The 113,190-nt window shown below is 71.1% G+C and carries 102 protein-coding genes and 3 tRNA genes (1 of these 105 only partly in view); 45 read left to right on the forward strand and 60 right to left on the reverse strand.

Going from position 1 to position 113,190, the window contains the following annotated elements; all coding sequences use genetic code 11:
• Nucleotides 1-1,116: methionine--tRNA ligase (locus ACQZOG_RS00005; protein ID WP_430741180.1), on the forward strand; the 1,116-nt coding region annotated here is incomplete at its 5' end.
• Nucleotides 1,117-1,194: 78 nt separating this feature from the next.
• Here the strand turns inward: ACQZOG_RS00005 and ACQZOG_RS00010 are convergent.
• On the reverse strand, nt 1,195-1,902 hold the full coding sequence (locus ACQZOG_RS00010; protein ID WP_230228877.1) for an SDR family oxidoreductase: 708 nt from the start codon (nt 1,900-1,902) through the stop codon (nt 1,195-1,197).
• Nucleotides 1,903-2,003: 101 nt separating this feature from the next.
• Here ACQZOG_RS00010 and ACQZOG_RS00015 point away from each other — a divergent pair, with 101 nt between their 5' ends.
• From ACQZOG_RS00015 to ACQZOG_RS00030, 4 genes are all read left to right on the forward strand, one after another.
• Complete coding sequence (locus ACQZOG_RS00015; protein WP_193467854.1) at nt 2,004-2,855, forward strand: helix-turn-helix domain-containing protein; 852 nt, start codon at nt 2,004-2,006, stop codon at nt 2,853-2,855.
• Between the two features lie 110 nt (nt 2,856-2,965).
• Entirely contained in the window at nt 2,966-3,331 is a 366-nt protein-coding gene (locus ACQZOG_RS00020) for a PH domain-containing protein (RefSeq protein WP_019525900.1), read from the forward strand.
• Nucleotides 3,332-3,420: 89 nt separating this feature from the next.
• Nucleotides 3,421-4,317, forward strand: coding sequence for a hypothetical protein (locus ACQZOG_RS00025; protein WP_037643956.1), 897 nt, complete (start codon nt 3,421-3,423; stop codon nt 4,315-4,317).
• 30 nt (nt 4,318-4,347) lie between these two features.
• A complete protein-coding gene (locus ACQZOG_RS00030; protein WP_193467855.1) occupies nt 4,348-4,659 on the forward strand; it encodes a hypothetical protein in 312 nt (103 codons plus the stop codon).
• 56 nt (nt 4,660-4,715) lie between these two features.
• Here ACQZOG_RS00030 and aspS read toward each other — a convergent pair whose 3' ends face one another.
• Nucleotides 4,716-6,479: an aspartate--tRNA ligase gene (gene aspS, locus ACQZOG_RS00035; RefSeq protein ID WP_033273179.1), complete on the reverse strand. Its 1,764-nt coding sequence runs from the start codon at nt 6,477-6,479 to the stop codon at nt 4,716-4,718.
• A gap of 179 nt (nt 6,480-6,658) precedes the next feature.
• Between aspS and ACQZOG_RS00040 the strand changes: the two genes are divergently transcribed.
• Entirely contained in the window at nt 6,659-8,803 is a 2,145-nt protein-coding gene (locus ACQZOG_RS00040) for an ATP-binding SpoIIE family protein phosphatase (RefSeq protein ID WP_037640684.1), read from the forward strand.
• A gap of 40 nt (nt 8,804-8,843) precedes the next feature.
• Here the strand turns inward: ACQZOG_RS00040 and ACQZOG_RS00045 are convergent, their stop codons facing one another.
• Nucleotides 8,844-9,824, reverse strand: a complete 981-nt coding sequence (locus ACQZOG_RS00045) for a pirin family protein (protein ID WP_033273181.1) — start codon at nt 9,822-9,824, stop codon at nt 8,844-8,846.
• 114 nt (nt 9,825-9,938) lie between these two features.
• The gene (locus ACQZOG_RS00050; RefSeq protein WP_033273182.1) at nt 9,939-10,403 is read right to left on the reverse strand and encodes an SseB family protein; all 465 of its coding nucleotides are present in this window, start codon (nt 10,401-10,403) and stop codon (nt 9,939-9,941) included.
• A 163-nt stretch (nt 10,404-10,566) separates the two neighbouring features.
• On the opposite strand from ACQZOG_RS00050, the gene ACQZOG_RS00055 reads away from it, so the two are divergent.
• The 3 genes from ACQZOG_RS00055 (at nt 10,567) to ACQZOG_RS00065 (ending at nt 14,146) form a co-directional block, all read left to right on the forward strand.
• Nucleotides 10,567-12,393 (forward strand): acyl-CoA dehydrogenase, encoded by a 1,827-nt coding sequence (locus tag ACQZOG_RS00055; protein WP_033273183.1) that lies wholly within the window; start codon nt 10,567-10,569, stop codon nt 12,391-12,393.
• A 70-nt stretch (nt 12,394-12,463) separates the two neighbouring features.
• Nucleotides 12,464-13,762 carry a M18 family aminopeptidase gene (locus tag ACQZOG_RS00060; protein ID WP_230228873.1) on the forward strand — a complete coding sequence of 433 codons (1,299 nt, stop codon included), beginning with the start codon at nt 12,464-12,466 and terminating at the stop codon, nt 13,760-13,762.
• A 126-nt stretch (nt 13,763-13,888) separates the two neighbouring features.
• Nucleotides 13,889-14,146 (forward strand): DUF6458 family protein, encoded by a 258-nt coding sequence (locus tag ACQZOG_RS00065; protein WP_033273185.1) that lies wholly within the window; start codon nt 13,889-13,891, stop codon nt 14,144-14,146.
• On the opposite strand, the gene ACQZOG_RS00070 is transcribed toward ACQZOG_RS00065, so the two are convergent.
• Nucleotides 14,122-15,984: an NHL domain-containing thioredoxin family protein gene (locus ACQZOG_RS00070; RefSeq protein WP_033273186.1), complete on the reverse strand. Its 1,863-nt coding sequence runs from the start codon at nt 15,982-15,984 to the stop codon at nt 14,122-14,124. The genes ACQZOG_RS00065 and ACQZOG_RS00070 overlap by 25 nt on opposite strands.
• Nucleotides 15,985-16,089: 105 nt before the next feature.
• Between ACQZOG_RS00070 and ACQZOG_RS00075 the strand changes: the two genes are divergently transcribed.
• Nucleotides 16,090-16,584, forward strand: coding sequence for an LURP-one-related/scramblase family protein (locus ACQZOG_RS00075; RefSeq protein WP_033273187.1), 495 nt, complete (start codon nt 16,090-16,092; stop codon nt 16,582-16,584).
• Between the two features lie 36 nt (nt 16,585-16,620).
• Here ACQZOG_RS00075 and ACQZOG_RS00080 read toward each other — a convergent pair whose 3' ends face one another.
• Nucleotides 16,621-17,415, reverse strand: a complete 795-nt coding sequence (locus ACQZOG_RS00080; RefSeq protein WP_354795666.1) for a carbon-nitrogen family hydrolase — start codon at nt 17,413-17,415, stop codon at nt 16,621-16,623.
• A 219-nt stretch (nt 17,416-17,634) separates the two neighbouring features.
• On the opposite strand from ACQZOG_RS00080, the gene ACQZOG_RS00085 reads away from it, so the two are divergent.
• Together ACQZOG_RS00085 and ACQZOG_RS00090 are read left to right on the forward strand one after the other, a co-directional pair.
• A complete protein-coding gene (locus tag ACQZOG_RS00085) occupies nt 17,635-18,459 on the forward strand; it encodes a maleylpyruvate isomerase family mycothiol-dependent enzyme (protein ID WP_033273189.1) in 825 nt (274 codons plus the stop codon).
• A 67-nt stretch (nt 18,460-18,526) separates the two neighbouring features.
• Complete coding sequence (locus tag ACQZOG_RS00090) at nt 18,527-19,312, forward strand: SAM-dependent methyltransferase (protein ID WP_430741181.1); 786 nt, start codon at nt 18,527-18,529, stop codon at nt 19,310-19,312.
• Nucleotide 19,313: 1 nt separating this feature from the next.
• On the opposite strand, the gene ACQZOG_RS00095 is transcribed toward ACQZOG_RS00090, so the two are convergent.
• Both ACQZOG_RS00095 and ACQZOG_RS00100 read right to left on the reverse strand, forming a co-directional pair.
• The gene (locus ACQZOG_RS00095; protein WP_033273190.1) at nt 19,314-20,627 is read right to left on the reverse strand and encodes an MFS transporter; all 1,314 of its coding nucleotides are present in this window, start codon (nt 20,625-20,627) and stop codon (nt 19,314-19,316) included.
• Nucleotides 20,624-21,280 (reverse strand): GntR family transcriptional regulator, encoded by a 657-nt coding sequence (locus ACQZOG_RS00100; protein WP_203550490.1) that lies wholly within the window; start codon nt 21,278-21,280, stop codon nt 20,624-20,626. The genes ACQZOG_RS00095 and ACQZOG_RS00100 overlap by 4 nt, the downstream gene beginning before the upstream one ends.
• A gap of 198 nt (nt 21,281-21,478) precedes the next feature.
• Between ACQZOG_RS00100 and ACQZOG_RS00105 the strand changes: the two genes are divergently transcribed.
• On the forward strand, nt 21,479-22,381 hold the full coding sequence (locus ACQZOG_RS00105; protein ID WP_033273192.1) for a D-alanyl-D-alanine carboxypeptidase family protein: 903 nt from the start codon (nt 21,479-21,481) through the stop codon (nt 22,379-22,381).
• Nucleotides 22,382-22,459: 78 nt separating this feature from the next.
• Here the strand turns inward: ACQZOG_RS00105 and ACQZOG_RS00110 are convergent, their stop codons facing one another.
• The 4 genes from ACQZOG_RS00110 to ACQZOG_RS00125 form a co-directional block, all read right to left on the reverse strand.
• Nucleotides 22,460-23,932 (reverse strand): dihydrolipoamide acetyltransferase family protein, encoded by a 1,473-nt coding sequence (locus ACQZOG_RS00110; protein ID WP_193454520.1) that lies wholly within the window; start codon nt 23,930-23,932, stop codon nt 22,460-22,462.
• 19 nt (nt 23,933-23,951) lie between these two features.
• Nucleotides 23,952-24,929 carry an alpha-ketoacid dehydrogenase subunit beta gene (locus tag ACQZOG_RS00115; protein ID WP_033273193.1) on the reverse strand — a complete coding sequence of 326 codons (978 nt, stop codon included), beginning with the start codon at nt 24,927-24,929 and terminating at the stop codon, nt 23,952-23,954.
• A gap of 1 nt (nt 24,930) precedes the next feature.
• Nucleotides 24,931-26,136: a pyruvate dehydrogenase (acetyl-transferring) E1 component subunit alpha gene (gene pdhA, locus ACQZOG_RS00120; protein ID WP_033273194.1), complete on the reverse strand. Its 1,206-nt coding sequence runs from the start codon at nt 26,134-26,136 to the stop codon at nt 24,931-24,933.
• Nucleotides 26,137-26,531: 395 nt separating this feature from the next.
• Nucleotides 26,532-28,169, reverse strand: coding sequence for a protein kinase domain-containing protein (locus tag ACQZOG_RS00125; protein WP_261675331.1), 1,638 nt, complete (start codon nt 28,167-28,169; stop codon nt 26,532-26,534).
• A 370-nt stretch (nt 28,170-28,539) separates the two neighbouring features.
• Here ACQZOG_RS00125 and ACQZOG_RS00130 point away from each other — a divergent pair, with 370 nt between their 5' ends.
• A complete protein-coding gene (locus ACQZOG_RS00130) occupies nt 28,540-30,180 on the forward strand; it encodes a protein kinase domain-containing protein (RefSeq protein ID WP_033273196.1) in 1,641 nt (546 codons plus the stop codon).
• 101 nt (nt 30,181-30,281) lie between these two features.
• On the opposite strand, the gene ACQZOG_RS00135 is transcribed toward ACQZOG_RS00130, so the two are convergent.
• Entirely contained in the window at nt 30,282-30,824 is a 543-nt protein-coding gene (locus ACQZOG_RS00135; protein ID WP_033273197.1) for a bacterial proteasome activator family protein, read from the reverse strand.
• Between the two features lie 187 nt (nt 30,825-31,011).
• Here ACQZOG_RS00135 and ACQZOG_RS00140 point away from each other — a divergent pair, with 187 nt between their 5' ends.
• Nucleotides 31,012-31,683 (forward strand): hypothetical protein, encoded by a 672-nt coding sequence (locus ACQZOG_RS00140; RefSeq protein WP_354795670.1) that lies wholly within the window; start codon nt 31,012-31,014, stop codon nt 31,681-31,683.
• A gap of 18 nt (nt 31,684-31,701) precedes the next feature.
• Here the strand turns inward: ACQZOG_RS00140 and ACQZOG_RS00145 are convergent, their stop codons facing one another.
• Nucleotides 31,702-32,685: an NAD(P)H-quinone oxidoreductase gene (locus ACQZOG_RS00145; protein ID WP_033273198.1), complete on the reverse strand. Its 984-nt coding sequence runs from the start codon at nt 32,683-32,685 to the stop codon at nt 31,702-31,704.
• 85 nt (nt 32,686-32,770) lie between these two features.
• Complete coding sequence (locus ACQZOG_RS00150) at nt 32,771-33,727, reverse strand: IS481 family transposase (protein ID WP_037638751.1); 957 nt, start codon at nt 33,725-33,727, stop codon at nt 32,771-32,773.
• A 444-nt stretch (nt 33,728-34,171) separates the two neighbouring features.
• Here ACQZOG_RS00150 and ACQZOG_RS00155 point away from each other — a divergent pair, with 444 nt between their 5' ends.
• A complete protein-coding gene (locus tag ACQZOG_RS00155; protein WP_033273199.1) occupies nt 34,172-35,185 on the forward strand; it encodes an ATP-binding cassette domain-containing protein in 1,014 nt (337 codons plus the stop codon).
• Nucleotides 35,182-36,030: an ABC transporter permease gene (locus ACQZOG_RS00160; protein ID WP_033273200.1), complete on the forward strand. Its 849-nt coding sequence runs from the start codon at nt 35,182-35,184 to the stop codon at nt 36,028-36,030. The genes ACQZOG_RS00155 and ACQZOG_RS00160 overlap by 4 nt, the downstream gene beginning before the upstream one ends.
• A gap of 201 nt (nt 36,031-36,231) precedes the next feature.
• On the opposite strand, the gene ACQZOG_RS00165 is transcribed toward ACQZOG_RS00160, so the two are convergent.
• The 6 genes from ACQZOG_RS00165 to pdhA (ACQZOG_RS00190) form a co-directional block, all read right to left on the reverse strand.
• Nucleotides 36,232-37,326: a potassium channel family protein gene (locus ACQZOG_RS00165; protein ID WP_033273201.1), complete on the reverse strand. Its 1,095-nt coding sequence runs from the start codon at nt 37,324-37,326 to the stop codon at nt 36,232-36,234.
• A complete protein-coding gene (locus tag ACQZOG_RS00170; RefSeq protein ID WP_351036575.1) occupies nt 37,323-38,744 on the reverse strand; it encodes a molybdopterin molybdotransferase MoeA in 1,422 nt (473 codons plus the stop codon). The genes ACQZOG_RS00165 and ACQZOG_RS00170 overlap by 4 nt, the downstream gene beginning before the upstream one ends.
• Nucleotides 38,741-39,652, reverse strand: a complete 912-nt coding sequence (locus tag ACQZOG_RS00175; RefSeq protein WP_037640665.1) for an NTP transferase domain-containing protein — start codon at nt 39,650-39,652, stop codon at nt 38,741-38,743. The genes ACQZOG_RS00170 and ACQZOG_RS00175 overlap by 4 nt, the downstream gene beginning before the upstream one ends.
• Before the next feature lie 99 nt (nt 39,653-39,751).
• On the reverse strand, nt 39,752-41,158 hold the full coding sequence (locus ACQZOG_RS00180; protein ID WP_430741182.1) for a dihydrolipoamide acetyltransferase family protein: 1,407 nt from the start codon (nt 41,156-41,158) through the stop codon (nt 39,752-39,754).
• On the reverse strand, nt 41,158-42,162 hold the full coding sequence (locus ACQZOG_RS00185; RefSeq protein WP_380824851.1) for an alpha-ketoacid dehydrogenase subunit beta: 1,005 nt from the start codon (nt 42,160-42,162) through the stop codon (nt 41,158-41,160). Before ACQZOG_RS00185 ends, ACQZOG_RS00180 begins: the two co-directional genes overlap by 1 nt.
• The gene (gene pdhA / locus ACQZOG_RS00190) at nt 42,159-43,301 is read right to left on the reverse strand and encodes a pyruvate dehydrogenase (acetyl-transferring) E1 component subunit alpha (protein ID WP_193467863.1); all 1,143 of its coding nucleotides are present in this window, start codon (nt 43,299-43,301) and stop codon (nt 42,159-42,161) included. Before pdhA (ACQZOG_RS00190) ends, ACQZOG_RS00185 begins: the two co-directional genes overlap by 4 nt.
• Before the next feature lie 189 nt (nt 43,302-43,490).
• Here pdhA (ACQZOG_RS00190) and ACQZOG_RS00195 point away from each other — a divergent pair, with 189 nt between their 5' ends.
• On the forward strand, nt 43,491-43,976 hold the full coding sequence (locus ACQZOG_RS00195) for an Lrp/AsnC family transcriptional regulator (RefSeq protein ID WP_033273207.1): 486 nt from the start codon (nt 43,491-43,493) through the stop codon (nt 43,974-43,976).
• A 142-nt stretch (nt 43,977-44,118) separates the two neighbouring features.
• A complete protein-coding gene (locus ACQZOG_RS00200) occupies nt 44,119-45,117 on the forward strand; it encodes an IS481 family transposase (RefSeq protein WP_037644592.1) in 999 nt (332 codons plus the stop codon).
• Here the strand turns inward: ACQZOG_RS00200 and ACQZOG_RS00205 are convergent.
• The 3 genes from ACQZOG_RS00205 to ACQZOG_RS00215 are packed head-to-tail and all read right to left on the reverse strand — an operon-like array spanning nt 45,114 to nt 47,752.
• A complete protein-coding gene (locus tag ACQZOG_RS00205; RefSeq protein WP_051747642.1) occupies nt 45,114-45,584 on the reverse strand; it encodes a hypothetical protein in 471 nt (156 codons plus the stop codon). The genes ACQZOG_RS00200 and ACQZOG_RS00205 overlap by 4 nt on opposite strands.
• Before the next feature lie 54 nt (nt 45,585-45,638).
• Nucleotides 45,639-46,241, reverse strand: coding sequence for a TetR/AcrR family transcriptional regulator (locus tag ACQZOG_RS00210; RefSeq protein ID WP_033273208.1), 603 nt, complete (start codon nt 46,239-46,241; stop codon nt 45,639-45,641).
• A complete protein-coding gene (locus ACQZOG_RS00215) occupies nt 46,238-47,752 on the reverse strand; it encodes a 3-hydroxyacyl-CoA dehydrogenase (RefSeq protein WP_351034278.1) in 1,515 nt (504 codons plus the stop codon). Before ACQZOG_RS00215 ends, ACQZOG_RS00210 begins: the two co-directional genes overlap by 4 nt.
• Before the next feature lie 161 nt (nt 47,753-47,913).
• Between ACQZOG_RS00215 and paaN the strand changes: the two genes are divergently transcribed.
• Nucleotides 47,914-49,605 carry a phenylacetic acid degradation protein PaaN gene (gene paaN / locus ACQZOG_RS00220; RefSeq protein ID WP_033273210.1) on the forward strand — a complete coding sequence of 564 codons (1,692 nt, stop codon included), beginning with the start codon at nt 47,914-47,916 and terminating at the stop codon, nt 49,603-49,605.
• A 6-nt stretch (nt 49,606-49,611) separates the two neighbouring features.
• Here paaN and ACQZOG_RS00225 read toward each other — a convergent pair whose 3' ends face one another.
• The 3 genes from ACQZOG_RS00225 to ACQZOG_RS00235 are packed head-to-tail and all read right to left on the reverse strand — an operon-like array spanning nt 49,612 to nt 52,515.
• Nucleotides 49,612-50,415 carry a TrmH family RNA methyltransferase gene (locus ACQZOG_RS00225; protein WP_033273211.1) on the reverse strand — a complete coding sequence of 268 codons (804 nt, stop codon included), beginning with the start codon at nt 50,413-50,415 and terminating at the stop codon, nt 49,612-49,614.
• Between the two features lie 10 nt (nt 50,416-50,425).
• Nucleotides 50,426-51,682: an HTTM domain-containing protein gene (locus ACQZOG_RS00230; RefSeq protein WP_033273212.1), complete on the reverse strand. Its 1,257-nt coding sequence runs from the start codon at nt 51,680-51,682 to the stop codon at nt 50,426-50,428.
• The gene (locus ACQZOG_RS00235; RefSeq protein ID WP_359670473.1) at nt 51,679-52,515 is read right to left on the reverse strand and encodes a DUF5819 family protein; all 837 of its coding nucleotides are present in this window, start codon (nt 52,513-52,515) and stop codon (nt 51,679-51,681) included. Before ACQZOG_RS00235 ends, ACQZOG_RS00230 begins: the two co-directional genes overlap by 4 nt.
• Before the next feature lie 313 nt (nt 52,516-52,828).
• On the opposite strand from ACQZOG_RS00235, the gene paaA reads away from it, so the two are divergent.
• From paaA to paaE, 5 genes are read left to right on the forward strand one after another with little or no spacing between them, the layout of a single operon-like run.
• A complete protein-coding gene (paaA, locus tag ACQZOG_RS00240) occupies nt 52,829-53,845 on the forward strand; it encodes a 1,2-phenylacetyl-CoA epoxidase subunit PaaA (protein ID WP_351034272.1) in 1,017 nt (338 codons plus the stop codon).
• Entirely contained in the window at nt 53,842-54,129 is a 288-nt protein-coding gene (paaB, locus tag ACQZOG_RS00245) for a 1,2-phenylacetyl-CoA epoxidase subunit PaaB (RefSeq protein WP_033273215.1), read from the forward strand. The genes paaA and paaB overlap by 4 nt, the downstream gene beginning before the upstream one ends.
• On the forward strand, nt 54,126-54,863 hold the full coding sequence (gene paaC, locus ACQZOG_RS00250) for a 1,2-phenylacetyl-CoA epoxidase subunit PaaC (RefSeq protein ID WP_230228852.1): 738 nt from the start codon (nt 54,126-54,128) through the stop codon (nt 54,861-54,863). Before paaB ends, paaC begins: the two co-directional genes overlap by 4 nt.
• The gene (gene paaD / locus ACQZOG_RS00255) at nt 54,857-55,417 is read left to right on the forward strand and encodes a 1,2-phenylacetyl-CoA epoxidase subunit PaaD (RefSeq protein WP_382003868.1); all 561 of its coding nucleotides are present in this window, start codon (nt 54,857-54,859) and stop codon (nt 55,415-55,417) included. Before paaC ends, paaD begins: the two co-directional genes overlap by 7 nt.
• Entirely contained in the window at nt 55,417-56,478 is a 1,062-nt protein-coding gene (gene paaE / locus ACQZOG_RS00260; RefSeq protein ID WP_430741183.1) for a 1,2-phenylacetyl-CoA epoxidase subunit PaaE, read from the forward strand. Before paaD ends, paaE begins: the two co-directional genes overlap by 1 nt.
• Nucleotides 56,479-56,592: 114 nt before the next feature.
• Here paaE and ACQZOG_RS00265 read toward each other — a convergent pair whose 3' ends face one another.
• The 4 genes from ACQZOG_RS00265 to ACQZOG_RS00280 all read right to left on the reverse strand — a co-directional run bounded on the left by ACQZOG_RS00265 (nt 56,593) and on the right by ACQZOG_RS00280 (nt 59,853).
• Nucleotides 56,593-56,922 (reverse strand): rhodanese-like domain-containing protein, encoded by a 330-nt coding sequence (locus ACQZOG_RS00265; protein WP_033273219.1) that lies wholly within the window; start codon nt 56,920-56,922, stop codon nt 56,593-56,595.
• Nucleotides 56,923-57,024: 102 nt separating this feature from the next.
• Complete coding sequence (locus ACQZOG_RS00270) at nt 57,025-57,864, reverse strand: hypothetical protein (protein ID WP_033273220.1); 840 nt, start codon at nt 57,862-57,864, stop codon at nt 57,025-57,027.
• Between the two features lie 90 nt (nt 57,865-57,954).
• On the reverse strand, nt 57,955-59,433 hold the full coding sequence (locus ACQZOG_RS00275; protein WP_193467870.1) for a DUF2252 domain-containing protein: 1,479 nt from the start codon (nt 59,431-59,433) through the stop codon (nt 57,955-57,957).
• 336 nt (nt 59,434-59,769) lie between these two features.
• A tRNA-Leu gene (locus ACQZOG_RS00280) sits at nt 59,770-59,853 on the reverse strand.
• A gap of 576 nt (nt 59,854-60,429) precedes the next feature.
• Here ACQZOG_RS00280 and ACQZOG_RS00285 point away from each other — a divergent pair.
• The 6 genes from ACQZOG_RS00285 to pknB all read left to right on the forward strand — a co-directional run bounded on the left by ACQZOG_RS00285 (nt 60,430) and on the right by pknB (nt 68,542).
• Complete coding sequence (locus ACQZOG_RS00285) at nt 60,430-61,269, forward strand: FhaA domain-containing protein (RefSeq protein ID WP_033273222.1); 840 nt, start codon at nt 60,430-60,432, stop codon at nt 61,267-61,269.
• 10 nt (nt 61,270-61,279) lie between these two features.
• Entirely contained in the window at nt 61,280-61,786 is a 507-nt protein-coding gene (locus ACQZOG_RS00290; RefSeq protein WP_033273223.1) for an FHA domain-containing protein FhaB/FipA, read from the forward strand.
• Nucleotides 61,787-61,918: 132 nt separating this feature from the next.
• A complete protein-coding gene (locus ACQZOG_RS00295; RefSeq protein WP_033273399.1) occupies nt 61,919-63,463 on the forward strand; it encodes a Stp1/IreP family PP2C-type Ser/Thr phosphatase in 1,545 nt (514 codons plus the stop codon).
• Between the two features lie 27 nt (nt 63,464-63,490).
• On the forward strand, nt 63,491-64,939 hold the full coding sequence (locus ACQZOG_RS00300; protein ID WP_033273224.1) for an FtsW/RodA/SpoVE family cell cycle protein: 1,449 nt from the start codon (nt 63,491-63,493) through the stop codon (nt 64,937-64,939).
• A complete protein-coding gene (locus ACQZOG_RS00305) occupies nt 64,936-66,411 on the forward strand; it encodes a peptidoglycan D,D-transpeptidase FtsI family protein (protein WP_430741184.1) in 1,476 nt (491 codons plus the stop codon). Before ACQZOG_RS00300 ends, ACQZOG_RS00305 begins: the two co-directional genes overlap by 4 nt.
• Nucleotides 66,412-66,580: 169 nt before the next feature.
• Nucleotides 66,581-68,542: a Stk1 family PASTA domain-containing Ser/Thr kinase gene (gene pknB / locus ACQZOG_RS00310; RefSeq protein WP_387757881.1), complete on the forward strand. Its 1,962-nt coding sequence runs from the start codon at nt 66,581-66,583 to the stop codon at nt 68,540-68,542.
• 102 nt (nt 68,543-68,644) lie between these two features.
• Here pknB and ACQZOG_RS00315 read toward each other — a convergent pair whose 3' ends face one another.
• The 5 genes from ACQZOG_RS00315 to ACQZOG_RS00335 all read right to left on the reverse strand — a co-directional run bounded on the left by ACQZOG_RS00315 (nt 68,645) and on the right by ACQZOG_RS00335 (nt 72,344).
• Complete coding sequence (locus ACQZOG_RS00315; RefSeq protein WP_033273227.1) at nt 68,645-69,403, reverse strand: class E sortase; 759 nt, start codon at nt 69,401-69,403, stop codon at nt 68,645-68,647.
• 13 nt (nt 69,404-69,416) lie between these two features.
• A complete protein-coding gene (locus ACQZOG_RS00320) occupies nt 69,417-70,559 on the reverse strand; it encodes a class E sortase (RefSeq protein ID WP_359597353.1) in 1,143 nt (380 codons plus the stop codon).
• Nucleotides 70,556-71,194 (reverse strand): aminodeoxychorismate/anthranilate synthase component II, encoded by a 639-nt coding sequence (locus ACQZOG_RS00325; protein ID WP_037640641.1) that lies wholly within the window; start codon nt 71,192-71,194, stop codon nt 70,556-70,558. Before ACQZOG_RS00325 ends, ACQZOG_RS00320 begins: the two co-directional genes overlap by 4 nt.
• Nucleotides 71,191-71,352 carry a hypothetical protein gene (locus ACQZOG_RS00330; protein WP_156700673.1) on the reverse strand — a complete coding sequence of 54 codons (162 nt, stop codon included), beginning with the start codon at nt 71,350-71,352 and terminating at the stop codon, nt 71,191-71,193. The genes ACQZOG_RS00325 and ACQZOG_RS00330 overlap by 4 nt, the downstream gene beginning before the upstream one ends.
• 209 nt (nt 71,353-71,561) lie before the next feature.
• Nucleotides 71,562-72,344 (reverse strand): DUF881 domain-containing protein, encoded by a 783-nt coding sequence (locus tag ACQZOG_RS00335; RefSeq protein ID WP_058916453.1) that lies wholly within the window; start codon nt 72,342-72,344, stop codon nt 71,562-71,564.
• Between the two features lie 140 nt (nt 72,345-72,484).
• On the opposite strand from ACQZOG_RS00335, the gene crgA reads away from it, so the two are divergent.
• Nucleotides 72,485-72,739, forward strand: coding sequence for a cell division protein CrgA (crgA, locus tag ACQZOG_RS00340; RefSeq protein ID WP_037640637.1), 255 nt, complete (start codon nt 72,485-72,487; stop codon nt 72,737-72,739).
• 302 nt (nt 72,740-73,041) lie between these two features.
• Here crgA and ACQZOG_RS00345 read toward each other — a convergent pair whose 3' ends face one another.
• A complete protein-coding gene (locus tag ACQZOG_RS00345) occupies nt 73,042-73,929 on the reverse strand; it encodes a rhomboid family intramembrane serine protease (protein WP_430741185.1) in 888 nt (295 codons plus the stop codon).
• Between the two features lie 104 nt (nt 73,930-74,033).
• Entirely contained in the window at nt 74,034-74,561 is a 528-nt protein-coding gene (locus tag ACQZOG_RS00350; protein WP_033273233.1) for a peptidylprolyl isomerase, read from the reverse strand.
• Between the two features lie 337 nt (nt 74,562-74,898).
• Between ACQZOG_RS00350 and ACQZOG_RS00355 the strand changes: the two genes are divergently transcribed.
• Entirely contained in the window at nt 74,899-75,618 is a 720-nt protein-coding gene (locus ACQZOG_RS00355) for a DUF5324 family protein (protein ID WP_033273234.1), read from the forward strand.
• Between the two features lie 143 nt (nt 75,619-75,761).
• Here the strand turns inward: ACQZOG_RS00355 and ACQZOG_RS00360 are convergent.
• Nucleotides 75,762-75,834, reverse strand: a tRNA-Ala gene (locus tag ACQZOG_RS00360).
• A 182-nt stretch (nt 75,835-76,016) separates the two neighbouring features.
• Here ACQZOG_RS00360 and ACQZOG_RS00365 point away from each other — a divergent pair.
• Nucleotides 76,017-76,565 (forward strand): helix-turn-helix domain-containing protein, encoded by a 549-nt coding sequence (locus ACQZOG_RS00365; RefSeq protein ID WP_019526636.1) that lies wholly within the window; start codon nt 76,017-76,019, stop codon nt 76,563-76,565.
• Nucleotides 76,566-76,706: 141 nt separating this feature from the next.
• Complete coding sequence (locus ACQZOG_RS00370; protein WP_033273235.1) at nt 76,707-78,203, forward strand: serine/threonine-protein kinase; 1,497 nt, start codon at nt 76,707-76,709, stop codon at nt 78,201-78,203.
• Between the two features lie 76 nt (nt 78,204-78,279).
• On the opposite strand, the gene ACQZOG_RS00375 is transcribed toward ACQZOG_RS00370, so the two are convergent.
• Nucleotides 78,280-79,557 (reverse strand): hypothetical protein, encoded by a 1,278-nt coding sequence (locus ACQZOG_RS00375; protein WP_359597865.1) that lies wholly within the window; start codon nt 79,555-79,557, stop codon nt 78,280-78,282.
• 199 nt (nt 79,558-79,756) lie between these two features.
• On the reverse strand, nt 79,757-79,885 hold the full coding sequence (locus tag ACQZOG_RS00380) for a DLW-39 family protein (protein WP_003999697.1): 129 nt from the start codon (nt 79,883-79,885) through the stop codon (nt 79,757-79,759).
• Nucleotides 79,886-80,223: 338 nt separating this feature from the next.
• Here ACQZOG_RS00380 and ACQZOG_RS00385 point away from each other — a divergent pair, with 338 nt between their 5' ends.
• Nucleotides 80,224-80,649, forward strand: coding sequence for a DUF6344 domain-containing protein (locus ACQZOG_RS00385; RefSeq protein WP_193454372.1), 426 nt, complete (start codon nt 80,224-80,226; stop codon nt 80,647-80,649).
• Nucleotides 80,650-80,889: 240 nt separating this feature from the next.
• Here the strand turns inward: ACQZOG_RS00385 and ACQZOG_RS00390 are convergent, their stop codons facing one another.
• The 12 genes from ACQZOG_RS00390 to dnaA all read right to left on the reverse strand — a co-directional run bounded on the left by ACQZOG_RS00390 (nt 80,890) and on the right by dnaA (nt 96,252).
• Nucleotides 80,890-81,267 carry a VOC family protein gene (locus tag ACQZOG_RS00390; RefSeq protein ID WP_163090582.1) on the reverse strand — a complete coding sequence of 126 codons (378 nt, stop codon included), beginning with the start codon at nt 81,265-81,267 and terminating at the stop codon, nt 80,890-80,892.
• An 83-nt stretch (nt 81,268-81,350) separates the two neighbouring features.
• Nucleotides 81,351-81,809: an ASCH domain-containing protein gene (locus tag ACQZOG_RS00395; RefSeq protein ID WP_058916457.1), complete on the reverse strand. Its 459-nt coding sequence runs from the start codon at nt 81,807-81,809 to the stop codon at nt 81,351-81,353.
• A gap of 72 nt (nt 81,810-81,881) precedes the next feature.
• Nucleotides 81,882-83,093: a hypothetical protein gene (locus ACQZOG_RS00400; protein WP_051724382.1), complete on the reverse strand. Its 1,212-nt coding sequence runs from the start codon at nt 83,091-83,093 to the stop codon at nt 81,882-81,884.
• A 125-nt stretch (nt 83,094-83,218) separates the two neighbouring features.
• A tRNA-Ile gene (locus ACQZOG_RS00405) sits at nt 83,219-83,295 on the reverse strand.
• Between the two features lie 122 nt (nt 83,296-83,417).
• Entirely contained in the window at nt 83,418-84,149 is a 732-nt protein-coding gene (locus tag ACQZOG_RS00410; RefSeq protein ID WP_078492916.1) for a DUF3566 domain-containing protein, read from the reverse strand.
• A gap of 17 nt (nt 84,150-84,166) precedes the next feature.
• A complete protein-coding gene (gyrA, locus tag ACQZOG_RS00415; RefSeq protein WP_033273240.1) occupies nt 84,167-86,764 on the reverse strand; it encodes a DNA gyrase subunit A in 2,598 nt (865 codons plus the stop codon).
• 42 nt (nt 86,765-86,806) lie between these two features.
• Nucleotides 86,807-88,864, reverse strand: a complete 2,058-nt coding sequence (gene gyrB, locus ACQZOG_RS00420) for a DNA topoisomerase (ATP-hydrolyzing) subunit B (protein WP_193467876.1) — start codon at nt 88,862-88,864, stop codon at nt 86,807-86,809.
• A 434-nt stretch (nt 88,865-89,298) separates the two neighbouring features.
• A complete protein-coding gene (locus ACQZOG_RS00425) occupies nt 89,299-89,841 on the reverse strand; it encodes a DUF721 domain-containing protein (RefSeq protein WP_033273242.1) in 543 nt (180 codons plus the stop codon).
• Complete coding sequence (recF, locus tag ACQZOG_RS00430) at nt 89,838-90,959, reverse strand: DNA replication/repair protein RecF (protein WP_037640617.1); 1,122 nt, start codon at nt 90,957-90,959, stop codon at nt 89,838-89,840. The genes ACQZOG_RS00425 and recF overlap by 4 nt, the downstream gene beginning before the upstream one ends.
• Before the next feature lie 102 nt (nt 90,960-91,061).
• Nucleotides 91,062-91,937, reverse strand: a complete 876-nt coding sequence (gene gnd, locus ACQZOG_RS00435) for a phosphogluconate dehydrogenase (NAD(+)-dependent, decarboxylating) (RefSeq protein WP_033273244.1) — start codon at nt 91,935-91,937, stop codon at nt 91,062-91,064.
• A 143-nt stretch (nt 91,938-92,080) separates the two neighbouring features.
• Nucleotides 92,081-93,211: a DNA polymerase III subunit beta gene (gene dnaN, locus ACQZOG_RS00440; protein WP_033273245.1), complete on the reverse strand. Its 1,131-nt coding sequence runs from the start codon at nt 93,209-93,211 to the stop codon at nt 92,081-92,083.
• A gap of 1,025 nt (nt 93,212-94,236) precedes the next feature.
• Entirely contained in the window at nt 94,237-96,252 is a 2,016-nt protein-coding gene (dnaA, locus tag ACQZOG_RS00445; protein ID WP_078492914.1) for a chromosomal replication initiator protein DnaA, read from the reverse strand.
• Nucleotides 96,253-96,628: 376 nt separating this feature from the next.
• Here dnaA and rpmH point away from each other — a divergent pair, with 376 nt between their 5' ends.
• From rpmH to ACQZOG_RS00490, 9 genes are all read left to right on the forward strand, one after another.
• On the forward strand, nt 96,629-96,766 hold the full coding sequence (gene rpmH, locus ACQZOG_RS00450; RefSeq protein ID WP_003956500.1) for a 50S ribosomal protein L34: 138 nt from the start codon (nt 96,629-96,631) through the stop codon (nt 96,764-96,766).
• Nucleotides 96,767-96,787: 21 nt separating this feature from the next.
• Nucleotides 96,788-97,159 (forward strand): ribonuclease P protein component, encoded by a 372-nt coding sequence (gene rnpA, locus ACQZOG_RS00455; protein ID WP_078492907.1) that lies wholly within the window; start codon nt 96,788-96,790, stop codon nt 97,157-97,159.
• Entirely contained in the window at nt 97,156-97,530 is a 375-nt protein-coding gene (gene yidD, locus ACQZOG_RS00460; protein ID WP_078492905.1) for a membrane protein insertion efficiency factor YidD, read from the forward strand. The genes rnpA and yidD overlap by 4 nt, the downstream gene beginning before the upstream one ends.
• 3 nt (nt 97,531-97,533) lie before the next feature.
• Nucleotides 97,534-98,802: a membrane protein insertase YidC gene (yidC, locus tag ACQZOG_RS00465; protein ID WP_033273248.1), complete on the forward strand. Its 1,269-nt coding sequence runs from the start codon at nt 97,534-97,536 to the stop codon at nt 98,800-98,802.
• A gap of 15 nt (nt 98,803-98,817) precedes the next feature.
• Nucleotides 98,818-99,330, forward strand: a complete 513-nt coding sequence (locus tag ACQZOG_RS00470; protein ID WP_033273249.1) for a protein jag — start codon at nt 98,818-98,820, stop codon at nt 99,328-99,330.
• Nucleotides 99,331-99,451: 121 nt separating this feature from the next.
• Nucleotides 99,452-100,171: a 16S rRNA (guanine(527)-N(7))-methyltransferase RsmG gene (gene rsmG, locus ACQZOG_RS00475; protein ID WP_037640610.1), complete on the forward strand. Its 720-nt coding sequence runs from the start codon at nt 99,452-99,454 to the stop codon at nt 100,169-100,171.
• Nucleotides 100,172-100,538: 367 nt separating this feature from the next.
• A complete protein-coding gene (locus ACQZOG_RS00480; RefSeq protein ID WP_078492903.1) occupies nt 100,539-101,615 on the forward strand; it encodes a ParA family protein in 1,077 nt (358 codons plus the stop codon).
• Nucleotides 101,612-102,712, forward strand: a complete 1,101-nt coding sequence (locus ACQZOG_RS00485) for a ParB/RepB/Spo0J family partition protein (RefSeq protein WP_058916461.1) — start codon at nt 101,612-101,614, stop codon at nt 102,710-102,712. Before ACQZOG_RS00480 ends, ACQZOG_RS00485 begins: the two co-directional genes overlap by 4 nt.
• Before the next feature lie 317 nt (nt 102,713-103,029).
• Nucleotides 103,030-103,647: a GNAT family N-acetyltransferase gene (locus ACQZOG_RS00490; RefSeq protein WP_033273253.1), complete on the forward strand. Its 618-nt coding sequence runs from the start codon at nt 103,030-103,032 to the stop codon at nt 103,645-103,647.
• 91 nt (nt 103,648-103,738) lie between these two features.
• Here ACQZOG_RS00490 and trxA read toward each other — a convergent pair whose 3' ends face one another.
• From trxA to ACQZOG_RS00525, 7 genes are all read right to left on the reverse strand, one after another.
• Complete coding sequence (trxA, locus tag ACQZOG_RS00495) at nt 103,739-104,071, reverse strand: thioredoxin (RefSeq protein ID WP_033273254.1); 333 nt, start codon at nt 104,069-104,071, stop codon at nt 103,739-103,741.
• 38 nt (nt 104,072-104,109) lie between these two features.
• On the reverse strand, nt 104,110-105,078 hold the full coding sequence (gene trxB, locus ACQZOG_RS00500) for a thioredoxin-disulfide reductase (RefSeq protein ID WP_037640604.1): 969 nt from the start codon (nt 105,076-105,078) through the stop codon (nt 104,110-104,112).
• A 195-nt stretch (nt 105,079-105,273) separates the two neighbouring features.
• Nucleotides 105,274-106,191: an anti-sigma factor family protein gene (locus ACQZOG_RS00505; protein WP_033273256.1), complete on the reverse strand. Its 918-nt coding sequence runs from the start codon at nt 106,189-106,191 to the stop codon at nt 105,274-105,276.
• Nucleotides 106,188-106,913, reverse strand: a complete 726-nt coding sequence (sigM, locus tag ACQZOG_RS00510; RefSeq protein WP_191878843.1) for an RNA polymerase sigma factor SigM — start codon at nt 106,911-106,913, stop codon at nt 106,188-106,190. Before sigM ends, ACQZOG_RS00505 begins: the two co-directional genes overlap by 4 nt.
• 28 nt (nt 106,914-106,941) lie before the next feature.
• On the reverse strand, nt 106,942-108,642 hold the full coding sequence (locus tag ACQZOG_RS00515) for a protein kinase family protein (protein WP_430741186.1): 1,701 nt from the start codon (nt 108,640-108,642) through the stop codon (nt 106,942-106,944).
• 142 nt (nt 108,643-108,784) lie between these two features.
• A complete protein-coding gene (gene murJ, locus ACQZOG_RS00520; protein ID WP_430741187.1) occupies nt 108,785-111,106 on the reverse strand; it encodes a murein biosynthesis integral membrane protein MurJ in 2,322 nt (773 codons plus the stop codon).
• Nucleotides 111,107-111,150: 44 nt separating this feature from the next.
• On the reverse strand, nt 111,151-113,190 hold the 3' portion of the coding sequence (locus ACQZOG_RS00525; RefSeq protein WP_033273259.1) for a DUF6049 family protein. 381 nt of this gene lie beyond the right edge of the window; only the last 2,040 of its 2,421 coding nucleotides appear in the window; its start codon lies off the right edge, out of view; the stop codon is at nt 111,151-111,153.

Below are 113,190 nucleotides of genomic sequence, written 5' to 3' on the forward strand. Positions count from 1 at the left end.
CCGGTGGAGATCCTCAGCGAGGAGAACTACTTCTTCAAGCTCAGCGAGTACAGCGAGAAGCTGCTCGCGCACTACGAGGCCAACCCGGGCTTCATCCAGCCCGAGTCCGCGCGCAACGAGGTCGTGAACTTCGTCCGCCAGGGCCTGCAGGACCTCTCCATCTCCCGCTCGACGTTCGACTGGGGCGTCAAGGTCCCGTGGGACGACAAGCACGTCATCTACGTGTGGGTCGACGCGCTGCTGAACTACGCGACGGCCGTCGGCTACAACGAGAACCCGGAGAAGTTCGAGTCGACGTTCCCCGCCGACGTGCACCTGGTCGGAAAGGACATCCTCCGCTTCCACGCGATCATCTGGCCGGCCATGCTGATGGCGCAGGGCCTCCCGCTGCCCGGGAAGGTCGCCGCGAACGGCTGGCTGATGGTCGGCGGCGAGAAGATGAGCAAGTCGAACCTGACCGGCATCAAGCCGCAGGACCTGACCTCGCACTTCGGCGTGGACGCGTACCGCTGGTACTTCCTGCGCGCGATCGCCTTCGGCCAGGACGGCTCCTTCTCCTGGGAGGACTTCTCCGCCCGCTACACCAGCGAGCTGGCGAACGACTACGGCAACCTCGCCTCCCGCGTGGCGGCGATGGTCGGCAAGTACTTCGGCGGCGAGCTGCCGGCCGCGACGGCCGACGGCGACGCGGAGAAGGCGATCCACGAGGGCCTGGCGAAGGCGGTCGCGGAGGCGGACCGGAAGATCGGCGAGGAGCTGGACTTCCAGGGCGGCATCCTGGCGGTCTTCGACTTCGTGAAGCAGGTCAACGGCTACATCACCGAGCAGGAGCCCTGGAAGGTCGCCAAGGACGACTCGCCGGAGGGCAAGGCCCGCCTGGCGACGATCCTCTACACGGCCGCGGAGTCGCTCCGCGCGGTGGCCGTCCTGCTCAACCCGGTGATGCCGGAGACCTCCCAGAAGCTGTGGGACTCCCTCGGCGCGGAGCCCGCCCTGGGCGCCCTCGCCGACCAGAAGGTCCAGGAGTCCGCCACCTGGGGCCTCCTCCCCGCCGGCTCCACGGTCACCAAGGGCGCGGTCCTCTTCCCCCGCCTGGAGGAGAAGCCCACCGCGTAACACGCACCACGCACACCGAAAGGCCCGGGAACTCCGCGTTCCCGGGCCTTTCGCCCTTGTGCGCCGTCGCCGGTGGTGTCACCAGGGCAGAGGTCCGCTGCGATCGCTGAAGGTCCCCGTGGGCCCGTCGGGGCCGACGGCCGCCATACGGACGATGATCTCCGCGCCTTCCTCGACACTCTGGGTGCCGGTGTTGCCGTTGAGGTCGGTCCTGGTGAAGCCCGGCTCCACGGCGTTCACCCGGAAGTCCGGCAGCGCCTTCGCGTACTGCACGGTGATCATGTTGACCGCGGCCTTGGACGCCGGGTAGGCGATCGCCGGGTAGAAGTGCGCGAACGACTCGGGGTCGGACAGCCGGGTCAGGGACGCCAGGCCGCTGCTGACGTTCACGACGACCGGCGCGGGAGACCGGCGCAGCAGCGGCAGGAAGGCGTGGGTGACCCGGACGACGCCGAAGACGTTCGTCTCGAAGGCGGTGCGCATCTCCTCGACGGTGGTGTCCTCGCCCTTGGGGATCGCGTTGCCCTCGCCGCGGGGCTCGACGCCGGCGTTGTTGACCAGGACGTCGAGGCCACCCTCGGCCTCCACGGTCTTCACGGCCGCTTCCACGGAGGCGTCGTCGGTGACGTCGAGCTGGACGAAGTGCGCCCCGATGCGTTCGGCTGCCTGACGGCCCCGCTCGGCGTCCCGGGCGCCGACCCAGACGGTGTGACCCGCCTCGACGAGGCGGCGGGCGGTTTCGAATCCGAGGCCCTTGTTGGCCCCGGTGATCAGTGTCGTACTCATGGCTTCACTGTCACTCCGCCCCGCCGGGGCAGCCAGGCGCCTCCTTTTCCTGGGACTCGCGGTACCAGGCACGCGCCGTTGCCGCGCGGTTCACTGGAGACATGGCGACGACGGAGCTGGGGCGGGCGCTGCGCCGCTGGCGCGACCGGGTCTCCCCGCGGTCGGCCGGTCTGCCGCAAGGCGGACGGCGGCGGGCGGCGGGGCTGCGGCGGGAGGAGCTGGCCATGCTGGCCGGCATCTCGGTCGACTACATCGTCCGTCTCGAACAGGGCCGCGCGACCAGCCCCTCGTCCCAGGTCGTCGAGGCGCTGGCCCGCGCCCTGCGGCTGGACCCGGACGAACGCGCCCACCTGTTCCTGCTGGCGGGGCTCGCCCCTCCCGGGCCTGAGACGGTGCCCTGCTATCTCACGCCCAGCGTGCAGCGGCTCCTCGACCGCCTCGTCGACACCCCGGTCGTCGTCCTGGACGCGGCGATGACCCTGCTGGTGGCCAACCCGATGTACGCGGCGCTGATGGGCGACCCGTCCGCCCTGCGCGGCTTCGCACGCAACCGGGTCTGGAACCACTTCCTCGGCCCGCCCGGCCGGATCCGGCGCACGCCCGAGGAGCTCCGGGACTTCGAGACGCGCGTGGTCGCGGAACTGCGGTCCGTGGCCGGCCGCTACCCGGCCGACCTGCGGCTGCGCGAACTGATCGACGAACTGCGGGCGCGCAGCGACCGGTTCGCCGAACTGTGGGACTCGGGGGCCGTGGGCCGCGTGGAGTCCTCCGTCAAGACGATCGACCACCCCGACGTGGGCGCGCTGACGCTGGACTGCGACGTGCTGCGCGTGGAGGGCAACGACCTGCGCATCCTCGTGTACTCGGCGGAACCGGGCAGCGAGGCCGCGGAGAAGCTCCGCCTGCTGTCGGTCCTGGGCACGCAGTCGCTCACGTCCCACCGTCCCGCGTAACACGCGCGCTACAGGACGGCCCCGGGAGAACACGACGCTTCTCCCGGGGCCGCACCCTTTGCGAAGATCGCGTGAGGAACGAACGACCACACGTGGGGGGAACCCGAACCATGGCACTCTTCGGCAACGCGCACACCGTCGACCCGGCCAAGGCCCAGCAGGACTACGCCCGGCTCCTGGGCCACGGCGAGCAGGTGCACGCGGCGTTCCTGCTGATACGCGACACGATCCTGTTCACGGACCGCCGACTGATCCTGGTCGACAAGCAGGGCATCACCGGCAAGAAGACCGAGTACCACTCGATCCCGTACCGCAGCATCTCCCACTTCGCCGTGGAGACCGCGGGCCACTTCGACCTCGACGCCGAACTGAAGATCTGGATCTCCAGCTCCCCGACCCCGATCCAGAAGACCTTCACGAAGGGCGTCGACATCTACGAGGTCCAGGCCATCCTCACCCAGTTCGTCGCCCGCTGACCGGCGGGAACGTTCCTTCCACCCTCGAACGGGTGAACACACCGGAGTAGCAGCCGACGCGGGACCATGAGCGCCCTACCGTGCCGCTCATGGTCACCGCCACCCACGAGGCCTCCCACCGGCTCTTCCAGGAGCACCCGGAGGCGCTCGCCCCCGTCTTCGAGGCACTGGGGCTGCCGCCGCCGGCGAAGACGGACTTCCACGAGCTCTCCCCGGACACGACCGAGATCCGTCCGATGGAGCGCCGCGCCGACACGGTGCTCATGTTCGAGCCCGACATGGGAGAACACTTCGTCCTGGCCGTCGAGGCCCAGACGAAGAAGGATCCTGAGAAGGCCAGGAACTGGGCGTACTACGTCTCGTATCTGCGCGCCAAGTACGACCTGCCGGTCCTGCTGGTCGCCGTGTGCCGCGACCCTTCGACGGCCGCATGGGCCATGGGCCCCTTCGAGTGCTCGGTCGGCCCGTGGACCACGCAGATCACCCGGCCCTTCGTGCTGGGACCGCAAACGGTCCCGGAGGTCACCGACGAGGCGGTGGTGGCCCAGCAACCCGCCCTCGCCGCCCTCTCGGCCATCGTGCACAGCCAGAGCAAGCGGTCCGCGGCCATACTGGAAGCGGTCGCCCGCGGACTCGTGTCCTTCGAGCCGGACGTCACGCGGTACTGGTTCGAAGTCGTGGAAGTCGGGCTGGAGTCCACTTCGGCCAAGGCAAGTTGGAGGAAGTTGATGCAGAACGTCGTCACCCACTTCCCGGGACACGGGACGCTCTTCGAGGAGAAGTACCTGGAGGGGAAGGCGGAAGGCAAGGCGGAAGACATCCTGCACGCGCTGAAGGTGCGTGGGCTTGTCGTCTCGGACGATGCGCGCGAGCGCATCACCGGCTGCACCGACCTCGACACCCTCACCACCTGGTTCGACCGCTCCCTGACGGTCTCCAAGGCCGAGGACCTCTTCAGCGGCGAGGACGACACCGCCTCTTCCTGATCCCTCGCCTCCGGTGATCGAATGTCCGGCATGCGCCCCGAGCACTGCGTCACGCGGAATCACATCGAGGTGTTCCACCAGGGTGTGCTGCCCGCGGGCGCGCGGCCCATTCCGTTCCGGACGCTGTTGCGCGGGTCGTTGGTGCCGGTCGCCCTCTGGGGCGGTGTCGCGGGGCTCGCGTCCGCCTTCGTCGGCCCGGTCGCGGGGGTCGTGGTCTGCGGCGTCTTCGCGGTGTTTCTCGCCGTCGGGTTCGCCCGGCGCCGCCGGCGGCGGCACTCCGTCCGGTGTGCCGCCTACGGTGCGTTCGCCGGGGTGCTCAAGGAGTCCGTCGACCTGTTCTGAGCAAGGCGAAGGGCCCGGAACCGGTCAGGTTCCGGGCCCTTCGTCTACGTCGCGGACTACTTCGGCTGAGGCTTCCGCACCGACAGGTGCAGTTCCTTCAGCCGCGCCTCCTCCAGCTCCGTCGGCGCGCCCATCATCAGGTCCTGGGCGTTGCCGTTGAGCGGGAAGGCGATCGTCTCGCGGATGTTCGGCTCGTCGGCGAGGAGCATCACGATGCGGTCCACGCCGGGGGCGATGCCGCCGTGCGGCGGGGCGCCGAAGCGGAACGCGCGGAGCATGCCGGCGAACTTCTCCTCGACCGTCTCACGGTCGTAGCCCGCGATCTCGAACGCCTTGAGCATGATCTCGGGCTCGTGGTTCCGGATCGCGCCGGAGGACAGCTCGACGCCGTTGCAGACGATGTCGTACTGCCAGCCCAGGATGTCCAGCGGGTCCTGGTTCTCCAGGGCCTCAAGGCCGCCCTGCGGCATCGAGAAGGGGTTGTGCGAGAAGTCGATCGCGCCGGTCTCCTCGTCCTTCTCGTACATCGGGAAGTCGACGATCCAGCAGAAGCGGAAGACGTTCTCCTCGAAGTGGCCGGCGCGCTTGGCGGCCTCGACGCGGACCGCGCCCATGATCTTCGAGACCTCGTCGAACTCGCCCGCGCCGAAGAAGACCGCGTGGCCGGGGGCCAGCGCCAGCCGCTTGGTCAGCTCGGCGACGTTCTCCTCGGTGAGGAACTTCGCGATCGGGCCGGTCAGCGAGCCGTCCTCGCCGACGCGCACCCAGGCGAGGCCCTTCGCGCCCTGCGAGACCGCGTAGTCGCCCAGCTGGTCGAAGAACTTGCGCGGCTGGCCGGAGACGTCCGGCACCGGCAGGGCGCGCACGTGCTTGCCGGCGAACGCCTTGAACTCCGAGCCCTCGAAGATGTCGGTGATGTCGACGAGCTCGAGCTGGGCGCGCAGGTCCGGCTTGTCGGAGCCGTACTTCAGCATCGCCTCGCGGAACGGGATCCGCGGGAACGGCGAGGTGACGTGACGGCCGTTGCCGAACTCCTCGAACAGCTCGGTCATGAGCTTCTCGATCGGCTGGAAGACGTCCTCCTGCTCGACGAAGCTCATCTCGACGTCGAGCTGGTAGAACTCGCCCGGCGAGCGGTCGGCGCGGGCGTCCTCGTCACGGAAGCAGGGCGCGATCTGGAAGTAGCGGTCGAAGCCCGAGATCATCAGCAGCTGCTTGAACTGCTGCGGGGCCTGCGGCAGCGCGTAGAACTTGCCCGGGTTCAGACGGGACGGGACCACGAAGTCGCGCGCGCCCTCGGGGGAGGTCGCGGACAGGATCGGCGTGGTCATCTCGTTGAAGCCCAGGGTGGTCATCTTCTGGCGGATCGCCGAGATGACCTGGGTGCGCAGCATGATGTTGCGGTGCATGCGCTCGCGGCGCAGGTCGAGGAAGCGGTACTCCAGGCGCCGCTCCTCGTTGACACCGTCCTCGGTGTTGATGGTGAAGGGCAGCGGGGCCGCCTCGCCCAGCACCTCGACCGCGGAGACCTCGACCTCGATCTCGCCGGTCGGCAGGTCGGGGTTGACGTTCTCCGCACCACGCGAGACGACCTTGCCGTCGACGCGGACCACGGTCTCCTTGGAGAGCTTGTCGAGCGCCTCGTACGCCTCGGTGCCCGGACGGGCCACCAGCTGGGTGATCCCGTAGTGATCGCGCAGATCGATGAAGAGGATGCCGCCCAGGTCGCGCCGATTGTGCAGCCAGCCACTCAGCCGGACGTCGGTGCCGACGTCAGAGGCGCGGAGCTCGCCGCAGGTGTGGGACCTGTACCGATGCATCGTCGTTCATCCAGCCTTCGCGGATCGGGGTCGTTGTTTCACGTGAAACTCCCCCCAAGCCTACCGGCCGGGCCAAGATCACCGCTCCGCCCTTTCGCGGGGGCCGGTCAAGGTCATCCAAGGGGTCGGCCAAACGACATGGGTGGAAGTTTCCGGGAGCATCTTCCTAAAGTGGTGCAATGCGCACTGGTGAGCCCCTGCCCGCCCTGGGGGACGTCCTCGCCGCCCTCGGAACCGGCGTGTGGCACTGGGACACCGCATCCGGAGAGGTCACGGTCGATGCCGTCGCAGCAGGGCTGCTCGGGCTGTCCGCCGAACCGGCCACCCTCACGGAGGCGCAGGTCCGGGCCCGCTTCCACCCCGTCGACTGGAACGAGATCACCGGGATCATCCAGCTGGCCGTCGCGGAGGGCACCCTCGCCGAGGTGCGTATCAGGATCATGGACGACCAGAACAACGTCGTCCGCGTCGTCCGCAGCCGCTCCAAGCCCTCCTACGAGCCCGAGCGCAAGGCGTACGTCCTGACCGGGACCCTCCAGGAGGTGACCGAGCCGGCGCCGGGCACACCCGCCGCACGCAGCGCGGTCACCGGCGACTGGAGGCGCTCCCGAGAGGCGTTCCTGCTCGACGCCGGCCGCGCCCTGGCCGAGGCGCGCTCCACCGAGGAGGTGCTGCGGGTCGCCGCCAACCTCTCCATGCCGGGGTTCACCCCGGACGGCCTGGCCGTGTTCGGCGTGGAGGGCGACCGGCTCACGATCATCGGCCACCACGGGCACGAGCCCGGCGCCGACAGCCCGTTCTACATGCCGCTCGACACCGACTACCCGGCCGCCGAGGTGGTGCGCACCGGCCGCGCGGTCTACATCTCCTCCCCGGACGAGTACAAGGCGCGCTACCCGCTCACCTGGCCGCTCGCCCAGCGCTTCGGCCGCCAGTCCTGGGCGTTCCTGCCGCTGACCGCCTCCGGCCGCACCATGGGCGCCTGGCTGGCCGCCTTCGCCTACCCGGTCGCCTTCACCCCCGACGAGCGGTCCGTGCTGACCACGGTGGCCCGGATGCTGGCCCAGGCGCTGTCCCGCGCGGGCACGGCGGAGACCGAGAAGGAGCTCACCGAGGGGCTCCAGCGCACGATGATGCCGAAGCTCGGGCCGGGCATCCCGGGCATGGACGTCACCGCCCGCTACGTGCCGACCGGCGGCGGCCTCCAGGTGGGCGGTGACTGGTACGACGTGATCCCGCTGCCCGGGGGCGCCTCCGGGACGAGGTCCGGGGGAGGACGGTTCGCGCTGGTCATCGGTGACGTGCAGGGGCACGACGTACGGGCGGCGGGGCTGATGGGACAGCTGCGGATAGCCCTGCGGGCGTACGCCTCGGAGGGACACCGGCCGGACGCCGTGCTGTCCCGCGCCTCCCGTTTCCTGCACGGCATCGGCGAGGACTCGACCGATCTGCGTTTCGCGACCTGTCTGTACGCCGAGGTCGACCCGGCGACCGGAGTGCTGGAGGTGGCCCGCGCCGGGCATCCCGAGCCGGTCATCCGGATGGCCGACGGGACGGTGCTGACCCGGTCGGCGCAGGGCGGGCTGCCGCTGGGCATCGACCCGGACGCCGACTACCCGACCACCCGGCTGATCCTGGAGCCCGGCGAGACGCTGCTGATCTGCACGGACGGGCTGATCGAGACCGGCGGACACGACCTGGAGACCGGCTGGCAGCGACTGCGGGACATTCTCGAGCGGCACCGCGGCACGCAGGAGGAGCTGGCCGACGCGCTGGTGCAGGCGGTGCACGGCCCTTCGTCGCACCACACCACCGGGCCGCTGGCCGACCGCCGCGAGGACGACATAGCGCTGCTGCTGCTCACCCGGCAGGGCGCCGACTGCGGCTGCGGCGCGGAGGACACGCCCCCGCCCCCGGTGCGCCGCACGGCGCTCACGGTGGCGCAGGCCGAGCCGGAGCGGGTGTCCGTCGCCCGGCAGCAGCTGCGCGAGCTGCTGCACGACTGGGGTTCGCCGGACCAGGTGGACTCGGCGGTGCTGCTGCTGTCGGAGGTGCTGACCAACGTGCTGGTGCACACCGACTCCGACGCGTTGCTGCTCGCCGAGGTCACGGACGGCGGCGACGGCCGCCGTATCCGGGTGGAGGTCACCGACTCCGGAGACGATCTCCCGCATCCGCGGCGCCCGGGCGAGCTGGCGTCCTCGGGCCGCGGCCTGCTGCTGATCGAGCTCCTCGCCCACACCTGGGGCGTCGCCCCGCGCGGCCGCGGCAAGAGCATCTGGTTCGAGCTCTACGAGCAGAAGAACGGCGACGGCCCCGGGTGACCGGGGCCGTCGCCGCGACGTCCTGCGCACGGACCGGGACTCAGTCCTGGTCGGGGCCCTTCTCCGTCATGCCGTGGACGGCGGGGACGGTGCCGAGGCGGCCCTTCTGGAAGTCCTCGAAGGCCTGCATCAGCTCGTCCTTGGTGTTCATCACGAACGGCCCGTAGTGCGCCATCGGCTCACGGATGGGCCGGCCGCCGAGCAGGACGACCTCCAGGTCCGGCGTGTGGGAGTCCTGCTTCTCGTCCGCGCGGACGGTCAGCGAGCCGCCCGCGCCGAACACCGCGGTCTGGCCGAGGTGGATCGGACGCCGCTCGGCGCCCACCGCGCCGCGCCCGGCCATGACGTACGCCAGGCCGTTGAAGTCCTCCCGCCAGGGCAGGGTGACCTCCGCGCCGGGGGCGAGCGTGGCGTGGATCATCGTGATCGGCGTGTGCGTGATGCCCGGGCCCTCGTGTCCGTCCAGCTCACCGGCGATGACGCGGAGCAGCGCGCCGCCGTCCGGGGAGGTGAGCAGCTGGACGCTGCCGCTGCGGATGTCCTGGTAGCGGGGCGCCATCATCTTGTCCTTGGCGGGGAGGTTCACCCACAGCTGGAGGCCGTGGAACAGTCCGCCGGACATCACCAGGTGCTCCGGCGGCGCCTCGATGTGGAGCAGACCGGCGCCGGCCGTCATCCACTGGGTGTCGCCGTTGGTGATGGTGCCGCCACCGCCGTTGGAGTCCTGGTGGTCGAAGATCCCGTCGATGATGTAGGTGACGGTCTCGAAGCCGCGGTGGGGGTGCCACGGGGTGCCCTTGGGCTCGCCCGGCGCGTACTCCACCTCACCCATCTGGTCCATCATGATGAACGGGTCGAGATGGCGGTAGTTGATCCCCGCGAACGCCCGGCGCACCGGGAATCCCTCGCCCTCGAAACCGCTGGGAGCGGTCGTGACGGCCAGCACGGGGCGGGCCACGGCGTCGGCGGGAGCGGTCACACGGGGCAGCGTCAACGGGTTCTCGACGGTCACTGCAGGCATCGGTACCTCCTCGGGTACGCCCACTTTAGTTGAGCGTTGAACTTCTTGTCACCCCGAACCGACAAAGCCCGGAGGGAATTCCCTCCGGGCTCCGTGCGGTCGTGGGGCCGGGCGTCAGCCATACATACGGCGCATCGCGAACTCGACCATCTGCTCGACGGCCTTGGCGTCGAACACCATCCGGTGCTCGCCCTCCATGTCGAGGACGAAGCCGTAGCCGGTGGGCAGCAGGTCGATCACCTCGGCGCCGGTGATCACGAAGTACTTGGACTCCTTGCCGGCGTACCGCCGCAGCTCCTTGAGCGACGTGAACATCGGGATCACGGGCTGCTGGGTGTTGTGCAGGGCGAGGAAGCCGGGGTTGTCACCGCGCGGGCAGTAGACCTTGGACGTCGCGAAGATCTGCTGGAAGTCCTCCGCCGCCATCTGGCCCGTGGTGAACGCGCGCACGGCGTCGGCGAGCGAGGGCGCGGACGGTTCGGGATACGCCGGCGCCTGCTGCCCGTACCCGCCCGGCATCGTCTGCTGCGGCGGCACGTAACCCTGCTGGGTCCCCGCACTCTGGTCGTAGCCGTACATGGCGCACAGACTACTGACCCGGCGCGAGGGCTGGGTCACAGATGTCCGGATCGGGGTTGCTTCTTATTACCGACGGGTAGCATCATCGTAGCTACTTGTCGGTACGTGAATCAGTTGCGAGGAATCAGTCCCTCGCCGATCCCTCTCAAACGGAGCCGTCGCCATGGGGCACTACAAGTCGAATCTCCGCGACATCGAGTTCAACCTCTTCGAGGTACTCGGGCGCGACAAGCTGTACGGCACGGGCCCGTTCGAGGAGATGGACGTCGAGACCGCTAAGAGCATCCTGGAGGAGCTGGCCCGCCTCTCCGAGAACGAGCTCGCGGAGTCCTTCGCCGACGCGGACCGCAACCCGCCGGTCTTCGACCCGGAGACCAACACGGCGCCGGTCCCCGCGTCCTTCAAGAAGAGCTACCAGGCCTTCATGGACTCCGAGTACTGGCGGCTCGGCCTGCCCGAGGAGATCGGCGGCACCACCTCGCCCCGCTCCCTCATCTGGGCCTACGCCGAGCTGATCCTGGGCGCCAACCCGGCCGTGTGGATGTACTCCTCGGGCCCCGCCTTCGCGGGCATCCTCTTCGAGGAGGGCAACGAGGTCCAGAAGCACATCGCGAAGATCGCCACGGAGAAGCAGTGGGGCTCCACGATGGTGCTCACCGAGCCGGACGCCGGCTCGGACGTCGGCGCCGGCCGCACCAAGGCCGTGCAGCAGGAGGACGGCTCCTGGCACATCGAGGGCGTGAAGCGCTTCATCACGTCCGGTGAGCACGACATGTCGGAGAACATCCTCCACTACGTGCTCGCCCGCCCCGAGGGCGCGGGCCCGGGCACCAAGGGCCTGTCCCTCTTCCTCGTCCCGAAGTACGAGTTCGACTTCGAGACCGGCGAGCTGGGCGAGCGCAACGGCGTCTACGCCACGAACGTCGAGCACAAGATGGGCCTGAAGGCCTCCAACACGTGCGAGATGACGTTCGGCGACAAGCACCCCGCCAAGGGCTGGCTGATCGGCGACAAGCACGACGGCATCCGCCAGATGTTCCGCATCATCGAGTTCGCCCGCATGATGGTCGGCACGAAGGCGATCTCCACGCTCTCCACGGGCTACCTCAACGCCCTGGAGTACGCCAAGGAGCGCGTCCAGGGTCCCGACCTGGCGAACTTCATGGACAAGACCGCCCCCAAGGTCACCATCACCCACCACCCCGACGTGCGCCGCTCGCTCATGACGCAGAAGGCGTACGCGGAGGGCATGCGCGCCCTGGTGATGTACACCGCCTCGGTCCAGGACGCCATCCAGCTCAAGGAGGCCAACGGCGAGGACGCCTCCACCGAGCACGCGATGAACGACCTGCTCCTGCCGATCGTCAAGGGCTACGGCTCCGAGAAGGCCTACGAGCAGCTCGCCCAGTCGCTGCAGACCTTCGGCGGCTCCGGCTTCCTGCAGGAGTACCCGATCGAGCAGTACATCCGGGACGCCAAGATCGACACCCTCTACGAGGGCACCACCGCGATCCAGGGCCAGGACTTCTTCTTCCGGAAGATCGTCCGCAACCAGGGCGCCGCGCTGAACTCGCTCGCCGAGGACATCAAGAAGTTCCTCGCGGTCGGCGAGGGCGGCGAGGAGCTGGCGGGCGCCCGCGAGCACCTGGCCAAGGCGGCCGTCGAGCTGGAGGCCATCGTCGGCCTGATGCTCACCGACCTCGCGGCCACCGAGAAGGACACCAAGAACATCTACAAGGTGGGCCTGAACACCACCCGCCTGCTGATGGCCTCCGGTGACGTCGTCGTCGGCTACCTGCTGCTCAAGCACGCCGCGATCGCCGCCGAGAAGCTCCCGACGGCCTCCGCCAAGGACAAGGCGTTCTACACCGGCAAGATCGCGGCGGCGAAGTTCTTCGCGGCCAACGTCCTGCCGGGCGTCACCCTGGCCCGCAAGGTCGCCGAGGGCGTCGAGCTGGACCTGATGGAGCTGGACGAGGCGGCGTTCTAGTCCCTCCCCGCTCCGAGAGGGCCCGCTCCCGCACAGGGAGGCGGGCCCTCCCGCTCGTTAAGGTGAACCCATGAGCGAACCCCCCCGCTTCGACCGCGGCCACACCGACGACCTCATGTCCTTCCTCGCGGCGAGCCCCACGCCGTACCACGCCGTGGCGAACGCCGCCGAGCGGCTGGAGAAGGCGGGCTTCAGGCAGGTCGCGGAGACGGACGCCTGGGACGGCACGGCAGGCGGCAAGTACGTGCTGCGCGGCGGTGCGATCATCGCCTGGTACGTCCCCGAAGGGGCCGCGGCGCACACGCCGTTCCGGATCGTCGGCGCCCACACCGACTCCCCGAACCTGCGCGTGAAGCCGCGGCCCGACAACGGGGCGCACGGCTGGCGCCAGGTGGCCGTGGAGATCTACGGCGGACCGCTGCTCAACTCCTGGCTCGACCGCGACCTGGGCCTGGCCGGGCGGCTGTCCCTGCGTGACGGCACGACCCGCCTGGTCGACGTGGACCGGCCGCTGCTGCGGGTCCCCCAGCTCGCCATCCACCTGGACCGCGCCGTCAACTCCGACGGCCTCAAGCTCGACAAGCAGCGGCACATGCAGCCGGTGTGGGGCCTGGGCGAGGACGTCCGCGACGGCGACCTCATCGCCTTCCTGGAGGAGACCGCGGGGCTCGCCGAGGGCTCGGTCACCGGCTGGGACCTGATGGTGCACCCCGTCGAGCCGCCCGCCTACCTGGGCCGCGACCGCGAGCTGGTGGCGGGCCCGCGCATGGACAACCTGCTGTCCGTGCACGCCGGCACGGCCGCGCTCGCCGCGGCGGCCGCACGCGGCCCGGAGCTGCCGTACATCCCCGTGCTCGCCGCCTTCGACCACGAGGAGAACGGCTCCCAGTCCGACACCGGCGCGGACGGCCCGCTGCTCGGCAGCGTCCTGGAGCGCTCGGTCCTCGCCCGCGGCGGGACGTACGAGGACCGGGCCCGCGCCTTCGCCGCCACCGTCTGCCTGTCCTCCGACACCGGCCACGCCGTGCACCCCAACTACGCGGAGCGGCACGACCCGACGCACCACCCGCGCGTCGACGGCGGCCCCATCCTCAAGGTCAACGTCAACAACCGCTACGCCACGGACGGTTCGGGCCGCGCGGTGTTCGCCGCGGCCTGCGAGAAGGCCGGGGTGCCCTTCCAGACGTTCGTCTCCAACAACGCGATGCCGTGCGGCACCACGATCGGCCCGATCACCGCGGCCCGGCACGGCATCAGGACGGTCGACATCGGCGTGGCCATCCTGTCGATGCACAGCGTCCGCGAACTCTGCGGCGCCAAGGACCCGTTCCTGCTGGCGAACGCGCTGACGGCCTTCCTGGAGGGCTAGTTCGGACCGCCTCCCACCAGCGGCGTCCTGAGCGGAGGTCAACTCCCGTGCGCCCGGCGGCGCATGGGAGCCCTCCCCGCGGGTACTCGGGTCGCACCGGAAAGACCGGACAGGGAGGCGACACCTATGGGCCTCGGCGGATGCATCATCCTCATCGCCGTGGGAGCAATCCTCACGTTCGCGACCGACTGGGACATGCAGGGTGTCAACCTTGACCTGGTCGGCATCATCTTCATGATCGTCGGACTGATCGGCGTCGCGACCTTCAGCAGCATCGCCCGGCGTCGGCGGGTCGTGGTGCCCCCCGCCACCCCGGTGGTCGACGACCCGGCGCGTGCGCACCACCACACGCGCGACGGCTACAGCGACGGGTACGGCGCCTGACCGGACGCCGGACCCGGGCCGTCCGCACCGGACAGCTCCAGGACCAGCCGGTCCGTGCCTCCCGCGCCGGGACGCACGGGCAGCCGCCACTCACGGCGGTGCACATGGCAGGCCGGATGGAGCACCCCCGGGTCGGCGTCGCACGCAGCCGCCGTCGCCACGACATGCAGCACCCCCTGCCCCACGGCGGGGTCCGTCTCGAGGGCGCGGGAGAGGTCACTCCCCGCGCCCTCTCCGCTGCGCAGCAGCTCGGGCGGTGAGGCGGACACGAGCAGGCGGGTCGCGGGGCCGTCCCGCGTGTCGAGCTTCTGGCCGGGCGGCGGGGTGAAGACCACGTCCAGACGCACGGGACCGACGGCGACCCCGGTGACGGACCGCTCCGTGTCCGCCCGCGGGCCAAGCACCTCGGCGGGCAGCCGCAGCCTGGTCAGCCGGTGGCGCGCCGACTCCACCACCACGACGTCCTCGCCGACGACCACCGCGCCGCTGGGCTCACGCAGGTCACCGGCCAGCGTGGTCACCTCGCCGGTGGCCGGGTCGTAGCGGCGCAGTGCCTGGTTGTAGGTGTCGCAGACCGCCAGGGAGCCGTCGGGCAGCGCGGTCACCCCGAGCGGGTGCTGGAGCAGCGCCCCGTCCGCGGGCCCGTCCCGGTACCCGAAGGCGAACAGTCCCGCTCCGACGGCCGTACGCACCCGTCCGTCCGTGTCCAGCAGGCGCAGCGCGGAGCTCTCCGAGTCGGCCACCCACAGCCCTTCCGCCGTCACCGCGAGCCCCGAGGGCTGCGCGAACAGGGCCTCCGTCGCCGGCCCGTCGACGAGCTGCTCCCCGCCGGTCCCGGCCTCGCGGGCGACCGTGCCGGCGGCGGGGTCGTAGGACCAGATCTGGTGGATGCCGGCCATCGCGATCCACACCTTGTCGCGCCACCGGACGACGTCCCAGGGAGAGGACATGCGCACCTCCCGGGCCGGGCCGTCCGTCGGGTTCCCGGGGCGCCAGGGGGAGCCGGTGCCGGCGAGGGTGGTGACCTCGCCCGACTCCGGGTCGAGGCGCCTCAGGGCGTGGTTGACGGTGTCGGCGACGACCACGGCGCCGTCGGGGAGCAGGGTGAGCCCCTGCGGCTCCTGGAAGCGGGCCAGGGTGGCCGGTCCGTCCACCAGACCCCGCTCGCCGCTGCCGAACCGCCGGAGGACCGTCTCCCCGTCCTCGGCCAGCTCCACCACCTGGTGCCGGGTGGTGTCCGTGACCAGGAACGTCCCCGACGGCAGCCGCAGCACCTTGCCGGGGAACCGCAGCACCGTCGGCTCCGGCTCCGGCGGCGCGTACGGCAGGTCGCCGCGCCGGAGGGTGCCCTTCGCGGCGTGCTCGGCCTCCAGCTCGGTCACCAGGCGCTCGATCTCGGGCACGTGCCCCTCGCCGGAGTACGTGGCCACGACGTACCCCTCCGGGTCGACGACCACCAGCGTCGGCCAAGCCCGCACCGCGTACTGCGTCCACGTCGTCAGCTCGGGGTCGTCCAGGACGGGATGCGCGACCGCGTACCGCTCCACGGCGTCCGCCACCGCCGCGTGCTCCGCCTCGTGCGGGAACTTCGGCGAATGCACGCCGATCACCACCAGCGTGTCGCGGTGCCGCTCCTCCAGCTCACGCAGCTCGTCGACAACGTGCAGGCAGTTGATGCAGGCGAACGTCCAGAAGTCCAGCAGCACCACGCGTCCGCGCAGGCCGGCGAGGGTGTACGCGGCGCCGCCCGTGTTCAGCCAGCCGCCCTTCCCCGCGAGCTCGGGCGCCCGCACGCGTGCGGAGCGGCGGACGGGAGGAGCGGAGGCGGCGTCGTCCATACGTCCAGCGTGCCACCCTCGGTCACCGGACGCGGGCGGGGATCGGCTCCGCCCGTCGGCCTAGCGGCGGCGTCGGAAGGGGCCGGGCGGGGAACCCCTCGGCGCATGAGATTTCTCGTACGGGACCGGATCCTCGGCATCGGGGACGACTACTGGATCGAGGACGACCGCGGCAACAAGGTCTTCCTCGTCGACGGCAAGGCGATGCGGCTGCGGGACACCTTCGAGCTGAAGGACGCCCAGGGGCACGTGCTCATCGACATCCACAAGAAGATGCTCGCGCTGCGGGACACCATGGTGATCGAGCGGGGCGACGAGCCGCTCGCGACGGTGCGGCGCAAGCGGCTGTCGCTGCTGCGCAACCACTACCGGGTGTCCCTGGCGGACGGCAGCACCGAGCTGGACGTCAGCGGGCGGATCCTCGACCGGGAGTTCGCCGTCGAGTACGACGGCGAACTCCTCGCGGTGATCTCCCGCCGCATGCTCACCCTCCGCGACACCTACGGCGTCGACATCGTGCGCGACGACGCCGACCCGGCGCTGCTGATCGCCGTGGCGGTGTGCGTGATCCACCTGGCGGAGAAGGAGCGGGAGGAGTAGCCCGGCGACCGCCGGGCCGGCGCGCGTCCTGCCCGGTCAGCGGCGGGGGCGGTCCAGGCCGAGGACGCGGTCCTTGAGCGCCGGGAAGCGGTCCCGGGTGCCCGCCACCGTCGCCGGGTCGAAGTCCACCGTCAGGACCTCCTCGCCGGGGCCCGCCTCGGCGAGGACCTCGCCCCACGGGTCCACCACGACGGAGTGGCCCGCCTGCGGAACTCCCGCGTGCGTCCCGGCCGTTCCGCAGGCGAGGACGAACGCCTGGTTCTCCACCGCGCGCGCCCGCGCCAGCAGCGTCCAGTGCGCGCGGCGCCGTTCGGGCCAGCCCGCCGGGACGACGAAGGTCTCCGCGCCGGCGTCGACCAGACCGCGGAAGAGTTCGGGGAAGCGCAGGTCGTAACAGGTCGCGACGCCCACGACGGTGTCCGGCAGACGGACCGTCACCAGCTCCTCGCCCGCCCCCATCAGCACGGCCTCGCCCTTGTCGAAGCCGAAGCGGTGGATCTTCCGGTAGGACGCGGCGAGCCGGCCGGAGGGGGAGAAGACCAGGGAGGTGTTGTACAGGGTGCCGTCGGGGTCCCGCTCGGGGACGGACCCCGCGTGCAGCCAGACCCCGGCCTCGCTCGCCGCCTTGGCCATCGCCTCGTACGTCGGTCCCTCCAGGGGTTCCGCCTCGGTGCCGAACCCCTCGTAGGCGAAGGCGCCCGTGGTCCACAGCTCGGGGAGAACGACGAGGTCCGCCCCGGCCTGATCGCGCACCAGGGCGGCCACCCGGCGCCGACGCGAATCGACCGATTCGTCCTCGTTCACGGCGACTTGCAGCAAGGAAGCGCGCACACTACCACCGTCCTGGCATTCGACCCGCGTCCACGGGCCTACGATCGTCACACGAAAGCACTGCCGGGGTGCCTGTCAGCAGCGTAACTTGGGGGTCCCGCCGGTTCGAGCGAAGCCGAGAACCGGGGGAGACCCGAGACACCCGCGCAGTGCAGCCATCGCCCACTGGCACCGCCGCCACAACCTGCCCGTGTACCGACCGCCGAGGGGTCCCGTTCCGTGAGTCTGCATCCCGCCCTCCAGCCCTACGCCGACGCCTGGTCCCACTCCATCGAGGCGATATCCGAGCTGGTGCAGCCGCTGCCGGAGGCCGACTGGAACCGGCGCACGCCCTGCCCGGGCTGGTCGGTCCGTGACGTGGTCTCCCACGTCATCGGCCTCGACTCGGAGATGTACGGCGACCCCCGGCCGATCCACACGCTGCCGCGCGACCTGTTCCACGTCACCAACGACCACCAGCGGTACATGGAGATGCAGGTCGACGTGCGCCGCCACCACACGGCGCCGGAGATGACCTCCGAGCTGGAGCTGATGATCATCCGGCGCAACCGCCAGCTGCGCAACGAGTCCCGCGACCCCGGCACCAAGGTGCGCGGGCCGCTGGGCACGGAGCTGACGCTGGAGGAGTCGATGCGCCGGCACGCGTTCGACGTGTGGGCGCACGAGCAGGACCTCCGCACGGCCCTCGGCCGCCCCGGCGACCTCGACTCCCCCGGCGCGCTCGTCGCCCGCGACGTCCTGCTCGACGAACTGCCGCGCGTGGTCGCCGACCTGGCGCAGGCGCCGCGCAGCTCCGCGGTGGTCGTGGACGTCCACGGCCCGGTGGAGTTCCTGCGCACGGTCCGCGTCGACATCCAGGGCCGCGGCACCCTCGAGACCGCCCCCGCCCTCGGCCCGGCCGCCACGCTCACCCTCGACTGGGAGACGTACGTCCGGCTGGCCTGCGGCCGCGTGACGGTGGACTCGGTCGCCGACCGCATCAAGACGGAGGGCGACCAGGACCTGGCCGCGGCGATCCTCCGCCACTTCACGGTGACGCCGTGACCGGCGGCGCGGCGGCGGGGCGAAAACCGGTGTCGCCGCCGGCCCGGCGGCGGCTACCGTCACCGCCGTGACCGACACCGACACGCCCTCCGCGCCCCTCGCCGCCGAGCCGCCGCGGCTGGCCCGGCTCACCTTCCACGGTCCCCTGTCCGAGCACCGCGCGGGCCGGCTGGTCGAGCGGCTGGCGCGGACGGGCCCCGCCACCGTCCTCGACATCGGCTGCGGATGGGGTGAGTTGATGCTCCGGGTTCTCGAGGCGGCGCCCGGATCCACCGGGGTCGGGATCGACCTCAGGGCCGAGGATCTGGCCCGGGGCCGGCGTGCCGCCGAGGAGCGGGGGCTGGCCGGACGGGTGGAGTTCGTGGAGGAGTCGGCGACGGGCACGTCCCGTGGGCCGGTCGATCTGGTGCTGTGCGTGGGGTCCAGTCAGGCCCTCACCACGCGGAAGCCGCCCGCGCTCGTCTCCGACGCCTTGCGGGCGCTGCGCGGCCTGGTCGCCGACGGGGGCCGCGTGCTGCTCGGGGAGGGCTTCTGGCAGCGTCCGCCGACGGAGGCCGAGCTCGCGGGCATGTGGCCGGGCGCGACCGCCACCGACCACCACGACCTCGGCACCCTGCTGGACCTCGCAGTGAAGGCCGGTTTCCGCCCGGAGTGGACGGAGACGGCGGACGCGGGCGAGTGGGAGGAGTTCGAGTCGGCGTACCAGGCGGACACCGAGGTGTGGCTGGCCGAGCACCCGGGGCACCCCCGGGCGGCCGAGACACGGGAACGTCTCGACCGGCACCGCGCCCAGTGGATGAGCTACCGCGGCGTCCTCGGGCTCGCCTACCTCACGCTGGTGCCGGTGCGGTGACTCAGGCGGGGACGTGGACCGTCGACACCCTGCTGGCGACCAGCCGCTCCCGCTCCCGCCGTGCGGCCCGCCTCCGCAGGCGGAGGATCTGGGTGACGCCCAGCGCCTGGAGGACGAAGACCGCCGAGAAGGCGACCGTGTAGTCGTCACCCGTGGCGTCCAGCAGCACGCCGATCGCGAAGAGCGTCGTCATCGAGGCGACGAACCCGCCCATGTTGGTGATGCCGGAAGCGGTCCCCTGCCGCTCCGGCGGATTGGCCGGGCGGGCGAAGTCGAAGCCGATCATCGACGCCGGGCCGCAGGCCCCCAGCACCGCGCACAGCACGATCAGCAGCCACATCGGCGCCCTGTCCCCCGGCCAGGCCAGCGTGACGGCCCACAGCAGGGCCGTCGAGCCCACCGTGCCGAGCGCCAGCGGCAGCCGCGCCGCGTGGTGCCGGGCGACGACCTGGCCGTAGACGAGGCCGACGGCCATGTTGGCCAGCACCACCAGGGTGAGCAGCTCACCGGCCACCGCGCGGGACAGCCCCTGCGCCTCGACCAGGAACGGCATGCCCCACAGCAGCAGGAACACCATCGCGGGGAACTGCGTGGTGAAGTGCACCCACAGCCCCAGCCGGGTCCCCGGCTCCCGCCAGGACGCGGCGATCTGCCGGCGGACGTAGGCGGCGCCCTGGTGGGAGACCGGCTCCGGCTCGTGGCCCTCGGGGTGGTCCTTGAGGAACAGCAGCACCAGGACGAGGACCACGACCCCCGCGAGCGAACTGCCCGCGAACGCCGCCGTCCAGCCGATGCCGTGCAGCAGCCGGGCCAGGACCAGCGTGGAGACGAGGTTGCCGGCCATGCCGATCAGTCCGGCCATCTGGCCGACCAGCGGCCCGCGCCGCGCGGGGAACCACCGCGTGCCCAGCCGCAGCACGCTGATGAAGGTCATCGCGTCGCCGCAGCCGAGCAGCGCGCGGGCGGCGAGCGCCATGCCGTACGACGGGGAGAGGGCGAAGCCGAGCTGTCCGAGGGTGAACAGCACCGCGCCCAGGCTCAGCACCTTCTTGGTGCCGAGGCGGTCCACCAGCAGGCCGACGGGTATCTGCATGCCCGCGTAGACCAGCAGCTGGAGGATGGAGAACGTCGACAGGGCGGAGGCCCCCACGTCGAAGCGGTCGGCCGCGTCGAGCCCGGCCACGCCCAGGGACGTGCGGAAGATGACGGCGACGAAGTAGACGGAGACGCCGATCCCCCAGACGGCGAGCGCGCGCCGCCCTCCGGGCGGGTCGCCGGGCAGGGTGCCGGCGGCGCGCGTGGCGGTGCCGCTCATCGCACCTCTCCCCGCGCCAGGTGGGAGAACCACCCGACGTGCCGGTGGACGACGTCCGCGGCCGCGTCGGCGTCACCGGAGCGCAGCGCGCCGAGGATCTCCTCGTGCTCGGCGAGGGTCTTGGCGATGCGGTCGGGGTGGGAGTGCATCACGGCCTGGCCCATGCGCAGCTGACGGTCGCGCAGCTGGTCGTAGAGGCGGGAGAGGATCTCGTTGCCACCACTGCGGACGATCTCGGCGTGGAAGCAGCGGTCGGTGACGGAGGCCGCGGCGAAGTCACCCGCGGCCGCCTCCTCCTTCTGGCGCGCGAGCAGCTCCTCCAGGCGCGCGATGAGACCGGGGGGCGCGGGCACGGCCTTGCGCGCCGCGTGCTCCTCCACGAGCAGCCGGGTCTCGACGACGTCGGCGATCTCCTGCGCGGAGACGGGCAGCACGAGCGCGCCCTTCTTGGGGTAGAGCTTGATCAGCCCTTCGGCCTCGAGCCGCAGCAGGGCCTCGCGCACGGGCGTGCGGGAGACGCCCACGGCCTCGGCCAGCTCACCCTCCGTGAGCAGCGTCCCGCCCTCGTACGTGCGCTCGAGCACGCCCTGCTTGACGTGGGCGTAGACGCGGTCGGCTGCGGGGGGACGTTTCGCGGGGGCGGACACACTCATGTGGACAGCATAGATACAACACGTACGCATGGAGGGGCGCGTCCACGATGCGGAACGGCGCGTGCCGGGAAAACGCGCCCTTCTCCCGTACAACCATCCCTTCGGCGTACGCGTCAGACTCGTGCGGCCCCTTCCGTGCGGCCGCTCCTCAACCCGGCCGCGCAGCTTGGCCATTCACGGTAAATCGGGGTATCTGACTTGAATATCGCCATCCAGGGCATCCGTGTCCGCAGAGCCGCCGGCGTCGTCGTGACCACCGGCGCCGTGCTCGCCTCCGGAGCCCTCTACGCGGCGCCGGCGCAGGCGGCCGCCCCCGTTCCGTCCGTCGTCGCCAAGGGCGGCTTCGTGATCAACAACGCGAACGGCAAGACGCTGTACACGAAGCTCGGGGACACCCGCCGCTCCACCGGCTCCACCACGAAGATCATGACCGCGAAGGTCGTGCTCGCCCAGAAGAACCTGAACCTGAACGCCACGGTCACGATCCAGAAGGCGTACAGCGACTACATCGTGTCGAAGAACGCCTCGTCCGCGCGGCTGATCGTCGGCGACAAGGTCACCGTCCGCCAGCTGCTCTACGGGCTGATGCTGCCCTCCGGCTGCGACGCCGCGTACGCGCTGGCCGACAAGTTCGGCACCGGCTCGACCCGCGCGGCCCGGGTGAAGTCCTTCATCGGCAAGATGAACGCCGACGCGAAGAAGCTGGGCCTGAAGAACACCCACTTCGACTCGTTCGACGGCATCGGCAACGGCAAGAACTGGTCGACGCCTCGCGACCTGACGAAGATCGCGAGCAGCGCCATGAAGAACGCGACCTTCCGCTCGATCGTGAAGACGAAGAAGTACACGGCCAAGACGAAGACCAAGACGGGCGGCACCCGCACGATGGCGCCGTGGGTCAACACCAACACCCTGCTGAACAGCTACAGCGGCACCCTCGGCGTGAAGACCGGCTCGGGCCCGACGGCCAAGTACTGCCTGGTCTTCGCCGCGACCCGCAAGGGCAAGACGGTGGTCGGCACCGTCCTCGCCTCGTCCTCCGCCGCCCAGCGCGAGAAGGACGCGAAGGCCCTCATGAACTACGCGTTCAGCAAGATCTGACCTGCCCAGGTCCGCCGGACGCGCGGAGGGGCGCCGCACACCGGGTGTGCGGCGCCCCTCCTGTCGTACGTCCGGCCGTCAGGCCCAGGTGATCAGCCGCTTCGGCTGCTCCAGGATCGCCGCCACGTCGGCGAGGACCTTGGAGCCGAGCTCGCCGTCGACCAGGCGGTGGTCGAAGGACAGGGCCAGGGTCGTGACCTGGCGCGGCTTGACCTTGCCCTTGTGGACCCACGGCTGCGGCTTGATCGCACCGACCGCGAGGATCGCGGACTCGCCCGGGTTGAGGATGGGCGTGCCCGTGTCGACGCCGAAGACGCCGACGTTGGTGATCGTCACCGTGCCGCCCTGCATGGCGGACGGGGAGGTCTTGCCCTCCCGGGCCGTGGACACCAGTTCACCCAGGGACGCGGCCAGTTCGGGCAGCGTCTTGGCGTGGGCGTCCTTGATGTTCGGCACGATCAGACCGCGCGGGGTGGCCGCCGCGATGCCCAGGTTCACGTAGTGCTTGACCACGATCTCCTGCGCCGCCTCGTCCCACGAGGCGTTGATGTCGGGGTTCCGGCGGATCGCGACCAGCAGCGCCTTGGCGATCAGCAGCAGGGGGTTCACGCGCAGGCCCGCGAACTCCTTGTCCTGCTTCAGCTCCTCGACCAGCTTCATCGTCCGGGTCACGTCGACCGTCACGAACTCCGTGACGTGCGGGGCGGTGAACGCCGAGCCGACCATCGCCGCCGCCGTCGCCTTGCGGACGCCCTTCACGGGGATGCGCGTCTCGCGGCCGGAGTCGTACGACGCCGGGGCCGCGGGCAAGTCCGCCGGGGCGGGGACGGCCGGGGCGGCCGGCTGGGCCGCGGGAGCCGTCTGCTGCGGGGCCTGGGCCGCGGCGACGGCCGCGTGGACGTCCTCGCGGGTGACGACGCCGTCCGGGCCGGTCGGGGTGACCGTGGCCAGGTCGACGCCCAGGTCCTTGGCCAGCTTGCGCACCGGCGGCTTCGCCAGCGGACGCTGGGCGGGAGCCGCGGGAGCCGCGGGAGCCACGGGAGCCGCGGGGGCGGCCGGCGGGGCGGCGGGGGCCGCCGGAGCCGCCCCGTGGCCGTTCAGCTCGGACTGCACCGCGGAGGCGGCCTGCCGGGCCGCCGGGTCCTGCGCCTGCTTGCGCGGGCGGCGGCGGGTGGAGGACGTGGCGACGCCGTAGCCGACCAGCACCGGCTGACGGGCAGCGGGCTGCTCGGCGGGCTGCTCGGGCTCCGCGGCGGGGGCGGGGGCCGCGGGGGCCGCCTCCTGCGCCGGGGCCGCGCCGCCCGCCACCTCCACCGCGATGATGGACGTGCCCACGTCGACCGTGGTGCCCTCGGGGAAGTGCAGGGAACGGACCACGCCGTCGTAGGGGATGGGCAGCTCGACGGCGGCCTTCGCCGTCTCGACCTCGCAGACCACCTGGCCGTCGGTGACGGTGTCACCGGGCTGGACGTACCACTTGAGGATCTCGGCCTCGGTGAGGCCCTCGCCCACGTCCGGCATCTTGAACTCGCGTACGGACGCGTTCGTCATCGTCGTCACGACCCTCTCCTCAGTACGCCAGCGAGCGGTCGACGGCATCGAGCACCCGGTCCAGGTCCGGGAGGTAGGACTCCTCCAGACGGGCCGGCGGGTACGGCGCGTGGTAGCCGCCCACCCGCAGCACCGGGGCCTCCAGGTGGTAGAAGCAGCGCTCCGTGATCCGGGCGGCGATCTCCGCGCCGGAGCCGAAGAACACCGGCGCCTCGTGCACGACGACCAGACGGCGCGTCTTCTCCACCGACGCCTGGACGGCGTCGAAGTCGATCGGGGAGACCGAGCGCAGGTCGAGGACCTCCAGGTCGCGCCCCTCCTCGGCGGCCGCGTCGGCGACCTCCTGGCAGAGCTTCACCATCGGGCCGTAGGCGGCGAGGGTCAGGTCCGTGCCCTCACGGACCACGCGCGCCTTGTGCAGCGGGCCGGGGATCGCCTCGGTGTCGACCTCGCCCTTGTCCCAGTAGCGGCGCTTCGGCTCGAAGAAGATCACCGGGTCGTCGCTCTGGATGGCCTGCTGCATCATCCAGTACGCGTCGGACGCGTTCGACGGTGACACGATCTTCAGACCGGCCACGTGGGCGAACAGCGCCTCGGGCGACTCGGAGTGGTGCTCCACCGCACCGATGCCGCCGCCGTAGGGGATGCGCACGACGACGGGCATCTTGACCTTGCCCAGCGCGCGGGCGTGCATCTTCGCGAGCTGCGTGACGATCTGGTCGTACGCGGGGAAGACGAAGCCGTCGAACTGGATCTCCACCACCGGGCGGTAGCCGCGCAGGGCCAGGCCGATCGCCGTGCCGACGATGCCCGACTCGGCGAGCGGGGTGTCGATGACGCGGCTCTCGCCGAAGTCCTTCTGCAGGCCGTCCGTCACCCGGAACACGCCGCCCAGCTTGCCGACGTCCTCGCCCATGACGACGACCTTCGGGTCCGCGTCCAGGGCACGCCGCAGCGACTCGTTGATCGCCTTGGCCAGAGCCATCTTCTCAGCCATGTCACTTACCCCCGTCTTCGTCCGCGAACGAGTCCTGGTAGGCGGCGAACTGCGCCCGCTCCTCGTCCACCAGCGCGTGACCGTCCGCGTACACGTTCTCGAAGATGGCGAAGTGGTCCGGGTCCGGCATGGCACGGACCGCTTCGCGCACCCGTTTGCCCAACGCCTCGGACTCGGTCTCCAGTTCCGCGAAGAATCCCTCGTCCGCGTGGTTTGCGGCCTCGAGGTGGCGGCGCAGGCGCAGGATCGGGTCCTTCGCCTCCCAGGCCAGCCGCTCGTCGTCCGTGCGGTAGCGGGTCGGGTCGTCGGAGGTGGTGTGCGCGCCCATGCGGTACGTGAACGCCTCGACGAGCGTCGGGCCCTCGCCGGCGCGGGCCCGCTCCAGGGCCCACTTGGTGACGGCCAGGTTCGCCAGCACGTCGTTGCCGTCCACGCGCACGCCCGGGAAGCCGTAGCCCTGCGCGCGCTGGTACAGCGGCACGCGGGACTGCTTCTCGGTCGGCTCGGAGATCGCCCACTGGTTGTTCTGACAGAAGAACACCACGGGCGCGTTGTAGACCGCGGAGAAGGTGAAGGCCTCGGCCACGTCGCCCTGGCTGGAGGCGCCGTCGCCGAAGTACGCGATGACCGCGCTGTCGGCGCCGTCCTTGGTGATGCCCATCGCGTACCCCGTGGCGTGCAGCGTCTGGGAGCCGATGACAATCGTGTACAGGTGGAAGTTGTTGCCGTTCGGGTCCCAGCCGCCGTTGTTGACGCCGCGGAACATGCCGAGCAGGTTCGTCGGGTCCACCCCGCGGCACCAGGCGACGCCGTGCTCGCGGTAGGTGGGGAAGACGTAGTCGTCGTCGCGCAGCGCCCGGCCGGAGCCGATCTGCGCCGCCTCCTGCCCGAGCAGCGAGGCCCACAGGCCCAGCTCGCCCTGACGCTGGAGCGCGGTGGCCTCGGCGTCGAAGCGACGGGTGAGCACCATGTCGCGGTACAGACCGCGCAGATCCTCGGCCGTGATGTCGGCGACGTACTTGTCGAACTCGGCGTTCTTGACGCGCTTGCCCTCGGGCGTCAGCAGCTGCACGAGGGCGGGCTCGGCGCTCTTCGCGGCGCCTGCGGCCTTCTTGGTGGTGCTGGTGGTGCGCTTGGTGCCGGTGGTGCCGGCCTTGTTTCCGGCGCTGCGTCGCGGTGTGCGCGCGGCAGTGCTCTCCACGGTCACGTGTGCTCCTCCGTCGGTCCGGCCCCCGGGGTTGCCGGTAGGCCAGTGCGGCTCACCTGTTCCGACCACCGGGCACGGGGTGGGTGCCACTCGGCCGGGAACAGGCGTGACAGGTGCCCCGGCGAGCGCCCTGCACACAGCACGTTACCCAGTGCTCCACATTTCTGTGAAACCCCCTCTGACCTGCGATTTTGCTTGGATATCCAAGTAAATCGGGGTAGGCCCGGAAGGCGCGCTGGTCACAGCCTTGCAGGAGGCCGGAGCAACGGCACGTTATCCCGGCCGAGCCGGGCACGGGAAGAGCAGACGTCCCCTGCGGCACGGGGTGCCGCAGGGGACGTCACGGGGTGCCCTCCGGGAGGGCGGAATGTTCGGTTGTGGTGCGTCGGGGCCGGTCAGTTGCCCGAGCCGCCGGGCACTCCGGCGTTGATCCCGCCCGCGTCGGCGCCGCCGGCGCCCGCACCGCCGGGACCGGTGCCCCCGGTCTCGGTACCCCCGGTCTCGGTGCCGCCGTTGTCGCCGCCGCCGTCCTCGGTGCCGCCGTTCTCCGAACCGCCGTCCTCGGTGCCGCCCGTCTCGGTGGGCTGCGTCGCCGTCGGCTCCTGCGTCGGCTCCTCCGTGTCCGGCTGGGTCGGGGTGTACGACGGCTCGTAGCTCGGGGTCCAGCCGCCGTTGCCGCCGGAGCCGGAGCCCGGGTCGGTGTCGGGACCGGTGGTCTCCTCGGTCTCCTGGTCGGTCGGCGACTCGCTGGGCGACTCGTCCTTCGTGCTCTGCGAGACGGACGGCGAGGTGTCGGTCTTGCCGCCCTCGCCCCCGCCCCCGCCGTTGTTCAGCGCGAGGGCGACGCCGGCCGCGACGGCGATCACCGCGAGCACCGCGAGGATCCACAGCTTGCCGCGGCCGCTGCCCCGGTTGCCGTGGCCCTCGAAGCCGCCGTCGTCACCGCCGCCGTACCCGCCCGGCAGGATCGGCTGCGGGATGGCCGTGGTGCCGGACTGCTCGGGATGCGGCATGGCCGCGGTGCCGGCGTACCCGGCGGGGGGCGTGCGCGGGCCCTCGTGCATGTCGACCGGGCCGGTGTTCCAGGTGCCGGTGTGGCCGCCCTGCTCGTAGAGCATCTGCAGCGCGTACTGGACGAGACCGCGCATCTCCTCGGCCGTCTGGAACCGGTCGTCCGGGTCCTTGGCGAGGGAGCGCATCACGAGCCCGTCCAGCTCGGGCGGGCAGGCGTCCGAGGCCTCGGAGGGAGGCGTGGGGATGTCCTGGACGTGCTGGTAGACCACCGACAGCGGGGTCTCGCCGGTGAACGGCGGACGCAGCGCCAGCAGTTCGTACATCAGGCAGCCGGTCGCGTACAGGTCGGAGCGGTGGTCGACGGCCTTGCCGAGCGCCTGCTCCGGGGAGAGGTACTGCGGGGTGCCCATGACCATGCCGGTCTGCGTCATCGTCGTGGACGCGCCGTGCATGGCGCGGGCGATGCCGAAGTCCATCACCTTCACGGCGCCGTTGTTGGTGATGATGACGTTGGCCGGCTTGATGTCGCGGTGCACGATGTTGTGCTGGTGCGAGTAGGCCAGGGCCTCCAGGACGCCCGAGACGATGATCAGCGCCTGCTCCGGGCCCGGCGCCTCCGCGTTCATCAGCAGGTCGCGGATGGTGCGGCCCTCGACCAGTTCCATCACGATGTACGGCACGGACTGGCCGCCGATCGTGTCCTCGCCGGAGTCGTACACGGCGACGATCGCGTGATGGTTGAGTCCGGCCACGGACTGCGCCTCGCGCGTGAAGCGCGCCTTGGACACCGGGTCCTCGGCCAGGTCGGAGCGGAGCAGCTTCACGGCGACGGTACGTCCGAGACGTACGTCCTCCGCGGCGAACACCTCGGCCATGCCGCCCCGGCCGAGCCGGTGCGTGAGCCGGTACCGGCCGTCGCCGACCAGCCCGCCGTTGCCCCAGTTGTCCGGCGCGTCCGACATGCCGCCGCCAGTCGCCTCGGGGTCGGACGGGCCCTGAGCGCGCTGCTGCTGTGCCATCAGTCCTCGCCGTCGTTTCTGCCCGCGGTGCGCGCGGTGTTGTTACGGTCTCCGTCGGCCACGCTACAGCCTTTGCCGGGGCCTCCGGTCCGGGTCGGGCTGCCGGATCCGGCACGCGACGGACCGGTCATCAAACCCGCTGGCCGTACCGTCGTGCAAATTCCGTGTACCGGCCGTACGACCGCTGTAACGCTTCCGCGACGCTTCTTTCGCGTACGGTCACGGAACGGGCACCGCGCTTGACGTGTCGGTGCCCTGGGGCAGACTTGGCCGGGAATAGCACTTTCGATCTACGACAACGACGAGTCACGACGAGACAGGTCACCGACGGCGGCGCCGGACGCCGGAGAGGCTACGGGGGACGCGGAACATGAGCCAGGACGGCGCACAGGGCCGGCACACGGGGCGGGCGCTCGCGGGCGGACGCTACCAACTGCGGGACCTGCTCGGCCAGGGTGGCATGGCCTCGGTGCATCTCGCCTACGACACGGTGCTGGACCGCCAGGTCGCCATCAAGACGTTGCACACGGAACTCGGCCGGGAGCAGGCCTTCCGTGAGCGCTTCCGCCGCGAGGCCCAGTCCGTGGCGAAGCTCACGCACACCAACATCGTCTCGGTGTTCGACACCGGCGAGGACGATGTCGACGGGATGACGACGCCGTACATCGTCATGGAGTACGTCGAGGGCCGGCCGCTCGGCTCCGTGCTCGACGAGGACGTACGGCAGCAGGGCGCGATGCCCGCCGACAAGGCACTGAAGATCACCGCGGACGTGCTGGCGGCGCTGGAGATCAGCCACGAGATGGGCCTGGTCCACCGCGACATCAAGCCGGGCAACGTGATGATGACCAAGCGCGGCGTGGTCAAGGTGATGGACTTCGGCATCGCCCGCGCCATGCAGTCCGGCGTGACGTCGATGACGCAGACCGGCATGGTCGTCGGCACCCCGCAGTACCTCTCCCCGGAGCAGGCGCTCGGCCGGGGCGTCGACGCCCGCTCCGACCTGTACTCGGTCGGCATCATGCTGTTCCAGCTGGTCACCGGCAGGCTGCCGTTCGACGCGGACTCGCCGCTCGCCATCGCCTACGCGCACGTGCAGGAGGAGCCGCCGGTCGCCTCCTCGATCAACCGCTCGCTGCCGCCGGCCCTGGACGCGCTGATCACCCGCGCCCTGAAGAAGAACCCCAACGAGCGTTTCCCCAGCGCGGAGGCCATGCGCGGGGAGTGCCTGCGGGTGGCGCAGTCCTTCCAGGCGGCCCCGCCGAGCATCGTGCCCGGCAGCCAGACGCCCAGCGGCGCCGGTGTCGGCTCCGCGGTGTTCCCGCCGGTCGACCAGTCCGGACAGACACCCGCCGGCAGCGTCCAGACGCCGTACCAGCCGACGCCCCCGCCGAACCCGTACGGCACCCCGGCCCCGGCCACGCCCGCTCCGTCGTACGGCTACCCGCAGCAGGGCGGCTACCCGACGCCGAGCCCGTACGCCCCGCAGGGTCCGTCGACGCCCCCGCCGTACACGATCTCCCCGCAGGGCTCCGGCGGAGGCGGTCAGGCGCGCGGCCGCAACACCTCGGTCATCGTCGCGTCCGTACTGGTCGCGGTGCTGGCCGTCGGCGGTCTGATCACGGCGATCGCCCTGAACAACGGGGACGACAAGGACCCGGAGGCCGGCGGCGGCAGCAGCGCCTCCGCCACGGCGAAGCCCGAGGGCTACCGCGGCCCCGACACGTCCAAGACGATCGACCCGGAGAAGTGCGAGGATCCGCAGGAGTCGTACAACGACCCCGACCTGATCCGGCTGCCCGATCTCAAGTTCAAGCACATCGCCTCGGTGAAGGCGTGCTTCCAGGCCGCCGGCTGGGGCGACAAGCTGACGATCGTCAAGGTGGACGAGAACACCTACGGCGAGGGCTCGGTCCGCGAGCAGTTCCCGCCGGCCGGCACCGACGTCGACCCGGAGAACATGCCGAAGATCACGCTCAAGGTCTCGACGGGCAACCCGCCCACCTCCTGACCCCACCGGAACGTACGGAAGGGGCCCGGCATCCGTGCCGGGCCCCTTCCTCTGTCACGGGGCGTGTCATGGGCGGGGGCGTCCCCGCTCCGTGAGGCGTCCTACAGGTAGGGACCGCCCGAGCGGCCGCCCATGTGGTCGGAGTCCTCGGACCCCTCGGCGACACCCGGCGGCAGCGCGCGGCGCATCTGCTCGAGCTGGGCCCGCGCCGCCATCTGCTGGGCGAAGAGCGTCGTCTGGATCCCGTGGAAGAGACCCTCCAGCCAGCCCACCAGCTGGGCCTGCGCGATACGCAGCTCCGCGTCGCTGGGGGTGCCCTCGTCCGTGAAGGGCAGGGAGAGCCGCTCCAGCTCGTCGACCAGCTCCGGCGCCAGGCCGTCCTCGAGCTCCTTCACCGAACTGGCGTGGATCTCCTTGAGGCGGTTACGGCTGGCCTCGTCGAGAGGGGCCGCCCGCACCTCCTCCAGCAGCTGCTTGATCATGCTGCCGATCCGCATGACCTTCGCAGGCTGCTCCACCTGCTCCGTCACCGGGGTCCCACGGGATTCCTCGTCCCCTTTGCCGCCGCTCAGCGCCATGCCGTCCTGGCCGACGACCAGGATCTGCGGATTCTCCGGCGACCGTTCGTTCCTCGGCATCTCCATTCGACCATTGTCGCGCACACCCCCTCCACGGCGCGGTGCGCCCCCGGAAGCGGCCGCGGCGGCGGGTCCTCCGTACGGCCCTGTCCGACATGCCGGTCCCGTCCGCCGCTGCGAGGCTGTTGGCGTCCATCCGTCCCAACTTGCCGACGGTGCGGCCGAGCACCGGCCGGCGCGGGAGGTCCCGGCCGTGACTCCATGGCTGCGCACACTGGGGGCGACGCTCGTTCTGGGGGCGGGGGCCGTGCTGCTGCCGTACGGCCCGTTCCCGGGTCCGCCGGGTCCGGCCGGCGTGGCGTACGGGGCGGAGCGGACGCCGGGGTCCGACGCGAGCGACCGGACCCGCACGGCGTCCCGCTCCCCCTCCGCCCCGGCCTCTCCCTCACGCCCGGCCTCCCCCTCCGCGACCCGGACCGGGAACGGTCCGGGCGAGGGGCGCGACCGGCCCGGGCGGCAGGAGACCGGGCACGGCGAGTCCCGGGACGCCACGCCGCCCCGGCGGGACCGGGACCGCACCGAGGAGGGGGGCACGGGCCCCCGCGAGGCGGCCGGACGCCCGGACGACGACGGGGTGCGGCGGCCGGACGCCCGGCTCGACACGTCCACGCAGGCGGAGGACGACACGGCCGAGGGGACCCCGGCCGGCTCCGACGGCGTGGCGCCCTCGGGCCCCGCGTCCTCGGCGGCGGCCCCGGCGCCCGCCACGTCCTCGCGGGCCGCCGAGCCGGGCGCGGCCGCCGGCACCACCGTGGGCCCGGTGCTGCGGATCCTGCCGCTGGGCAGCGGCCTCGTCCTCATGGGCCTCGGGTTCGCCCTCGCCTTCCTGGGGCTGCGGATGCGTCAGGAAAGCGGGGCGCGCTGACCGTTGCCCAGGCGCGGCTCAACGGGGCGTGACCAGCAGGACCTTGCCGATGTGGGAGCTGTCCTCCACGACCCGGTGCGCCTCGGCGGCGTCCGGCATGGGGATCTCCCGGTCGATCACCGGACGGACATGCCCCCCGGACACCAGCGGCCACACGTGCTCCCGTACGGCCGCCACGATCGCGGACTTCTCCTCCACCGGCCGGGCGCGCAGCGTGGTGGCGGTGATCGCGGCGCGCTTGGCGAGCAGGGCGCCGATGTTCAGCTCGCCCTTCACCCCGCCCTGCATGCCGATGATGACCAGACGGCCGTTCACGGCGAGGGCCTGGACGTTGCGGTCCAGGTACTTGGCGCCCATGTTGTCGAGGATGACGTCCGCGCCCTTGCCGTCGGTGGCCTCCCGCAGTTCGGCGACGAAGTCCTGCTCGCGGTAGTTGATCAGGATGTCCGCGCCCAGTTCGGCACAACGCTCCAGCTTCTCCTTGGTGCCCGCGGTCACGGCGACCTTCGCCCCGACCGCCTTGGCGAGCTGGATGGCCATGGTGCCGATGCCGCTGGAGCCGCCGTGCACGAGGAACGTCTCGCCGGGGCGCAGGTGGGCGACCATGAAGACGTTCGACCAGACCGTGCAGACCACCTCGGGCAGCGCGGCGGCCCGGTCGACGGTGATCCCCTCGGGGACGGGCAGCAGCTGCCCGGCGGGCACGACCACCTTCTCGGCGTAACCGCCGCCGGAGAGCAGCGCGCAGACCTCGTCGCCGACGGCCCAGCCGCTCACCCCCGGCCCGACCTGCGCGACCCGGCCGGAGCACTCCAGCCCGGGGTAGGGCGAGGTGCCGGGCGGCGGGTCGTAGAAGCCCTGCCGCTGCAGGATGTCGGCCCGGTTGACGGCCGTGGCCACCACGTCGACGAGGACCTCCCCCTCACCGACCACCGGATCGTCCACCTCCCCCCACACCAACGCCTCGGGCCCACCGGGTTCGGGAATCGTGATCGCATACATAAGAGGGACGCTACTCCGCCCCCACCCCGCCCCCAGGAAACACAGGGGACTGCACCCCCGAGGAAACACAGGGGACTGCACCCCCCTAGGTGTGCTGACCGGGCAGGTTGGTGACGCGGCTGGCTGGTGGGTGGCCGCCGATGCCGGTGTGGGGGCGGTGGTAGTTGTACCAGTGCAGCCAGTCGGTGAACGCTTCCCTGCGCTCGTGGTCTGAGGTGTAGGGCCGCTGGTAGGCCCATTCGTCGAGCAGGGTGCGGTGGAAGCGTTCGACCTTGCCGTTGGTCTGGGGCCGCCAAGGCCTGGTCCAGCGGGGGCTGATGCCCAGGTCGCGGCAGGTGTCACGCCAGGTGTTCTTGCTGTAGGCCCAGGCGTTGTCGGTCAGGACCCGCTCGATGCGGATGCCCAGCGATGCGAAGTAGGCCGTGGCCCGGACGAGGAAAGCTGCGCAGGTCGGGGCGGTCTCGTCGGGCAGGTCCTCGGTGTAGGCGATCCGGCTGTGGTCGTCGAGGGCGGTATGCAGGTAGGCCCAGCCGGCGCCGTTGGTCCGGCTGCGGTGGCCGTCGGCCCGGCCGAGGGTCTTGTGGCCGCCGCCGTCGGGGATCCTGCCGAGCTTCTTGACGTCGATGTGGACCAGTTCGCCGGGTCGGGCGCGTTCGTAGCGGCGGACGGGTTCGCCGGTGGCCCGGTCCAGGGCCCTCAGAGGCGGCTGGCCGTGCCGCTGGAGGATGCGGTGGGCGGTGGAGGCCGCGATGTGGCACCGGACGGCCAGCCGCAGCGGGCCGATGCGGTGTTCGCGCCGGAGCCGGAGGACTTCCGTCTCGGTCTCGGCCGGCGTCCTGCGGGGCTGGTGGTGGGGCCGGCTGGAGCGGTCGTTCATTCCGGCGACGCCGAGCTGGCGGTAGCGGGTGGCCCAGCGGGCGGCGGTGGTGTGGCTGACCTGGAAACGCTCGGCAGCCCGGCGCAGCGGCCAGCCGTCGTCGACGACACAGCGGGCCAGGCGAAGACGCCCGGTCTCGGTCAGCGGGGCATTACGGTGGGGCACGAGGGCCTCCTCGGAGCGGTGCAGATGTCGCAATCCACACCGAACCCGGAGGCCCTCACCCGTTCAAGAACCCAGCACGCGTGTCACCAACGTCCCCGGACAACACACCTAGGGGCGCGGGGAACTGCGCAAAAGGGGGTCCGGGGGCGAAGCCCCCGAAAACCCGCACCCGAAGCAGGGGGGAGGAGGCACCCAAGGGGCGCGGGGAACTGCGCAAAGGGGGGTCCGGGGGCGAAGCCCCCGAAAACCCGCACCCGACGCAGGGGGGAGGAGGCACCCAAGGGGCGCGGGGAACTGCGCAAACCCGAGGGCCAGGGGCGCCAGCTCTTGAAAACACCCCCCACCCCGGCGCAGGCGCCAAAAATGCGCGTGCGCGACCGATGACTTTGCGCCACGGTAAAAGTCTCTCCATGCGTAGCCCAAGCACGCGGAAGGACCCGAAGCATGAGCACGCAGACGTCCGGCCTGGCCATCGAGACCGCGGGCCTGGTCAAGACCTTCGGCGAGACAAGGGCCGTCGACGGCGTCGACCTCACCGTGCCCACCGGCACGGTCTACGGCGTCCTCGGCCCGAACGGCGCCGGCAAGACCACCACCGTGAAGATGCTCGCCACCCTGCTGCGCCCGGACGGCGGCGAGGCCCGCGTCTTCGGTCACGACGTCGTGCGCGACGCCGACGCGGTCCGCTCCAGGGTGAGCCTCACCGGCCAGTACGCGTCGGTCGACGAGGACCTCACCGGCACGGAGAACCTGATCCTGCTGGGCCGGCTGCTCGGCCACCGCAAGGCCGCGGCCCGCGAGCGCGCCGCCCAGCTGCTGGAGGCGTTCGGCCTCACCGAGGCGGCCGGCAAACAGGTCAAGCACTACTCGGGCGGCATGCGGCGCCGCATCGACATCGCCGCGTCCATCCTCAACACGCCGGACCTGCTGTTCCTCGACGAGCCCACCACCGGACTCGACCCGCGCAGCCGCAACCAGGTGTGGGACATCGTGCGCGCGGTCGTGGCCCAGGGCACCACCGTGCTGCTGACCACGCAGTACCTGGACGAGGCCGACCAGCTCGCCTCCCGTATCGCGGTGATCGACAAGGGCCGGGTGATCGCCGAGGGCACCAAGGGCGAGCTCAAGGCGTCGGTGGGCGCCGGGACCGTCCATCTGCGGCTGCGCGACCCCGAGCGGCGCGCCGACGCCGCGCGGCTGCTGCGCGACCTGCTGCTCGCGGAGGTGCAGCTGGAACCGGATCCCGTGGCACTCACCGCCCGGCTCAACGCCGCGACCAGCGACAGCGCGGCCGACCAGGCGGCACGGGCGCTCACCGAGCTGTCCCGGGCCGGCGTCACCGTCGACAACTTCTCCCTCGGCCAGCCGAGCCTCGACGAGGTCTTCCTGGCGCTGACCGGCCACGACACCGGCGCGGACGACGCCGCCGGCGACACGAAGGACGAGGTGGCGGCATGAGCACGGCCACGAGCACGGAGACCAAGGAACTCGCACCCGTCAGCACCGAGTCCCTGGCGGCGCTGCTGGTCGCCAAGGAGCGGCCGCAGCGGCCCAGCTCGCTGTCCACGTCCGTGACGTTCGGCTGGCGCGCCATGCTGAAGATCAAGCACGTGCCTGAGCAGCTGTTCGACGTCACCGCCTTCCCCATCATGAACCTGCTGATGTTCACGTACCTCTTCGGCGGTGCGCTGGCGGGGTCGCCGACGGACTACATCCAGTTCGTCCTGCCGGGCATCCTCGTGATGTCGGTCGTCATGATCACGATGTACACCGGCATCTCGGTGAACGTCGACATCGAGAAGGGCGTCTTCGACCGCTTCCGCTCGCTGCCGATCTGGCGGCCCTCGGCGATGGTCGGCTACCTCCTGGGTGACGCCCTGCGCTACACCATCGCCTCCGTGGTCATGCTGACCGTGGGACTGCTGCTCGGCTACCGCGCAGAGGGAGGGTTCCCGGGGGTGGTCGCCGGCATCGCGCTGCTGCTGCTGTTCTCGTTCGCCTTCTCGTGGATCTGGACGATGTTCGGCCTGCTGCTGCGCACCGAGAAGTCGGTGATGAGCGTCAGCATGATGGTGATCTTCCCGCTCACCTTCCTGTCCAACGTCTTCGTCGACCCGCGCACCATGCCCGGCTGGCTCCAGGCCTTCGTCAACAACAGCCCGGTGACCCACCTGGCGTCGGCGGTCCGCGGCCTGATGGCCGGTGACTGGCCGGCCGCGGACATCATGTGGACGCTGGGCTGGTCGGCCCTGTTCGTGCTGGTCTTCGGACCGGTGACGATGCGGCTGTACAACCGGAAGTAGACGACACGGCTCACGGCACGACTCACGACACGGCGACGGCCCCGGGGACCGGATCCTCGGGGCCGTCGCCGTGTCTCATCGCCGGGACGGCGTGGTCGGCCGAGACGGCGTGCCAGCCGGGACAGCGCGCTCGGCCGAGACGGCGTGCTCAGCGGGACGGCGCGCTCGGCCGGAACGGCGCGCTCGGCCGGAACGGCGTGCTCAGCTGCGCAGCGGGCGGACGTCCGGCGCGATCTGCGTGACCGGTGTGGCCCGCACGATCGTGATCAGCCGGTCCGTCAGCTCCAGCGTCCCGACGTCCCGGTCGTCGTAGCCGAGCACCCGGTGCCCGCGCACCACGCTCACCACCAGGTCGTCCAGCTCCCGCGGGGTCTTGCCCACCTCGGCCTTTATGACCGGCCGCTCCACGACGTCGAGACCGGTGCCCTGCTGGATCAGGTCCTCCATGACCATGCCCGCCGCCGGGCTCAGCACGGAGAGGCCCAGCAGCCGCCCGGCCGCGCTGGCGCTGGTGATGACCGCGTCGGCGCCCGACTGCTTGAGCAGCGGCGCGTTCTCCTCCTCACGGACCGCGGCGACGATCTTGGCGTTCCGGTTGAGCTGGCGCGCCGTCAGCGTCACCAGGACCGCGGTGTCGTCGCGCTGGGTGGCGATGATGACCTGGCGGGCCCGCTGAAGCTCGGCCCGCTTCAGCACCTCGCTGCGCGTCGCGTCCCCTATGACGCCCGCGTACCCGTCCGCCGTGGCCGCCTCGATCGCCTTGGCGCTGGGGTCGACCACCACGACCTGCTCCTTGCGGAGCCCCGTCGCACAGACCGTCCTGATCGCGGACCTGCCCTTGGTCCCGAACCCGACGACTACGGTGTGATCGCGCAACGTGGACCTCCAGCGGTTCAGTCGCCATTCCTCCCGGGTGCGTTCGGTGAGGGCCTCGAGGGTGGTGCCGACCAGGATGATCAGGAACATCACCCGCAGCGGCGTGATGACGAAGATGTTGGTGAGCCGGGCCGCGTCCGTCACCGGCGTGATGTCGCCGTAGCCCGTGGTGGAGAGGGTGACGGTCGCGTAGTAGAACGCGTCGAGCAGGTCGACGGAACCGTCCGAGTTGTCCGTGTACCCGTCCCGGTCGGCGTACACGACGAACGCCGTCACCACGAGCACCAGCAGGGCCATCGACAGCCGCTTGGCGACCTGGCGGATCGGGTGTTCCACCAGTTTGCGCGGCAGCTTGACCCGGTACGTGACCAGATGTTCGTCGGCCTGACGGGCGATGGCGTCCTGGCCCGGAAGTTTCACGTGAAACACACCCCGATTCCCCCGGACGCCCAGGGCAGGTCCAGCAGTTCCGCCTCGTATCCGGGCTTCGCGCCCCCGGGCGGTACGACGGCCAGCGCGTCCGCCGCGGCGATTCCGCGCAGCATCGCCGGTCCGTTGTAGAGCAGCGGCAGCGCCCGGTCACCGCGCAGGGCGACGGGCACCAGCCGCGTGTCGTGCGGATGCCCCTGCACCGCGTCCCTGAGCGGCAGCGTGTACCCCTCCGGGGCAGGCCGGGCCGCCAGGGTCCGCAGCAGCGGCTCGGCGAGCGTGACCAGGCCGGACACGGCGGCGAGCGGGTTCCCCGGCAGACCGACGAGGTACCGCTTCTCCGCGATCCGGGCCAGCAGCATCGGGTGTCCGGGACGCACCGCGACCCCGTCCACCAGCAGCTCGGCGCCGAGACGCCGCAGCGTGGGGTGCACATGGTCGACCGGGCCCGCGGCCGTGCCGCCCGTGGTGACCACGATGTCGGCCTCACAGGCCGTCAGCGCCTGGTGAAGGGCGTCCTCGTCGTCCCCGACCCGCCGTACGTCGACCACGTCGGCGCCGAGCGCGCGCAGCCACGGCGGCAGGAGGGGGCCCAGCGCGTCCCGGATCAGCCCGTCGTGCGGCAGCCCCTCCCCGAGCAGCTCGTCACCGAGCACGAACACCGCTGCACGGGGCCGGGGCACGACGGTGAGCGTGTCGTACCCGGCCGCCGCGGCCATGCCGAGCACCGGCGGAGTGACCAGCGTGCCCACGGGCAGCAACTGGTCGCCGTTGCGGCACTCCTGGCCCCGGGGGCGGATGTCCTGGCCGTGCGAGACGGTGTGCGGCGCCCGGGTCGCTGCGGTGGCGTGCAGCCGGCCGCTGTCGTCAGTACGGCCGTGCTCGCTGCGGAGCACGGCGGTGGTGTCCGGCGGGATGCGGGCACCGGTGGCGATCCTGACGGCCTCCCCGTCGGTCAGCGGCGCGTGCGCGGTGTGTCCGGCGAGGACCCCCTCCTCCCGCACGTTCCAGGGACCAGGGCCGGACACGGCCCAGCCGTCCATGGCGGAGGTGTCGAACGACGGCAGGTCGGTCAGCGCGATCAACGGGGCGGTCAGGGTGAGACCGAGCGCGGAGGACAGCGGCACCGAGACGGGCGTGAGGTGTCCGCCGCGGTGGCCGCCGCGCAGGCGGGGGGCGCGCTCGGCGGTCGCGCGGGCCTCCGCCCAGTCGGTGCCGTCACGGTGCAGGGGGGCTTCGGGGGCAGGGACGCCGTGCGGGCCGTCGTTGCCGTGCGAGCCGCCGTTGCGGCGCGTGCGGTCGCCGGAGGGCCGGTTGGCGGGGGTGCGGGCGTCGTTCACGAGAGCGAGCGCCTCCTCGACGTCGAGGTCGTCGGCGTCCTCACCGGCCCGGGGCGTGCGCGGGGTCATCCGGCGTCCGTACGGGTTTCGGGTTCCGTGCCGGAGGAGGGGGCGGCGGGCGTCGCGTCCCGGGTGTCCTCCTCGGCCCAGCGGTTGGCCAGCGCGACGGCCTTGCGCGCCGCATCGGCCACGGCGTCGGCGTCACCGCCCGCCCGCGCGGCCGCGAAGCCGACCAGGAAGGTGGTCAGCGGGGCGGCCGGCCGTGCCACCCCGTGGGCGGCGTCACGGGCGAGGTCGAGCAGCACGCCGGTGTCGACGTCCAGGTCGATGCCCAGCTCGTCCTTGACTGCGGAGATCCATTCGTCCAACACGTGTCCATGCTCCCTGATGCGTGCCCTGGCAGTGGCGATGTCGTCCCAGGTGTCGCAGTCGAAGGACGCCACCGGGTCGGAGATACGGAGAAGGTCGAGGGCACCGGTGAGCCGACGCAGGGGGAGCCCGGCCGTACCGCCGTGCGCGGCGGAGAGCGCGGCCAGCTCACGGCGCAGGGACGGCGTGCGGTACGCGGCGACCAGCGGCTGGTCCCGGCCGTCGGAGTCGGTCAGCAGCACACCGTCGGCCGTACCCCGGCGCAGGGTGCCCAGCAGCGCGGTGACCGTACGGCCGTCGAGAAAGGGCAGATCGGCGGAGAGCAGCACGACGTCCTCGGCGGTGACGTGCCGCAGGCCGGCGTCGAGCGCGGCGAGGGGGCCGCCGCCCGGCGGGTCCTCGCGGGCCCAGGTCACGGGGCGCGCGGTGGGGCGGGGACCGGCCACGACCACCGTGGTGCGGGCGTCAGCGCAGGCGGCGAGCACCCGGTCGAGCAGGGGCCGTCCGCCGACCCGCACGGCCGGCTTGTCGGCGCCGCCCAGCCGCCGGGCCGCGCCGCCGGCGAGCACGACGGCGTCGTACGCGGCGGGTGGCTGGTTCTCGGTCACCCCCCGAGTATGCGTGCCCCCGCGATCACAGGGAACGCAGGGGCACGCGGGAAGGGGCGACCGGCCCGCACGGGGGCGGGTGAGGCCGGCCGGTGACGGTCAGAGCGTCCGCAGCAGCACCGCCGGCTGTTCCACACAGTCGGCCACGTACCGCAGGAACCCGCCCGCCGTGCCTCCGTCGCACACCCGGTGGTCGAAGGTGAGCGAGAGCTGAACGACCTGGCGGACCGCCAGCTCGCCCTCGTGCACCCACGGTTTGGGGACGATGCGGCCGACGCCCAGCATGGCGGCCTCGGGGTGGTTGATGATCGGCGTGGACCCGTCGACGCCGAACACCCCGTAGTTGTTCAGGGTGAACGTGCCGCCGGTGAGCTGTGCGGGCGTCAGCGTGCCCTCCCGCGCCGCCTCGGTCAGCCGCGCGAACTCCGCCGTCAGCGACTCCGCGTCCCGCGTGTGCGCGTCGCGGACCACGGGGACGACCAGCCCTCGCTCGGTCTGCGCCGCGAATCCGAGGTGCACGTCCGCGTACCGGACGATCTCCCTGGCCTCGGTGTCCACCGAGGAGTTGAGCTCCGGGAAGCGGGCGAGCGCGGCCGTGCAGATCCGGGCCAGCAGCGCCAGCACCGAGATCTTGGGCCCGCCCGCCGCGTTCATCGCGGCCCTGGTCCGCATCAGCTCCGTCGCGTCGGCGTCCACCCAGCAGGTCGCGTCCGGGATCTCGTTGCGGCTGCGGGAGAGCTTGTCGGCGACGGCGCCCCGGATGCCCTTGAGGGGGACGCGGGTGACCGAGGCGGGGGCAGCCGTGGCCGGGGCGGCGCCTGCCTTGGTCGTGTCCGGGCGGTCCTGGGTGCCGGCGGCGCGCAGCGCGTGCTCCACGTCCGCGCGCAGGATCAGCCCGTCGGGACCGGAACCGGTGAGCTTCCGCAGGTCCAGGCCGTTCTGCCGGGCCAGCCTGCGCACCAGCGGGGAGATCACCGGAACCGGGCCGTCGGCGGGCGCCGCGCGGCCGGCCGGGGTGCTCGGGGCAGCCTGCGGGGTGTCGGCCCGCGTCTCCCGCACGGGCTCGGGCGCCCGCGGCCGACCGTTCACCACGGGGGCCGTGGGGCGGACCCGGCGGCGCCGGGCCGGGGCCTCGGAGGTGCCGTAGCCGACCAGCACGTTGCCGGAGCCCTCGGCGGCCGGCTCCCGGCCGCTCGCGCCGTCCTTCGCGCCGTCGGTGCCCGCACCGCTGCCGTCACCGACGGGACGGCCGTCCGCAGTCTCGCCGACCGCCACCGTCAGCAGCGGGGCGCCGACCGGCAGTTCGGAGCCCTCCGCGCCGAAGCGGGCGGTGACCACACCGCCGTACGGGCAGGGCACCTCCACCATCGCCTTGGCCGTCTCGACCTCGACGACCGGCTGGTCCACGGCGACCACGTCGCCGACCTCGACCAGCCAGCGCACGATCTCCGCCTCGGTGAGCCCCTCACCGAGGTCGGGCAGCTTGAACTCCAGCACCTGTGCCATCAGCTCTCGGCCTCCCACTGCAGACGCCCCACGGCGTCCAGGATCCGGTCCACACCGGGGAGGTGGTGACGCTCCAGCATCGGCGGCGGGTACGGCAGGTCGAACCCGGCCACGCGCAGCACCGGCGCCTCCAGGTGGTGGAAGCAGCGCTCCATGACGCGGGCCGCGATCTCCCCGCCCGGGCCGCCGAAACCGCCCGACTCGTGGACGACGACCGCGCGTCCCGTCCGCCGCACCGAGGCGCACACCGTCTCGTCGTCGAACGGCACCAGCGAGCGCAGGTCGACGACCTCGAGGTCCCAGCCCTCGGCCCGGGCCGCCTCCGCCGCCTCCATGCAGACGGAGAGGGACGGCCCGTAGGTGATCAGGGTGGCGCTTCGCCCCGGGCGTCGCACCACGGCACGGCCGATCGGCTCCACGGCCGCCGGCTGCTCCGGGTTCCAGGCGTCCTTGGACCAGTAGAGCCGCTTGGGCTCCAGGAAGACCACCGGGTCGTCGGAGGCGATGGAGGCCCGCAGCAGGCCGTAGGCGTCGGCGACGGTCGCCGGCGTGACGACATGGAGCCCCGGAGTCGCCATGTAGTACGCCTCGGACGCGTCGCTGTGGTGCTCGACGCCGCCGATGCCGCCGCCGTAGGGGATGCGGATGGTGAGGGGGAGGGTCATCGTGCCGCGGGTGCGGTTGCGCATCTTCGCCACGTGCGAGACGAGCTGCTCGAACGCGGGGTAGGCGAAGGCGTCGAACTGCATCTCCACGACCGGCCGCAGCCCGTACATGGCCATGCCGACGGCCGTGCCGAGGATGCCCGCCTCGGCCAGCGGCGTGTCCGTGCAGCGGTCCTCGCCGAACTGCTTGGCCAGGCCGTCCGTGATGCGGAAGACGCCGCCGAGCGTGCCGACGTCCTCGCCCATGACGTGCACGGACGGGTCGTCGGTCATGGCGTCGCGCAGCGCGCGCGTGAGGGCCTGCGCCATGGTGGCGGGCTTCACGGCGACGGTGGTCATGGCCGCGCTCCTTCCGACTCGGCCTCGGCCGCCAGCTCGGCCCGCAGCTGCTCCCGCTGCTCCCGCAGCTGGGGGGTGGGCTCGGCGTAGACGTGCGTGAACAGGTCCATGGGGTCGAGCTGCGCGTCCTGGTTCATCCGGGCACGCAGATCGGCGGCCATGGTCTCGGCGTCCTCGCGGGCGGTCTCGGCGCCGGCCTCGTCCAGCAGGCCGCGGCCGGTCAGCTCCCGCTCCAGCAGGGTGATCGGGTCGTGCTCCCGCCACGCCTCGACCTCGGCGTCGCCGCGGTAGCGGGTGGCGTCGTCGGCGTTGGTGTGGGCGTCCACGCGGTAGGTGATCGCCTCGACCAGGGTGGGGCCGCCGCCCGCGCGGGCGCGGCGCACCGCGTCGGCGAGGACCTCGTGCACGGCGGCCGCGTCGTTGCCGTCGACCAGGCGGCCGGGCATCCCGTAGCCGACGGCCTTGTGGGCCAGCGACGGGGCCGCGGTCTGCTTGGCGAGCGGGACGGAGATCGCGAAGCCGTTGTTCTGGACGAGGAAGACGACCGGGGCCTGCCAGACGGCCGCGAAGTTCAGCGCCTCGTGGAAGTCGCCCTCGCTGGTGCCGCCGTCGCCGACCATGGCGAGCGCGACCACGTCGTCGCCCTTGAGGCGGGCGGCGTGGGCCAGTCCCACGGCGTGCGGCAACTGGGTGGCGAGCGGGGTGCTCAGCGGGGCCACCCGGTGCGCGTAGGGGTCGTAGCCGGTGTGCCAGTCGCCGCGCAGCAGGGTGAGCGCCTCGACGGGGTCCACGCCGCGCGCGACGACCGCGAGGGTGTCGCGGTAGCTCGGGAACAGCCAGTCACGCTCCTCGAGCACCAGGGCGGCGGCGACCTCGCACGCCTCCTGGCCCGTGCTGGAGGGGTACACCGCGAGACGGCCCTGCTTGGTGAGTGCGGTGGCCTGCGCGTTGTAGCGGCGGCCCTTCACCAGCTCCGCGTACAGCCGGCGCAGCAGCTCCGGGTCGGCCTTCGCCGCGGCCTCCGTGCCGAGCACGCGGTACGGCTCCGCGTCCGGCAGCAGGGGGGCGGGGTCGGTACGCGGCTGCCAGGCGGGCGGCGGGGTCGGCCGGTAAGCCCCCCGCTGCTCCATGACCGTCATGACGGCACCTCCTCGTGGGACGACTGACGGAGGCGCGGCGTCTGTGACGCGCCTCACCAACCGATTGTTCGGTCGCCGGCACATTTTGGCTACGGGTGGCGTCAGGCTGTGGACAAACGGTTCTCCACAGCGTGGGATGAATGCAGGACGTCCACGGCTGAGAGGTGGGGGCGGGTGGCATCTGAACAAATGGCCGAGGGTCAGGAGGGGACGGGGCCGCTGCCGCCGGCGCGGCCCCTCGACGCGATCGACCAGGACATCCTGCGCATGCTGCAGGCGGACGGCCGCGCGTCGATACGGTCGGTCGCCGAGCGGGTGCACGTCTCCCGGGCCAACGCCTACGCGCGGATCAACCGGCTCGTCGAGGACGGCGTCATCCGCGGTTTCGGCGCCCGCGTCGACCACGAACGCGCCGGTCACGGCACATCGGCGTACATCACGCTGAAGATCGTGCAGAACACCTGGCGCACGGTGCGCGAGCAGCTCAGGCAGCTCCCCGGCGCCTCGCACATCGCCCTGGTCGGCGGCGACTTCGACGTGCTGCTGCTGGTGCACACGCCCGACAACCGGACGCTGCGCGAGCTGGTGCTGACACGACTTCAGGCCATTCCCGAGGTGCTCAGCACCCGCACGCTGCTGGTGTTCGAGGAGGAGGACCTGGAACCGCAGTGGTGATCCAGGACCTGGCAGCGGTCTAGCTGTTCTGTCCGGGGAGGTTGTGAACGGTGAGACAGGTCTCGGCCGAGGGATCTTGAACGGGTGAGGGCCTTCCGGTTCGGTGTGGATTGCGACGTCTACACCAACCAGAAAGGCCCTCGTGCCCCACCGTAATGCACCCCTGACCGAGACCGGACGGCTGCGCCTGGCCCGTTGCGTGGTCGAGGACGGCTGGCCCCTGCGCCGGGCCGCCGAACGCTTCCAGGTCTCGCCCACCACCGCCCAGCGGTGGGCCGACCGCTACCGCCGCCTGGGGGAAGCCGGCATGGCCGACCGCTCCAGCCGCCCACGCACGAGCCCGGGCCGCACTCCCACCCGTACCGAGCGGCGGATCATCAAGGTCCGTCTGCTGCGCCGGTGGGGACCGGCCCGCATCGCGCACTTCCTGCACCTGGTGCCCTCGACCGTGCACCGCGTGCTCACCCGCTACCGCCTGGCCCGCCTGTCTCATCTCGACCGGACCACCGGCCGCGTGGTGCGCCGCTACGAACGCGCCAGGCCCGGCGAACTCGTCCACGTCGACATCAAGAAACTGGGCAACATCCCCGACGGCGGCGGACACAAGGTCCATGGCAGGGCTCAGGGCAGCCGCAACAGCTCCGCGCACCGCGACCCCGCCCGGCCCCGCGCCGTCCACGGCCGTCCCAACCTCGGCTACAGCTACCTGCACACCGCCGTCGACGACCACTCCCGCCTCGCCTACAGCGAGATCCACGCGGACGAGAAGAAGGAGACCGCCACCGCCTTCTGGCAGCGGGCCCACACCTTCTTCACCCAGGCCGGGATCTCCGTCGAACGGGTACTGACCGACAACGGCTCCTGCTACCGCTCACGCGACTGGCGCGATGCCCTGGCAGCGACCGGGATCGCCCACAAGCGAACCCGGCCCTACCGGCCCCAGACGAACGGCAAGGTCGAACGCTTCAATCGCACCCTGCTGGACGAGTGGGCCTACGCACGCCCCTACCGGTCAGAAGCCGAGCGCCGCCAAGCGTTCCCGCAATGGCTGCACACCTACAATCACCACCGCGGACACACCGCGCTGAAAGGGCAACCACCCGCCAGCCGCGTCCCCAACCTCACAGGGCAATACATCTAGCCGTCCACTCCCCAGCGCCACACCAGTTCCCCGCCGACGGGCACGGCGGCCCAGCGCTTCGCGGCGGCGTCCAGCCGCGGTCCTGTCCTGGCCAGCGCCTGCGCGTCGAGCGGTGCCGATCCCACTCCGGGTCCCTCGGTGGGCAGGCCGCTCCACGCACGGTAGGCCCAGGCCACGCGCAGCTCGGCGTCCATCACGGCGTCACCGCCCCGGCGCAGCACCTTCATCCCGGAGCGGCGGTGCCGGCCCGGGGAGACGAGCTCGAACCCCTGGAAGGTGGCGCCGCGCGCCGTCGCGCCCCAGAAGCCGTCGTCGATGCCGAGCGCGGTCTCCACCACCGCGTGCACCAGGTCGTGCGGCATCGACGGTCCGGCGGGCTGGGCGGGCAGCCGGACGTCCGGCCCCTTGTCACGCCGTACCAGGATCTCGTGCTGGTTGTCCGGCAGCTTCCGGAAGGACATCTCCATCGGCAGCGAGGGTAGGCCTCCGGCCGCCCGCCGCCCACCCGTTTTCCGCCGCGGTCACCCGCGCCCGTCGCCTGCCCTGCGCAGTCCTCCGAAGGCGAGCTGCGCCACCGCGTCGGCCACCTCGCGCTCGTCCATGCCGCGTCCGTCCGGCCGGTACCACTCCACGATGGAGTTGATCATGCCGAAGACCAGCCGGGTCACCAGCCGCACCTCTATGTCCTCGCGCACGTCCCCGTCGGCCGCCGCGGCCTTCAGCAGCTCGGCCACCCGGTGGTCGAACTCGCGCCGCCGCTCCAGCGCCCAGCGCTCGGTGTCCGTGTTGCCCCGCACCCGCAGCAGCAGCGTCACGTACGGCAGCTCCGCGATCAGCACCTCGACCATGCGCCGTACGACGTACTCCAGACGCCCGACGGGACGCCCCACGCGCGCGTCCTCCTCGTCGAGGATCCCGAAGAGACCGTCGAGCGCCCGGCTGACCGCGCGGCGCAGCAGCTCCTCCTTGCCGGCCACGTGGTGGTAGATCGACGACTTGGAGATGCCGGCGGCCCTGGAGAGGTGCTCCATGGACGTGCCGTCGTAGCCGCGTTCGTTGAACACCTGGACCGCCACGGACAGCAGCGTCTCCGGGGTGTAGGTGTCCCGCTTGGCGGTGGTCATGGGGTGTCCTCCCGCTGGTCGGTGGCGCACGCGTACCGATAGAGCGCGAGGGACGGCGCGTACCTGCCGCACGGGTCCACCTCGTGCATCTCGTCCAGCAGGGCCCCGGCCCAGCCGCGGCCGAGGCGACGGCTCCACTCGAACGGTCCGAGGGGGTAGTTCACACCGAGGCGCATCGCGGTGTCGACGTCCTCCTCGGTGGCGACGCCCTGGGCGACCGCCTCGACGGCGAGGTCGATGATCCGGGCCACCGTCCGTGCCACGATCATCCCGGGCACGTCCCCGATGACGCTCACCTTCTTGCCGAGCGCCTGGAACAGCCCGGTGGCCTGGGCGACGGTCTCCGCCGAGGTGTGCCCGGCGTGGGAGAGGGCGATGCGCGTGGCCCTGCGGTAGTCCAGCGCCAGGTCGAAGTAGACGACGTCGGCGAACTCCGCCGCGAGCTGTCCGTCGGCCAGGACGAGCTGCCCGCCGCTCGGCAGGACCAGGCGGGTGCCCTCGTCCTCCTCGGCCTCCCGCACCTCGATGCCCGCCTCGCGGATCAGGTCCAGCAGCTCCGCGGCGGGCCCCAGGCCGCCCTCGGCGACGACGTAGGCGGGCGGCTCGGCGGGCTCGGCGGTGTGCGGCGCGGGGCGCTCGGCGCCCTCCCGGTGGTCGTACCAGCCGTGGCCGGTCTTGCGGCCGAGGCGGCCGGACTCGACCAGCCTGCGCTGGGCCAGGGACGGCCGGAAGCGCACGTCCTGGAAGAACGCCTGCCACACCGAGTGCGTCACCGACTCGTTGACGTCCTGCCCGATGAGGTCGGTCAGCTCGAAGGCGCCCATCCTGAAGCCGCCGGACTCGCGCAGCACCGCGTCGACCGTCGCCGGGTCCGCGGCCTGCGCCTCGTACACCGCGAAGGCCTCGGCGTAGAAGGGGCGCGCGACGCGGTTGACGATGAAGCCGGGGGTGTCGGCGCAGGCGACCGGCGTCTTCCCCCAGGCACGGGCGGTCTCGTACGCGCGCGTGGCGGCGTCGACGTCGGTGGCGAAGCCGGAGACCACCTCGACGAGCGGCAGCAGCGGTGCCGGGTTGAAGAAGTGCAGGCCGACGAAGCGGCCCGGGATGCGCAGCGCGCCGCCGATCGCGGTGACCGACAGGGAGGAGGTGTTGGTGGCGAGGAGGCAGTCGTCGGCGACGACGTCCTCCAGCGCCCGGAACAGCTCCTGCTTGACGTCGAGGCGCTCCACGACCGCCTCGACGACGAGGGAGCAGCCGGCGAGTCCGGAGAGGTCGTCGACGGGCGTCAGCCGGGCGCGCGCCGCGTCCCGTTCGTCCGCGGTGAGGCGCTCCTTCTCCACCAGCCGGTCGAGCCGGGAGCCGATCGCGTCGGCGGCCTTGCGGGCCAGGCCCGGGGCGGCGTCGTAGAGCCGCACGGGATGGCCCGCGACCAGCGCGACCTGGGCGATTCCCTGCCCCATGGTGCCGGTGCCGACCACGGCCACGGGACTGCTGAGGTCGAGTGCTGTCATGTGCGCGATCCTCCCGCACGGTGTTTTCCACAGATGCGGCGGACCCCCTTGTCCCGACCGATCGTTCGGTTACTCTAACTCTGACCGCCCGTTCCTGACTACGTTTCCGCACAGGTCCAAGAGCTCGACGAAGAGTTCTCCAGACGAGGAGTTGGTCCCGCATGGCCGCCGAACTCACCGCGCACGAGCTGATCGCCCGCCACCGTCCCACCCTGGACCAGGCCCTGGAAGCGATCCGCACGCGCGCGTACTGGTCCCCCCACCCCGAGCACCCGAAGGCGTACGGGGAGAACGGCAGCCTGGACATGGCCGCGGGCAAGGCCGCCTTCGACGCCCTGCTCGGCAGCCGCGTCGAGCTGGACCAGCCCGGGACGGACGGCTGGGTGGACGGCGAGACCTCCCCGTACGGCGTCGAGCTGGGCGTCAGCTACCCGCACGCGGACCTGGACGTGCTGCTCCCCGCGATGAAGGCCGGGATGCGCGCCTGGCGGGACGCGGGCGCGGAGACCCGCGCGGTGGTCTGCCTGGAGATCCTCAAGCGGATCAGCGACCGCACCATGGAGTTCGCCCACGCGGTCATGCACACCTCCGGCCAGGCGTTCATGATGGCGTTCCAGGCCGGCGGCCCGCACGCGCAGGACCGCGGCATGGAGGCCGTCGCCTACGCGTACGTGGAGCAGGTGCGCACGCCCGACACCGCGGAGTGGACCAAGCCGCAGGGCAAGCGCGACCCGCTCGCCCTCACCAAGACCTTCGTCCCGGTGCCGCGCGGCATCGGCCTGGTCATCGGCTGCAACACCTTCCCGACGTGGAACGGCTACCCGGGCCTGTTCGCCTCCCTGGCCACGGGCAACGCGGTCCTGGTCAAGCCGCACCCGCGCGCGGTGCTGCCGCTGGCGCTCACCGTCCAGGTCGCCCGCCAGGTGCTCGCCGAGGCCGGCTTCGACCCGAACCTGGTGGCGCTGGCCGCCGAGCGGCCCGGCGAGGGCATCGCCAGGACGCTCGCCACGCGCCCCGAGATCCGCATCATCGACTACACCGGCTCCACGGAGTTCGGAGACTGGCTGGAGGGCAACGCGCGCCAGGCGCAGGTGTACACGGAGAAGGCCGGCGTCAACACGGTGATCGTCGAGTCGACCGACGACTACAAGGGAATGCTGTCCAACCTGGCGTTCTCCCTGTCCCTGTACAGCGGCCAGATGTGCACCACCCCGCAGAACCTGCTCGTCCCCCGCGACGGCATCACCACCGACCAGGGCCCCAAGTCCTTCGACGAGGTCGCCGCGGACCTGGCCAAGGCGGTCGACGGTCTGCTCGGCGACGACGCCCGCGCCAACGCCCTGCTGGGCGCGATCGTCAACCCGGACGTGAAGGCCCGCCTGGAGGCCGCCGCCGGTCTCGGGGAGGTCGCGCTCCCCTCCCGCGAGATCACCAACCCGGACTTCCCGGGCGCCGTGGTGCGCACGCCGGTGATCGTGAAACTGGACGGCGCCAAGCCGGACGCCGAGGCCGCCTACATGAGCGAGTGCTTCGGCCCGGTCTCCTTCCTGGTCGCCGTGGACTCGGCCGCCGACGCGACGGAGCTGCTGCGGCGCACCGTCCAGGAGAAGGGCGCGATGACCGTCGGCGCGTACACGACCTCCCCGGAGGTCGAGGAGGCCGTGACGGAGGTCTGTCTCGAGGAGGCCGCGCAGCTCTCGCTGAACCTCACCGGCGGGGTCTACGTGAACCAGACGGCCGCCTTCTCCGACTTCCACGGCTCCGGCGGCAACCCGGCGGCCAACGCGGCCCTGTGCGACGGCGCCTTCGTGGCCAACCGCTTCCGGGTGGTCGAGGTGCGCAAGGAGGCCTGAGCCGCCTCAGGCGGATGCGCCCCCGGTGGCGCTCCAGTGGTACAGCGTCATGGCCACACTGGTCGCGAGGTTGTAGCTGGAGACCTGGGGGCGCATCGGCAGCGCCACCAGGTGGTCGGCCCGCGCCCGCAGTTCGGCCGTGAGCCCGGTGCGCTCGGAGCCGAAGGCGAGCAGCGCATCGTCCGGAAGCTTCAGGGAGCGGATGTCCTCGCCCTCCGGGTCCAGCGCGAAGAGCGGCCCGGGCGGCAGCTCGCCCACGGTCAGGCGTTCCACGGCGGTGGCGAAGTGCAGCCCCGCCCCGCCGCGCACCACGGTGGGGTGCCAGGGGTCCAGCGTCCCGGTGGTGACGACGCCGGTCGCCCCGAAGCCGGCGGCCAGCCGGACGACCGCGCCGGCGTTGCCCAGGTTGCGCGGCTGGTCCAGGACGACCACCGGCGCGGTGCGCGGGGCGTGCGCCAGCTTCGCCAGGTTGCCCGCGCGGTCCGGTCGTACCGCGAGCGCGGCGACGGCGGTGGGGTGCGGTCGCGGCACCAGCGAGGCGTACGTCGCGTGCGGCACCTCCGTGAGCAGCGCCGCCAGCGCGTCCCGGACGTCCGCGGCCAGCTCGTCGGCGAGCGCCAGGGCGGCGGCCCGGTCGGCGGTGACCGCGACGAGCACCTCGGCGCCGAAGCGCACGGCGTGCTTGAGCGCGTGGAAGCCGTCGAGCAGCACCGCGTCCGGAGCGGCCCGGCGCCATACGGCCACCGGATCCACCCGGTCCACCGGGCTCTCCGGGGTCGCGGCGGACGGGTCGTGGACGGGGTCGGTCATGCCGAGCAGCCTACGTGCGCGTCCCGGGCACCTGGCCGGTCACCGGAGAGGCCTCCGCCGGATCCACGGCGGGCGGACCACCGGGCGCACCGTCCGGGCGTCGCTGCGCCGGGACGTGTGCCGCGTCCTCGCGCGGCCGCAGCCGCTCCCGCGCGCGTGCCGCCGCGCGGCCGGTCCGGCGCAGGAAGGACGTGGGGAGGAAGACGGCGTCGGCCGCGATCATCGCCAGGGAGAAGAAGGGCAGCCCGAGCACCACGGCGATCACCGCGTGCTCCAGGATCATGAAGCTCAGCAGGACGTTCTTGACCCGCCGGTTGAACAGCGTGAACGGGAAGGCGACCTGTACCGCCACGGTCACATAGGTCACGAGCATCACCAGGGTGCCGCTCGCGGTGAGCAGCTCCGCCAGCGACGGCCAGGGGGAGAAGTACTCCAGGTGCAGCGGGTAGTGGACCGCCGTGCCGTCCTGCCAGCGGGAGCCCTGGACCTTGTACCAGCCGGCCGTGGCGTAGATCAGGCACGCCTCCGCCATGATCACCAGCAGCGCGCCGTTGTGCGCGACGTTCGCGACCACGTCGAGCAGGACGCGCGGCTGGTCCGTCCTCGCCAGGCGTCCGACCAGCCACCACGCCGCCTGCCCGAGCCACACCGCCCACAGCAGCGCGGGTATGAACCAGTCGCCGTCCGTCCGGCCCGACAGCGACCCCAGAAGCAGGACCAGGCCGAGGACCGCCCACAGCACGGGACCCGCCCGGTCGGGCGTCCGTTCCCCGCGCGCGCGTGCCTCCGCGGCCCGGCGCGCCCGCCGCGCGTCCAGGGACCAGACCTGGCCGCAGCGGGTGAAGACGAGGTAGATCGCCATGATGTGCAGGACGTTGTCGCCGCCGTCGCCCATGAAGACGCTGCGGTTCTGCAGGGTGAGGACGCCGGCCATGAACAGCGCCGCCATGGTGCGGGTGCGCCAGCCGAGCAGCAGCAGGAGGCTGAACAGCACGGCCAGCGCGTAGACCGCCTCGAACCAGAGGCGGCTGTCCGACCAGAGCAGCACGGTGAAGGCGTCGTTCGACCCGACCAGCTGGGCGGCGAGGTCCCACGACCAGGGGCTGTTCGGGCCGTAGAGCTCCTGCCGGTGGGGGTACTCCCGCAGCAGGAACAGCAGCCAGGTGAGAGCGAGGCCGATGCGCAGCACGGCCGTCTGGTACGGCCCGAGGGCGGAGTCGGTGACCCGGGCGATGGCCCGGGAGACCGCCAGCGACAGGCGGTTCATCCGATGTCTCCCCGGGTCTCGCCCTCCGGCAGCAGCCACCAGGGCAGCACCCGGTACACGGCCTTGTCCGACACCTTCTCCCCGCTCCACGACGGCGGCGGCACCTGGGTGGTGCGCGAGCGCACCTGGACGCGCGCGACCTCTCCGTCCCGCCCCGCCGCGTCCGCGCGGTCCAGCCGCATCACCATGATCCGCCGCAGGTACGACTCGGACAGCGCCCCGCGCAGGCCCACCGGGCGGTTGTCGTCGTCGTGCGTGGAGACGTAGAAGTCCCAGGCGCGGCGCAGCTCGTTCTGCTGCGTGTGGCTGGGCGCCGGGTTGCCGTCGATGGCCCGTCCGTCCTGCGCCGACAGGTCGTACCAGCCAGTGGTGCGGCTGCCGCCGTCCGGCGTCCGGATCTCGGCTCTGACCTGCACGGACACGTTCTGCTGGAGTGGGTTCGGGGCGAACAGCTTCCAGTTCTGCTCGAACTCCGGGTAGATCCAGTCGGCGATCGTCCCGCTGTGCTTCTTGCTCACCGTGTTCGGCGGCGCCACGTGCAGGAACGTCATACCGAGGTGCACGCAGACCGCGGCGGCGACGATCGCGAGGGCGAGCGCGGCACCGATCTGGTAGCGCGGGGAGAGGGCGGCGACGCCGGTGCGGGGTCCGTCGGCGGGGTCGCGCGGCGACTGCCCGGCGGCGGCCGTCTCCTCGCCGTCCGGGGACGGCGGCTGCGCCGCGGACGGTGCGTCCGCCGGCGCCGCGGGTCCCGGCAGCGGGGCGCGCGGACCCGGCACGCCCGGCTCCGCGGACCGGTGCCGGGCGCCCGAGCCCTTGTCCTGCGCGTCCATCCCGCCCCGATCCCCGAGTCCCGGTCCCTTGCCGCGTCCGCCCGGCCCTGCGGCCTTCGCCGTACGGGGCCCCGACCGCTCCGCCGCGTCGCACGGAACGGTACTCAGCCCCGGCCGTCCGGGCACAGTCCCGTCGGCGCTCCGTCCCGTGGCGGTCACCACATCCGGCCGCCCCACGGGCTCCGGCGGCCGGCACCGGCAGGTTATCCACAGCGGTTGACACCTCGCGGCCCCCGTCTCACCATGGAACCGCACGAACCGAACGATCGGTCGGGAGCGTGCTCCGGGAAGCATCCAGGTCGAGGGGGACCCCATGGCGACAGCAGCCGCCCGCGATACGGCCGGCAGTCCGACGGCGTACGACGCACCGGCGGGCCCCGGCGACACAGACGCCTTCCAGCGCGCGTTCGACGCGGCCGTCGCCGCCGAGGAGCGGATCGAGCCGCGCGACTGGATGCCGGACGCCTACCGCGCCACGCTGGTCCGGCAGATCGCCCAGCACGCGCACTCCGAGATCATCGGCATGCAGCCGGAGGCCAACTGGATCACCCGCGCCCCCTCCCTGCGCCGCAAGGCCATCCTCATGGCCAAGGTCCAGGACGAGGCCGGGCACGGGCTGTACCTGTACAGCGCGGCCGAGACCCTCGGCGTGAGCCGCGAGGAGCTGCTCGACAAGCTGCACGCCGGCCGCCAGAAGTACTCCTCGATCTTCAACTACCCGACGCTGACCTGGGCCGACGTCGGCGCCATCGGCTGGCTGGTGGACGGCGCCGCGATCACCAACCAGGTCCCCCTGTGCCGCTGCTCCTACGGCCCCTACGCCCGGGCGATGGTCCGCATCTGCAAGGAGGAGTCCTTCCACCAGCGCCAGGGGTACGAGCTGCTGCTGGCCCTCAGCAAGGGCACCCCGGAGCAGCACGCGATGGCGCAGGACGCGGTGGACCGCTGGTGGTGGCCGTCGCTGATGATGTTCGGCCCGCCCGACGACGCGTCGCAGCACTCCGCGCAGTCGATGGCCTGGAAGATCAAGCGGCACTCCAACGACGAGCTGCGCCAGCGCTTCGTCGACATCTGCGTCCCGCAGGCCGAGTCCCTCGGCCTCACCCTCCCCGACCCGGACCTGAAGTGGAACGAGGAGCGCGGGCACCATGACTTCGGCGCCATCGACTGGTCGGAGTTCTGGGACGTCCTCAAGGGCAACGGCCCGTGCAACGACCAGCGCCTGTCCCGGCGCAGGACGGCCCACGAGGAGGGCACCTGGGTCCGGGAGGCGGCAGCGGCCCACGCCGCCAAGCACAGCAACAACACGACGGGAGCGACGCGCGCATGACCCACACCGACTGGCCGCTGTGGGAGGTCTTCGTGCGCTCGCGCCGGGGCCTGTCCCACACCCACGCCGGCAGCCTGCACGCCCCGGACGCGGAGCTCGCCCTGCGCAACGCGCGCGATCTGTACACCCGCCGCGGCGAGGGCGTCTCCCTCTGGGTCGTGCCGTCCTCCGCGATCACGGCCTCCTCGCCCGACGAGAAGGACCCCTTCTTCGAGCCGGCCGCCGACAAGGCCTACCGGCACCCGACCTTCTACGACATCCCCGAGGGGGTGCAGCACCTGTGACCACGACACCCGCCGCGGACACCGTCACCACCTCCGCCGCGCTCGCCCTCGGCGACGACGCCCTGGTGCTCTCCCACCGCCTCGGCGAGTGGGCCGGGCACGCCCCCGTGCTGGAGGAGGAGGTCGCCCTCGCCAACATCGCGCTCGACCTGCTCGGCCAGGCCCGCGTGCTGCTGTCGATGGCCGGCGACGAGGACGAACTGGCCTTCCTGCGCGAGGAGCGCGCCTTCCGCAACCTCCAGCTGGTGGAGCAGCCCAACGGGGACTTCGCCCACACCATCGCCCGCCAGCTGTACTTCTCGGTCTACCAGCACCTGCTGCACGACCGGCTGGCCGCCGGCGACGGCCCCTTCGCCCCGCTGGCCGGCAAGGCCGTCAAGGAGGCCGCCTACCACCGCGACCACGCCGAGCAGTGGACCCTCCGCCTCGGCGACGGCACGGAGGAGAGCCACGCGCGCATGCAGCGCGCCGTGGACGCGCTGTGGCGCTTCACCGGCGAGATGTTCCAGCCCGTCGAGGGGATCGACGGCATCGACTGGCCCGGCCTGGAGAGCGCCTGGCGGGAAGCGGTCGAGGACGTGCTGGGCCGCGCCACGCTCACCGTCCCCGACGGCCCCCGCTCGGGAGCCTGGAAGGCCGGCGCCGGCCGCCAGGGCCTGCACACCGAGCCGTTCGGCCGGATGCTCGCCGAGATGCAGCACCTGCACCGCAGTCACCCGGGGGCGACATGGTGACCGCCACGCCCCTGACGCCCCTGACGCCCCTGGAGGAGCAACTGCTGGAGCTCGCCGGCTCGGTGCCCGACCCGGAGCTGCCCGTGCTGACCCTGCGCGAGCTGGGCGTGGTCCGCGCGGTCCGGGCGCACGGCACGGACCGCGTCGAGGTCGACCTGACCCCGACCTACACCGGCTGCCCTGCCGTCGAGGTGATGAGCCTCGACATAGAGCGTGTGCTGCGCGAGCACGGCGTCCGCGAGGTCACGGTGCGCACGGTCCTCGCCCCCGCCTGGTCGACCGACGACATCACCGACGAAGGCCGCCGCAAACTACGGGAGTTCGGCATCGCACCGCCGCGCACGGGCGCCGCGTCCGGGCCCGTGCGGGTCGAGCTGGGCCCCACGCGCACCGGCGTCGGCGGCGCCGCCGACGAAACCCGGGAGCCCGTCCGCTGCCCGCACTGCGGCTCCGCCGAGACCGAGCTGCTCAGCCGTTTCTCCTCCACCGCGTGCAAGGCGCTGCGCCGCTGCCTGGCCTGCCGTGAACCGTTCGACCACTTCAAGGAGTTGTGATGGCCCGCTTCCACCGGCTCCGGGTGGCCGCGGTCGACCGGCTCACCGACGACTCCGTCGCCCTCACTCTCGCCGTCCCGCCAGAGCTGCGCGAGGAGTACCACCACCTGCCCGGGCAGCACCTCACGCTGCGCCGCGTCGCCGACGGCGAGGAGATCCGCCGCACCTACTCGATCTGCTCCCCCGCCCCCGACGGCGCGGCGCCGAGCACCCTCCGGGTCGGAGTGCGGCTGGTGGAGGGCGGCGCGTTCTCCACGTACGCGCTGAAGGAGATCGACCTCGGTGACGAGCTGGAGGTCATGACCCCCGCCGGACGCTTCACGCTCCCCCCGGCCCCCGGCCTGTACGCGGCCGTCGTCGGCGGCAGCGGCATCACCCCGGTGCTGTCGATCGCCTCGACGCTCCTGGCCCGCGAGCCGGAGGCCCGGTTCTGCCTGATACGCAGCGACCGGACGACCGCCTCGACGATGTTCCTGGAGGAGGTCGCCGACCTGAAGGACCGCTTCCCCGACCGGTTCCAGCTGGTGACGGCGCTCTCCCGGGAGGAGCAGCAGGCCGGGCTGCCGTCGGGCCGGCTGGACCGCGAGCGGCTGGCCTCGCTGCTCCCGGCGCTGCTGGCGGTGGACCGGGTCGACGGCTGGTTCCTGTGCGGGCCGTACGGACTGGTGGAGGGCGCCGAGCGGGCGCTGCGCGGACTGGGCGTCTCCCGCGCCCGGATCCATCAGGAGATCTTCCACGTGGACTCCGGGCCGTCCGCCCCCGCCGGGTCCTCGGCCGCCCCCGCGCACAGCACGGTGACGGCACGGCTCGACGGACGCGGCGGCACCTGGCCGGTCCAGGCGGGCGAGTCCCTGCTGGACACGGTGCTGCGCAACCGCCCGGACGCGCCCTACGCCTGCAAGGGCGGCGTGTGCGGCACCTGTCGCGCGTTCCTGGTCTCCGGCGAGGTGCGGATGGACCGCAACTTCGCCCTGGAGTCGGAGGAGACGGAAGCGGGATACGTCCTGGCGTGCCAGTCGCATCCGGTCACGGAGAAGGTCGAGCTGGACTTCGACCGCTGAGGCGCCTGAGGCTCAGAGGCGCGGCGGCTCTGACACCGCTGAGGCCACGCGCTGGTCCCGTCCCAGGGGGCGGGACCAGCCAGGGCACGCCTTCCGGGGCGTGCCGGACGACCGTCAGAGCACGTGGCCCTGCTGTCCGTCGTCCGTGACGACGGGACGCCCCGCGGCCTCCCACACCTGCATCCCGCCGTCCACGTTCACGGCGTCGATGCCCTGCTGGGCCAGGTACATGGTGACCTGGGCCGAGCGTCCGCCGGAGCGGCAGATCACATGGATCCGGCCGTCCTGCGGGGCGGCCTCGGTCAGCTCGCCGTAGCGGGCGACGAACTCGCTGATCGGGATGTGCAGCGCGCCTTCGGCGTGACCGGCCTTCCATTCGTCGTCCTCACGGACGTCCAGCAGGAAGTCGCCGTCCTTGAGGTCGCCGACCTGGACCGTGGGCACACCAGCTCCAAAACTCATGCCCCCGACGCTACCGGAACGGGCGCGCCGGACGGCCGCCGTCCACGGGGCCGCTGTCCGCCGACGGCCGCCCGTGAGGCCGGCTCAGTCCTGCAGTGCCGCCAGCTGCGCCTCGCGCTCGGCCACCTGGGCCCGCAGCTGCGCGGCGATGTCCTCGAGGAGACCGTCGGGGTCGTCGGGCGCCAGCCGCAGCATGGAGCCGATGGCGCTCTCCTCCAGGTTCCTGGCGAGCACCGTGAGCAGTTCCTTGCGCTCGGAGAGCCACTCCAGGCGGGCGTACAGCTCCTCGGCCGGGCTGGGGACGCGCTTCAGCTCAGGCCCCGCGGCCCACTCCTCGGCGAGTTCGCGCAGCTCGTCCGCGCTGCCGCGGGCGTAGGCGGCGTTGACGCGGGTGATGAACTCCTCGCGGCGGACGCGCTCCTTCTCCTCCTGCGCCAGGTCGGGGTGCGCCTTGCGGGCCAGCTCGCGGAAGAGCTTGCGGGCCTCCTCGCTGGGCCGCACCCGCTGCGGGGGACGCACGGGCTGGTCCGTGAGCATGGCGGTGGCCTCGGGGAACAGTCCGTCCCCGTCCATCCAGCCGTTCATCAGCTCCTCGACGCCGGGGATCGGCATCAGCCGGGCGCGCGCCTCGTCGGCCTTCCGCCGGTCCTCGGGGTCGTCGCTGCGGGCCGCCCTGATCTCGAGGATCCGGGCCTCCAGCTCCTCGAGGCGGGCGTACATGGGGCCGAGCTTCTGTTCGTGCAGCCGGGAGAAGTTCTCGACCTCGACGCGGAACGTCTCCACGGCGATCTCGAACTCGATCAGCGCCTTCTCCGCCGCCCGCACGGCCTGTTCCAGCCGCTCCTCGGGCCGCGTCGCACCGTCACCGGCGGGCGTGCCCTGCGCGCCGGCGCCTTCTCCCTGGTCACCTTCCGAGGTCGTCACCCGGACAGCGTAGGCCACCTGCGGGGACGGCACGCCCCGTCACCGGGGCGTGCGCCGCCGCGGGGCCGGGACGTCCCGTGGCGGACCGGCTCAGACCCCCATCTCCGCAGCGATCCGCCCCGCGCGGACGGCAGCCACCAGGTCCGTGTGATCGGCCTCGGTGCGGTCGGCGTAAGCGACGGCGAACGCGGCGACCGCCTCGTCCAGCTCGTCGTTCTTGCCGCAGTACCCGGCGATCAGACGGGGGTCGGCGCTGTGGCTGTGGGCGCGGGCCAGCAGGGCGCCGGTCATACGGGCGTAGTCGTCGATCTGGTCGGCGGCCAGCGCGGCCGGGTCCACGCTGCCCTTGCGGTTGCGGAACTGCCGCACCTGGTACGGACGCCCGTCGACGGTGGTCCAGCCCAGCAGGTTGTCGCTTATCACCTGCATCCGCTTCTGGCCCTCGACCACACGGCGGCCCTCGTGCTCCGGCTCGGGCGCGTCGAAGCCGGCGGCCAGGAGGTGCGGCGTCAGGGCGGAGGGACGGGCCTCCTTGACCTGGAGGACGAGCGGTTCGCCCCGGTGGTCGAGCAGCAGCACGACGTAGGAGCGGGTGCCGACGCTGCCGGTGCCGACGACGCGGAACGCCACGTCGTGCACCGCGTACCGGGCGAGGAGGGGGTGGCGGTCGGCCGGGAGCGTGGCGAGGTACTGCTCAAGGGAGGCGGCGACGGCGGACGCCTCGGCGTCCGGGACGCGGCGCAGCACGGGCGGGGCGTCGACGAAGCGGCGTCCGCCGTCCTCGGTCCGCTCGGTGGACTTGGCGGCGAAGCGGCCGCTGGTGTTGGAGCGGGCCTTCTCGGCGACCCGCTGCAGGGTGCCGACGAGGTCGTGCGCGTCGGTGTGGGAGACCAGTTCCTCGTCCGCGATGGCGTTCCACGCGTCCAGCGCCGGCAGCTTGGCCAGCAGCCGCATGGTGCGCCGGTAGGCGCCCACCGCGTCGTGGGCGGCGGCACGGCAGACGCCCTCGTCCGCCCCGGCCTCCCGCCCGGCGAGCACGAGGGAGGCGGCGAGCCGCTTGAGGTCCCACTCCCAAGGGCCGCGCACGGTCTCGTCGAAGTCGTTGAGGTCGATGACCAGGCCGCCTCGGGCGTCGCCGTAGAGGCCGAAGTTGGCCGCGTGGGCGTCGCCGCAGATCTGGGCGCCGATCCCGGTGACGGGCGTGCGGGCGAGATCGTGGCCCATGAGGCCGGCGGAGCCGCGCAGGAAGGCGAACGGGGTGGCCGCCATCCGGCCGACGCGGATGGGCGTCAGCTCGGGCAGCCGGCCGCGGCCGGACTCCTCGACGGCGGTGACGGCGTCGGGCCGGGACGCGTCCAGGTCCAGGGCGGCGTGGACGCTCCGGGGGACCCGTGCGCGCAGCGCCTTGCCGGCCCGCTTGGGTGTGCCTGCGGCGGGCCAACGGCCGAATCCCGGCAGCTGCGGCAGCCGCGGTCCGGCCCCCGCGCCCGCGGCTCCGGACGCCTCGGCGTCCCCTGCAACCCCTTCGGCTCGGACGTCGCTCGTCACGACGGCCTCCCCCCTGCACATGTGTGCGGTGCACACCTGCCGACATCGATCGAGCAGACCGTACAGCCGACGGGCGCGCGGGCGGCAGCCCTGTGGATGACGCACAGCCTGTGGACAGCCGGGCCTCCTCGCCACACCCCCGAGCGGCCGTCCGTTCGACCATGCCCGGCCGTCCGATCCCGGACCGCACCCGCACCCGGTCCGTTACGAGGGGAGTTCGCCGCTCTTGCCACCTCTGCGCCACCCCCGCGCAGGCCATTCGATCATGAGATGTTCCTCACACGCATACCCGGCGGACTGCGATTCCGGACATACGAAACGGGCGGCATCCGATGGATGCCGCCCGTTTCGACGGTGTGCGCGAGGGGGGAGTTGAACCCCCACGCCCTTTCGGGCACTGGAACCTGAATCCAGCGCGTCTGCCTATTCCGCCACCCGCGCATTGGGTGTGTCTTCCGGTCCTTGCCCCGTGGGGCCTGGCGCCTTCCGACATCGAGAACATTAGCACGCTGGCCGGGGTGGATTCACATCCCTTATCCGGGGGCCGCCTCCGACCGGCGACGACGCCACGACCGCTCCCGCAAGGCATCCCGTTCACACCCGCCCGGGCCGCCGTCCTGCCGTCCCCGCGCTCCCCACGTGAGCCCGCCGCCGTTCACGGAGCCGCGCCGCACCCGCGTTCATGTCGCGGCCATGACCGCCCCACGTATCAACCTCGTACCGGTGGCGTCCGTCTGCCCAGGAGACGGAAGGAGTCGACCGCCGGGTGCGGGACACTGGTCTGTGGCCCCCTCTACGATCCATGGCAGAACGACGGGCACCACCACGGCCGATGGAGTTCGAAGAGGAGCCTCGGAGGGAACTTCGTCAGGCGTCGACACCCGGCGGCCGGGCGGACAGGGGGAACCAGCCGATCGGGCGGCGCGTGGATACGATCAGTAAGCAGTACCAGGTAAGCGGTGCACGCAACCGTGCACGGGGCAGTACACAGGACGGCAGCGACGGAGGAGGTGCCCCATGGGAGTCCTGAAGAAGTTCGAGCAGCGTCTCGAAGGTCTGGTCAACGGCACCTTCGCCAAGGTCTTCAAGTCCGAGGTCCAGCCCGTGGAGATCGCCGGTGCGCTCCAGCGGGAGTGCGACAACAACGCCACCATCTGGAACCGCGACCGGACCGTCGTGCCCAACGACTTCATCGTGGAACTGAGCACACCGGACTTCGAGCGGCTCAGCCCGTACTCCGGGCAGCTCGGCGACGAGCTCGCGGGCATGGTCCGCGACTACGCCAAGCAGCAGCGCTACACGTTCATGGGCCCGATCAAGGTGCACCTGGAGAAGGCCGAGGACCTCGACACCGGCCTGTACCGGGTGCGCAGCCGCACGCTCGCCTCCTCCGCCAGCCAGGCGGCGGCCCCCGGCGCGGCCGCTCCGCCCCCGCCCGCCGGCCGTCCCGGAGGTTACGGCTACCCGCCGGCCGCCCCCGCGGGCGCCCCGCCCATGCCGGCCGCACCGCCTCCCGGCCGCCCCGGCGGCTACGGCTACCCGCCGGCCGCGGCCCCCGGCCCCGTGCCCGGCGGACGCACCCGCTACTGGATCGAGATCAACGGCACACGCCACCAGATCTCCCGCGCCACCCTGGTGATGGGCCGCAGCACCGAGGCCGACGTGCGGATCGACGATCCCGGCGTCTCCCGCCGGCACTGCGAGATCCGGACCGGAACGCCCTCGACGATCCAGGATCTCGGCTCCACCAACGGCATCGTGGTGGACGGGCAGCACACCACCCGCGCTACGCTCCGCGACGGCTCGCGGATCGTCGTGGGCAGCACCACCGTTATCTATAGGCAAGCCGAAGGGTGAAGCGGGGGCAATGTCAGAGCTGACCCTCACGGTCATGCGGCTGGGTTTCCTGGCCGTTCTGTGGCTGTTCGTGATCGTGGCCGTGCAGGTCATCCGGAGTGACCTGTTCGGCACTCGCGTCACCCAGCGCGGATCCCGGCGCGAGGCCGGCCGGCAGCAGGCGGCCCGCCAGGCGCCGCCCCAGCAGCGCCAGCAGCCCTCCGGCGGCCGCCGCGGCCGCAACACCCCCACCAAGCTGGTCGTGACCGAGGGCACCCTGACCGGCACCACCGTGGCGCTCCAGGGCCAGACCATCACCCTGGGCCGGGCGCACGACAGCACGATCGTGCTGGACGACGACTACGCCTCCAGCCGCCATGCCAGGATCTACCCGGACCGCGACGGTCAGTGGATCGTCGAGGACCTGGGCTCCACCAACGGCACCTACCTGGACCGGACCCGGCTGACGACCCCCACGCCGATCTCGCCGGGCGCACCGATCCGCATCGGCAAGACCGTCATCGAGCTGCGGAAGTAGTACGAGAATGAGCGAGCGGAGCGAGCACGCGGTGGGGGTCCTCACCCAGGGTCCCGGCGCGCTCCCGACCGGAGGGTGGGCAGTGTGGCTCGACACGACCGGCTGTACCCGGAGCCGACGGGCGAGGTGCGCATGAGTCTGTCCCTGCGCTTCGCCGCCGGATCGCACAAGGGCATGATCCGGGAGGGCAACGAGGACTCCGGTTACGCCGGTCCCCGCCTGCTCGCCATCGCCGACGGCATGGGCGGCGCCGCCGCCGGTGAGGTCGCCTCCTCCGAGGCGATCTCCACCATCGTCGCCCTCGACGACGACGTGCCCGGCTCCGACCTGCTCACCTCCCTCGGCACGGCCGTCCAGCGCGCCAACGACCAGCTGCGCATGATGGTCGAGGAGGACCCCCAGCTCGAGGGCATGGGCACCACCCTGACCGCGCTGCTGTGGACCGGCCAGCGCCTGGGCATGGTGCACGTCGGCGACTCCCGCGCCTACCTCCTGCGCGACGGCGTCCTCACCCAGATCACCCAGGACCACACCTGGGTGCAGCGTCTTGTGGACGAGGGCCGCATCACCGAGGAGGAGGCCACCACCCACCCGCAGCGGTCCCTGCTGATGCGGGCCCTGGGCAGCGGCGAGCACGTCGAACCCGACCTCTCCATCCGCGAGGTCCGGGCCGGCGACCGCTACCTGATCTGCTCCGACGGCCTGTCCGGCGTGGTCTCCCACCAGACCCTCGAAGAGGCCCTGGCCAGCTACCAGGGCCCCGAGGAGACGGTCCAGAACCTGATCGAGCTGGCGCTGCGCGGCGGCGGGCCCGACAACATCACCGTGATCGTCGCCGACGTGCTCGACCTGGACACCGGGGACACCCTGGCCGGTCAGCTGTCCGACACCCCGGTCGTGGTCGGCGCCGTCGCCGAGAACCAGAACCAGCAGCACGACAACGGCATCATGCAGACGCCCGCGGGCCGTGCCTCCGGCCTCGGGCGGCGGCGCGGCGGGGGCGGCGGCGAGTTCGGCCCGCCCGGCAGCGGCGACGTCACCGGCTTCATCCAGACCGACGGCTTCGGCTACGGCGACGACGACTTCGTCAAGCCCGCCAAGAACCGCCGGTGGATCAAGAGGTCCGTGTACAGCCTGCTCGCGCTGGCCGTCATCGGCGCCGGACTGTACGGCGGATGGCGCTGGACGCAGACGCAGTACTACGTCGGCGCCAAGGGCGAGCACGTCGCGCTGTACCGGGGCATCAACCAGGACCTGGCCTGGGTGTCCCTCTCGAAGGTCGAGAAGGACCACCCCGAGATCGAACTCAAGTACCTGCCGCCCTACCAGCGCAAGCAGGTCGAGGCGACCATCGTCGAGGGCGATCTCTACGGCGCGCGCGAGAAGATCGAGGAACTGGCCGTCCAGGCCTCCGCGTGCAAGAAGCAGGCCGAGCGCCGCGCCGCCGACAGCGAGAAGAGCGCCCGCACCGGCGAGGGCGAGGCCGGAGGCACCACGGGAACCACGCCCGCCTCCTTCGCGTCCAAGGCATCGCCGTCGCCGAACCCTTCCGACTCGGCGAAGGCCCCTGACCCGGAGCAGTCCACGACCCCGTCCACGACCGCACCCACTACCAGCCCCGGCCCCAGCCTCTCGGAGGAAGAGCAGAAGGTCGTCTCGCTGTGCGGTAAGCAGTAGGCAAGCCGTGAGAGGCCCTGTCACACGATGAGCAGTACTTCCAACCCGTCGACGCAGCACACGTCCACGATCGGTGCCATCGGCGCGCCCAGCCGCCGCAACACCGAGCTGGCGCTGCTGGTGTTCGCCGTCGTCATCCCGGTCTTCGCCTACGCCAACGTGGGCCTCGCCCTCGACGACCAGGTGCCCGCCGGGCTGCTGAGCTACGGCCTGGGCCTCGGTCTGATGGCGGGCCTGGGCCACCTCGCCGTGCGCAAGTTCGCCCCGTACGCGGACCCGCTGCTGCTGCCGCTCGCCACGCTGCTCAACGGCCTGGGGCTGGTCGCCATCTGGCGCCTGGACCAGTCCGAGAAGCTCCAGGCCAGCCGGACCTTCGTGGAGGCGGCGCCACGCCAGCTGATGTACTCGGCGATCGGCGTGGCCTTCTTCGTGGCCGTGCTGTTCTTCCTCAAGGACCACCGCGTCCTGCAGCGCTACACCTACATCTCGATGGCCGGCGCGCTGGTGCTGCTGCTCCTGCCCCTGGTGCCGGGCCTCGGCCACAACGTCTTCGGCGCCAAGATCTGGATCAAGATCCCCGGTCTCGGCACGCTCCAGCCCGGTGAGTTCGCCAAGATCGTCCTGGCGGTGTTCTTCGCGGGCTACCTGATGGTGAAACGCGACGCCCTGGCGCTCGCCAGCCGCCGCTTCATGGGCCTCTATCTTCCCCGCGGCCGTGACCTCGGCCCGATCATCGTGGTCTGGATCATCTCCATCCTGATCCTGGTCTTCGAGACCGACCTCGGTACCTCGCTGCTGTTCTTCGGCATGTTCGTGATCATGCTGTACGTCGCCACCGAGCGGACCAGCTGGATCGTGTTCGGTCTGCTGATGTCCGCGGTCGGCGCCGTCGGCGTGGCCAGCTTCGAGCCGCACATCCAGACACGTGTGCAGGCCTGGCTCGACCCGATGCGCGAGTTCGAGCTGAGCCGCGCCGGCGTCCAGGACGGCATCGTCCACTCCGAGCAGGCCATGCAGGCGCTGTGGGCCTTCGGCTCCGGCGGCACGCTCGGCTCCGGCTGGGGCCAGGGCCACTCCGACCTCATCGGCTTCGCCGCCAACTCCGACTTCATCCTCGCCACCTTCGGCGAGGAACTGGGCCTGGCCGGCGTCATGGCGCTGCTGCTGCTCTACGCGCTGATCGTGGAGCGGGGCGTGCGCACCGCGCTCGCCGCCCGCGACCCGTTCGGCAAGCTGCTCGCCATCGGCCTCTCCGGCGCCTTCGCGCTCCAGGTCTTCGTGGTGGCCGGCGGCGTCATGGGCCTCATCCCGCTGACCGGTATGACGATGCCGTTCCTGGCCTACGGAGGTTCCTCCGTGATCGCCAACTGGGCGCTGATCGGCATCCTGCTGAGGATCAGCGACACCGCCCGCCGCCCGGCGCCCGCACCCGTCTCCAACCCCGACGCCGAGATGACCCAGGTGGTCCGCCCGTGAACAAGCCCCTGCGCCGGGTCGCCATCTTCTGCGGCCTGCTCATGCTCGCCCTGCTCGTCCGGAACAACTGGATCCAGTACGCGCAGGCCGACAAGCTCCGCACGGACGAGAAGAACCGCCGCGTGGCGATCGAGCGGTACGCCACCCCGCGCGGCGACATCATCGTCGACGGCGAGCCCATCACCGGCCACAAGACGACCGGCGGCGACTTCGCATACAAGCGGACGTACAAGAACGGCGCCATGTGGGCGCCGGTCACCGGCTACGTCTCCCAGGCCTTCGGCGCCAACCAGCTGGAGTCCATCGAGGACGGCATCCTCACCGGCAACGACGACCGGCTCTTCTTCCGCAACACGCTCGACATGCTGACCGGCAAGAAGAAGCAGGGCGGCAACGTCGTCACCACGCTCAGCGGCGCCGCCCAGAAGGCCGCCTACAACGGCCTGAAGAAGCAGGGCGGCAAGGGTTCCGTCGTCGCCTTGGAGCCGTCCACCGGCAAGATCCTCGCGCTGGCCTCGTACCCGTCGTACGACCCGTCCACGATCGCGGGCAACAGCCTGGAGACGGACGCCAAGGCGTGGGAGAAGCTGCAGAAGAAGAACAACCCGGACGACCCGATGCTGAACCGGGCGCTCCGTGAGGTGTACCCGCCCGGCTCGACGTTCAAGGTCGTCACGGCCGCCGCGGCGCTGGAGCACGGCATGGTCGAGGACGCGGACCAGAAGACCGACACCCCGCTGCCCTACATCATGAAGGGCACCACGACCGAGCTGAAGAACGAGGGCAACCTGCCCTGTGAGGACGCCACGCTCCGCGAGGCGCTGCGCGTGTCCTGCAACACCGTCTTCGGCAAGCTCGGCACGGACCTCGGCAACGACAAGATGCTGGAGACCGCGAAGAAGTTCGGCTTCGGCGAGGAGCACTTCACCCCGGTCCGCTCCAGCGCCTCCCTGTTCGACAAGGACATGGAGCCGTCGCAGGTCGCGCTGTCCTCCATCGGCCAGTTCAACACCGCGGCGACCCCGCTGCAGATGGCCATGGTCGCCGCCGCCATCGCCAACAACGGCACGCTGATGAAGCCGTACATGGTCGACGAGCTGCAGACGCCCGGTCTGGACACCATCGAGAAGACCGATCCGGAGAAGTTCAGCGAGCCGGTCTCGCCGGAGAACGCCCAGATCCTCCAGTCGATGATGGAGACGGTCGTCAAGGACGGCACCGGCACCAACGCGCAGATCGACGGCGTCACGGTCGGCGGCAAGACCGGTACCGCCCAGCACGGTGAGAACAACAGCAAGAACCCGTACGCGTGGTTCATCTCCTACGCCAAGACCGACGACGGCAGCGCGCCCGTCGCCGTGGCGGTCGTCATCGAGGACGAGAACGCGGTGCGGGACGACATCTCCGGTGGCGGTCTCGCGGCCCCGATCGCGAAGAGCGTGATGGAGGCGGTTCTCAAGAGCAAGCAGTGACCCCGGTCACGTCCGCTTCACATCGGTGCACGTTGCGGTACCGGTCCTGTATCGGCTGACGCACTTTGCCAGGGCACAGAAAAAGAGCCGGGTACGGTAGGCCCGGAACGCAGCCTCCGACCGCACAAGGGTGCCGGTCGGGACCGACGGAGAGGGCTGGTAGGTAGCTATGGAAGAGCCGCGTCGCCTCGGCGGCCGGTACGAACTGGGCCAGGTGCTCGGTCGCGGTGGAATGGCGGAGGTCTACCTCGCGCACGACACCCGCCTCGGCCGCACCGTGGCAGTGAAGACGCTCCGCGCGGACCTCGCGCGTGACCCGTCCTTCCAGGCCCGGTTCCGCCGGGAGGCCCAGTCGGCCGCCTCGCTCAACCATCCCGCGATCGTCGCGGTCTACGACACGGGCGAGGACTACATCGACGGGGTCTCCATCCCGTACATCGTCATGGAGTACGTCGACGGCTCCACGCTCCGTGAGCTGCTCCACAGCGGTCGCAAGCTGCTGCCCGAGCGCACGCTGGAGATGACCATCGGCATCCTCCAGGCGCTCGAGTACTCCCACCGGGCCGGCATCGTCCACCGCGACATCAAGCCCGCGAACGTCATGCTGACGCGCAACGGCCAGGTCAAGGTCATGGACTTCGGCATCGCCCGCGCCATGGGCGACTCCGGCATGACGATGACCCAGACCGCCGCCGTCATCGGCACCGCCCAGTACCTCTCCCCGGAGCAGGCCAAGGGCGAGCAGGTCGACGCGCGGTCCGACCTGTACTCCACCGGCTGCCTGCTGTACGAACTCCTCACCGTGCGGCCGCCGTTCGTCGGCGACTCCCCGGTCGCGGTCGCGTACCAGCACGTACGGGAGGAGCCGCAGCCGCCGAGCGTCTTCGACCCCGAGATCACGCCCGAGATGGACGCGATCGTGCTGAAGGCGCTGACCAAGGACCCCGACTACCGCTACCAGTCGGCCGACGAGATGCGCGCCGACATCGAGGCCTGCCTCGACGGCCAGCCGGTCGCGGCGACCGCCGCCATGGGCGCCGTCGGCTACGGCGGCTACCCGGACGACCAGCCGACGACGGCGCTGCGCTCGGACGCCGGCGCGGGCGCCACCTCGATGCTGCCGCCCATGAACCCGGACGACGGCGGCTACGGCTACGACGAACGCCAGAGCCGGCGCCGCCCGCAGAAGAAGAACAACACCAGCACGATATTGCTGGTCGTGGCCGGTGTCCTGGTCCTGATCGGCGCCGTCCTGATCGGCCGCTGGGCGATCAGCGGCGGCGGCGTGGACAACAACACCGTCGCGGCCCCCAACTTCGTCGGTGAGACCAAGGCGGATGCGCAAAAGCGGGCCGACAACACCGACTTGAAACTGAGCTTCACGGAAAAGCCCTGCGAGAACCAGACCAAGGGCAACATCTGCGAGCAGGACCCCGAGGCGGGCACCAAGGTCGAGAAGGGGGACACCATCAGCCTGGTCGTCTCCACCGGTGCTCCCAAGGTCGCGGTGCCGAGCGTGATCGGCGACAAGCTCGAGGACGCCAAGGCCGAACTCGAAGGCGAGAAGTACGAGTTCGTCGTCGAGGTCGAGGAAGAGATCAGCGGCGAGGAGCCGGGGACGGTCATCGAGCAGAAGCCGGACCTGGGCGACGAGGTGGAGAAGGGCACCACCGTCACCCTCACGGTCGCCAAGGAGGAGGAGAAGTCCACGGTCCCGGACGTCCTCACGAAGAGCTGTGAAGACGCCACGGCCCAGATGACGGCAAACAACCTCACCGGCACCTGTGTCCAGGAGGAGACTGACGACCCGAACCTGGTCGACAAGGTCATCCGCACCTCGCCCTCGGCGAACACCGAGGTCTCCAAGGGCACCCAGGTGCAGATCTTCATCGGCAAGGCGAAGGCACCCGAAAAGGTGACCGTTCCCAAGGTCAACGGCCAGCGGCTCGAGGACGCCCAGCGCATGCTCTCGGAGGCGGGACTCTCCGTCGCCGGTGTGCAGGGCCCCAACGATCCCAACGCCCGCGTCATCACCTCCAACCCGCCCCAGGACAGCCAGGTGGACAAGGGCACCGGAGTGACCCTGTTCACGGTCGGCGGCGGTGGCGGCAACGGCGGCATCTTCGGCTGACCCGCGGGTCCCCGTAGTACGACGAGAGCCCCGGCCCCCTCTTCCGAGGGGACCGGGGCTTCTTGCTGTCCCGTAGAAGGGGAGCCGTAGAAGGCGAGCCGCTCAGCGCAGCTCCTCCGGAGGAGTCCTGTTCTCGTCCACCTTCTCCTTGCGGACCAGTTCGCCCCACACGATGTAGCGGTACTTGCTGGTGTAGATCGGCGTGCAGGTCGTCAGGGTGATGTAGTGGCCGGCCTTCTCGCGGCCGGACTCCGCGGGGATCTTGCCGAGGACGCCCACGTTGTACTTCGAGGTCTCCGGGAGGATGCCGTAGACCTTGTAGACGAACCACGTGTCCTTCGTCTCGAAGACGATCGGATCGCCCTTCTTGATCTTGTGGATGCCGTGGAACTTGGCGCCGTGGCCGTCCCGGTGCGCGGCGAGGGAGAAGTTGCCCTTCTTGCCGGACGTCGGCAGCGTCGCCTTCACGGGGTCCGTGTAGTAGCCGGCCACGCCGTCGTTGAGGACCTTCATCGACGTGCCCTTCTCCACGAGGATGTCGTCGCCGCTCATCGTGGGCACGTGCAGGAAGCCGATGCCGTTCTTGCTGTCGTAGACGCCGGGCGCGTCGCGTTCGGCGCCGTCGGACTCCTGCGCCCAGGAGTCGCGGACCTTGTCCGCCTGCCGGTCCGCAGCGCGGTCCGCGACGACGTTCGTCCACCACAACGAGTAGACGACGAACAGGCCGAGCAACACCCCCGCGGTGATGAGCATCTCCCCGAAGAAGCTGATCACCATGGCCACCGGCCCCAGACGGCGGCGCCCCCGGGGAGGCGGGGACGCGTGCGTGTGCTGTGCGGTGTCGTCGGCGGTCGCTGCCACGTTTCCTCTGCCCTTAACTGACGAGCGCATCCGGCTTGCCCTTGCTGCGCGGCCGTTCCTCGACCATCTGACCCCAGACGATCAAGCGGTACTTGCTGGTGAATTCAGGTGTGCACGTGGTCAGCGTGATGTAGCGGCCCGGTCCGGTGAAACCCGAGCCCTTGGGCACCGGGTCGAGGACGCTGACGTTGCTCGGCGGCGTCACCGGCAGCATCGACGCCGTCTTGTAGACGAAGTACTTGTCCTGCGTCTCCACGACGATCGGATCGCCCGGCTGCAGCCGGTTGATGTACCGGAACGGCTCCCCGTGCGTGTTGCGGTGCCCCGCCAGACCGAAGTTGCCGGACTTGTCGCCCGGCATCGCCGTCTTCAGCGCGCCCTCCGCGTAGTGGCCGACCATGCCCCGGTCGAGCACCTTCTTGCTGCTGATGCCCTCGGCGATCGGCACCACCACGTCCAGCTTCGGTATGTGCAGCAGCGCGAAGCCCTGCCCGGGCTCGAACGCGCCGGGCTTGCGCTCGCCGTTCGCCCAGTCCTGCTGGAGGTCGCTGGCCTCCTTGCCGGCCTGCGCCTGCGCACGCACGTTCGTCCACCACAGTTGGTAGGTGACGAACAGCAGCATCAGCACGCCGGTGGTGATGAACACCTCGCCGATGGCGCGGCTTGCCATCACCGCCGGACTGGCCTTGCGCGCCCGTGCCTGACGGCGCGCCTCGACCCGGGACAGCGGAGCCCGTGGCGCCCCCTCAGAGGCACTGTCACCTGCTCTTCCGGTGGTCGACCCGTCCCCGGCCTTGTGAGAGCCTCCACGGCGTCCGTGGCGCTTCCTGGCGGCTTTCCTGCGGGCCGCCCTGCCGCCGGCCGGCGGAGGCTCCTCGCGCGTCGTCCGCGGCGGCGGGTCCGGGATGCGCAGCGCGACGGTCTCCTCGTCGATCGGCGGGAGCTGCGCGGTCGCGTCCTCGGCTCCGCCCGCGTAGGGGTCGGGCCCCGCCGCCTGCCCGTACCAGCCGTCCCCGTACGCACCGCCGGCCCCGTGCGCGCCCTCAACCCCGTACGCACCCTGGACCCCGTACGGCTGCCCGCCGTACGAGGTGCCCTGGTCGCCGGCGCCGTAACCGTGGGCGCCGGACTCGCGCTCGGGGCGCAGCGCCGTCACGCCGAGGACCTGCCCACCACCGGGGCGAGCCCCGCAGACCTCGCCACAGCGTCCGGGTCGCCGCACTCCGCGAGCCAGTTGGCCAGCATCCGGTGGCCGTGCTCGGTCAGCACCGACTCGGGGTGGAACTGAACTCCCTCGACGGGAAGTTCACGGTGCCTCAGGCCCATCACGATGCCGTCCTCGGTGCGGGCCGTGACCTGCAGCTCGGCCGGCACCGTGGCCGGATCGGCGGCCAGCGAGTGGTACCGGGTGGCGGTGAAAGGGGAAGGCAGCCCGGCGAAGACGCCCTTCCCCTCGTGCGTCACCGGGGAGGTCTTGCCGTGCAGCAGTTCGGGGGCGCGGTCGACGACGCCGCCGTACGCCACCTGCATCGACTGCATGCCGAGGCAGACGCCGAAGACGGGCACGCCGGTCGCGGCACAGTGCCGCACCATCTCCACGCAGACCCCGGCCTCTTCAGGGGTCCCGGGCCCCGGGGACAGCAGCACGCCGTCGAAGCCGTCCTGGGCGTGCGAGGTGGACACCTCGTCGTTGCGCAGGACCTCGCACTCGGCGCCCAGCTGGTACAGGTACTGGACCAGGTTGAAGACGAAGCTGTCGTAGTTGTCGACGACGAGAATGCGCGCGCTCACTGGTTGTCCACCGTCACATCGTTGAAGGGCAGCAGCGGCTCCGCCCACGGAAAGACGTACTGGAAGAGCACGTAGACCACGACGGTGATCAGCACGAGTGAGATGAGTGCCCTCACCCATCCGTTGCCCGGCAGATGCCGCCAGATCCAGCTGTACATGCCGTCCCTTCCGTCGTACCACGGCACCAGACCCACGCCGTACGCCACCAGACTAACGGCGCAACGCCCTCTGTTTCCCGGCCTCCACAGGCTGTGTGACAAGCCGACCGGTCCGCTGTGCGCACCCCTCAGTACGTGCCGTGGAGCCGATCGCCTCGATACCGCGCACATGTTCCACGTGAAACCGGACGGGCGGGGGACGGCGGGTGTCAGTCCAGGGGTTCGGCGTAGTGCAGGTCCACGGTGCCGGAGTAGCCGGGCAGGGTGGTGGTGCCCTCGTCCTCGACCTTCCAGCCGAGGCCGTAGACGTTGACGTAGACCATGTAGTTCTGGATCGCCGGCGAGGCGGCGAGCGCCTTCTTCAGCTTCTCCGGGTCCCCGACCGCGGTGACGGTGTACGGCGGGGAGTAGACGCGGCCCTGGAGGATCAGGGTGTTGCCCACGCAGCGGACGGCGCTGGTGGAGATCAGCCGCTGGTCCATGACCTGGATGCCCTCGGCGCCGCCCTGCCACATGGCGTTCACCACGGCCTGGAGGTCCTGCTGGTGGATGACCAGGTAGTCGGGCTGCGGCTCGGGATAGCCGGGGAGCTTGGCGGTGGCGTCCGGCGGCGCGTCGTTCAGCGTGACGGTGATCGCCTCGCCCTTGAGCTTCTGGGTGCCGGCGTGCTTTTCCAGCGCGGCGAGCCGCGCGTCCTCGGCCTCGGTGCTGCCGTCGTCCCGCTCGGCGAGGGCCTCTATGTCCTTGCGCAACGCGCCGTTGGACTCGTCGAGCTCGGCGTTCTTGCGGCTGCGTTCGTGGATCAGGTCGGACAGCTTCAGCAGGGAGGCGTCCGTGCGGATGTTGGTGCCCTTGGCCGTGTCGAAACTGACGAAGAAGAGGAGGCCCGCGAGGGCGAAGATGCCCGCGGTGAGCACCCGCACCGGACGCGGACGGCGCGGGCGGGCCGCGGGACTGGATTCCGTCCCCGGGGAGTCGGCAGAATTGCTCAACGTACCCTTATCTCCTTCGGCGCCGTAGAAGCACTACGCTAACGGACGCCCGGGGGAGCACTCAGAGTCCCCTTGTACGCTGCCCCGAGCCCGACCCAGACCCTGCGCGGCCACGCAGCGCATCGACAGGAGAGACCCTCGTGCCGAAGTCACGTATCCGCAAGAAGGCCGACTACACGCCGCCTCCGGCCAAGCAGACGGCCGCGATCAAGCTGACCAACCGCGCCTGGGTCGCGCCGGTGATGCTGGCGCTGTTCCTCATCGGCCTGGCCTGGATCGTCGTCTTCTACGTCACGGACGGCTCGCTGCCCATCGACCAGCTGGGCAACTGGAACATCGTGGTGGGCTTCGGCTTCATCGCCGCCGGGTTCGGCGTCTCCACGCAGTGGAAGTAGCGCCGGACCGGACTCGGCGCACGGCTCCGGCCGGCCGCTGAGCCCTGCCCTGCCCGGAGGGATCCGCAGCTCTGGGCAGGGTTATCCCCTGAGTTATCCACAGCCCTTGTCCACATGTGGATAGGCGACCCGATCTGTGGATAACCCTCTTCCAGGTTGACGCCGGTGTGACAGAAACACCACCAACCGAAAGTCTGTTCGTATGCGGTCTGACCTGCGGCAACAGCGGTCAGTGACCGAACACGGCTCGCGCCTCGCACGATGTGCACAAGATCCGGCACCGTCTGTGGACAAACCCCGGCTCAGGTGAGCTGCGCGGTCCTGACCAGGGTGAGCAGCACGACAGCGCCCAGCACCAGCGCACAGGTCCCGTACTGCACCAGCGCCCGCCGCTCCCGCGGGGCGTGCACCATCGCGTAACCGATGACGACACCGGCGACCAGCCCGCCGATGTGGGCCTGCCAGGCGATGCCGCTCCAGCTGAAGGTGATGACGAGGTTGATCGCCAGCAGGGCGATGATCGGCCGCATGTCGTAGCGGAGGCGGCGCATCAGCACGGCCGTCGCGCCGAACAGTCCGAAGACCGCGCCCGACGCCCCGAGGGACGCCGTACTTCCCCCGGCCAGCAGATACGTCAGGGCGCTGCCCGCCAGGCCGGAGATCAGATACAGCGCGAGGTAGCGCGCCCGGCCCAGATGCTGTTCCAGCGGCCCGCCCAGCAGCCACAGGCTGAGCATGTTGAAGCCGATGTGCCAGATCTCCTCGTGCGTGAACATCGAGGTCACCAGGCGGTACCACTCACCGGCCGCCACGCCCTGGTGGGGTGTGAACGGCGCCGGCGGCCAGGCGCCCACCAGGTAGAGATCGGACAGCAGCGACCTCTCGATCGTCACGGCGAGGAAGACCGCGACGTTGATCCCGATGAGGATCTTGGTCACCAGCCGGGGATCCGCGGCGACGGTCCCGCCGGCCAGCGTGCGGGGCATGGAGGCCGACGGCGCGTGTCCTGTGCCCCCGCCGCCACGGACGCACTCCGGGCACTGGAAACCGACCGAGGCCTCGATCATGCACTCCGGGCAGATCGGCCGCTCGCACCGGGTGCAGCGGACGCCGGTCTCGCGGTCCGGGTGGCGATAACAGCCGGGGACGCGCCGGGTGTCCTGCCGGCCGCCGGCGGCCTGGTCGTCCATGAAGATCCCCTAGGTCGTTGGAAAAGCCCCGCCCCGCCCATCCTTACGGATGAGCGGGGCGATTGGTTCCCTTGGAGGCTTTCGCACCCGGGGGAGCGAAGGGCTCAGCCCTCGCGGATCTCGACCGACTCGATGACGACCTCCTGCAGCGGACGGTCGGTGCGCGGGTTGGTCTGCGTCGAGGCGATGCTGTCGACGACCTTCTGGCTGGAGGCGTCGGCGACCTCGCCGAAGATCGTGTGCTTGCGGTTCAGCCAGGCCGTCGGGGAGACGGTGATGAAGAACTGCGAGCCGTTGGTGCCCGGGCCCGCGTTGGCCATCGCCAGCAGGTAGGGCTTGTCGAAGCGCAGGTCCGGGTGGAACTCGTCCCCGAACTGGTAGCCGGGGCCGCCGGTGCCGTTGCCCAGCGGGTCACCGCCCTGGATCATGAAGCCACTGATCACCCGGTGGAAGACCGTGCCGTCGTAGAGCTTGTCCGTGGTCTTCTGCCCGGTCTGGGGGTTGGTCCACTCCCGCTCGCCCTTGGCGAGCTCGACGAAGTTCTTGACCGTCTGCGGCGCCTGGTCCGGGAAGAGCTGGACCTGGATGTCGCCGTGATTGGTCTTCAGGGTGGCGTAGAGCTGCGTAGCCACGATGTGCCTTCCGTTGTCTTTCCGTGACTCCCTGATCCTCGCACGGACCGGCCGCCCAGTCGCCCGGCCCCGGTACACAAGGGGTGTCCGAGGCCGTACCGCTCGCGCAAACCGTCACGAGTCCTTCCGCGCCGGGGGCACATCGTGCCGATCCGTGGCATCGTCGGCGACAAACACCCGTTGCACCGCATTCGCCCCCCTTGCCTTCGCCACCGCCGTCGGCCACCGGGACGGCACCCGTTCGCCCGTCCACGCATGCCGCTCGCCAACCCGGCAGGCATGATCCGGAAAAGGGTGGAAAGTCGAAATACCGTACGCCACCGAGGAGGAGGAACTCGTGACCCGCATCGACAGCGTGCGCGCCGCGACCGGTTCGGCGAAGGACAGCGTGCTGCACGCCGCGGAAGTGGTGGCGCCCTACGCCGACACGGCCAAGGTCAGGGCCGCGCACTACGCACAGGAGGCCCGCGTACGGCTCGCGCCCAAGGTGTCGCAGGCCGCGGAACAGGCCCGCGTGGCCGCCGAACAGGCACGTGTGCAGTACGACGCCCGTGTGCAGCCGTATCTGGAACAGGCCCGCACCCACGTGCCGCCGAAGGTCGACAAGGCCGCCCAGCAGGCCGCCGTCCGTACGCGCCTCGCCGCGCGCCAGGCCGCGGAGTACTCCCGGCCGGTGCTCGAGCAGGCGGTGGCCGCCGCCGGACCCGCGCGGGAGGAGGCCGCGGCCAGGAGTGCGGCCGCGCTCGCCGCTCTGCGGGGCCAGGTCACGGCCCGGCAGATCCAGAAGCTCGTGCGCAAGCAGCAGCGGCGGGCCGCGGCCGGCCGTGCGGCCAAGGTCGTGCTGATCGTGGGCGCCGTAGCAGGAGGCGCCTACGCCGCGTGGAAGTGGTGGGACAAGCAGGCCAACCCCGACTGGCTGGTGGAACCGCCGGCCGCGACGGACGTGTCCGGCCCGACCACCCTGACCTCCGTGGACGGCAGTGACGTGGGGAGCCTGGACCCCGAGGTCGCGGCCAAGGAGGCCGAGGAAGAGGCCGCCAAGCGCGACGAGGAGTGACCGCGGAAGCTGACCGTCAGCATGAGGAACGGCGCGAACGGCGCGGCGGGACGGAGGATTTGAGGCCTCTGTCCCGCCGCGTCGTTTCACGTGAAACAAGAGACCCCTCACACCGCGTTGCCGCAGTGGAGGGGTCTTCTCTGTGGAGCCTAGGGGAGTCGAACCCCTGACATCTGCCATGCAAAGACAGCGCTCTACCAACTGAGCTAAGGCCCCGGAGGGGACACGTCCACCAGGGCGAACAGATCCCGGCAGGCGTCCGGGACCAGAGTACCGGGTCCCCCCGGGGATTCCGCAAAAAGATTGGGGGTCCCCGTGACCAACCACTCTCCGTAAGATGCGTGGCGTGGTTCGCTCTAGCGAACCCACGGTTCATGGGGAAGCGATGGGGAGACGCAATGGACGCCGCACAGCAGGAAGCCACCGCCAGAGCGCGGGAACTGCAGCGGAATTGGTACGGGGAGCCGTTGGGGGCGCTCTTCCGTAGGCTCATAGACGACCTGGGTCTCAACCAGGCCCGTCTGGCGGGGGTGCTCGGGCTGTCCGCCCCGATGCTGTCGCAGCTGATGAGCGGCCAGCGGGCGAAGATCGGCAATCCGGCAGTGGTCCAGCGCGTGCAGCTGCTCCAGGACCTGGCGGGGCAGGTCGCGGACGGCAGCGTCAGCGCGGCCGAGGCGACGGAGCGCATGGAGGAGATCAAGAAGTCCCAGGGGGGTTCCGTCCTCACCAACACGACGCAGACCACGAGCAGTTCAGGTGCTCCGACGGTCAAGCGCGTGGTCCGTGAGATCCAGTCCCTGCTGCGGTCGGTGGCTGCCGCCGGTGACATCCTCGACGCCGCGGACTCCCTCGCGCCCACCCATCCGGAGCTGGCGGAGTTCCTCCGGGTCTACGGCGCCGGCCGCACGGCCGACGCGGTCACGCACTACCAGGCACACCAGAGCTGATGCACCGCCCGGCGGCCGATGGGGGTTCGGCCGCCGGTGACACGTGGGGGCCAGGGGGACACCGGGGCACAGGGGGAGTCGTACCGCGCGTCGTGGGGGAGAGACAGGGGGACACCTCAGGGGGAGGAGCGACGCACAGCCATGGGTGAGGTCTTCGCCGGCCGGTACGAGCTGGTCGATCCGATCGGACGCGGGGGTGTGGGCGCGGTCTGGCGCGCCTGGGACCACCGACGTCGCCGCTACGTGGCGGCGAAGGTGCTGCTGCAGAGCGACGCCCACTCACTGCTGCGCTTCGTACGCGAGCAGGCACTGCGCATCGACCATCCGCATGTGCTCGCCCCCACCAGCTGGGCCGCCGACGACGACAAGGTCCTCTTCACCATGGACCTGGTGGCCGGCGGTTCCCTGGTGCACCTGGTCGGCGACTACGGTCCGCTGCCGCCCGCGTTCGTCTGCACCCTCCTCGACCAGCTCCTCTCAGGGCTCGCCGCGGTGCACGCGGAGGACGTGGTACACCGCGACGTCAAGCCCGCCAACGTGCTGCTGGAGGCCACCGGCCGGGGCAGGCCGAAGCTGCGGCTGTCCGACTTCGGCATCGCGATGCGGCTGGGAGAGCCCCGGCTGACCGAGACCGACCTGGTCGTCGGCACCCCGGGGTATCTGGCCCCGGAGCAGATGATGGGCGCCGAGCCGGACTTCCCCGCGGACCTCTTCGCCGTGGGCCTGGTCGCCCTGTATCTGCTCGAGGGCGCCAAGCCGGACGCCAAGGCCCTCATCCAGTACTTCGCCGACCACGGGACGCCGGGTGCGCCCCAGGGCATCCCCGAACCGCTGTGGCAGGTGGTGGCCACCTTGCTGCAGCCCGATCCGGAGGCGCGTTTCCGCACGGCGACGGGGGCGCGGAAGGCGCTCGCCGCGGCGGCGGAGTTGCTGCCGGAGCCCGGCCCCGACGACGAGCTGATCGAGATTTTCGACCAACTCGGTCCGCTGCCCCCCGGGTTCACCGAGACCGGCCCGGAGAAGAGGGCCTCCGGGCTGCGTCCGGACGCAGGTGGGCCGCCGGTGGGTGGCGACGAGGGCGGCGGGACGGCGGGGCAGAGCGTCGGGGGCGGCGTGGAGCCCGAGCCGCGCCCCGCCTGGAGCACGGCCCCTCCCGACCCACGGAACGGCACGGCCGCCCCCGCCGCTCCGCCGGTCGCCGCGCCGCCCGGCGCCGGGTCGCGGCCCGCCGCCCGCCCGGACACCGGCGGCTTCCCCCTGCCGCCGCCCCGGCCCGCCTCGGTCCCCCCTCCGCGCTCCCCCGAGCACCCCCCACATCCCCCGCAGTACGCGCCCCGTCCCCCGTACGGCCACCAGCAGCAGGCGCACGAGCTCTCCCCCCACGAAGCGACCCATCAGCTGCGCTCCCCCCTGCCGCCACCGGCCGTGCGTCCCGACCCCTCCACTGCTGAATACACCGCACGGTCGTCACAGGTTCCGCCTCCGGACACGGTGACCGAACAGCGCGCACCGGCCCCCCGCTCCCACCGCCGACGCGGAACCCGCAGGCCCGGTCCTCCGGCGCGGGTCGCCGTCCCCGTGCTGCTGCTGGCGCTGGCGTGCTACGCCGTGGGCTTCTGGGCGCTCACCCGCATCTGACTCGCGCCGCACGCTCCATCGGCGCCACACACCTCGCCGACGGCGCACGCGCCACCACGGCGGCGCCGTCCCCGGGTCACTCGGGAAGGGCCGCGCCCCGGCGCCGGGCCACCACCGTCCAGATACCGAGCCCCACGACCAGGGCGCTCCCGGTGCCGATGCCGCCCGCCGCGAGGACCCGGTACAGCGTCTCGTCGCCCGCGCCGCCGCCCTCGGTCGAGGCGGCGCCGCCGTCGTCGACGGTGAAGACGTCCTCCGGCACGGTCCCGCCCGCGTAGTCGGGCGCGTTTCGCGCCGTCCCGCCCAGCCGCACACGCAGCGTCAGCGGCACGGGTCCGTCGCCGTAGTGCTCGGCGACCTGCGGGGAGAGGTGCGCGACCAGGTAGTAGGCGCCGGCGAACCGCACCGCCGAGACCTGCTGCCCGGAGGCGTGCCGGTTCTCGTGGGCGACCGGCGGCAAGGGCTTGAGTGCCTTGGACTTCTGGCCGCCGTCGTAGCCGAGGGACAGATCCTCGACCTGGCCGCGCACAGGGTTGTAGAGGTCCAGGGTGAGCGCGGAGGCGACGTAGCGGGAGGCGTCCGTGCCGGAGCTGCCCAGTTCAGCGGTGGCGTGCAGCTGCCGGCCCCAGTCGACGGGGACCTGGTAGAAGAGCGTCTGGCCCGGCCGTATGTCGTCGCGCCACACGCCCTCACCGAGCGGGGCCGCCTGCGCGAACCCCGCGCCGCCGGAACGGCGTCGGGCGGTTCCCTGGACGGGGGCGGGCGTGGCCGAGTCCCACGCCCCGGGCGCCGCGGTGCCGTCCGGAGTCCTCGTCCCGGGCTCCGACACCGTGCTGAGCTCCAGCTCCCACGGGTCGGGGGAGGCGCCGCGCGCGTCGGGGGCGGCGCGCTCGACGGTCACGTAGTACGTCCCGGCCTCGGCGCAGAGGCTTCGCCTGGGGGAGATCTCCCGCATGGCCCACGCGGCGACCGGATGAGGGCTGCCCGGCGCTCCGAAGGTCGCCGTGTCCGCGTCGCAGGAGCGGCCGTCGGCGTCCTCCACGGTCACCTTGACGCCGTCGGCGACGGAGACGCCTGTCCCGGGCGGCGGGACGGCGGTGGCGGAGGCGTACGCGGTCTCCGTGTCGTCCAGTTCCAGGCGGAAGAGGACCTTGGCGTCGGGCGGCAGGGTGCTGCGGTAGGTCCGGCCGGGCTCCAGTTCCACGGCGTCGGCGGTGCTCGCGGCGCCCTCGATCCGGCGCGCGTCCTCGGCGAAGGCGTACGCGGGGACGGTGTCCTGCCCTGCGGCCCGGGCGGGCTGTCCCATGAGGGCGATCCCCAGCCCGAGAGCGGCCGCCAGGACCGGGCGTCCCACGGCGCCGCACCGTCGCCGTGCCGTCGTACGCCGCGCCGTGCCCTGCCGTCCCCTCACGCGCCCCCCTCGTCGCCACCGGGTCCCGCTCCGTGCCGCCGCCCATCCTGCACCGGGGGCGCGGCCCGCCCACAAGGCCCCGGACGCACAAAACCCCGACCGCGCAGGCGGCCGGGGTCTGTTCAGCGTCGTATGTCGGTACTCACGAACCCGTGGGCACGGAGTCAGTCGCCTCCGTCCACAGATCCTGCTCGGCGCGATCCGCCTGGATCTGGCGGTACACGAGGAGCCCGCCGATGGCGGCCAGTGCGACCAGGAGAAGCTTCTTCACCGCGCGACCTCGTCTTTCCTTGACGTAGGGGACCTCTGGCGCCCGACTATACACACCGGCCGATACCGATCGGTGACCTGCCGGGCCGCCTCCAACTGCCGCCCGGGGCAACCGGATCGACGCGACGCGGACGGTCCGATCGGAGGGTGATCACACCCGCACGCACGGTGTTTTCGCTCCGTTTCCTCCCGTAACCAGGGATTTCCTGCCTTCATGCACCCATCCGAGTGGTGTTCATCTGAACATCCACGCGGCGCGGGCGTCGGTCCACCACTTCGAGGCCCTCATACACATCATGAGGAAAGTACGCAAATCGCCCAACCCGAAAGTGAGGGGTCATGGCCAGGAACAAGGTCATGCAGCTGTGGAACGCCGTTGTCACCGCCTTCCTCGCGCTGTGCACGGCGCTCGGTCTCGTCACCACCGCCGCCGCGGCGGCCGTACCCCAGACCCAGAAGGCGCGCAACAGCGACAGCGCTCCGAAGACCGAGGCGCCCACGCCCACGGCCGCCCCGTGGTCCTGGTCCTCGATCAGGGCACTGCCCCCCACGATGAAGCAGCGCATCCACGCCGAGGCGCACGGCAAGTCCCCCAGCTGCCGGCACCGGCCCCTTTCGGACACGGCCGACGAGGACATCGAAGCGGAACAGGACAGTTCCACGGAACGCCGCCCCGACTCGGAACTGGTCCCCGCGCACTGCTCCCCGGACACGGCGACCACCCTGCCCGCACCCGCCTCGGCCCGGATCCCCCTGCAACGCTGAGGCCGCCGCGGCCCCGCTGCCCCGCAGACCCGACCCTCCTCGTGCCGTCGCTGCTTCACCGGAGTCCTGGCGAACTTGCGTACAGCACAACGGCACGACACGAGCACAGAGAACGAAGACCCCGGTCGTCTCCGACCGGGGTCCGGGTCATGTCCGCGTCCGGCGCCCGCACACGGCGTCGTGAGCCCCTGTGAGGCTCTGGTCGAACTTTCCCGCCACCGCCGGGCCCCGGACGGGCTCTCAGAGCGGGTCTAGACGCCTCCTCAGCAGGCAGAACACGTTGCCCTCGGGGTCGGCGAGCACATGCCACGACTCCTCGCCGGTCTGTCCCACGTCGGCCGGCCGCGCCCCGAGCGCCAGGAGACGCTCCAGCTCGGCGTCCTGGTCGCGGTCGGTGGCGTTCACGTCGATGTGCAGCCGTGTCCTGTCCGGCTGCGGCCGCTCCTGCTTGCTGAGGATCAGAGTCGGCCGCGCCCCGCCGAACCCCTCGCGCGGGCCGATCTCGATGTCCTCCCCGTCACGGTCCAGCTCCACGAAGTCGAGCACCTCGCACCAGAACCGCGCGAGCAGCTCCGGGTCACGGCACTCCAGCACCAGTTCACTGATCCGACTCGCCATGAGGCCTCACCTTCCCGTCGGAAGCACGAGCCCGCGACCGTACCGCCCCGCCCCACCCCGCGCCACGCGAGAGGTGTCACGGCTCAGCCGGCGCCGCGCAGGTCGGCGACGACACGGAAGCGCTCCAGGACGACCGGCGTCGTGTCGTCGACGGCGAAGTCCGGGTCGCCCAGCGCGGCACGCATCTCCGCGCCGCCCCAGAACCGCTCGTGGCCCGCGCGCCACTCGGCCACCCCGGCGTACCCCTCCCCCTCGTCCACCGCGTGAGCGGTGTCCACCCGGGCCAGCGGGACGACGCGCACCCCGGTCACCTCCAGGACCGCGACCGGCCGGTCCTCCGAGTCGACGAGCACCGAACGGTCCCCGGCCTCCGGCAAGGGCTCCCCCGCGTGCTCGTACTCGGCGACGAGCCCCGTCGTGGCGGTCTTGGAGCCGTCCAGGACCGCCGCGACCAGACGGTCACGCAACGGACCGGGAAAGGCGAACTCCGCCTTGGGCAGCTCCGCGACGTCCGCGGCGAACGACATGGGATCGGATGTCATCCGGCGACCGTAACCACCTGACGCCGGCCGCGCATCACAAAAACCCCCGGCCCACTGCCGCCTTCGACGCGCCTAACTGTCCCGACCGGCGGCGGAGGGCTCGGGAAGCGGGGACGGCGTGGCAGCAGACAGGGCGCCGAGCACGTACGGCAGGTCCTCGCTGCCCGCGCCGATCAGTACGCGCGCGCCGGACACCGGCCCGCCCACGGCCTCACACTCGGCGACGAGCGTCATCTGCGTGTCCTCCGCCCCGTCCGTCCGCCCGTAGCGCACGAAACGCAACCGCAGCGGGTCGTCCCGGTGCGGTGGCCGCACCCGGACCAGGCGCAGAGACCCGGGGAAAGGCCGTACTCCGAAGCTGCCGGTGTCCGAAACCGATCCGGGGGCGACGGCAAGCCCCTGCGGACCGGCCCGCAGAACCCCCATCGACAGGGCTTCCCAAGGACCCGGACCGCACACGGTGCCCCCGAAGCGGCGTTCGGCCACCGGCGCGACGGGCTCCGTCCGCTCCAGTACCAGCTTCCTGCGCCGAGCCGTCCGGTACGCCCAGCAGGCCGCGCCCACCGCGCTCACCAAACCGACGACACCCGCGGTCCACGCCATCGTCCAGGGCGAATGCGCCGCGAACACCGCGCTGCAGGCCCCGCCCAGCCCTGCCAGGGTGAAGGCCACCCCTGGCACCGTCGTCTGCCACGGCCAGTTCAACCGGGACACGCCCCCGCGGACGAGCCGCCACAGTCCCGACCACAGGAACGCGGCGCCCAGCCCGGCGAGGACCGACCCGGACGCGGCGGGAAACACGAACTCTCGGCCCGGATGGTGCGCTGTGCGCAGCATCCGCCGTTCACCGCCCGCCGACACCTCCAGCAGTCGCACCGAATCGCGCCACCAGTACAGGGTTGCCTTGCCGTGCCTGCCGACGGCTTCCACGAGGTCCCGGTCCGCGTATCCGACGTCCAGCTCGAGAGCCAGCGTGCGCCCGCCGGACCGGCCGAACTCGAACTGGTAGCGGGCGCTGCTCTTCTTCCTCAGCTTCAGCAGTACCTCGTCCACCGCCACATGCTCCGCCCGCAGGCAGAACGGCTCCTGGTACCGGTCCCCGCACACCTTCAGCCCGCCTGTGTCCCGCCCCTGAGCGTCATGAATCGCCAGGCGTGGGAAGTCGAGGTCGGCGGAGCGAGCGCGCTCCGCGGCCCGTGCCGCCTGCCACGCCGCCCCCAGCAGCACGACGGCCAGCACCACCCGCACCGTCCCCCACAGCACGTCATGCCCCCGCCCGCGCACAGGCCACACCTTCTTCCCCCTCCGGACGCCCCTCGCGCCGGTGCGCCAGCTCGGACACGCAGCGGCTGACGGCACCCCGCAGATGTCAAAGACCCCCAACCATGATCGGTTGGGGGTCTTCTCGCTGGTGGGGCTAACAGGATTTGAACCTGTGGCCTCATCCTTATCAGGGATGCGCTCTAACCAACTGAGCTATAGCCCCGCCGCGCTTTGCGGGGGTGTGTCCCGCGCGCTGACTCCTGAAGATTAGCGCACGACCGGGGCAGTCCCAAAATCGGTTCTCCGCGGGCCGTCAGCGCGGCCCGCGGGCGCCCGGTGAGCTGGTCACTCGTCCTCGGCCAGGGTGAGCTCGACACCGCCCACGAAACCGGCCGACAGGTTGTAGATGAACGCGCCCAGGGTCGCCAGCGCCGTCGCCAGGATGACGTCGATGACGGCGATGACCGTCGTGAACATCAGGACGTTCGGCAGCGACAGGAACGACTGCAGGTCGAAGCCGTTCGAGCCCTCCGAGCCGGTCGCCTCGGAGATCGTGCCGCCGACGGTCGAGAAGACGCCCATGGCGTCCATGACCATCCACAGCACCGCGGCCGCGACGATCGTGCAGATGCCGAGTGCGATGGACAGCAGGAAGCTGACCTTCATGACCGACCACGGGTCGGCCTTCGCCACGCGCAGGCGCGCCTTGCGCACGCGCGGGGTGGTGCTGGCGCCCGTGCGGGGACGCCGTACCGCGCCGGTGCGGCCGGCCGCGGCGCCGGCCTGGGCCGGGTAGGCCTGCGGCGGGTGGTACGGGCCCGCCTGCTGCTGCGGCTGCCGTTCCCCCGGCAGCGGTGAGGCCGCCTGGGCCCCACCCTGACCGGGTGCGGCCTGCTGGCCTCGGGTGTCCGTCACGGTTCCCCCCTGGGATCCACGTCTGGTCGAGGAGGCGTCGGGCGCCTTGATCGCTTTGAGATTGGTCGTGTGCGGATCTGCCGCCCGCGCGGCGGAGCCACGGCCGCCGCCGTCCGTTCCCGTACTGGTACCGGCCGGCCCGGCGCCCGTGGCTCCGCTCACGTGACTCACTCCTCGTGCTACTCGGACGCGGGCGCCTCGCCCTGGTCCGTACCGGTGGTCGCGTCCCCGTCGGCGGACTCGTCCACGGCCACGTCGCCGTCGACTTCCTCCGCCTCGCGTCCTGCTTCGGCGTTACGGGCGATGCCGACCACGGCATCGCGCTTGCTCAGGTTGATCAGTTGGACGCCCATGGTGTCACGGCCGGTTTCCCTGATCTCGTTGACTCGCGTGCGAATCACACCACCTGACAGCGTGATGGCGAGGATCTCGTCGGTCTCCTCGACCACCAGCGCGCCGACGAGGGAACCGCGGTCCTCGACGATCTTGGCGGCCTTGATGCCGAGGCCACCGCGGCCCTGGACGCGGTACTCGTCGACAGCGGTCCGCTTCGCGTACCCGCCGTCTGTGGCAGTGAACACGAACGTACCGGGTCGAACAACATTCATCGAGAGCAGCTCGTCCCCTTCGCGGAAACTCATGCCCTTGACGCCCGAGGTGGCACGGCCCATGGGCCGCAGCGCGTCGTCCGTCGCCGTGAACCTGATCGACTGTGCCTTCTTGCTGATCAGGAGCAGATCATCCTCGGCCGAGACGAGTTCGGCACCGATCAGTTCGTCGTCGGTTCCGTCCTCCTGCTCACGCAGGTTGATCGCGATGACACCGCCGGACCGCGGGGAGTCGTAGTCCTTCAGCGGGGTCTTCTTCACCAGGCCGGCCTTGGTGGCCAGGACCAGGTACGGCGTCGCGTCGTAGTCGCGGATGGCGCGGATCTGGGCGATGGTCTCGTCCGGCTGGAAGGCCAGCAGGTTCGCCACGTGCTGCCCGCGCGCGTCCCGGCCCGCGTCCGGCAGCTCGTACGCCTTCACCCGGTACACGCGGCCCTTGTTGGTGAAGAACAGCAGCCAGTGGTGCGTGGTGGAGACGAAGAAGTGGTTGACGATGTCGTCTTCCTTGAGCTTCGCCCCGCGCACGCCCTTGCCGCCGCGCTTCTGCGCCCGGTAGTCGTCGGTCTTGGTGCGCTTGATGTAGCCGCCCCGCGTGACCGTGACGACGATGTCCTCCTCGGCGATCAGGTCCTCGATGGACATGTCGCCCTCGTAGGGGATCAGCTTCGTCTTGCGGTCGTCGCCGTACTTCTCGACGATCGCGGCCAGCTCCTGGCTGACGATGCCGCGCTGGCGGACCGGGGAGGCCAGGATCTCGTTGTACTCGTTGATCTTCGCCTGGAGCTCGTCGTGCTCCTGGACGATCTTCTGGCGCTCCAGGGCGGCCAGCCGGCGCAGCTGCATCTCGAGGATGGCGTTGGCCTGGATCTCGTCGATCTCCAGGAGGTCCATCAGGCCGCCGCGCGCGACCTCGACGGTGTCGCTGCGCCGGATCAGCGCGATGACCTCGTCGATGGCGTCCAGGGCCTTCAGCAGGCCGCGCAGGATGTGCGCCCGCTCCTCGGCCTTGCGCAGCCGGAAGCGCGTACGGCGGACGATGACCTCGATCTGGTGCGTCACCCAGTGGCGGATGAACGCGTCCAGCGACAGCGTGCGCGGCACGCCGTCGACCAGGGCCAGCATGTTCGCGCCGAAGTTCGTCTGCAGGTCGGTGTGCTTGTACAGGTTGTTCAGCACGACCTTGGCGACCGCGTCCCGCTTCAGCACGATGACCAGACGCTGGCCGGTCCGCGAGGACGTCTCGTCGCGCACGTCGGCGATGCCGCCGATCTTGCCGTCCTTCACCAGGTCGGCGATCTTCTGCGCGAGGTTGTCGGGGTTGGTCTGGTACGGCAGCTCCGTGACCACCAGGCACTGGCGGTTCTGGATCTCCTCCACCTCGACCACCGCGCGCATGGTGATCGAACCGCGGCCCGTGCGGTACGCCTCCTCGATGCCCTTGCGGCCCACCACCAGGGCGCCGGTCGGGAAGTCGGGGCCCTTGATGCGCTCGATGAGCGCGTCCAGCAGCTCCTCGTGCGACGCCTCGGGGTTCTCCAGGTACCACTGGGCGCCGGCGGCGACCTCGCGCAGGTTGTGCGGCGGGATGTTGGTCGCCATGCCGACCGCGATACCGGCCGAACCGTTGATCAGCAGGTTCGGGAAGCGGGCCGGGAGGACGGTCGGCTCCTGGGAGCGGCCGTCGTAGTTGTCCGTGAAGTCGACGGTCTCCTCGTCGATGTCACGGACCATCTCCATCGACAGCGGCGCCATCTTGCACTCGGTGTAGCGCATCGCCGCCGCGGGGTCGTTGCCCGGGGAGCCGAAGTTGCCGTTGGAGTCCACCAGCGGCATCCGCATCGACCACGGCTGCGCGAGGCGGACCAGCGCGTCGTAGATCGAGGAGTCGCCGTGCGGGTGGTAGTTGCCCATGACGTCGCCGACGACGCGGGCGCACTTGTAGAAGCCGCGCTCGGGGCGGTAGCCGCCGTCGTACATCGCGTACAGCACACGGCGGTGGACGGGCTTGAGGCCGTCACGGACGTCGGGCAGCGCGCGCGACACGATGACGGACATCGCGTAGTCGAGGTACGAGCGCTGCATCTCCGTCTCGAGCCCGACGGGCTCGACGCGCATACCGGCCGCGTCCGGGTCCTCGAGAGGCGTGACGGGAGTGTTCTCGTCGGTCATTGCTGGTGAAGGTCCTTCCTGGTGCGGTCAGCTGAGACCGACTCAGATGTCGAGGAAGCGGACGTCCTTGGCGTTGCGCTGGATGAACGCGCGTCGGGCCTCGACGTCCTCGCCCATCAGGACGGAGAAGAGGTCGTCGGCCTGGGCGGCGTCGTCCAGGGTGACCTGCCCGAGGACCCGGTGCTCCTGGTCCATCGTGGTGATGCGCAGCTCCTCGGCGTTCATCTCGCCGAGGCCCTTGAAGCGCTGGACGGAGTCCTCACGGATGCGCTTGCCGGCGTTGCGGCCCATCTCGATCAGCGCGTCGCGCTCGCGGTCCGAGTACGCGTACTCGAAGTCGTCCTTGCCCCACTTGATCTTGTAGAGCGGGGGACGGGACAGGAACACGTGCCCGGCCTCGACCAGCGGCCGCATGAAGCGGAACAGGAACGTCAGCAGCAGGGTGTTGATGTGCTGGCCGTCGACGTCGGCGTCCGCCATCAGGATGATCTTGTGATAGCGGAGCTTCTCGATGTCGAAGTCCTCGTGCACGCCGGTGCCGAACGCGGAGATCATCGCCTGGATCTCCTGGTTCTGCAGGATCCGGTCGATGCGCGCCTTCTCGACGTTCAGGATCTTTCCGCGGATCGGGAGGATCGCCTGGTACTCGGGGTTCCGGCCGGACTTGGCCGAGCCGCCGGCGGAGTCACCCTCGACGATGAAGATCTCGCACTTGGTCGGGTCGTTCGACTGGCAGTCGGACAGCTTGCCCGGCAGCGACGCCGTCTCCAGCAGGCCCTTGCGGCGTGTCAGGTCGCGCGCCTTGCGGGCCGCCACGCGCGCGGTGGCCGCCGCGATGCCCTTGCGGATGATGTCCGCGGCCTCGTTCGGGTTGCGGTCCAGCCAGTCGGCGAGGTGCTCGTAGACGACCTTCTGCACGAAGGTCTTCACCTCGGTGTTGCCCAGCTTGGTCTTGGTCTGGCCCTCGAACTGCGGCTCGCTCAGCTTGACCGAGATGATCGCGGTCAGACCCTCGCGGATGTCGTCACCGGTGAGGTTGTCGTCCTTGTCGCGGAGCAGCTTCTTGTCGCGCGCGTACTTGTTGATCAGCGAGGTCAGCGCCGCACGGAAGCCCTCCTCGTGCGTACCGCCCTCGTGGGTGTGGATGATGTTGGCGAACGAGTACACGCCCTCCGTGTAGCCGCCGTTCCACTGCATGGCGACCTCGAGCGACAGGTGCCGCTCCTTGTCCTCCGCCTCGAGGTCGATGACGGTGGGGTGGACCACCTCGCCCTTGCGGGAGTTGAGGTACTTCACGAAGTCGACGATGCCGCCCTCGTAGTGGTACGCGACGCTCTTGACCTCGTGCTTCTCGTCCTCGCCCGCCTCGTCCGCGCCGGCGGTCGCCTTCGCCGACTCGCGCTCGTCGGTGAGGTTGATCCGCAGGCCCTTGTTCAGGAACGCCATCTCCTGGAAGCGCCGGGAGAGCGTCTCGAACGAGTAGTCCGTGGTCTCGAAGATGTCGCCGTCGGCCCAGAAGGTGACCGACGTGCCGGTCTCCTCCGTCGCCTCGTGCTGCTGCAGGGGCGCGGTGGGCACACCCAGCTTGTACTCCTGCGTCCAGCGGTAGCCGTCGGTCTTCACCTCGACGGCGACGCGCGTCGACAGCGCGTTGACCACGGACACGCCCACGCCGTGCAGACCGCCGGACACCGCGTAACCGCCGCCGCCGAACTTGCCGCCCGCGTGCAGCACGGTGAGGACGACCTCGACGGCGGGCTTGCCCTCGGAGGGGACGATGCCCACGGGAATGCCACGGCCGTTGTCGACGACGCGGACGCCGCCGTCGGCCAGGATCGTCACGTCGATGGTGTCCGCGTGGCCGGCCAGCGCCTCGTCGACCGAGTTGTCGACGACCTCCTGCACCAGGTGGTGCAGGCCCCGCTCGCCCGTCGACCCGATGTACATGCCGGGTCGCTTGCGGACCGCGTCCAGGCCCTCGAGGACGGTGATGGCGCTCGCGTCGTACGACGTGGCGTCTCCGGTCGAGGAGCCTGCCGCGTCGCCGGCGGCGGTGTCGGTGGACGGGATGTTCTCGTTGGGGTTGCCGGAATCGGCCACGAAGCGCCCTTTCTGGCACAGCACGAGCCGGGCTCGTCGGCAGGTTGCCGGAGCGGCTGCGGCATGTTGCGTTGGTAAGCCTTGATCAGCGTTGCTCAGCGTCTTCCCGGGCGGTCCCCACGATCGGGGCGGGATTGTCTTCCAGTCTACCGGTAGCGCTGACATCGATGGGGGTTTGCGGGCACCTGAGTCCGCATGTGCCGCCCGGAAACGGCCTCGTCCGACTCCCGATATGCGGATGGGGGCTCCAGAGGCCCCACGAGGGCACTCAGCGCTTCCGGCCGTCAACCCTTGGCTACTTAGGAGTCAGGTGGCGGTTCGCACCCGCTTCCGACCGCACGACGAAGCGGGCGTCCGGCCCGCGAACGCGGTGCTCGGACGCCCTGATGTGATGTCTCTCACGTACGTGCGGCGGGGCGGAAAAAGCCCCCGGATCACCCGTACGTGTCGCCCGGGCCGGTGCTTCCCGGGGCGCGCAGCGGCCCGTAACGGCGGGCCGGACCGGCCGGTCCCACCACCTTGATCAGCCGCACGGTGCCGTGCCCGAGGTCGTCGTTGAGACGCGCCACGAGCGTCGGCGCCAGCAGCCGCAGATTGGTCGCCCAGGCCGTCGAGTCACAGCGCACCACGAGCACCCGCTCGTCCTCGTCGTACCGCTCCGGCTCGCAGTGCTTGGCGACGTCCTCGCCCACGATCTCCGGCCAGCGCCCCATCACCCCGCCGACCGCCGCCGGGGCCTCCCAGCCGCGCTCGGTGAGCAGCCGGTTGATCGCCGCGCCCAGCGCCATCGGATCGCGCCGGTCACCACGCGCGCCGGAGCGCAGGCCCCCGCGCCGCGCCTGCTTCTTCTGCTGCGCCGCGTCCCCGCGCGCGCGTGCCGCCTCCCGGGCGGCGCGCAGCGCCACGCGCGCCAGGTCGACGCCCGACGGCTCGGGGCCCTTGCCGGCTCCGCCCGCGGGCGGCCGCTCCTCGCTCACGCGCGCTCCACCGTCCCCTCGGACACGGCGAACCGCGCGCCCGCCAGCACGTGCGGCACGTCGTCGTCGACGGCGGCCGTCACCAGCACCTGCTCGCCGGGGGCCACCAACTCCGCCAGCCGCTCCCTGCGGCGCGCGTCGAGTTCGGCGAAGACGTCGTCGAGCACCAGCACCGGCTCGTTGCCCTCGGCCCGCAGCAGGTCGTAGGAGGCGAGCCGCAGCGCCAGCGCGTACGACCACGACTCGCCGTGCGACGCGTAGCCCTTGGCGGGCATCTGGCCCAGCTTGAGCAGCAGGTCGTCGCGGTGCGGGCCGACCAGGGTGACCCCGCGCTCGATCTCCTGCTTGCGGACCTCCGCGAGCGCGGCGATCAGCTGCTCGAAGAGATCCTCACGGGTGTGCGCCTCGCCCGGCGCCGACGGCTTGTACTCCAGCGCCACCGGGCCGCCGCCGGGCGCCAGCTGCTCGTACGCCTTGTCGGCCAGCGGCTGCAGCGCGGCCAGCAGGTCCAGGCGCTGCGCCAGCAACTCCGCGCCCGCGCGGGCGAGATGCTGGTCCCACACGTCGAGCGTGGACAGGTCCAGGGTGCGGCCGCCGTGCCGGCGGGCCAGCGCCGCCGACTTCAGCAGCGTGTTGCGCTGCTTGAGCACCCGGTCGTAGTCGGAGCGCACGCCCGCCATGCGCGGGGAGCGCGCCGTGATCAGCTCGTCCAGGAAGCGCCGGCGCTCACCCGGGTCACCCTTGACCAGTGCCAGGTCCTCGGGCGCGAACAGCACGGTCCGTACGATGCCCAGCACGTCACGCGGTCTGACCTGCGAGGACCGGTTGATGCGGGCGCGGTTGGCGCGGCCCGGGTTGAGCTCCAGCTCGATCAGCTGCTGCCGGTCGCCCTGCCGGACCTGGGCCCTGACGATCGCGCGGTCGGCTCCCATGCGCACCAGCGGCGCGTCCGAGGACACCCGGTGGCTGCCGAGGGTGGCGAGGTAGCCGACCGCCTCGACGAGGTTCGTCTTGCCCTGCCCGTTGGGCCCGACGAAGGCCGTCACCCCGGGGTCGAGCGGGACCTCGACCCGGGGGTAGGAGCGGAAGTCGGCCAGTGACAGATGCGTGACGTGCATGGTCGTTCCGCCGACCTCCTCCGGCGTTGTGGACCGCCGCGCGGTCCTGTGGACATCGGTTCCGTGGACTTCGGTCCTGTGGACGGACGACGTCCCTGTGGACTACTTCTTCTCGACCGCGTGGCCGCCGAACTGGTTCCGCAGCGCCGCGATCATCTTCATCTGCGGCGAGTCCTCCTGACGCGAGGCGAACCGCGCGAACAGCGAGGCGGTGATCGCCGGCAGCGGGACCGCGTTGTCGATGGCGGCCTCCACGGTCCAGCGTCCCTCACCGGAGTCCTGTGCATAACCCCGGAGCTCGTCGAGGTGCTCGTCCTCGTCGAGCGCGTTGACCGCCAGGTCGAGCAGCCAGGAGCGGATGACGGTGCCCTCCTGCCAGGAGCGGAAGACCTCCCGGACGTCGGTCACCGAGTCGACCTTCTCCAGCAGCTCCCAGCCCTCGGCGTAGGCCTGCATCATGGCGTACTCGATGCCGTTGTGGACCATCTTCGCGAAGTGCCCGGCGCCGACCTTGCCCGCGTGCACCGAGCCGAAGTCGCCCTCCGGCTTGAGGGCGTCGAATATCGGCTGCACCTTGGCAACGTCCTCCTCGGAGCCGCCGTACATCAGCGCGTAGCCGTTCTCCAGGCCCCAGACGCCGCCGGAGACGCCGCAGTCGACGAAGCCGATGCCCTTGGACGCCAGCTCGGCCGCGTGCTTCTCGTCGTCGGTCCAGCGGGAGTTGCCGCCGTCCACCACGACGTCACCGGGCTCCAGCAGCTCGGCCAGCTCGTCGACCGTGGACTGGGTCGGCCCACCGGCCGGGACCATCACCCACACCACACGGGGGCCGCTGAGCTTGCCCACAAGCTCGCGCAGGCTGTGGACGTCGGCGAGGTCCGGGTTGCGGTCGTACCCGAAGACGGTGTGGCCCGCGCGGCGCAGCCGCTCGCGCATGTTGCCGCCCATCTTGCCGAGACCGACGAGACCGAGCTCCATCAGATGTGTTCCTTAGGTTGCGACGGGACGTGACGGCACCTTGCGTGCCGGCGTCCGAGCCTAAACCCGGACGCTCGCGCACATCTGTGGGCATACGCGCTCACACGCCCGTCCCCACCTGCGGCTTCGCCGCGGGCGGCGGATCAGCCGCTGAGCCGCACCGGCATGATCAGGTACTTGTAGGCCTCGTCCGCCTCTGCGTCCATCGCCGGGCGGCCGCTGAGCAGTGCCGGCTTGGTGGACGTGGTGAACGACAGCTGGGCCACCGGGGAGTCGATGGCACTCAGGCCGTCCAGCAGGAACGTCGGGTTGAAGGCGATGGAGATGTCGTCGCCCTCGAGCTGGGCGTCGACCCTTTCCACAGCCTGTGCGTCGTCGCTGGAACCGGCCTCCAGGATCAGCACGCCCTGCTCGAAGCTCAGCCGTACCGGGGTGTTGCGCTCGGCGACCAGGGCGACGCGCTTCACGGCCTCCACGAAGGGGGCGGTCTCGATCACGGCGACGCTGTTGAACTCCGTCGGGAACAGCGTGCGGTACTTCGGGAGGTCGCCCTCCAGCAGACGCGTGGTGGTGCGGCGGCCCGCGCCCTCGAAGCCGATCAGGCCCTCGCCGGCGCCGGAGCCGGACAGCGCCAGGATCACCTGGTCGCCGCTGGTCAGCGCCTTGGCCGTGTCCAGCAGGGTCTTGGCGGGCACCAGGGCGACCGCGGAGGCCTCCGGGTTCTCCGGCTTCCACAGGAACTCGCGGACCGCGAAGCGGTAGCGGTCGGTGGAGGCCAGCGTCACCGTGTCGCCCTCGATCTCGATGCGCACACCGGTGAGGACGGGCAGGGTGTCGTCGCGGCCGGCCGCGATGGCGACCTGCTGCACGGCGGAGGCGAAGACCTCGCCCGGGACCGTGCCCGTCGCGTTCGGCATCTGCGGCAGGGCCGGGTACTCCTCCACAGGCAGTGTGTGGAGTGTGAACCGCGAGGAGCCGCAGACCACCGTGGCCCGTACACCGTCTGTGGAGATCTCCACCGGACGGTTGGGCAGGGCGCGGGAGATGTCGGCGAGCAGGCGGCCGGAGACCAGCACCGTGCCCTCCTCCTCGACCTCGGCCTCCACCGACACGCGCGCGGAGACCTCGTAGTCGAAGCTGGACAGGCTCAGCTGGCCCTCGTCGGCCTTGAGCAGCAGGCCGGCGAGGACAGGCGCCGGCGGACGGGCCGGGAGGCTGCGAGCCGCCCAGGCCACTGCCTCCGCGAGTACGTCGCGTTCCACCCGGATCTTCACTGTTGCCGCCTCCTGCTGTTGCCGGCGCTTCTCGCCCTGTGCCTGGCTTCGTCGTCTGACTCGGTGTCGTCGGCCCCTCTGAGGGGAAGGACACCGGGGTCCAGTCTGACGCACCGCACTGACACTAGGTGCCCGTCGGGGTCAAGTCGTGACGAGTGGCAGGCGGGGCCGAGACAGCGAGTTGTGCACAGGACCCTCTTCGAAACGAATTCCTCGCTCTCTCTAGTCGGGAGTAGTAGTAGGGCCTGTGGATACCGTGGATAACCTCGTTTGCGCAGCTCAGAGCCGGTTTTTTGTCCACGGGGCCTGTGGGTGGGGGCGGTGGACAACCCGGCCTCACTGTGGAGAACGGAAAGTTCTGCACATCCCGTGCACAGGGGAGGCCGACTTCTCCCCAGACGCGTCCCCAGGTTTGAGCTCCTTTCCCACAGCCCCCGTCGGCAGCTCGATGTGACGGCTTTCACTCGGGCCGGTGAGAAGGCGCGTCACGTTGCCGAACAGTGGACAGCCATGTGGAGAAGCTGCCGATCACTGGGGACAACCGGCCGCAGCCTGTGGGAAGCCCGTGGACAACTTGATGCACAGGCTGTGGATCATCTCGTCGTCCACAGTCTGTGGAGATCGTTCGTCCACGGATCCACAGGCAGGTGACCTGGGCAGACAGCTTCTCACCAGGGGCGGCTGTGGACGGGGTCGGGACAACTTTCCGGTCCCCAGCGTGTGGACGGGAAAAAGTCGCCGAATCTGTGGAGGAAGGCCGTAACCCGCGGTGGAAATCGAACAGGGCGCTCGGTCCGGTGTCAGGGGGCGGGGCTCGGAGGGGCATGGGATGGGCACCGGAAGCGCGCGGACCGGGCTTCCAGAGGTCCGAGGCAGGCTTCCGGAGGGCGAAGGTGGGCTTCCGGAGCCGAAGGTGGGCTTCCGGGGCCGGGGGCGGGCTTCGGAGGCCGGGGCGGGCTCCGGACGCATGAAGAAGGGCGCCCCCGGATCTCTCCAGGGGCGCCCTCAAGGGTGCGTGCGGGCCGTCAGCCGGCCTTGATGCGGTTGGTCAGCTCGGTGACCTGGTTGTAGATGGACCGGCGCTCGGCCATCAGATTGCGGATCTTCCGGTCGGCGTGCATCACCGTCGTGTGGTCGCGCCCGCCGAACAGCGCGCCGATCTTCGGCAGCGACAGGTCCGTCAGCTCACGGCAGAGGTACATGGCGATCTGCCGGGCCGTCACCAGCGCCCGGCCGCGCGAGGTGCCGCACAGGTCCTCGACGGTGAGCCCGAAGTAGTCGGCGGTCGCGCCCATGATGGCCGTCGACGTGATCTCCGGGGCCGAGTCGTCGCCCCCGGGCATCAGGTCCTTGAGGACGATCTCCGTGAGCCCCAGGTCCACCGGCTGCCGGTTGAGCGACGCGAACGCCGTCACCCGGATCAGCGCCCCCTCCAGCTCGCGGATGTTGCGCGAGATCCGGGAGGCGATGAACTCCAGCACCTCCGGCGGGGCGTTGAGCTGCTCCTGCACCGCCTTCTTGCGCAGGATCGCGATGCGCGTCTCCAGCTCCGGCGGCTGGACGTCGGTGATCAGTCCCCACTCGAAACGGTTCCGCAGCCGGTCCTCCAGCGTCACCAGCTGCTTGGGCGGCCGGTCGGAGGACAGCACGATCTGCTTGTTGGCGTTGTGGAGCGTGTTGAACGTGTGGAAGAACTCCTCCTGCGTCGACTCCTTGTCCGCCAGGAACTGGATGTCGTCGACGAGCAGGATGTCCATCTCGCGGTAGCGCTTGCGGAAGCTGTCGCCCTTGCCGTCGCGGATGGAGTTGATGAACTCGTTGGTGAACTCCTCGGAGCTCACGTACCGCACGCGCGTCCCCGGGTAGAGGCTCCGCGCGTAGTGCCCGATGGCGTGCAGCAGATGCGTCTTGCCGAGGCCCGACTCCCCGTAGATGAACAGGGGGTTGTACGCCTTCGCCGGCGCCTCCGCGACGGCCACCGCGGCCGCGTGCGCGAAGCGGTTGGACGCGCCGATGACGAAGGTGTCGAAGAGGTACTTCGGGTTCAGCCGCGCGGTCGGCTCGCCGGGCCCCGTCGCCGGTGCCGGCTGCGCCGCCAGGGGGCCGGGGGCGCCGGTCGTCGGCAGATTCGGGCCCACCGGGCCGCCGCGGTGGACGTGCCCCGAGCCGTGCGGCGGCTCGGGCAGGTCGCGGCGGCGGTCGTCGCGCTGGTCGTAGTCGCCGCGGGACGCCTCGTAGTCGGAGCGCTGGTCGTAGGACGGGCGTTCCACAGGCTGGGGACGGTAGTCCTGGGAGGACGGGCCGCCGTAGGAGTCCGAGCCGTACGAGTCCTGGGTGCCGTACGGATCCTGCCCGTACGCGTCCTGCTGCGGGGAGCCGTAGGCGTCCTGGGACGGCGAGGCGTACGGGTCGCGGTCGGGAAAGCCGAGCCGCTGCTGCTGCCAGCCGTAGTCGTCCTGGGAGGGACGCGGCCAGGAGCCGGGCTCGGGACGCTGGTACTCCGACGGGTAGGCGGGGCGCGCCGACGGCATCTGGTCGTCCGGCCGGCCCTGCTGCTGGTCGCCGCCGCGACGGCGGTCGTACCCGCCGTACGGCTCACGGTCCTGGTAGGACTCGCGCTCCTGGTACGGCTCACGCTCCTGGCGGTCGCGGTGGTCCGGACGCTCGCGGTGGTCCTGCCGCTCCGGGTGCACGGAGGGCAGCTCCGGCTCCTCGTAGCGCGGCTGCGGCCGGGGAGCGGGCGGGGGCGTGGCCGGCGGCTCGCCGGCGGTCTCGTCGACCGTGATCGCGATGCGGATCGGGCGGCCGCACTCGCGGCTCAGGCTCTCGCTGACCACCGGGGCCAGACGGCCCTCGAGCACGCCCTTGGCGAACTCGTTGGGCACGGCGAGCAGTGCGGTGTCGGCGACCAGGGCCAACGGCTGGCAGCGCCGGATCCAGTGTTCGTCCTTGCTCTCGACACCTTGCCCGCGGCCCTCACCGAGCAGTTGCTCCAGTACGCGTGGCCACACTGCGGCAAGATCGGCAGGTACGTCAGCCACAGGGCACGCTCTCTCACAGGTCCCTCGATCGTGTGATGCGGGGGACGGGTCGGGATGTAAATCGGGTGGTGAAGGGTCAAGGGAACGAATCGGAGTCCAGTCACGGTAGTCAGCGCGACCGGTACGGTTCAAGTTGTTGTCCCCAGGCTGTGGACAAGTGTCCCCCGGCGCCCGCCGGTTTGACCGAATGGCGCAGCCGCGCGTACCGTAGCCAAGTCGAGTTGTCGATGGCTGCTGCCGCCTGCCTCCGATGGGCACAGATCGCGCACAATTGATCGGTCAGCGGTGCACTCGGGCGTAACGCGAGCTACTCGTGGGCGCACGGTGACAGCCAGGACGGCACCCCGCAAACACCGATTCTTTCTGGAGCCCCCGAGTGAGCAAGCGCACCTTCCAGCCGAACAACCGTCGTCGCGCCAAGACCCACGGCTTCCGGCTGCGTATGCGCACCCGTGCCGGCCGCGCGATTCTCGCGTCCCGCCGCAGCAAGGGTCGCGCCCGTCTGTCCGCCTGATCCCGATCAGGTCATGACGTCGTGCTGCCCACCGACAACCGGCTGAGGCGGCGCGAGGACTTCGCGACCGCGGTACGACGAGGACGCCGGGCCGGGCGCCAGCACCTCGTCGTCCATCTTCGTAGCGGTGCAACGGACCCGCATGCGCCTGGGGAGAGCGCTCCCCCGACGCGTGCGGGTTTCGTCGTGAGCAAGGCCGTGGGCGGAGCAGTGGTGCGCAACAAGGTGAAGCGGAGGCTTCGCCATCTGATGCGCGAGCGAGTCGACCAGCTGCCCCCCGGTAGCCTGGTAGTGGTACGAGCGCTGCCCCCCGCGGGCGACGCCGACCACGCACAGCTGGCCCGAGACCTGGACGCCGCTCTGCAGCGGCTGCTGGGAGGGGGCGCGCGATGAAGTACCCGCTGCTGGCACTGATCAAGCTCTACCAGTGGACGATCAGTCCGCTGCTGGGCCCGGTGTGCAAGTACTACCCGTCGTGCTCCCACTACGGCTACACGGCCATCGACCGGCACGGTGCCGTCAAGGGAACAGCACTCACGGCCTGGCGCATCCTGCGGTGCAATCCGTGGTCGCTCGGCGGTGTGGACCATGTCCCGCCGCGCAAGCGCCCGCGGTGGCACGAAATGCTGCGTAACGCCTGGCGTGCACGCAAGGGCGGGACCTCCGCCGCCGAACCGGCCACCGAGGGACAGGCTTCTCCCACAAGTCCTACGAGTCCGTCGGGCCCGGCCGCTGAGACCTCGTCCCATGCCCAAGGAGCATGATTAGTGGACACGATTGCCAGCCTCTTCAGCTTCATCACGACACCTGTCTCCTGGGTCATCGTCCAGTTCCACAGCGTGTACGGCTCCCTCTTCGGGCCTGACACGGGATGGGCCTGGGGCCTGTCCATCGTGTCCCTGGTGATTCTCATCCGCATCTGCCTGATCCCGCTCTTCGTGAAGCAGATCAAGGCGACGCGCGCCATGCAGACGCTCCAGCCGGAGATGAAGAAGATCCAGGAGCGCTACAAGAACGACAAGCAGCGCCAGTCCGAAGAGATGATGAAGCTCTACAAGGAGACGGGCACCAACCCGCTCTCCTCGTGTCTTCCCATCCTGGCGCAGTCTCCCTTCTTCTTCGCCCTCTACCACGTCCTCAACAGCATCGCGTCGAACGACACCATCGGCGTGATCAACGAGCGACTGCTGGAGAGCGCCCAGAAGGCCCACATCTTCGGTGCCCCGCTCGCGGCCAAGTTCACGGACAGCCCCGAGAAGGTCGAGGCGCTCAACTCGTCGCTGACCGACGTGCGCGTCGTCACGGCGATCATGATCGTCCTGATGTCGCTGTCGCAGTTCTACACGCAGCGCCAGCTGATGACGAAGAACGTCGACACCACGGTGAAGACGCCGTTCATGCAGCAGCAGAAGATGCTGATGTACGTCTTCCCCGTCATCTTCGCCGTCTTCGGCATCAACTTCCCCGTCGGTGTCCTCGTCTACTGGCTGACCACCAACGTGTGGACCATGGGCCAGCAGATGTACGTCATCCACAACAACCCGACCCCGGGTTCCAAGGCCCAGGCCGCCTACCTGGAGCGCCTCTCCAAGCACGTCGCCAAGCACGGCAAGACCCGCAACCGCCGGGAACGCGCCATCGTCAAGGCGATCGTCGCGAAGGGCCGCGACCGCAACGAGTACGAGCGCAAGTTCATCAACGGCCTGAACAAGGCGGGCCTCGCCGCCCAGACCGACGGCACCGTCGTCAAGAACGAGAACGGCGCCGCCGCCCAGGCCGAGGACGGCACGACGACCACCGCCGCCGCCCCCAAGCGGCAGCAGCCCAAGCGGCAGCCCAAGTCCAAGCGTCACTCCGGCGCGGCCAAGCCGGCGGGTGAACCCACCTCGCTGACCAAGGCCGACGACCCGCAGGACGCCAAGCCGAGCGGCAGCAAGGGCAATGCCAAGCCGGCCGGCAACGGCTCCACGCGCAGCAGGGCCCAGTCCGGACAGCGCAAGGGCCCGCAGCGGCCCAAGTCCCCGTCGAAGAAGTAAGAAGGAGTCCATCCCGTGACGGAAGGCACCACCGCGGCCGCTGCCGAGGGCGCAGACACCCTGACCCGCCTCGAGCAGGAGGGCGAGATCGCGGCGGACTACCTGGAGGGTCTGCTCGACATCGCCGATCTCGACGGCGACATCGACATGGACGTCGAGGCCGACCGCGCCTCTGTCTCGATCATCAGTGACACGGGCACCCGCGATCTGCAGAAGCTCGTGGGCCGTGACGGCGAGGTGCTGGAGGCTCTCCAGGAGCTCACGCGCCTCGCGGTCCACCGGGAGACCGGCGACCGCAGCCGCCTGATGCTCGACATCGCCGGCTACCGCGCCCGCAAGCGCACCGAGCTCGCCGACCTCGGAGCCAAGGCCGCGGCCGAGGCCAAGAGCAGCGGACAGGCCGTGCGGCTGGACCCGATGACCCCGTTCGAGCGCAAGGTCGTGCACGACGCGGTCAAGGCGGCCGGCCTGCGCAGCGAGTCCGAGGGCGAGGAGCCGCAGCGCTTCGTCGTCGTGCTTCCCGCCTGATCGGCTCCACCGTTCCACCGGCCCCGTCTGTTGCGCAGGCGGGGCCGCTCTTTGTCAGCCTGGTAGTTCTGGTTCTGGTGTCGGCGCCCCGCGCCGGCACGGTACGGAAGGACGGTCCCCCGTGACGGAGGCAGCGGAGCTTCCCCCCGCGCCCGAGCAGGCCCGTGAGGTGTTCGGCGAACGCTTCGCGGACGCGGTCCGCTACGCCGAGCTGCTCGCCGAGGCGGGCGTGCAGCGCGGTCTGATCGGACCACGCGAGGTGCCCCGCCTGTGGGAGCGGCATCTGCTGAACTGCGCGGTGCTCTCGGAGGTCGTGCCCGAGGGCGTCACCGTGTGCGACGTCGGCTCTGGTGCCGGTCTGCCGGGCATCCCGCTGGCGCTGGTCCGGGAGGACCTGAAGATTACTCTGCTGGAGCCGCTGCTCCGCCGCACCAACTTCCTGACCGAGGTCGTGGAGCTGCTCGGCCTGGACCATGTGACCGTGGTCCGGGGACGCGCCGAGGAGGTCATGGGCAAGCTGCCCCCGGTGCATGTGGTGACCGCCCGGGCCGTGGCGCCGCTCGACCGTCTGGCCACGTGGGGCATCCCCCTGCTGCGGCCGTACGGGGAGATGCTCGCGCTCAAGGGAGACACTGCGGAGGAGGAACTGAAGAGCGCCTCCACCGCCCTGAGCAAGCTCGGCGCCGTGACCACGTCGATCGTGCACGTCGGCGAGGGCGTCGTGGATCCGCTGTCCACGGTGGTGCGGGTCGAGGTCGGGGAGAGCCCCGGCGGTGTGCGCTTCGCCGCCAAGCGCGCCAAGGCTGCCCGCACTGGACGTGCCCGACGCCGACGCGGATAGCCGTATCCCCTCGCCATGGAGTGCGAGGGGTCTCGCGGGGCGGAGACGTACCTCGGGACAACGCGCCCGGTCCTCGGGGCCGGGCGTACTCCACACAAGCTGCCTCACCCACACATGCCGGAGTGTCGCGGCAGCACCGCCTCCGCCGCTGTGCATCGTGTTTCACGTGAAACGTCGCTCACTGCTGCACGGCATCATCAGTCGGGGCCGCGCTGCGGCCGAACCTCGTGAACGGAAGCCCCTGGGCTCCCTCGGCGAGAGCTCCGCTCCACGCGAGTCACCTCCCCCCTCACGGGGCACGGAGATGTCCACAGAGGTGGATTTCTCCACAGAACGTCAGGCCTCACTGGTTCGCGACCCCGAAGGCATGGGAGGCTCTGTTCATTGCGAGCCTGAAGTCGAGGAGAGTGAATCCTTGCGGTCCGACGCCAACATCGCGGGACCGATGACCGATCCGGTCCCCGGTCCCCGTACCGAATCGATGGGGGCGGATGTTTCACGTGAAACACCGCCTCCGATGGACGACACTCCCATCGGTCGCGCTGCCCAACTGGCGGTGGAGGCTCTGGGCCGTGCCGGTGAGGGGCTGCCGCGACCCGAGCAGACCCGCGTCATTGTGGTCGCCAACCAGAAGGGCGGAGTCGGGAAGACGACGACCACCGTCAACCTGGCCGCCTCGCTCGCTCTGCACGGTGCCCGCGTCCTGGTGATCGACCTCGACCCGCAGGGCAACGCGTCCACCGCCCTGGGGATCGACCACCACGCCGAGGTGCCGTCCATCTACGACGTACTGGTGGAGAGCAAGCCTCTGTCAGACGTCGTCCAGCCCGTCCCCGATGTCGAGGGTCTCTTCTGTGCCCCCGCCACCATCGATCTCGCCGGTGCGGAGATCGAGCTGGTGTCACTGGTGGCGCGGGAGAGCCGACTGCAGCGGGCCATCCAGGCCTACGAGCAGCCGCTGGACTACATCCTCATCGACTGCCCGCCGTCGCTCGGCCTCCTCACGGTCAACGCCTTGGTGGCCGGCCAGGAGGTGCTCATCCCGATCCAGTGCGAGTACTACGCGCTGGAGGGACTCGGGCAGCTGCTGCGCAACGTCGACCTCGTGCGGGGACACCTCAACCCCGCCCTGCACGTCTCGACGATCCTGCTCACCATGTACGACGGCCGGACGCGACTCGCCTCCCAGGTCGCCGAGGAGGTGCGCACCCACTTCGGCGACGAGGTCCTGCGCACCAGCATCCCCCGCTCCGTCCGTATCTCCGAGGCACCGAGCTACGGACAGACGGTGCTGACTTACGATCCTGGATCGAGCGGTGCTCTCTCGTACTTCGAGGCGGCACGCGAGATCGCGCTGAGGGGCGTCGGTGTCCGGTACGACGCGTCGCAGGCGCACATCGGCGCACAGCAGACTGATCCGAACATGGTGGAGGGCGTGCAGTGAGTGAGCGACGGAGGGGGCTGGGTCGTGGGCTCGGAGCACTGATCCCCGCTGCCCCGACAGAGAAGACGGTGCCGCCGGCCGCATTGGGCGGGACGGCCTCCCCGTCGCCCGCAGCGGTCCCCGTGCTGCCGAACGAGCGCGGAGTGGCTGCCGCCAAGGTCGCCACCTTGGCTTCCGTTTCACGTGAAACGGAGGACACGGCAGCGGCGAGCCCGTCGGTGCCGGCCGCGCCCGTGGGTGCGCACTTCGCGGAGATCCCCCTCGACGCCATCACGCCGAACCCGCGGCAGCCCCGCGAGGTCTTCGACGAGGACGCTCTGGGCGAGCTGATCACCTCCATCAAGGAGGTCGGCCTGCTCCAGCCCGTCGTCGTGCGCCAGGTGGGCGGCGGCCGCTACGAGCTCATCATGGGTGAGCGCCGGTGGCGTGCCTGCCGCGAGGCCGGCCTCGACGCCATCCCGGCCATCGTGCGCGCCACGGACGACGAGAAGCTTCTTTTGGACGCGCTGCTGGAGAACCTCCACCGGGCGCAGCTGAACCCGCTGGAAGAGGCCGCCGCCTACGACCAGCTGCTCAAGGACTTCAACTGCACGCACGACCAGCTGGCCGACCGCATCGGCCGGTCCCGGCCGCAGGTGTCCAACACCCTCCGTCTGCTGAAGCTGTCCCCGACCGTGCAGCGCCGTGTGGCTGCCGGAGTGCTGTCCGCCGGGCACGCCCGAGCCCTGCTCTCCGTCGAGGACTCCGAGGAGCAGGACCGGCTGGCCCACCGCATCGTGGCCGAGGGTCTTTCGGTGCGGGCCGTCGAAGAGATCGTGACCCTGATGGGCTCGCGGCCGCAGAAGGCTCAGCGCTCCAAGGGGCCGCGGGCGGGCGCCCGGGTGTCCCCGGCCCTGTCCGATCTGGCGACGCGACTCTCGGACCGCTTCGAGACGCGGGTGAAGGTCGACCTCGGCCAGAAGAAGGGCAAGATCACCGTCGAGTTCGCCTCGATGGAGGACCTGGAGCGCATCCTGGGCACCCTCGCCCCGGGAGAGGGCCCGGTGCTCCAGAAGAGCCTCGTGGATGAGGACGACACCGAGGAGACCGACTCCTGAGGAGCCGCTCCGCTCGGCCTGAGAGCCGCCAGGGCGGGCCGTGTCCGGTACCTACCGGAACACGGTCCGCCCTTTGCCTTGTGGCGGTATCGGGCGAATCGCTTCATGGATACGATGCGTTCGTATATGGCGCATCCACCCGGCAACACCTCTGAGAGCTAGGCAGGGGCCATGCGAATGACGAGCCGCACCGGACTGATGAGCGCGGGACTGGGGGTGGGCGTCGTCAGCGGCTTCCTCGGCAGCCTGCTCAGGGAACGGAGTGCTCTGACCGCCGCCCGTGTGGCAGCGGGCGAAGGAAGCGAGGAACAGCCTTCATGGGCCGTCGGCTCGTACCGCTCACGCTGGACAACCTTCCGGACCTCCCCCAGCGCTGCCGGTCGTGCGTCTTCTGGGAGCTCGACCCCGTCAGCGGCGAAGCAGCCGTAAGGGCGGGCACCGCGACGCTGGAGAAGGAGTCCTGGATCTCGGCGGTCCTGCTCGACTGGGGCTCCTGCGGACGTGTCGTCTATGTGGACGAGGTCCCCGTCGGCTACGTCCTCTACGCGCCCCCGGCCTATGTGCCGCGCTCCACGGCGTTTCCCACGAGCCCGGTGTCCCCCGACGCGGTCCAGCTCATCACCGCGTTCATCCTGCCCGACTATCAGGGACAGGGACTCGGTCGCGTGATGGTGCAGACAGTGGCCAAGGATCTGCTGCGGCGAGGCTTCAAGGCGATCGAAGCCTTCGGTGATGCTCGCTGGAAGGAGCCGGCCTGTGTGCTGCCCGCGGACCATCTTCTCGCCGTGGGCTTCAAGACGGTCCGCCAGCACCACGCCCACCCTCGGTTGCGTCTGGAACTGAGGTCGACACTCTCGTGGAAGGAAGACGTGGAGATGGCGCTCGACCGACTGCTGGGGGCCGTGCAGAAAGAGCCGGCGCTGCGGCCGCTCTGATTCCACTCACACGAATGGGCCGACCCAAGAGGGTCGGCCCATTCGTGTTTCACGTGAAACATGCACCGCCGTGGAAGCGGCTCACCACGTTTTACTCGGCGATGAAGTCCTCGAGGTCGCGGACGATCGCGGCCTTCGGCTTGGCTCCGACGATGGTCTTGGCGACCTCGCCACCCTGGTAGACGTTCAGGGTCGGGATGGACATGACGCCGTACTTGGCGGCTGTGCCCGGGTTCTCGTCGATGTTGAGCTTGACGACCTCGATCTTGTCTCCGTACTCGGCGGCGATGGCCTCGAGGGACGGAGCGATCTGACGGCACGGACCGCACCAGGCGGCCCAGAAGTCCACCAGAACAGGCTTGTCGTTCTTGAGGACGTCCTGCTCGAAGGAGTCGTCGGTCACGTTCTTCAGGGTGCCGGCCACAGCGGGCTCCTTAATCGTTGGTGCGTGGGGAGAGGGGGTCAGACAGTGGTCTTCTCGGGCTCGGCCTTGTCCTCGTCGGCGAGAGCGGCGAGGAAGCGCTCCGCGTCGAGGGCCGCCGAGCAGCCGGTACCGGCCGCGGTGATCGCCTGGCGGTAGGTGTGGTCCACCACGTCACCGGCGGCGAAGACGCCCGTGATGTTGGTGCGCGTCGACGGCGCGTCGACCTTCAGGTAGCCCTCCTCGTCCAGCTCGAGCTGGCCCTTGAAGAGCTCGGTCCGCGGGTCGTGCCCGATCGCGATGAACAGACCGGTCGCCGCCAGGTCGGAGAGCTCACCCGTCTTGACGTTGCGCAGCTTCAGCCCCGAGAGCTTCTGGTCGCCCAGAATCTCAGCGACCTCGCTGTCCCAGACGAACGAGATCTTCGGGTCGGCAAAGGCGCGCTCCTGCATCGCCTTGGAGGCGCGCAGGGTGTCACGGCGGTGGACGATCGTCACCGACTTGGCGAAGCGCGACAGGAAGGTCGCCTCCTCCATGGCGGTGTCGCCGCCGCCGATGACGGCGATGTCCTGGTCCTTGAAGAAGAAGCCGTCACAGGTGGCGCACCACGAGACACCGCGGCCGGAGAGGGCGTCCTCGTTCGGCAGCCCGAGCTTGCGGTGCTGCGAACCGGTCGTCACGATCACTGCCTTGGCCTTGTGAACCGTGCCGGCGGTGTCCGTGACGGTCTTGATCTCACCGGTCAGATCGACGGCCACGACGTCGTCCGGGACGAGCTCGGCGCCGAAGCGCTCCGCCTGGCCCCGCATGTTGTCCATGAGCTCGGGGCCCATGATGCCGTCCTGAAAACCGGGGAAGTTCTCCACGTCGGTGGTGTTCATCAGCGCACCGCCGGCGGTGACAGCGCCCTCGAACACGAGGGGCTTCAGCGACGCACGGGCGGTGTAGAGCGCCGCCGTGTAGCCGGCGGGCCCCGAGCCGATGATGATCACGTTACGGACGTCGCTCACGGCTGAATTCCTCGTCTCTGGTCTGGCGTCGTTCGACCGGTGGGAGCTTCTTTCGGAACTCTCACCCCACCCAACGGATCCTAAGGGGCCCGCATTCCCGCCGTGCCCGGGCACGCGCGGACGGTGCTCCGGCGGGCACGCCGGGGCCACACACCGTACGGGATACCACGCAGGGCCAAGACCACGCGTGTGCGGTCAGCGCGCGTAGGAATGCTTCAGCAGCACCTTCGCTGTGGTGGACGGAGAGGTGTTCTCCACGCAGGTCGCGTCGACGATGTACGCGGTCACGCGCGTGACGTCGGAGGCGTCGGGCAGCACGACGAGCAGAGCGGCCTTGCCTTGATAGACGCCCTGCTCGGTGGCCAGCGCGGCATCGTTACGGCCGATGCCCTCCTGGACGCATTGCGGGACCTCGGGCTTCGTCAGCACCCTGGGGTTCGCGCCGGGGGAGTCCGACTCCATGCCGAAGGTGTGGGGGGAGCGGGCTCCCTTGTTCTGTTCGGGGCTGCGTGCGAGCAGATCGTCGACCTTCTTCTCCAGCTTGCCCTCGGAGAAGGTGTCCGCAGCGGTCGTCGTCCGATGCTCGTCATCGGGGCCTCCGCCGCCGTTCAGAGACGACAACACCACGGAACCGAGACCCAGTGCGGCAACGGCGAACGCCGCACCCAGGACGGCTCGGCGGCTCCTGCCCCGCATCCGCGGTTTGCGGCCCGGCCCCGTGGTCGAGGAGCGAGGGCGGCCCGTAGGTCGGTCGGAGGGAGGCGTCGATGTTTCACGTGAAACACGGAGCGGCTGGTCTTCGGCCGTCGCTGTTCCGACGGAGGCGGTGTCGTCCTCGCCCTCGGTCGCGGGTGCCGTGGCATGCAGGAGTGCCTCGGCGGCCAGCGCCGCGTCGATGCGCCCCGCGACGTCCGCCGGCATCCGCGGTGGACCCGGAACCGTGCCCAGCAGTCCGCGGATCTCCTCGAGCGAGGCGTGGACGTCGGCACAGAGCTCGCACCGCTCCAGATGCTCGCGAATGTCGTCCCTGCGGTCCGCCGGGAGGAGACCTTCAGTGAGGTCGGAGATCTCCGTGACGTCCGGGTGCTCCGCCTTGTCGGTCGTCGACGTCACGCTCGCCCACCTCCGCCCTTCACTGCAGCCGGGTCGTTCGGTCCTGTGTCGGGTGGGTCCGGTTGCCGTGGACCCGCTGCGGGTGGGACGGATGTCCCCCCTTTCCGGTTCCGTCCTCTGCCTCTGTGCTCCTCCTCACCGGTGCCTCCCGGGCGCAGGTGGGTGAGCAGGGGCAGGAGTCTCGCGCGGCCGCGGGCACACCGGCTCTTGACCGTGCCGGTGGGCACGTCGAGGATGCGGGCCGCCTCGGCGACCGGATAGCCCTGCATGTCCACCAGGACGAGGGCGGCCCGCTGGTCGGGCGGGAGGGTGCCCATGGCCTCGATCAGCTGCCGGTGCAGATCGTTGCGCTCCGCGGGGGCCGAGGCTGACTCGTGCGGCTCGAGGAGCTGCTCCAGACGCTCGGTGTCGTCGACCGGCGCTGTCTTCCGGGAGGCGGCCTTGCGGGCACGGTCCAGGCAGGCGTTCACCGTGATGCGGTGCAGCCACGTCGTGACGGCCGACTGGCCGCGGAAGGTGTGGGCGGCCCGGTAGGCGGAGACGAGGGCGTCCTGGACGGCGTCAGCGGCTTCCTCGCGGTCCCCCAGCGTCCGGAGGGCCACGGCCCAGAGCCGGTCGCGGTGCCGCCGCACGATCTCACCGAAGGCGTCGGCGTCGCCCTCGACGTGCCGGGTGAGCAGGTCGTGGTCGCTCACTCCGTCGTATGCGGCGCCGTCCGCCATCGGACCCCCTCCCTCGACGCGGCCGGCGTCAGCTGGTCACCTTGATGTCAGCGATCCGGCCACGCCACCGTCCGTCGTCGGCCTGCACGGGGAGCTCGGTCAGCCAGACCAGGAGGTAACGGGTCTTCACCGCGTCCTTCGGAGCGAGGGAGACGGTGGTGCCCGACCCCTCGGCGACCTTGTCGTACGAGTCGAAGGACGTCGGCCGGGACTGCGCGTCCCCGGGCGCGGCACGGAGTTCGACGGACGTGCTGCCGATGAAGGTGACGTTGACCTTTCCGACGTCCTGGCTCTTGCCGAGGTCGACGACGACGCCCACACCCGGCTTCAGCCGGCCGAAGTCGGAGCTCTCGTAGTAGCTGGTCTGCCAGTAGCTCGCCGGATCGCCGTCCAGGATCTTGGGCAGGTTCTCCGGGTATTCGGACCCGTCCTGGCCGAACGGGTCGAAGTCGTGCAGCTCCGAGATGGCGATCGGCTTGCCGCGCTCCGGCTTCGGGACGTTCTTCTCGTCGCCGTCGGTCGTCTGGGTGTTGGTGGTGTCGTCGGCCGTGCCGCCCTGGTCCATGAGGGCGTCAGCGAGCTGCCAACTGCCCAGCCCCAGAGCGGCGATCAGCAGGGCCGAGACAGCCCACTTCAGTGCCTTGCCCGTCCGGCTCTGCAGCGGAGGAGGCGGCACCGGTGTCGGCTGGGTGACGCGGGGAGAGGCGGCGGGGCGACCGTAGGAGCCCTGCTGGTACGTGGTGCGCTGGTAGTCCGGCGGGGCCGTGAAGGCGGGCTCCGGCGGGCGGATGCGGGGCATCTCGCCGATCGCCTTCACCAGCTCCTCGGGAGTGGTGCACGGCGACTCGTGGCGGGAGGCGGTGGCGCCGTCGTTGGCGAGGGCGCGCATGGCCAGTTCGGACAGGCCGCGGTGGACGCCGGCCCGGACCTGGTCGGGGGGGATCAGACCGATGTCCTTCGGCAGACCTGACATGCCGTAGGCGTCGTTCTCGTACGGCCAGCGCTGGGTCAGCGCCGCGTACAGCAGGGCGCCGATCGACTCGGTGTCCGTGCGCTGCGGAGTGTCCGAGCCGGCCCCGCGCAGCGCCGCGTTGACGGCGAGGCCGCGGATGCGCCACTGGCCGGTCGAGGTGCGCAGGACCGCGTTGGGGTTGAGACGGAGATGGGCGAGGCCCTCACGGTGGGCCGCCGCCATGGCGCTCGAGACCTGACTGACCATCTGGTAGGCGTCGTACACCTCCAGCGGACCGGAGGCGAGAAGGGTGGTCAGCTCGGTGGCGTCGGGCAGCCATTCGTGGACGACGTAGACGAGGTCGTTCTCCTCGACGGCGTCGAGGACCTGGACGAAGCGCGGGTCGCCCAGAAGGGCCGACGAGCGGGCCGCCGCCAGCACGGACCGGGCGCGCGAGTGGTCCGCGGGGAGGACGTGCACGCCGACGGCACGGCGGAGCTTCTCGTCCACGGCACGCCAACTGCTGAACCCGTCCAGACGGGTGACGCACTCCTCGAGGCGGTAGCGTCTGGCCAGCTTGTGGCCGCTGTGCAGCTCCGGTGGCGAGGTCGTCGCGGGACCCTCGGTCCCGGTGCTCTCCTGTGCCTCGTCGTTGTCCGTGTCCTGCTCCCGGTTCTTGGCCACCCCGTCGGCCGTGGACTGGTCCGCCTCCGCGGTCAGCGGCTGCTCGCCGCTGTTGTCTGCCACGTCGACGGCAGCTGTGCTCCGTTCCGCCACCGTCGTTCCCTGCCTCCCCATCCGTTGCGCGTCGGCCCGGCGTCCGTCGCGCGCAGTCCGACGCCGAACCCAATTGTGCCCACAGTCCGCCGCTATGCACGACACGCGGGGGCCGGTGATGGTTGTGCGCCTACCCCCTGCCTCAGCGTCCCAGGCGTCCCCGGACCATACCGACCAACGAGTTGACCTCGTCGATGCGCATCCGGCGCGCGGCGACGTAGAAGACGCCCAGCAGGACGGCCCCGCCGCCGAGCAGCGCGGCGAACGAGCCGAGGACTCCCTGGCCCAGCACCTTGCTGATGCCGTAGCAGGCCGCGCCGCTGAGCAGGGCGGCCGGGACGGAGGCGATGCACAGGCGGGCGTAGGTCCGCAGCACCCGTGCGCCGTCCAGGTCGCCGCCCAGCCGCTTGCGCAGCCGGCGCCACGCGACACCGACGCCGAGGGCGTAGGCGATGCCGTAGGAGGCGGCCATGCCGACGACGGCCCAGCGGGCCGGCAGCACCAGGAAGCAGACGCCGGCGGCGATCGCGTTCGCGGCGGCCACGATGACCGTGTTGTAGAAGGGGGTCCGGGTGTCCTCGTAGGCGTAGAAGGCGCGCAGGACCACGTACTGCACGGAGTAGGGGATCAGGCCGAGGCCGAACGCCATCAGCATGTAGCCCATGTTGGTGGCCTCGCTGGTGCCCGAGGACCCGAAGATCAGGGTGCACATCGGGATGCCGAGCGCGAGGAAACCGAAGGCGATGGGCACGATCGCGACGGCGGTGGTCCGCAGCCCCTGGGAGATGTCGTCGCGGACGGCGCCCCCGTCGTCCTCCGCCGCCGAGCGGGAGATGCGCGGCAGCAGGGCGGCCATCAGGGAGACCGTGATGATGGCCTGCGGCAGACCCCAGATCAGCTGGGCATTGGCGTAGGCGGCGAAACCGGTGCCCTCGACGTCCGAGTCCAGGCCTGCCGCGGTGGACAGCTGGGTGACGACCAGCGCGCCCGCCTGGTTGGCGAGGACGAACAGGATGGTCCACTTGGCGAGCATCGCCGCCTTGCCGAGGCCGTGGCCCTTCCAGTCGAAGCGCAGCCGCATGCGGAAGCCGGTCTCCCGCAGGTACGGGATCATCGCGAGGGCCTGCACCACGAGGCCCAGCAGCACGCCGATGCCGAGGAGCCGCAGGCCCTCCGGCGGGATGTTCGAGACCTGCATCTTCGAGTCCGCGGCAGTGCCGTAGACCCAGATGAAAGTGCCGAGCGTGACGATGATGACGATGTTGTTCAGGACCGGGGTCCACATCATCGCGCCGAACCGGCCGCGCGCGTTGAGGATCTGACCCATCACCACGTGGACGCCCATGAAGAAGATCGAGGGCAGGAAGTACCGGGTGAAGGTGACGGCGACCTCGTTGGCCGCGGGGTCCGAGGCGACGGGGTTCGACAGCGCGCGCACCAGCAGGGGGGCAGCCAGCCAGGCTGCCGCGGTGAGCAGCGCCAGCGCCACCATCACCAGCGTCAGCAGCCGGTTGGCGTAGGCCTCGCCGCCGTCGTCGTCGTCCTTCATGGCGCGCACGAGCTGCGGCACGAACACCGAGTTGAGGCCGCCGCCGACGGTGAGGATGTAGATCATCGTCGGCAGCTGGTAGGCGACCTGGAAGGAGTCACCGAGCAGGCCGAGGCCCAGGGCCGACACGATCAGCGCGGACCGGATGAAGCCCGTGAGACGGGACACCATCGTGCCCGCCGCCATCACGGCGCTGGACTTCAGCAGACCGCCGGCGCGGCCGCCTTTCTTCGGCGCGGGCGCGGGCGTGGCGGCGGGCTCCGGGGCCGCCGACTCCGCCGCTGGGGGCGGAGTGGCGCCCGCGTAGTGGCCGGGCGTCGGGGCGGCGGGCCCGGGCACCGGGGCGGCGGCGTACTGCTGCGGGCCGCCCGCCGGCTGTCCGGCGTGAGGCCCGCCCGAGGGACGGGCCTGGCCGCCGTGCTGGTCGGGGGAGGCGCCGCTCTGCTGCTGGTCGCGGAAGAGGTGCGCGAAGGCGTCCGGCTCGTGGCGCTGCTCCCCCGCCTGGCCGACGAGGTCGTCCACGCCGACGTACTGCGTGGTGCGCGGGTCGTCGCCGTACGGGAGGTGCTGGGTCGGGCCGTCGGGCTCCGGGGCGGGCGTCCGCGCCCACACCCGGGGGTCGGGCGCGTACGGCGACTGGGGCGGCTGCCCGTAGAGGGGCTGCTGCGGCTGCTGGGCGCCGGGCGGGGGCGGCGGGTGCGCCGACCGGTCGTAGAGCGCCTCCGCGACCGGGTCCTGGGCGTCGATGTCCCGCGCCCGGTAGGGGTCCTGGGCGTAGGCGTCCTGGACGTACGGGTCGGCGGGTGGCTGTGACGCCTGGTCGTGCCCGGGCGGCGGACCCCCGGCGGGGTCCGACTCGGGATGGCCCGAGTTGGCCGCGGCATCGCCGCGGTCACCGTCGTACGGCGCGTTCATGGTTACCCCACCTCATCGTCCCTGGCCCACCGGCCACGACCTTCTCAACGGTCCACTCTCTCACCCGTGCCGGACGGGTCGGCGCTTTCCGGAGCGGTGTCCGGGGCCGGGTCACTCGGCTGCTCCGGGGCGTCCCCCCGGGTGTCCGGTGCGGACTCCTCGGTAGGACGCTCCTCGGACGCTTCGGGGTTCTTCGCGCCGTCGCTGTCGGCGTCGGTGCCGGCGCCCGCCTCGTCCGCCGCGTCGTCCTGCTCCCGCTCCTCGGCCTGCCGGGCCGCGGCGCGCTTGCGCTGGGTGTACATCCGGAAGCCGGCCAGGACGAGCAGCAGCACACCGCCGCCGATGACCAGCATCACCGTCGCGGTGATCTCGGTGACCTTCACGTCGAACGTGACGGGCTGACCGTAGGGCCGTCCGTCCTGCGTGTACAGCTGGGCGACCACGGTGGCCCGGCCGTTGGCGTTGGCGTTGGTGGTGAACTTCACCGACTGGCTGTGGCCGCCGGAGACGGTGACGGGCTGCTCCTCGTAGGCGTTGCCGTCGATCTCCAGACGGGTCGGGTTGGTGGAGGTGAGCCGGAGCACCAGGTGCTCGACGCCCTGCACCAGGTTGTTCTGGACCGTCACGGGGATCGTGGCGCTGCGGCCCGAGAGCTTGGTCTCCGACTTCTCGATCAGCCGGACCTGGCCGATGAGGGTGTCCAGGTACGTCTCGACGCCGCTGCGGTAGATCGCGGCCTCGGCCGGCCGGCCGCGCCAGGACGCCGCCATGCCCCGGTTCAGGGCGCGGCCGAAGGGCGTCACCACGCGGGACTGGTCGGACAGGACCACCTTGAAGCGGTCGAGCTTGTCCTGCGTCCTGGCGATCTGCTCGAAGGCCGAGCGCGGGAGCTCCTGCTTGCGCAGCGACTTCGGGTACGCGGACGCCGGGGGCACCTCGGTGCCGGCTGCCGGGTCAGGCTTGGACTTCGCGGCCGCCGTGAGGTCCTGCGACTGCGACCAGGTGCTGTTCTGGAGAGCGCCGATGGCCTCGGCCATCGTCTGGGCCTGGGCGGCGGACGGGGTGCGCTGCGGGGCGACCACGACGCTGCGCGGACGGTCCGTCTGCAGGGCGAGGGTGAGGCTCTGGGCCAGGAAGCGCTGCACCGCCTGGGTGGAGGCGGAGGCCCTGGTCATGTCGCCGTCGAACACGGTGGACAGCCGCGCGTCCGCCACCACGGCCGTGGTGCCGCCGCCGATGGGGCGGGGCGCGGTCGGCGTGTAGGTCAGGTCACGGCCGCCTTCGAAGGTGTCGCCGCGGACGATCACCTTGTCGGCGCCGGCCGAGGTCGAGACCTTGATGATCGAGGGGTCCACGGCACCCTCGACGGGCCAGGCGTAGTCCGTGCTGGGCGCGACGTGGAGGATCGACTCGACGGTGCGGGCGGCGACGTCGGTCGCCTCCTTGAGGTGGCGCAGTGAACCCGTGACCGACGTGCCGTGGTGGGCGAGGGAGGCGAGGTCGGGGTCGCCGAACGGCAGCGCGACGACCTCCTTGTCCGCCACCGCCTTCTGCACCTCGGTGAGCCAGCGCTTGGCGACCTCCTGGTGGCCGCCGACGACGTTCTGGTCGTCCGTGTTCTCGCCGGGGATCTCGTAGCGGGTGGTCATCGCCTCGACGGAGGCGAGCAGGTCGGGGTCGATCACCCAGGTGACGTCGAGGTCCTTGCCGAGGGCCACCATCCGGTCCAGACGGCCGCCCGGGGAGATCTCCGCGGCGAGCTCGTCGTCGTGGAAGACGGGGGTCTGCTCCTCGTCGGAGCCGGTCTCCGCCGTCATGTGGACGGTGGACACCAGGGGCCACATGAAGGCCGTCTTCGTCTTGGTGTCCAGCTCGTCCGGCTGCCACGGCAGAAAGGTGTGGCGGACGCCGAGCGTCTGCTCCCAGGGCTGGTCGGAGGTCTCGCCGGTGAGGGTGACGGACAGGTCGTAGACGCCGTCCTGGCCCAGGTCCAGCTCGTCGGCCGGTACGGAGATCGTGTAGGGCTGCGAGACGCCGGGGGTGAGCTTGGAGAACTTCTCGGTGTATTTGTCGTCGATCTCCGC

Origin of the sequence: Streptomyces sp. P13-3-3 (genome assembly GCF_050571355.1) — a bacterium.
Classification (GTDB): Bacteria; Actinomycetota; Actinomycetes; order Streptomycetales; family Streptomycetaceae; genus Streptomyces; species Streptomyces althioticus.

Excerpts from the sequence above, each read along its gene's own strand:
- ACQZOG_RS00010 (WP_230228877.1), bottom strand. The coding sequence starts at position 1,902 with ATGAGTACGACACTGATCACCGGGGCCAACAAGGGCCTCGGATTCGAA.
- ACQZOG_RS00015 (WP_193467854.1), top strand. The coding sequence starts at position 2,004 with ATGGCGACGACGGAGCTGGGGCGGGCGCTGCGCCGCTGGCGCGACCGG.
- ACQZOG_RS00020 (WP_019525900.1), top strand. The coding sequence starts at position 2,966 with ATGGCACTCTTCGGCAACGCGCACACCGTCGACCCGGCCAAGGCCCAG.
- ACQZOG_RS00025 (WP_037643956.1), top strand. The coding sequence starts at position 3,421 with ATGGTCACCGCCACCCACGAGGCCTCCCACCGGCTCTTCCAGGAGCAC.
- ACQZOG_RS00030 (WP_193467855.1), top strand. The coding sequence starts at position 4,348 with ATGCGCCCCGAGCACTGCGTCACGCGGAATCACATCGAGGTGTTCCAC.
- aspS (WP_033273179.1), bottom strand. The coding sequence starts at position 6,479 with ATGCATCGGTACAGGTCCCACACCTGCGGCGAGCTCCGCGCCTCTGAC.
- ACQZOG_RS00040 (WP_037640684.1), top strand. The coding sequence starts at position 6,659 with ATGCGCACTGGTGAGCCCCTGCCCGCCCTGGGGGACGTCCTCGCCGCC.
- ACQZOG_RS00045 (WP_033273181.1), bottom strand. The coding sequence starts at position 9,824 with ATGCCTGCAGTGACCGTCGAGAACCCGTTGACGCTGCCCCGTGTGACC.
- ACQZOG_RS00050 (WP_033273182.1), bottom strand. The coding sequence starts at position 10,403 with ATGTACGGCTACGACCAGAGTGCGGGGACCCAGCAGGGTTACGTGCCG.
- ACQZOG_RS00055 (WP_033273183.1), top strand. The coding sequence starts at position 10,567 with ATGGGGCACTACAAGTCGAATCTCCGCGACATCGAGTTCAACCTCTTC.
- ACQZOG_RS00060 (WP_230228873.1), top strand. The coding sequence starts at position 12,464 with ATGAGCGAACCCCCCCGCTTCGACCGCGGCCACACCGACGACCTCATG.
- ACQZOG_RS00065 (WP_033273185.1), top strand. The coding sequence starts at position 13,889 with ATGGGCCTCGGCGGATGCATCATCCTCATCGCCGTGGGAGCAATCCTC.
- ACQZOG_RS00070 (WP_033273186.1), bottom strand. The coding sequence starts at position 15,984 with ATGGACGACGCCGCCTCCGCTCCTCCCGTCCGCCGCTCCGCACGCGTG.
- ACQZOG_RS00075 (WP_033273187.1), top strand. The coding sequence starts at position 16,090 with ATGAGATTTCTCGTACGGGACCGGATCCTCGGCATCGGGGACGACTAC.
- ACQZOG_RS00095 (WP_033273190.1), bottom strand. The coding sequence starts at position 20,627 with ATGAGCGGCACCGCCACGCGCGCCGCCGGCACCCTGCCCGGCGACCCG.
- ACQZOG_RS00100 (WP_203550490.1), bottom strand. The coding sequence starts at position 21,280 with ATGAGTGTGTCCGCCCCCGCGAAACGTCCCCCCGCAGCCGACCGCGTC.
- ACQZOG_RS00110 (WP_193454520.1), bottom strand. The coding sequence starts at position 23,932 with ATGACGAACGCGTCCGTACGCGAGTTCAAGATGCCGGACGTGGGCGAG.
- ACQZOG_RS00115 (WP_033273193.1), bottom strand. The coding sequence starts at position 24,929 with ATGGCTGAGAAGATGGCTCTGGCCAAGGCGATCAACGAGTCGCTGCGG.
- ACQZOG_RS00125 (WP_261675331.1), bottom strand. The coding sequence starts at position 28,169 with ATGGCACAGCAGCAGCGCGCTCAGGGCCCGTCCGACCCCGAGGCGACT.
- ACQZOG_RS00130 (WP_033273196.1), top strand. The coding sequence starts at position 28,540 with ATGAGCCAGGACGGCGCACAGGGCCGGCACACGGGGCGGGCGCTCGCG.
- ACQZOG_RS00135 (WP_033273197.1), bottom strand. The coding sequence starts at position 30,824 with ATGGAGATGCCGAGGAACGAACGGTCGCCGGAGAATCCGCAGATCCTG.
- ACQZOG_RS00145 (WP_033273198.1), bottom strand. The coding sequence starts at position 32,685 with ATGTATGCGATCACGATTCCCGAACCCGGTGGGCCCGAGGCGTTGGTG.
- ACQZOG_RS00155 (WP_033273199.1), top strand. The coding sequence starts at position 34,172 with ATGAGCACGCAGACGTCCGGCCTGGCCATCGAGACCGCGGGCCTGGTC.
- ACQZOG_RS00160 (WP_033273200.1), top strand. The coding sequence starts at position 35,182 with ATGAGCACGGCCACGAGCACGGAGACCAAGGAACTCGCACCCGTCAGC.
- ACQZOG_RS00170 (WP_351036575.1), bottom strand. The coding sequence starts at position 38,744 with ATGACCCCGCGCACGCCCCGGGCCGGTGAGGACGCCGACGACCTCGAC.
- ACQZOG_RS00180 (WP_430741182.1), bottom strand. The coding sequence starts at position 41,158 with ATGGCACAGGTGCTGGAGTTCAAGCTGCCCGACCTCGGTGAGGGGCTC.
- ACQZOG_RS00185 (WP_380824851.1), bottom strand. The coding sequence starts at position 42,162 with ATGACCACCGTCGCCGTGAAGCCCGCCACCATGGCGCAGGCCCTCACG.
- pdhA (WP_193467863.1), bottom strand. The coding sequence starts at position 43,301 with ATGACGGTCATGGAGCAGCGGGGGGCTTACCGGCCGACCCCGCCGCCC.
- ACQZOG_RS00195 (WP_033273207.1), top strand. The coding sequence starts at position 43,491 with ATGGCCGAGGGTCAGGAGGGGACGGGGCCGCTGCCGCCGGCGCGGCCC.
- ACQZOG_RS00205 (WP_051747642.1), bottom strand. The coding sequence starts at position 45,584 with ATGGAGATGTCCTTCCGGAAGCTGCCGGACAACCAGCACGAGATCCTG.
- ACQZOG_RS00210 (WP_033273208.1), bottom strand. The coding sequence starts at position 46,241 with ATGACCACCGCCAAGCGGGACACCTACACCCCGGAGACGCTGCTGTCC.
- ACQZOG_RS00215 (WP_351034278.1), bottom strand. The coding sequence starts at position 47,752 with ATGACAGCACTCGACCTCAGCAGTCCCGTGGCCGTGGTCGGCACCGGC.
- paaN (WP_033273210.1), top strand. The coding sequence starts at position 47,914 with ATGGCCGCCGAACTCACCGCGCACGAGCTGATCGCCCGCCACCGTCCC.
- ACQZOG_RS00225 (WP_033273211.1), bottom strand. The coding sequence starts at position 50,415 with ATGACCGACCCCGTCCACGACCCGTCCGCCGCGACCCCGGAGAGCCCG.
- ACQZOG_RS00230 (WP_033273212.1), bottom strand. The coding sequence starts at position 51,682 with ATGAACCGCCTGTCGCTGGCGGTCTCCCGGGCCATCGCCCGGGTCACC.
- ACQZOG_RS00235 (WP_359670473.1), bottom strand. The coding sequence starts at position 52,515 with ATGGACGCGCAGGACAAGGGCTCGGGCGCCCGGCACCGGTCCGCGGAG.
- paaA (WP_351034272.1), top strand. The coding sequence starts at position 52,829 with ATGGCGACAGCAGCCGCCCGCGATACGGCCGGCAGTCCGACGGCGTAC.
- paaB (WP_033273215.1), top strand. The coding sequence starts at position 53,842 with ATGACCCACACCGACTGGCCGCTGTGGGAGGTCTTCGTGCGCTCGCGC.
- paaD (WP_382003868.1), top strand. The coding sequence starts at position 54,857 with ATGGTGACCGCCACGCCCCTGACGCCCCTGACGCCCCTGGAGGAGCAA.
- paaE (WP_430741183.1), top strand. The coding sequence starts at position 55,417 with ATGGCCCGCTTCCACCGGCTCCGGGTGGCCGCGGTCGACCGGCTCACC.
- ACQZOG_RS00275 (WP_193467870.1), bottom strand. The coding sequence starts at position 59,433 with ATGTGCAGGGGGGAGGCCGTCGTGACGAGCGACGTCCGAGCCGAAGGG.
- ACQZOG_RS00285 (WP_033273222.1), top strand. The coding sequence starts at position 60,430 with ATGGGAGTCCTGAAGAAGTTCGAGCAGCGTCTCGAAGGTCTGGTCAAC.
- ACQZOG_RS00290 (WP_033273223.1), top strand. The coding sequence starts at position 61,280 with ATGTCAGAGCTGACCCTCACGGTCATGCGGCTGGGTTTCCTGGCCGTT.
- ACQZOG_RS00295 (WP_033273399.1), top strand. The coding sequence starts at position 61,919 with ATGAGTCTGTCCCTGCGCTTCGCCGCCGGATCGCACAAGGGCATGATC.
- ACQZOG_RS00300 (WP_033273224.1), top strand. The coding sequence starts at position 63,491 with ATGAGCAGTACTTCCAACCCGTCGACGCAGCACACGTCCACGATCGGT.
- pknB (WP_387757881.1), top strand. The coding sequence starts at position 66,581 with ATGGAAGAGCCGCGTCGCCTCGGCGGCCGGTACGAACTGGGCCAGGTG.
- ACQZOG_RS00330 (WP_156700673.1), bottom strand. The coding sequence starts at position 71,352 with ATGTACAGCTGGATCTGGCGGCATCTGCCGGGCAACGGATGGGTGAGG.
- ACQZOG_RS00345 (WP_430741185.1), bottom strand. The coding sequence starts at position 73,929 with ATGGACGACCAGGCCGCCGGCGGCCGGCAGGACACCCGGCGCGTCCCC.
- ACQZOG_RS00365 (WP_019526636.1), top strand. The coding sequence starts at position 76,017 with ATGGACGCCGCACAGCAGGAAGCCACCGCCAGAGCGCGGGAACTGCAG.
- ACQZOG_RS00370 (WP_033273235.1), top strand. The coding sequence starts at position 76,707 with ATGGGTGAGGTCTTCGCCGGCCGGTACGAGCTGGTCGATCCGATCGGA.
- ACQZOG_RS00385 (WP_193454372.1), top strand. The coding sequence starts at position 80,224 with ATGGCCAGGAACAAGGTCATGCAGCTGTGGAACGCCGTTGTCACCGCC.
- ACQZOG_RS00390 (WP_163090582.1), bottom strand. The coding sequence starts at position 81,267 with ATGGCGAGTCGGATCAGTGAACTGGTGCTGGAGTGCCGTGACCCGGAG.
- ACQZOG_RS00395 (WP_058916457.1), bottom strand. The coding sequence starts at position 81,809 with ATGACATCCGATCCCATGTCGTTCGCCGCGGACGTCGCGGAGCTGCCC.
- gyrA (WP_033273240.1), bottom strand. The coding sequence starts at position 86,764 with ATGACCGACGAGAACACTCCCGTCACGCCTCTCGAGGACCCGGACGCG.
- recF (WP_037640617.1), bottom strand. The coding sequence starts at position 90,959 with ATGCACGTCACGCATCTGTCACTGGCCGACTTCCGCTCCTACCCCCGG.
- gnd (WP_033273244.1), bottom strand. The coding sequence starts at position 91,937 with ATGGAGCTCGGTCTCGTCGGTCTCGGCAAGATGGGCGGCAACATGCGC.
- yidD (WP_078492905.1), top strand. The coding sequence starts at position 97,156 with ATGAAGTACCCGCTGCTGGCACTGATCAAGCTCTACCAGTGGACGATC.
- ACQZOG_RS00480 (WP_078492903.1), top strand. The coding sequence starts at position 100,539 with ATGGGAGGCTCTGTTCATTGCGAGCCTGAAGTCGAGGAGAGTGAATCC.
- ACQZOG_RS00490 (WP_033273253.1), top strand. The coding sequence starts at position 103,030 with ATGGGCCGTCGGCTCGTACCGCTCACGCTGGACAACCTTCCGGACCTC.
- sigM (WP_191878843.1), bottom strand. The coding sequence starts at position 106,913 with ATGGCGGACGGCGCCGCATACGACGGAGTGAGCGACCACGACCTGCTC.
- murJ (WP_430741187.1), bottom strand. The coding sequence starts at position 111,106 with ATGAACGCGCCGTACGACGGTGACCGCGGCGATGCCGCGGCCAACTCG.